The sequence below is a fragment of the Helicobacter cappadocius genome (assembly GCF_030688855.1).
Classification (GTDB): Bacteria; Campylobacterota; Campylobacteria; order Campylobacterales; family Helicobacteraceae; genus Helicobacter_J; species Helicobacter_J cappadocius.
In genome coordinates this window covers 1-94,142 of the sequence record NZ_JAUYZK010000008.1, presented here as the reverse complement: position 1 = coordinate 94,142, position 94,142 = coordinate 1, and the positions used below count along the sequence as shown (strand labels likewise).

Sequence of the window (94,142 nt, the reverse complement as noted above, 5' to 3'; positions counted from 1 at the left end):
TTTTTACAAAAATTAGGCCAGATGTGTATTTTTTTCATTTACCTTCATTTACTATTTGAGGATTTTATTAGGTTTGTGAGCATAAAGCGTTTTTTGTTTATGCCAAAAGAAAAAATTTTATCCCCCCATAATGGGTGGGCGGGTCAAAACTTAATCAAAAAAGAGAAAGTCTTCGCCTTTTCTTTTTTAAACAAGGAGGAAAAGCGTTAAAAAAGGATAACTGCTTATCCTTTTTAGCTTCGCACACCGATCGCTTTATAAAAAGCGTAGCAAGTATAGGAACGGGCATAGAGGATAGCGATAGGCAATAGTGAGGGTTTTTGCTTTTACAAAAACTCTTCTTTTTTCTGTAGGACTAAGAGGCGGACAAAAAGTCTTCGGGGGAAATGAAAATACGCATACCATCATTTCCACAAGGCAAATTCCCCTCCCTTGTTTTGGCAAAAATAAAAGGAAGAAAACTTTTATTTTCGGGGTTAAGGGAGGGGGAGGGATAAATCCCTTTTTGTTTTAGTGAAAAAAGAAACGTTATTTACAGCTATGGAATTCTTAAAACTTACCTATTGACAAAGCTTTGCTTATCAAAAAAGGGAGGTAGTAAAAAATCATTCGATGATTTTAGGAACGATAAAATATCCTTCTTTGGAATCAGGGGCATTTTTGAGAACATTTTCAGAGATGGTAGAATCATTTTGTTTTATATCTTCCCTTAAGGGAGTTTTGAGATTTTTTCTCTCAAGCTCCACATCTTCTAAATCTAAAGTGGAGATATTATCCACAAAACCCAAAATATCGCTCAAATTCTTCTTTATCTCTTCTTTTTTGCTCTCATCAATATGTATCATTCCAAGTTTTTCGAGCTTTTGAAGTAATTTATCATCAAGTGTTGCCATTTTTTGCCTTGTTAATGATTTCTTATCCGTTATAAGGACTTATTTAAATGTAGTGCCGCCATCAATCACTATAGTCTGACCTGTGAGCCAAGCACTTTGTGTGTGATCGCACAAGAAAAATGCTGCTCCTGCCAAATCTTCGGGAGTTCCCATACGATTAAGAGGGGATTGAGTCTCGACAGCTTGTTTGATTTCTGCATAGTCTGGAAAAGCTCTCAGAGCATCTGTATCAATAGGACCACCGCTAACGGCATTTACTCTAATACCATGTGTTCCTAACTCTGTTGCAGCGTATTTCACCATCGTTTCGACTGCATTTTTTGAATTCCCATGTCCTGCATAGTTTGGCATATAAACAAGATTTCCCGTAGAACTTAGAGATACGATAGCTCCTCCACCATTTTCTTTCATTCGCTTTGCTGCTTCTTGTGCTCCAACGACAAAGGCAAGAACAGTAGCTGTGTAGATGTTATTCAGTCCTCTAGGTTTGAGCCTCATAAAAGGTGCAAATCCTCCTGCTACTGATTTTCCATAGATGATGGCATTAGAAATAAAAAAATCCACACGTTTAAAATCTGCATCTATTTTTTTAAACAATTCAACATATTGTTCTGGTTCAAGAACATTGAGTGGATAGTATTTTGCCTGGATAGAATATTTTTCCTGAACATCTTTTGCGATTTTTGCTGCTTCTTCCTCGTTTTTGTTATAGGTAAAGGCAATATTAACGCCATTTTGTGCGAATTTATAGAGAATAGCTTTACCAATACCTCTAGTAGCTCCACTGATAACAAGAGTTTTTCCCTTCATATAGTCTGTTGTATTTTCTAAGCTTGTCATTTTAACACCTCATAATTTTGTAAAGTTTTTTCGATCAAATCCATATGTTCTTTATTGGGGGCTACTAAAGGAAGGCGGTATTCCAAGTTAGAAATCAATCCGGCTAAATACATCGCAGCTTTTATAGGAATAGGATTACTCTCGCAAAACAAAACCATATTTATATCATAAAGTTCATTATTAATTCTTTTAGAATGAATCATATCTTGATTTAAAGCATATTTTGTGAGTTCTGAAATTTTATTAGGCAACAAATTCCCAGTAACAGAAATGACTCCTCTTCCCCCGTTGGCTAAGATGGGATAATTAATAGCATCTTCACCCCCAAAAATTCCCATTTCTGGAGCATTTTGATCTAGTTCTATCACCCTTTCCATAGAACCTGAAGCTTCTTTTATGGCAAAAATATTTTTCACATCTTTGAACAACCTTATGGCTGTATCAACCTCGATACTCACCCCTGTTCTGCCTGGCACATCATAAAGCATTAATGGTAGTTCTACTGACTGTGCGACAGATTTATAATGCTGATAAATCCCTTCTTGAGTAGGCTTATTGTAATAAGGACTCACACATAATATTCCATCTGCTCCACTTTTTTGGGCAAATTGAGCGATTTCTATAGCTTCTGCTGTGGAGTTACTTCCAGCTCCTGCTAAAACCTTCACCCCACTACCCTTGCATACATTGACTGCAATTTCAATACATCTCATATGCTCCTTGTGGGTTAAGGTCGCAGATTCCCCTGTTGTGCCTACTGGAACACATGCATCCATTCCGTATTTGATTTGCCTTTTGATGAGCTTCTCATAGACTTCTTCATCAATCTTTGAGTTTTTAAACGGTGTGATCAAAGCACTCATAGCGCCGCAAAATAACATCTTTATCTCCTATTTTTTCAAAATAAGGGTTGTTTGACTTGAAGGAACGAAATATTTTTTTGCGACCTCTACAATATCTTCAATCTTAAGTGCATCAAACTTCTCTTCATACTCTAACAATGGCTGAATATCCCCTCTAGCCAAATAGCTTCCAAAAAGCTCTGCAACGCTTGAAGAATCTTCCAAGCTATAGATAAAACTTGCTTTTGTATTGATTTTGATCTTATCTAGCTCTTCTTGAGTGATTTTGCCTTTCTTGATACGATCTATCAAGCTTAGGATTTCTTTTTTTACATCTTGAATATCCACACCCTTATTCGCTCCTGCAATAAATAAAAATATTCCCTTATCTTTCAAATCCATATTGTAGGCATAAGCTTGAGAAACAAGATGTTTTTTATCTACGAGTTCGCTCTGTAATAACGCACTCTTTCCGCCACTAAAAAGATCGGCGATAGCAGAGAGGGCGACTTGATCTTTGCTCTGAAAATTTGGGATTTTATATCCAAGTGCGATCCACTGCACCTCTGTATCTTTATGAACAATACCTTCGCGTGAACCGTCTTGTTTGGGTTCTTGCATATATACTTCTGGAATTTTAGCGACTTTATTTTTGATGTTTGAAAAATGTTTTTTTGCACTATCAAAAACAACTTTTGGATCCACATCCCCTGCAACCAATACAATTGCATTATTTGGCTGATAATAAATAGAATGGAATTTGCGAATATCTTCTATGTCCCAATTTTGAATATCTTCCATAAAACCAATGGGTGTCCAATGATAAGGATGATAAACAAAAGCTGTGTTAAAAAATCTAAAATACAAATATCCCATCGGGGAGTTATCTGTTCTCCATCTTCTCTCTTCAGCGACAACATTTCTTTCAGGAAGGAATTCATCTTCTTTCAAAGATAGATTCCCCATCAATTCAGCAAAAAGCCCTAGAGATTTGTCCAAATTCTCAGTGCTAGATTTGATAAAATAACGCGTATAATCAAAACCTGTAGAGGCATTGGTAAGTCCGCCAAATTTTTTTACAATCTCGTCAAATTCACCTGATTTTAGGTTTTTGCTAGATTTGAAATTCATATGCTCAAGCATGTGAGCGATTCCACTTTTTCCCATTGTTTCATTTCTAGAGCCCACTTTATAAAAAACATCTGTTTCTATCACTCCACTGCCATTTCTCATAGGGACAACGACAACTTGCAGTCCATTTTCTAGCTGTATTTGCTCATATTTTGGAAGAAATGATTGAACTTTAGCACTTACATTGCCCATAATAACTCCTAAAATCGTTAGAATAAAAAATATATTTTTCACTTCAAATCTACTCCTATTGCATCTTTTATGCTTAAAAATCCATCTTCAATAAGATATTCTTGAATTTGGGAATTGATGTTCTTGCACAAAGAAGGACCTTTAAAAACAAAACCGGTATATATCTGCACCAAAGAAGCTCCCATCTTAATCCTCCTATAGGCTTCTTGTGCATCATCGATTCCACCTACTGAAATCAAGGTGGTTTTTTCAAAAAATGCTCTTGAGAGTTCTTCAAAAATAGCTCTGCTCTTTATTCTCAAGGCATTCCCACTGATTCCACCGATAGATTTGGGGGCACTAAGGGTAGAATAATCAATCGTTGTATTAGTAGCGATAATTCCATCAGCACCTTTTTGGATAGCCATTTCACAAACTTTAAGCATTTCATCTATTTCCATATCTGGAGAAATCTTTAGAAAAACAGGTTTGTTTGTGTGCGATTTTGCCATCAAAAAAAGCTCTTGTACAAAATTAACATTTTGTAGATCTCGCAGATTTGGCGTATTTGGCGAAGAAAGGTTGAACACATAATAATCGCCCATATCTAAGAAATCTTTCAAAACATCTTCGTAGTTTTTAAGTGCATTTTCTTCGGAGATATTTTTATTTTTTCCCAGATTGATTCCTATGGGCAAAGCATAAGGATAGATTTTAGAAATCCTTGAAGATACTTTTTGGGAACCATCATTGTTGAAACCCATCGCATTTTGAATACTCTGTTCTTCTTTGAAACGAAATAATCTGGGCTTGGGATTGCCTTTTTGAGAGGTCTTTGTCACTGTGCCGATCTCCAAAAAACCAAATCCAAAACAACTCAATGCTTTTATCATTGTGGCATTTTTATCAAAACCTGCTGCAAGTCCGATAGGGTTGTAAAAATCAAGCCCACAAATTTCATTTTTTAATATTTCATTGCTATAGCAGAAATTCTTTGCTAGGATATCTTGAATTATATTTACAGAGCCGAGAGCCTGAAGAACACTTTCTAGTGCATTATGTATATTTTCTGGTTCAATCTTGAATAAAACATTGCGTATTGATTTATATGCAGACATTCATAACCTTTTTATTTCTCAAAAATCCTTTTATTGTACTCAAAAAACATTTAAGGTAGAATAATTTAATCAAAATTTGAGACTTTATTTCAAATAGGCATTTGCCAAATCGACATAACGACTAGCTGAAAACGCAATATTTTTAATTTCATCTTCGTTTAAAGTTCGTATGAATTTTGCTGGATTTCCCATTATCAAGCTTTTAGGAGGAAATATTTTGCCTTTAGTGATGAGACTTCCTGCTCCTATGATGCTAAGCTCACCTATACAAGCTCCATCCATTATGATACTTCCCATCCCCACAAGACATAGATTTTCTATTTTACAAGCATGTATGATGCAATTATGCCCAATGGTTACATCTGAACCTATCTGCACAGAACCAAAATCAGGCGAATTTGAAACACTATGTTCGGTATGTATAACGGTATTGTCTTGGATATTGCTCCTCTTGCCAATCTTGATAGCATTCACATCACCCCTAAGAACGCTTCCAAACCAAATACTGCACTTTTCCTCTATATAAACATCTCCAATAATATGCACACCATCAAAAATGATCGCACTCGGATCTATTTTTGGAATGAAATTTTTGAAATTTATTATATTTTTTGACATCAGGAATCCTTCATCATCTTATCTAAAAGCTTTTTAGTTTTGGAGCTTTCTTGCTCAGTTTTGGTTATATTGTATATCTCATTAACATATTCTTCATAGATGACTTGCGAACTAATGGATTTTTGGGTAGTAGGGATTTTATAATACAAGCCATCTGATTTGAGTTCGTGCATTTGGACATTGTCTTTTAACTGAATATTAAGAATTTCATCTAGTCGCTTGATAATAGCTTCAGAAGTAGCTGGAATCAAAAGCTCCACGCGTCTTTCAAGATTTCTAGGCATCAAATCTGCACTTGAAAAATACACTTGAGAGGCAGAATGTTTGAAATAATAAATTCTAGCGTGTTCAAGATATTTTCCTATGATGGAAAAAACTCTAATATTCTCGCTAAAACCCTTCACTCCCGGAACCAAACAACATACTCCGCGAATAATCAGATCGATTTTTACTCCTGCATTAGAGGCCTTATAAAGACTTTTTATCACATCTGAATCAACGAGTGCATTTGCTTTTAAAATAATCCTGCCTTCTTGAGCTTTTTTGATTTCATCTTCAATCATAGAGAGAATTTTAGGCTTTATCTGCATAGGGGCAACACACAAAACATCTAGTTGGGTTTTATGCGAAGTGCCAGTAGAGAGAGAATGAAATAGTTTGATAGTATCATTGGCGATTTGTTTATTTGAAGTAAAAAAGCTCACATCTGTATAGATTTTAGCAGAGGCACTGTTGTAATTTCCTGTGCTTAAATGCACATATTCTTTGAGTTTATCTCCTATTTTTTTGATAACCAAAGCCACCTTTGCATGAACTTTCAAACCCGGAACACCATATATCACATGAGCTCCAGCAGATTCAAGTGCTCTAGCCCAGTGTAGATTATTTTCCTCATCAAAACGAGCTTTAAGCTCTACAAGAACGGTAACTTGTTTATTTTCTGCTGCTTCTGTTAGGGCTTTGATAATCGGGGAATTTTTTCCCACTCGATAAAGTGTCATACGAATAGAAAGCACATCAGGGTCTTTTGCAGCACTTTGAATAAAATGCACCACAGAATCAAAACTTTCAAAAGGTTGAAATAAAATCACATCCTGTTTATCAAGCGTATCAAAAATATTGGCACTAGAGTCTAAAGGCGGTAAAATCTTCGGATTAAATGGTGGCGTACTTAAATGAGCAAAATCCTTAGAACCTACTAATTCCCAAAAGGCACTCAAATTTAATGGGATATTATTTTCATAAACATCATCTTTAAAGACAATGATTTGTTTTTTTACAAAATCAATAAGATTTTCATCCCCTATTCCAACTTCAAGCCTAACAATTTCCCCTTTTTTTCTTGCTTTTATACCCTCATTCATCAATTCAATAAAATCATCAGCTTCATCTTCTTGTATTTCAATATCAGCATTTCTAGTCACTCTAAAAGGAACATAACTTATGAGTTCATAACCTTCAAATAAATCTCCAGCAAACTCTCCAACAATAGTTTCAACAGGCACAAATAGACCTTTTTCAATTTCTATAAAGCGAGTAAGTACCCTAGGAATACGAATCATTCCATATTTTATGTCGCCATTTTCTTCGCTTTTGAGTTTGATGGCAATCCCAAAACTAAGATTATTTAAATGTGGAAAAGGATGCGTAGAATCCACAACTATAGGTACTATTACAGGATAGAGATAACTATGAAAATAACCTTTTATAGAAGATTTTTGACTCTCATGTAATTCGCTAAAGTTTTTAATATCAAGTCCAGCCTTGCAGAGTTCTTTTTTGATTTCTAAAAACAACTTTTCTAAGGCACTTTGTTCTTGATGGAGATAATCCCTAATATATTGAAGCTGCTCAGAAGGTGTTAATTTGTCAGCCCCAATCTCTGCAATACCACTAGCATATAAACGTTTCAATCCTGCAACACGAATCATATAAAATTCATCAAGATTTGTTCCATAAATCGCTAAAAACTTCAGTCTATCCAATAAGGGTAGATTTGGATTATAAGCCTCATTTAAAACCCTTGTATTGAATCGTAACCAAGAAAGCTCTCGATTGAAAAACATCTTAGGATCAGTAAAATCCATCTATTTTATCCTTTATTTAAAGCTATATATCATTGTATCTTATAAAAGCTTTGTGAAAAGATATAAAATCAATTCCAAACTTCAAACCAAAGAAAAAGATTTTTCAAAAATTCCGATATACTTCTAGATTTTAAATTTCAGACAAAAAGGACAAGATAATGAAAAAAATAATCTTAGCATCGTTTTTTGGCTTTACTAGCTTGTTTGGTATAGGGATCGGAAACTATCAAATTTCTCCTGAATTTGGTGCAAATCTAGCCCTTCAAGATAGTGGAAAAGGAACATTCTCTTATGGTGGCTATGCTAGAGTATGGCTAGGAGTATCTAGAATCGTTATAGCCCCTGCTTTCAAATACGATGTCATCACAAAAGAAAATAATCTCAGCACTGCGTATAAAAATATGCAAATCGGCGGACTTGTTGGATTTGAAATACCTATTATTCCTCTTACTCCCTATGTAGGTGCTAGTTATTCAACTTTTTTTGGTGCTTATGATGATACGGCTTCTTTCAACTATGGTATTAAATTCAAAATACCAATCATTCGAGTTACTTTGGGTATAGATGGGACTTATCAAAGACCTAAAAATATCAATGGAGATCGTGTAAATATGAATAGAATTGGTGCTAGTATCGGTTTTCAATTCTAAATCCTTATAGTTTTGCTACAATTCCCTTATACAAAACCATACATATAAAGGGAATTGATGCAAGATTTCATCAAAATACTCCGAGAACATGATGAGTTAAAAGTCATAGACACTCCGTTAGATATTTACTTAGAAATCCCCCATTTAGCATATTTGGAAGTTAAAAAGCCCAATGGCGGAAAGGCATTGTTATTCACAGCTCCTATTGATAAAAAAAATAATAAAAAATTTGATATTCCAGTATTGATGAATGTTTTTGGATCTTACAAGCGTTTGGAAATCATAGTGGGTCAGCCCATACAAAACATACCCACGCATTTAGAAAAATTCCTGCATTTCACTCCACCTAAGGGCTATAAGGCGATATTTTCACAAATAAAAGATTTTTTCTCATTACGTTATACTCTCATCAAACAAATAAAATCTCCTGCCCCTGCTCAAGAAATTGTGTATAAAGGTAACAAAGTTGATCTTTTTGATTTGCCAATTTTGACCACTTGGGAAAAAGATGGGGGACCTTTCATCACTATGGGACAAGTATATACCCAAAGTCTAGATGGAAAGAAAAAAAATCTAGGGATGTATCGCTTACAAATTTATGATAAAAATCACTTAGGATTGCATTGGCAGATACATAAAGACTCTCATCATTTCTTCCATGAATACAAAAAAGCTGGTGTGAAAATGCCCGTAAGTATAGCTATAGGTGGCGATCCTCTCTATACTTGGTGCGGTCAAGCTCCTTTGCCTTATGGAATATTTGAACTCATGCTTTATGGTTTTATCAAATCTAAAAACCCCAAAGTCATCAAATCTATAACAAATCCGATCTATATACCTTATGACTCTGATATTGTGATAGAAGGTTGGGTGGATACAAGTTTGTATAGGTTGGAGGGTCCTTTTGGAGATCATACTGGATTTTATACTCCTGTTGAAGCTTATCCAATGCTAGAAGTGAGTGCTATCACTCATAAAAAATCTCCAGTATATCTAGCCACGGTTGTAGGTAAGCCCCCATTAGAAGATAAATATATGGGATATTTAACCGAAAGAGTTTTTTTGCCATTGATTCAAACCACTTCTCATGGCTTGATTGATTACTATATGCCAGAAAATGGTGTATTTCATAATTTAATCTTGGCAAAAATAGATCCTCAATATCCCGGACATGCCAAACAAATTATGCATAGTTTTTGGGGAACAGGACAAATGAGTTTTGTCAAACACGCTATTTTTGTTGATATAAATGCACCTAGTTTTACCAACGCTAAAGCTACCACAGAATACATTCTCAATCATTTTTCTACACAAAATATTCTTATTAGCGATGGGATTTGCGATGCACTCGATCATTCTTCTCCTGAATATGGATTGGGTGGAAAACTTGGTATAGATGCGACACAACAAAGCTTGGAAAGAGATTTTGTTCTCTATAGCGATGAGGAGTTGCTAACACTTATTAAACCATTACTACCTGAAGCAAAAATCCTAAAGCAATACTTCACACAAACCAAAAATCCTATCTGTATTATCGGGGTTCAAAAGGGAAATACAAGCATTATCAAACTCAGCAAAAATCTCAACGATCTACAAAAATCACTCGCGATTGTAATTTTTGTAGATGAAAGTAAAAATGATCTCGAAAATGCCTATATGCTTATCTGGAGAATTAGTAACAATATTGATGCCAAAAGAGATATTACTATTTTCAATAATACAATTTTTATAGATGCTACTGACAAAAATAACATTGATGGATACAATAGAGAATGGCCATTAGAAACTGACTGCTCCGTTGAAGTCATACAGAAACTTCGCCAAAAAGGTCTAATAGAAGGTCTCACTGAAGGATTCATGAAGAGATTTCATATCTATACATCACCTAAAACATAAGGAGAAACTAGAGTGAATATTTTAAGAAATAATCTTGACAAAATAATCTCTAGGATTGAAAAAGCTCGTATCTCGTATTCAAGACATCAGATTATCAAACTTATCGCCGTATCTAAATACTCTGAAATAAGCGATATTCAAGCCATGTATGGGTGCGGTCAAAGGGCTTTTGGAGAAAATAAAATTCAAGATTTGAAAACCAAATCTGACGCCCTAATAGATCTTCCCATACAATGGCATATGATAGGAACATTACAAGAGAATAAAATCAATGCACTCCTTGTACTAAAGCCCTCTTTATTGCACTCTTTGGATAGCATAAAACTTGCTAAGGCTATCCAAAAAAGATGTGAAAAAATACAAACTTCAATAAAAGCATTACTGCAAGTTAATAGCTCTTATGAGGAAACAAAAAGTGGTGTCTTGCCCCAAGAAGCAAGAGAGATTTATTTAGAAATTTTACAAACCTGTCCAAATATCAAACTAGAAGGCATCATGAGCATTGGGGCAAATTCAAAAGAACTTCAAAAAATAGAATCTTCTTTTAAAATCACTAAAGATATATTTGATTCTCTGCAATCTGAAGGGGCAAAAACACTATCAATGGGTATGAGTGGAGATTTTGAAATAGCCATTGGTTATGGGGCAAATATGCTCAGGATTGGATCATTGCTCTTTGAAAAATAATAACTATTCTAAAAATTTCTTTGCCATTTTAACTTGAAGCATTTGTTTTTTGAGATTTTCTTGATCTCCTTCTAGCATCTCGATAGTTTGAGAGATCAACTCTTGTGCAACTAAAAGCTCTTCCATATCCTTAAAAGAGTCTTTAGGGATATTCACAACAAGTTCATAGGCTCTTTGAGTATTTTGTTCTAAAAGAGCGATTTTAAGACTATCTAACCAATTCATTCTGATGAATCTCTTTCCATGCCTCAAGCAAACCTTTGGCCACATTGATAACAGTATCTATTTTTTCACAGTTATTTTCAACATTAGCTTGAGTAAGTAGTTTTATTTGATGAGTGTATAAACCTGTTAGATAAGTCGCAACTTCCCCACCTTTTTCGTAATCAAGAATATTTAAAAGTTCGGTGAAAATATCTGTAACGCGATTGATGTAGTAGATTTTTTTCTCAATATCTTGAGATTCTATATGCCTTTTAGCAGCTGAAGCAAACTTCAAAATACCTTCATAAAGCATTTCGATAAGCTTTGCAGGAGATTCAACTGAAACCGAATTTTGTTGATAAAGACTATATGCGTTCGCACTTCTCATTAGATATTCCTTATTTTTTCTTTGCAACAGATTGATCTATCATCATTTGAACGGAGTTGAAAGCATTATTGGCTTTTGCAATTTGACTATCATAAGCAGCAAATCTCTCTGACATGATGTCATACCTAGTTTTTAAAATATCCATAGCATTAGTCTTATCCTTTTGCAAATTTTTAGCATCTCTGTCCAATGATTCCTCATATACCTTAAGTTTCGCAGTACTACCATCGACCAAACCAGCTAAAACTTTATTTAAATTTACAAAAACTCCATCTTCATGAATTTCTTTGCCTTCATAGCTTTTTTTATCTGTACCATAAAAGAAATCCTGGACTTTTTGAGGATCAGAATTAATAGCACTTGAAAGCTGTGCTTCATCTAAACTCATTTTACTCTTATCATCAAGACTAAGGCCATATTTCATCAAACTCTGCATATCTGCCCCAGAACCCATTGTTTGAGAAAATACATTATTGATACTAGAACGAATAGTGCGAATATCACTCACTCCATTAAAAATACCTGCTATTTTTGTTTCTGCATCATAACGAGTAACCTCATCTAATTTAGGAATGAGTTCATTATAAGCTTTGACAAATTCTTTAACATTATCGATGATGGCTTGATTATCTCTACCAATAGAAATAATAGCAGGTTTGCCCGGCTCTGTAGTGCCTTGAAGTGTCAAGGAAACACCACTGATAACATCATTTATATCATTAGTTGGCCTTGTTACACTCACTCCATTATAAGAAAACTTTGCATCTGAAGCACTTTGAAGATTTTTGAATTTAAAAAGATCTTGTTCTAATTTGGAGTAACCCTGAATAATACCTTGCTTTAAACCTAAATCTTTGATAGCTTGAACACCTTTATCATCTTTGGCACTGATGTTAATCTCTCCAATTTCAGAATTTAAAATAAGTTTGCCATTCCCATCGGTTTTGGCATGCATTCCAGCTATATTTTCTATGGCTTCAGCGATTATCTTAGCATTCTGTTCGCTTGTATTGCCCTTTTTGGTTAATTTAGCAAGATTAAGAGGAACACTGCCAATACTCATAATTCCCTCTAAATGACCAGGTTTAACAGTAATATTTGATACAAGCAAATCATCTTCATTAGAATTAGTTTGATTGAATCCCAATTCAGAGAGCTTCTTGCCCGATAACTTAATTTCATATCCTCTTCTATCATTTAGCACTAGAGATTTTCCATCATCTGAAAGCCCTACATTAATATCGGAATCTAACAAATCCTTTGTGTCAGAATTTTTACTGATGGCATCTTTTATAGATTGTTTTAGGGCTTGTGCCTTGTCTTGGGAAGTCATGCTATCTTTAAGGTCAGAAATCACATTGATGGTTTGATCATTGCCATTTTTATCTTTAAGTGTAAGAACAAAATCCCCTTCAGCTAGATCAATAGGTTTATCAGAGATTGGTTCTGAAGAGAGAATAGAACCAAAATATATTTTGTTAGCTTCTCCTGTATTTTTGGAGTTTATCATCAACTGATAAGGCTTGGCCCCACCTGTTTTCATTATGATACCATTGACTTCACCTTTGGTGGTATCTGTGATTGCTTGTGCCACATCGCCCACACTCATACCTGCTTTTATATCAATGGTGTAATTTTTTCCATTGGTGAAAAATTTCAACTTCACATCACGATCACTAAAAGCATCATCTCTGGAAGAAAATTTCGTACCCACCTCATTAATATCGCCTTGTGCCAGGCTTTCTACATCAATTTTAATATCTTGGATAGGCACACCTGCACTCACACTTGCTTTTATAGCATCGCCTGTAACATTGCTCGTTCTAGCCATATATGGAGCAGAATCTGAAAGATTTTTTGCAGGTGTTTTAAGATTACTAATAAGCGACTTTATTTCAACAAGCTCTTTTTGCTTTTCAACATTAGTCTCCATTTTTTTATCAATTGGAGCAATCATTGTTTTTTCATCAGCTTTTTTTAGCTTATCGATCACATCATAATTTAAAACATTGCTCCCTATTCCTAGAGAGCTAAGTTTGCCCATTGCCAAAACTTACTCCTTGGATTAATATACACTAGCCTTTTTTATCAAAAATCAATCCGACAATATCGTGCATTTTTTTCATTAATTCGATCGCCTCTTTTGAAGGGATTTCACGTATTACTCTATCGCCTCTGCCCTCTGTTACAGTAACAACCAAACCTCTTATGTCATCATTATAGTTAAAGTTTATATCTGTATTGATTCTCTTCATTTCTTTATTTAATTCACTGCTCAATGACATCAATTCCTTTTTAAGTTCGTCTTGATGTTTATCATCTCGATAAGCTTGTAGATCTGCATCTTGAAGGGTCGCATTAGATTGTGTTCTGCGATTTTCAAATGGTCTACCTGCATTACTAACAAGAGTGACAAGTTTATTTTGCAATGATGAAGCCGAACTTCCTTGTATATTGTCTATCATCATTTCCTCCTAAATCATAAAATAGGTTATACTTTTAATATCGGCAATAAAAAAAATTCTTTTACACTTTTTTATTTGCTCGGTAAAATTATCTCCATTGGATCAATATGTTTGTCTTTTTGGGTGACTTCAAAGCCTAGTCTAGAATCAACCCTTCCAATAACATATCCTTTTTTTATCCTCAATCCTGGTTTGATTGTGGGTGCTATTTTATCTAATTGTGAATAAATTGTATGCATTTGATTTGCATGTTCAATAATAACAACCTTTTTTAAAATAGGGACTTCTTTAGCATAGACAACCTTTCCATCAAAAATATTACGCACTAGTGCATTTTTTACATTTGATAACAAAGTTACAGACTCATTAAAAACCTTTAGCTTATACACAGGATCAAAATAAGGACCAAATTTCTGTTCTACCTTATAGCTAGAAATAGGAGAAATAGTCTTTGGTCCTTTGTATTTAGTTGTAGAGATGCTCTGGTAAGAATTTGCAACTTGTTTTACATCAATTGGAGCTATGAGTTGATTAGAATCGACAGGATTTGATTTTGCTTTGGCTTGTTGTTTTTGAGCTTCTTCTTTTGCTTTTTTTGCTAACAATTCTTTCTCTTTGGTTTGTTTGAGAATATTAAGATTAGAGAGTATGTTATCAAGACTTTTTCTTTCATTATCAATATCTCTAAGTTTTTTATCATAACTATCAAGTTCGGATTTTAAATTTGCCATCAATTTTTTTTGTTCCAAAATCATTGACTGGAGTTTTTGTTTTTTATCTTTTTGATTGTTGATAAAAACACTGATTTTATTCATATTGCTTGTAATTTGAGATATTTGCAAATTAATTGATTCTTGTTGTTTTGTAAGCTCTTCAATCTTTTGTTTAGAATCCTTATTTAAACTCTTAAATATTTCTTGAAGTATGATGTCATCTGGAGAAATAGGGCTTTGATGATTTAAAACCATAATAAAAGCCATGTCTTTTATAAGAATATTAGAAATACTATCTTCAATAGATTTTTTTTTCTTTTCAAACTCCTGAAGAGATTTTTTATAAGAATTCAAAGCTTTCTCTTGGGTGGAATTTTCAGATTGATTTTTATTGATATTCTTTTGAACATTTTGGATTTGAGTATTGAGTTGTTTGATTTGATTGTGTTTCTGATTAATGGTATTTCCAAGCGTATTTAAAATATTACTGATTTGAATTTTTTCTTTATCTTTCTTCTGTAGTTTGGATTTATTCGCATCAATATTTTTATCAATATCATCTATTCCCGCACCAAATAAAAAAATACTCACAAACAAGGTCAAAAAAACTATGCGGAGGTTCACTAAACCCTCCTTTGGGATAAAATCACGACCAATACTGAGAAAAATGAAACCCCTATGGCAACAAGTAATAACATCAAAAAATCCCCGCCAAAATTAAAAATATCCCCTTGAATTTCAAGGGCATTGGCTATTTCTTTGAAAGTATTTTGATAGGAAAGATAAATCGCCCCTAATGTAATAAAAATACTTGTGATTATAGAATCAATAATCGCGAGTTGAAAAAGTATTCCGTTGCGAATCCAAAAAGGAGCTCCCAAAAAACTCATGATTTCCATTCTCTCGCTATGCTCAAAACGCCAAATTTGAATCTGTCTAATCATAAGCAATATGGAAAGAAATGTGAGCAATGCACCAAAAACCCAAACATTCATTTTAATTAAAAACAAAAGCCTATAGACTTGATTGTGTGTTTTACTAAAGGATTCTACCTTTGTGATACCTGGTATCTTTAAGAGAGTGCGATTAATTTCCTCAAGACGATTTTGATCAGGAAAGGTAGAAAGTTTAAGAGAATAAAAAAATGGAAGATCTTTTTTAATACTCAAAAGATTAGTATCGCTCATATTTTGCTTAAGTCTATCAAGCAAAAAATCAGGATTGATAAGCGATAAGGATTTTGCCTCTTTGATATTTTTAGCTATGAAATCAAAACCGATTTTCTGAGTTGTAGCCAAAAGGATTGAATAACTTTGTGAAAGCTTATCCTCTTTGATGGAAATAGCACGATTAACCAAAACAATGCTTTGGAGACTGAAAAGCAATGCCAACAAAGGCACAATTAAAGAAAGATGTCGCTTAAGCATATTCATATACTTCTCCATTTGCAATATTGAGTTTTCTGTAAAAAATATTCAGATGATCTGGAATTCTATGGGTTACGACTACAACAGTAACATCAAGTTGCTCGTTTGCACTTTTTAGCAAACTCCAAATCATATCACTTGAATAATCATCAAGATTTCCTGTGGGTTCATCTGCTAAAATCAACAATGGACGGTGTGCGATAGCCCTAGCCATAGCAACGCGTTGCTGTTCTCCTCCGCTGAGTTCAAGTGGCTGACGATTGGCTTTGTATAACAAATCCACATGGGAGAGAAGTTTCTCTACTTGAGAATCACAAACTTCTTTTTTATAGCCATTAATCATCATAGGTAAGCGAATATTTTTTTCCACGCTCCATTCTTCAATCAGCTTGTAATCTTGAAAAACGATGCCTATATTACGTCTTAATTCATTTATAAGGGATTTTCTAGCTTTTTCGATACTAATAGAGCAAACTTCCAAGCTACCTTCAAATACAGGTAAATTTCCGTATAAAGACTTCAAAAGCGTACTCTTTCCGCTTCCACTGGCTCCTGAAATAAATACAAAATCCTTATGCTTAATCTCAAAATTTGCATTTTTAATGATAGGCTCTCCTCTTTTGTAACCCAAATACAAATTCTTTGCTCGAATAATACCGCTCATCATTTCTCCATTAATAAATTTAGTAATTCAAGATGTGAGTTTATGTTTGCCTCAGTACTTAATGGATGACCTCCAAAATAATACGCCCTTTTTTTCTCAAAAATGACTATCTTATTTACAGGCCAACTAAAATCCCCAAAGCTCAAAATCAAGATAAATTTTCCATCATCTGTTCTAAAAACTTCGCAAATATGAAGGAAAAAATCTGTCTTGATTATTTTACCGACTTGATGGATTTTTTCCAAAGCATTGAAACTAAAAGAACTAAAACTAAAATCATACTCTATTTTTTTATCTTCACTTTGTTTTAAGGAAAAAATTCTCAGATCAAAAATATCTTTTTGTGCTCTCTGCCATCTTGCTTCATATTTACTGATGACCTCACTAGAGAGATTTTTTCCAATCTCTGCTCTGGTATTATTCGCTTTCATAGCAATTTCCAAACTATCTCTAAAATATTGTTCATCATCGGTTCTGAGTTCAAGAAATCCATCTTTTTTTAGCACTCGATCTACTTGTGCTAAAAACTTATGACTTATCACTCTGCGATGAGGTTTTTTATTCCAAGGAACAGGAAAATGAACATAGATAATCTCACAACTATTAGAAGGCAATATCTCCAACAATACTCTAGCATCCATACACACAATATAAAGATTTTTAAGCCCCAACAAATCAATCTGTCTTAAAACCTGCTGGATAGATGGTGTGTGAATCTCCATTCCAATATAAGTTTGATGAGGATTTTCTTGTGCCAATTTGAGCAGATGCCTACCTGAACCAAAGCCAATTTCAATACAGAGTTTGGAAAAATCAAGCCTAAATACCTCTTGAGGTTTGAGAAAAAAATTGCTTTTTAGAGTTTGTTTAATAGAATCATTGTTCAGATTATGAGAGATTAGAGTAGATTTTTTTGCCAAAACTCGAAGAGCCCCTTTGAGAATTCCTATAGGACTAGGTTTGCTAATTTTTTCAGCTTTAAATAAAATAGCTTGAGGTTTTTTTATTTTTCTGATAAAAAATTCGTCCTCTTCATAATCCATACATATCAAACTTTCGTTAGGATTTCTGATACTCACAGCTTCATAAAGCACCTTATACACTTCATCAGTAAATGGCAATTTTCCAAGTTCTTCATATTGAGCTAAAAAATGGGGCATAGCTTATCTATTTATAAGAAGTTCAACTTCTTTGCTAGGTTTAGATTCTATTCCATTTTTATCCACACTCACAACCTCATAGCGGTATTTTTTCCCATTTTTCATTTCTTTATCAACAAACTCATTTTTCAAAATCCCAGAAAACCGTAAAGGTTTGGAAGAGAATCCACCCTCGTATCGATAAACTGCATATTCTTTTACTCTTGAATCATTTATTCTTTGCCACTGTATAACTGCTCTAAAATTTTCGATTGTTCCTTTTGTGATCACAGGAACTGGAGGAGGACTCAAGGTAGAACCTTTCACTCCCCCCAATGGAAGATCTCCTTGTATTCCCACATCATCAACAGGAACAATTTTATAAAATTTTTCCACCCCATCTGCATCAATCTTATCAATATAAAATGTATTTTTTGTTTCTGCGATCAACTTAAAATTGTCTTTGGGTGAATTTGAAGCATAAACCTGATATTTATTCACATCTTTTTGAGGAGATTTAGTCCAAACTAGCTTGATTTCTCTTGGGAGATTTTCACTTGCTTTAAGTCCTGTGATAGGCATTGGCTTAGCTTTTGTTTTTCCCACTGCTATGGCACTAGGAATAGACTTCGCACCTTCAAAACTTTCTGCTACCACCCTATATTTATATTCCCTTCCATCTTCTAAGCCCTTATCAAAATATTCTACATAAAGACGATTTTTAACAACACCGATATTTAAAAAAATGCCTTTTTCATTCTGTCTTTGAATGATATATTTTGAAATGCTTGGGTTAGGATGAGGACTCCAAATAATCTTAATCTCTCTTGGATAATCCTCACTAGCAAACACACTTTCAACAGGATCAATAAAAGATGTCTTCACATTTATCAAAGGTGATCTAGGAGATACAGATCCATTTTTGCCTAAAGTAGAAATCTGAAAAGCATATTTAGTTTGAGGTATCAAGCCATCATCATAATAGTGTGTTGCTAATGGATTTTTGATAACTGCAATCCTCTTCATACCTCCATCTTTTACAACTTGATAAAGAACAAAACCGCTTATCAAAGATATATCATCAATTTTATCCCATTCAAATCCAATACTCTTAACATCATTAATAGTCCTTACATTCTTCACTATTGGCAACCCCTGATCTATTTTGTCATTTCTACCAAAAAGCGAGAGTGCATTATTAGACATAGAAGCACACCCACTAATGAGGACTACAAGTGTTAAAACGATGTAAAATGAAATCTTCTGCGATAACTTCATCCAAACCTGCCTTATCAAAATTCTGATTCAAAAATTCTAACATATCATCAAAAACAGGAGCTTTAAAAAACATTTTTTTACCTGTGCTAGGATGAATAAAATACATTAAATAAGCATGAAGCATTACTCTTATATTATCATTGCCTCTATAGCCATAAAGTTTATCTCCAATAATATGCCTAGAAATACTCTCTAAATGTACCCTTATCTGATGGGTTCTACCTGTATAAAGCTTTGCTCCAATAAGCTCCATATCTCCATTTTTACCACCTAATAAGGGAACAAAATCACTTTTAGAGTGACGTGAGGGAATATTTTTTTGTCTGATTCTATCTAAACTTATCATTTTAAGACGATTGTTTGGATTTCTTCCTATTTGACATTCAATCGTTTTTCTCTCACCTAATCTTCCATCGATGATAGCAAGATAATATCTTCCCATTTCCCTGCTCTGTAACTGATCAGAAAGCTTGGTATGGGCATTATTTGTTTTAGCAATTACTATTGCTCCACTTGTTTCTTTATCTAATCGATGCACAATCCCAAATCGTTGCTCTCCACTTAATGTAGATAGAGAAAAACCTTTAGATTTGAGCCAATCCACCAATGTTGGCTCTTTTACGCTAGGAGCATTATGCACGACCACAAAAGGAGGCTTATTCAAAACTAGCACTTCAGAATCTTCGTAAATAATCGAAATATCAATGTCTATATATGAGCGTTTTTGTTCTGATAAGTCCAAAATCGGGTCAAAAATCGCTACTTTATCTCCTAAAACTAAGTTTTCTCCGCCTTTTTTACAAGGCTTATCATTAATAAATACCAATGAATTTTTTATCAAATGAGTGATTTGGTTTTTTGGAATATCTAGCCTTTGAGACAAAAAAGTGTCCACTCTTTTAATCGGATATTCAACTTCAAATAATGCTTTCATTTGCTATATCCACTCTAATTTTGTTAAAATCACCAAAACATTACCCCAAAAAGTGAATTTCTTATGATTGATAGGCGAATTTTAACACATTTTGATTTTTTACTACCTGTTATTGTAACCCCTATTATCGCTATGTCTTTTTTTCTTATAAATGAAGCTAATGAAGCAATGAATATCAAACAAAGCATTTATATTGGAGTGGGCTTTTTACTTTTTTGGATTATCTTTTTTATCCCATTTAGAAAGCTGGGTAAAAGTATCAGTATTTTTTATTGGATTTGTATTCTCTTGCTTCTTATTGTTGATATTTATGGCACTACAAAACTTGGGGCACAAAGATGGATTACCATACCTGGATTAGGCATTTCTTTACAACCTAGCGAACCTGTGAAAGTAGCCATCATTCTTATGATATCAAACTTTGTCTATCACAACCCACCTCCTAAGAATGGCTATTTTTTCAAGGAGTTTTTTAAAATCAGTTTTTATATTCTTCTGCCATTTGTCCTAATCCTTAAACAGCCTGATTTAGGGACTGCAATGGTTGTTTTATTGATGGGTTTTGGGATTTTGTTCCTCATAGGAGTGAATTATAAAGTTTGGCTAAGCATTTTATTGGGCATTTTGATCGCTTCTCCTCTTATATACGGTTCTATGCATGATTATCAACGAAAAAGAATACACGATTTTATTTCTGAAAAACCTAGTTACCATGTTAGGCAATCAGTGATAACGATTGGTTCGGGGGGTCTTTTTGGAAAATCAAAAGAAAACTCCACACAAACCCAATTAAAATTCTTGCCCATCTCAACAAGTGATTTTATTTTTGCTTATTATGTCGAAAGATTTGGTTTTGTTGGAGCAATTCTACTTTTAGGGCTTTATGTGGGACTTATTTTGCATATTCTATCATTTTGTTTTATAGATTCTAGAGATTATCAATTGCGGGTTGTGGCGAGTGCAGTTTGTATTTTGATCTTCGTGTATATGAGTGTAAATATTGGAATGACAATAGGTCTAGCTCCTGTTGTAGGTATCCCTCTACCAATGTTTAGCTATGGTGGAAGTAGTTTTATTACTTTTATGGTGCTTTTTGCAATCCTAGAAAACCTTCTTGCGTTTAGATTTAATTTTGAGTATAATTCCAACCCCCTTAGAGGTATTTTTAAAAATATCAACAAATAAGGGACCCTTAGCTCAGTTGGTCAGAGCGCTCGGCTCATAACCGATCGGTCGCAGGTTCGAATCCTGCAGGGTCCACCACAATAAAACTTTCTCTAGCTTATCTTTTACTTGAAACTTGCTACTAAATTTCCAATTAATAAATTAAATCCATCCACTAACACAAAAATAAGTATTTTAAAAGGAAGTGATATCATCACTGGAGGCAACATCATCATACCCATTGCCATCAAAATAGAACTCACAACCATATCAATGACCAAAAATGGTAAATAAAGCAAAAAACCTATTTGAAATGCTGTTTTTAATTCACTTATCATAAACGCAGGGACCAAAACAGTCAGTGGCACATCTTGAACAGTTTGCGGATTAGGCAAGTTACGAATCCTAAAAAATAATGCCAAGTCTTTTTCGCGAGTATTTTTGAGCATAAATTGCTTGAATGGTTCAACCGCTCTATCAAATGCAACTTCATAAGAAATCTTATTATCCATATAAGGTTTTATCCCACTGTTATAGCCCTCTTTTGCCACTGGTTCCATAATAAAAAAGGTCAGCACCAATGCCAAAGAAACTAAAATTTGCGTAGGAGGAGATTGTTGCGTCCCTAAGGCTGTACGCAAAAAAGAAAAAACAATGATAAGACGTGTAAAACTTGTCATCACAAGCACCAAAGAAGGTGCTAAGACTAAAAAAGTCAGGATTACTACAATATTTAGAGTGCTCACAAGTTGTTTAGGTGAAGATGGGGCAGAAAGAGAGAGATTGACCGTAGGAATAGTAGTATTGGCTCCATAAGCTACGCTAACTCCTATAAAGGTCACTGCTATGATTGCTAAAAAAAATCTCAAGAACTCCTCCATTTTCACTAAAATAATCTCCTTAGTATAAACACAATTGTGTTAAAATCTTATAAATTTATCTAGTCTATTAAATTTTTAAGGAAAATAAATGTCTATTTCTGTGGCAATCCTTGCAGCAGGTGCTGGAACGAGAATGAAATCATCTCTACCAAAAGTCCTCCATAAAATTTGTGGAAAAGAAATGCTTTTTTATTCCATTGATGAAGCGCTCAAAATAAGTGATGATATTCATATTGTCCTATTCCATCAGCACGAAAAAATAAAAGAAGCTATCCAAAAATCTTTTGGGGACTCCAAAATCACCTTTCATATCCAAAATCACCTTTCATATCCAGGAACAGGAGGGGCACTCATGAATGGCGCAGATCAAAACCCCATATCCACAAAATACGATAAAGTATTAGTTCTAAATGGAGATATGCCACTAGTGAAAGAAAAGGAACTTTTAAAGCTTATCTCTCCTGCTTCTGCTGTCAGCATGAGTGTGCTTACCCTTGAAAATCCTACTGGATATGGACGGGTGATTATCGAAGACAAAAAGGTTACATCTATAGTCGAAGAAAAAGATGCTCAAGAAGCCACAAAGTCTATTTGTATCGTAAATGCTGGGGTATATGTTTTTGAAAGACATATCCTAGAAACCTATCTTCCCAAACTAAATAATCACAATAATCAAAAAGAATATTACCTAACTGATATTATTGGTCTTTGTGCAAAAGACAACAAAGAAGTCATGCCTGTATTTGTAAATGAAAAAGATTTTATGGGGGTGAATTCCAAATCGCAACTTGCTTATGCAGAATCTATAATGTTGCAGGATCTAAGAAATAAAGCAATGGATCAAGGTGTGATTATGCACCTTCCTGAAACTATTTATTTGGAATCTGAAGTGGTTTTTGAAGGTGAATGTGAGATTGAAAATGGAGTATGTATAAAAGGCAAATCTAAAATCATCAACTCTCATATCAAAGCCCATACAGTAATAGAAAATAGCTGTATCAAAGATTCCGATATAGGTCCTATGGCACATATTCGTCCTGGATGTCAAATCTCCAACACACATATTGGAAACTTTGTAGAACTCAAAGCCTCAATTCTTAATGGAGTAAAAGCGGGTCATTTGAGCTATTTAGGTGATTGCAGTATTGATGAAGGTAGCAATATTGGGGCAGGAGTGATTACTTGCAATTACGATGGTAAGAAAAAACACAAAACAATCATTGGTAAAAATGTCTTTGTTGGAAGTGATACACAACTTATTGCACCTATAAATATCGCTTCAAATGTATTGATTGGAAGTGGTACAACGATGACAAAGGATGCTAAAGAAGGAGATTTAATCACTTCAAGAGTCAAGCAAGAAAACAAAGCTGGAGGATTCTATCGTTTTTTTGGATATTCTAAAGAGAGTTCTCAAAGCAATGATTAACTATTAAATAAAAATAAAGGAACAAAATGAAGCTCATTATTAACGGTGAAAATAAGGAATTTTCAGAAAATCTAAATATTCAACAAATACTAGACAATCTAGGCATTGAGTCTAAAGTCGTTGCAGTTGCACTCAACTCATTGGTAATCAAAAAACAAGACTGGGGCAACACAATCCCAAAAGAAAATGATAAACTCGAATTTTTACAATTTATGGGCGGTGGAACATTATTGCCAAAATCGCAGAGTTAGATCGAGTCAATACATGCATAAAATAAAAAAATATTTCCTTTCTATGGGAATACTATAAGATTATGAAAAATATTTCTACATATCCAGAGATAAAAGATGACGCATTCTTCATCTCCGATTCTCATTACATCAGAGGTGATAATACCCTACCTCAATTGCTAGAAAAATTAATAGCCTCTCCGCCTGTTCAAGTTTTTTTTATGGGAGATATTTTTCATCTCCTGATAGGGCATATTCCTTCAAGCAGAAAAGAAAATGCCTTTTTACTTCAGCTTATCAATGAGCTTTCTGAAAAATGTGAAGTTTTTTACTTTGAAGGTAATCATGATTTTGGAATAGATAGTTTTTTGTTGCCAAAAGTAAAAATATATCCTCGAAGTCTTCAACCAGCTTCATTTTGCTACAAACAAAAGCATTTTTTACTTGCACACGGAGATATTTTTCTTACGACAACTTATAATGCCTATATTCAAGCACTGACAAATCCTTTTTGTTTGAGTATTTTAAAAATTTTGGATGGATTAAGTTTGGGATTTATTTATAAATTTATTTCAAAAAAAATTTATAAAAAACCTATTCTAAGATTTAAACTAAACGATAAGGATTTTGAAAAATTCGCTAATAATCGAATTGATAAATATTTAAATTTTATCAAAAAACATCGTTTTGAGCCAATTGAAGGGATTATTGAAGGACATTTTCATATAGGAAAAAATTTTCAAAACTATTTTTCACTTCCTTCTTTTTATTGCGAGAAAAGTGGTTTTGTTATACAATCTAGCAAATACAATGGGATGGACATTTGAGAGAAAACAATATAGAAAAGCTGAAATTGAGTTCAAATGAGATCGAACTTATTGATTTTAGAATTTTTGAAATGCGCGATAATAAGCCATATGAAGGTATCTATGGAATTAATGTAGCAAAAGTTCAAGAAATCATAAAAATGCCTGAAGTCTTTGAACTTCCTTCAAGTGCCGATTATGTTGTTGGAGTATTTGATTTGAGAGGAACCATCATTCCTCTTGTTGATCTTTCCAAATGGATGGGTATCTGCGAAAAAAATCTTTCAGCTTTAAATCAAAAAATACATTCCAAAAGCTCTGAAGAAAAAAATGTCATTATTACTGAGTTTAATAATGTAAAAATTGGTTTTATTGTTGATTGCACAAAACGTATTCGAAGAGTCAACTGGCAAAATATAGAACCAGCCCCTTTTAACTCTTCTAGTACATCAGAAAGAGAGAAAATCACAGGCACTACGAGGATTGAGGATGAAAAAACCCTGCTTATATTGGACTTAGAAAGCATTATAGATGATTTAGATCTGCATCAAGACAACAACAAAAAAGAAATGAGTGAGCTTCCAAAACTTAAATTCAAAGGCTTAGTGTTATTTTTAGAAGATAGTAATTCAGCACGTAAGCTGATCAGAAAAAATCTCTTAAATATGGGATTTGAAATTATAGAGGCTATTGACGGGGAAGATGGCTTAAAAAAACTAGAAAAACTCTATGAAGAATTCAAAGAAAACCTTCAAGAACATTTAAAGCTTATTATTTCTGATGTAGAAATGCCTAAAATGGATGGTTTTCACTTTCTATCACAAATCTATAGCGACAAAAGATTTATCGATATTCCCCTAATATTCAACTCTTCAATCTGTGATAAGTATAGCGCACAAAAAGCAAGAGATTTAGGAGCAAAAGCTTATTTGGTAAAATTTGATGCAGATAGATTTTATGATGAAATATCAAGAATTTTAGGCTAAATAAAATCAAAATCATTGTAGAATAAAAAACTTAAATTATTATTTGAAGAGGTGCTAAATGGATGATATGCAAGAGATAATGGAAGACTTCTTGATTGAGGCGTTTGAGATGATTGAACAACTTGATCAAGATTTGGTTGAGCTTGAAAACAATCCTCAAGACTTAGAACTCCTCAACAGGATTTTCAGGGTTGCCCACACAATAAAAGGCTCTAGTTCGTTCCTAAACTTTGACACACTCACAAATCTAACTCATAACATGGAAGATGTCCTCAATAAAGCTCGAAAAGGAGAAATCAAACTGACTCACGATGTTATGGATGTCGTCCTCCCTTCTATTGATCTGATGAAGGCATTATTAATAGCAATTAGAGACAACGGAACAGATCAAAATAGTGGCATTGATATATCTGATAGCGTCAAACAACTTCAAGCAATCTCAAATGAAAAAGGAGATTCACCTTCTACTCCAAGTAATACACCTTCAGTGCAAACCACTCAAAACCAAAATATTTCAACCTCTTGTAACCCTCTCGCAGATGAACCAGATATGGACTATTCAAATATGAGTACAGAGGAGGTTGAAGCTGAAATTCAAAGGCTTTTGGAAAAACGTCAGGAAGCTGATAGACAAAAACGTTTAGAAAAAAAGAAAAATAAACCTGAAGAAACTCCTAAAGAAAGCAAACCTCAAGAAACCCAAAAAATAGAGACTAAACCAGAAGTAAATAAGCCAAAAACTGATGAAAATAAAACCCCATCTACAGGTGTAGAACAAACCGTACGGGTAGATGTACGTCGCTTGGACTCTTTGATGAATCTCATCGGAGAGCTTGTGCTAGGAAAAAATCGTTTGATTAGAATTTATGGTGATGTAGAAGAGCGATATGATGGAGAAAAATTCCTTGAAGAGCTCAATCAAGTTGTTTCTTCTATTTCGACAGTTACTACCGATTTGCAACTTGCTGTAATGAAAACAAGAATGCAGCCTGTAGGAAAAGTATTTAATAAATTCCCAAGAATGGTTCGCGATCTCTCTAGAGAACTAGGAAAAAATATCGATCTTATTATCACAGGAGAGGAAACAGAACTGGATAAATCTATAGTTGAAGAAATTGGAGATCCGCTTATTCATATCATCAGAAATTCCTGTGATCATGGTATAGAAACTCCAGAAATTAGACAAAATTCAGGAAAATCAGAAACAGGAGTTGTGAAGCTCAAAGCCTACAATGAGGGAAATCATATCGTCATTGAAATATCTGATGATGGGAAGGGTTTAGATCCTGATATGCTCAAACAAAAAGCTATAGAAAAAGGTGTAATTACCGAACGTGAAGCCGATAGTATGAGCGAAAAGGAAGCCTTCAACATCATATTTAAGCCCGGTTTTTCTACTGCGAAAAATATCTCAAATGTTTCAGGCAGAGGAGTTGGGATGGATGTTGTGAAAACAAATATCGAAAAACTCAACGGCATTATTGAGATAGAATCTGAAAAAGGCATTGGTACTACTCAAAAACTGAAGATTCCACTCACTCTAGCAATTATACAGGCATTGTTAGTGGGAGTTCAAGAAGAATATTATGCTATTCCTTTATCATCTGTTCTTGAAACTGTGCGCGTAAGTCAAGATGAGATTTATACCGTAGATGGCAAGAGCGTTCTAAGACTACGAGATGAAGTACTTTCATTGGTTCGCTTAGCAGATATTTTTAAGGTCGATTCTGTTTTAGAAGCGATGAATGAAGTTTATGTTGTTATTGTCGGTTTAGCAGATCAAAAAATCGGTGTGATTGTGGATTATCTCATCGGACAAGAGGAAGTAGTTATCAAGTCGCTTGGTTACTATCTCAAAAGCACCACAGGTATCGCTGGAGCAACCGTTAGAGGGGATGGAAAAATCACTCTTATAGTAGATGTTGCAGCGATGATGGATATGGCAAAAAATGTCAAGGTCAGTATCAATAAACTCATTGATGAGGCAGAAGCCTCTAGAGTTAGAAATTCTCCAAGTGATTATGTTGTCCTTGCTATCGATGATAGTAGCACTGATAGGGCAATTATGAAAAAATGTCTCAAACCTCTAGGAGTAACAGTCCTAGAAGCTTCTAATGGGCTTGAAGGACTTGATATTGTAAAAAATGGCGAAAAAATTCCTGATGCCGTTCTTGTGGATATAGAAATGCCAAGAATGGATGGATATACCTTTGCAGCAGAAGTGAGAAAATACAATAAATTCAAAAATATCCCTCTGATTGCAGTGACTTCCCGAACAAGCAAAACAGATAGAATGCGTGGTGTGGAATCTGGAATGACTGAATATATTACCAAGCCTTATACTCCTGAATATTTGGCAAATGTAGTTAAACGAAACATAAAACTCAATACAGATGGAGCAAGTGATGAATAATACTAAAACACTCAAAGAAGTATTTGACAAACAAAAACAAAGCAATGAACGTTCAAACAAACAAGAAGATATTGAAGATGTACTTCAAGTGATTGGCTTTATTGTAGGCAATGAAGAATTTGCTGTGCCTATTTTAAATGTGATTGAAATCGTAAAACCTATCGAACACACCCGTGTACCAGGAACTCCAAACTATGTATTAGGGGTTTTTAATCTCAGAGGAAATGTATTCCCCCTTATCAATCTAAGATTGAAATTTGGTATTTCTGTGGCCAAGCAGGATAAAGATACTCGTTATCTTGTAGTAAGACACAATGATCAAATCGCTGGTTTTGTTATCGATAAACTCACAGAAGCAATCCGTTTCAAAAAATCAGATATTGATCCAGTTCCTGAAACTCTAGCAGAACAACATGATTTGATGTATGGAGTGGGCAAAAGAGAAGACAGACTTGTTACCATTTTAAAAATAGAAACGCTTTTAAAAAGAGATTTTTAACTCTTGTTTTATCAAAAATAAGATTCTCACATAAGAACTTAATTTACTTTTTCCCATACACTTCCTGTTGGGGTATCCATCAGGATAATCCCATCTTTAGCCAATTCTTCTCGAATACTATCTGCTAAGGAAAAATTTTTTTCTTTTTTTGCCATATCGCGTTCTTTAAGTTTTTTTGCAATCTGTATTTTTTGCTCTTCGCTCACGCCAAGTTGAAAATATCTAACCGGATCTCCCCCACCAATACCTAAAAGTTCGGAAATAAACTCGATATTTCCTATGGCTTTACTTTTAATAGTTTTATCTTTTGGATTTTTATCTATCGCTTCATTACAAGCACTCACCATTTCTTCTAAAACACTCAATGCTTTAGAAATATTCAAATCATCGCTCATAGCCTCTAACAATTGAGTTTGAAATTCTTTATCGACTGCCCCATCTACTCCTATTGATCTTTTTTTCAGTCGATATATCTTGTCTAGACGTTTCTTGCTCACAACAAGATCTTCCTCGTTGAAATTTAAAATTGCCCGATAATGCACTCCTAATAGATAATTTCTTAAAATCTCTCCATCATAAATCTTCAGAGCATCTTTGATAAAAAAACTATTCCCTAAACTTTTACTCATCTTTTCGCCATTGATATTTACAAATCCATTATGCATCCAATACTTTGCAATCTCAATTCCACTCGCACATCTAGTCTGCGAAGCTTCGTTTTCATGATGAGGGAATGCCAAATCTGCCCCTCCTCCGTGAATGTCTATTTTATGAGACATATTTTCATATGCAAGTGTATATTCAATCATTGCTGAACACTCGATATGCCAACCTGGACGCCCAAATCCTAAGGATGTCTCATATCCTACATCATCCTTGCCTTTATATGCTTTCCATAAGGCAAAATCTCTTTGTCCTTCTTTGGCAACATTTTCTTCCACACGAGAAATATTTTCATCATCTTTTCCACCTCTATGACTGATACTGCCATAGAGATTATCTTTATCCACAGATAGATAAACATCTCCATTAGATGTCCTATAAGCGATTTGCTTATCTAAAAGTACGCTTATCATCTTTACAATCTCATTAAGACTCTCTGTAGCCTTTGGTTCTACATCAGGTCTTTTTACCAATAAAGCATCCATATCTGCGAGATATGAATGAATATACTCCGAACTTATCTCTTCTACACTTTTTCCTATCTGAATGGCTTTTCTAATGATTTTATCATCAATATCTGTAAAATTTCTAACAAACTTAACTTCATAATTATTTGCTCGTAAAACTCTGGCCAATAAATCAAACACTATAGAACTTCTAGCGTGTCCTAAATGTGCATCATCATAGACTGTAGGACCGCAAACATACATTCTGACCTTACCCTCTATGATGGGAATAAAATCCAGTTTTTGTTTTTGTCTACTATCATAAATCTTCATACACAACCTTCTTCAATTAATATGGAAAAAATGCAAAAAAATCTTTAAAACAACAATCTCAATAATACCCAAAACAACCAAAGCAAACCAACCTTTTTTATAAGAGATTATATCCCAAAACCTCTTTATGCCAAACTCTCTGACACTCAAAACAAAGAGCATTATTCCACTAAGACTTCCAGCTAGAGCAAGTCCTTGTGCTTGAAAAAACTGCATCAAAACCAAAGAACAAATCACGCCAAAACAAAGCGAAATCGCTGAAATACTAGCTGCCCTACCTTGTCTTTTGTGTGCATAAAGCCACAAGGAAAAAACTCTTGCAAGTCCAAAAGGTAAAAGACCTATCATATACATTGCAAACACATTTGCAGATATCAAAGTGTCATTTCTAAGGAATTTTCCTTTTTCAAATAGCAACCAAATGATTTCATTCTTGAGCATCATCCCACCGATGGTACATCCTAGCAACATTACAAACAAAAACCAAAAGGATTTCTTCATACTAGCTAAAGCTTGTTTTTCTTGAGAATTTTTGATAGCTTTTGCAACCATGGGAAAAAGTGCAGTTGAGATCGCTATAGCAAAAATAGATAAAGGAAGCTGAAAAATACGATTAGCATAATACAAATAAGAAATACTTCCGCTAACCAAAAATGAAGCAAGTGCTGTGTCTATAAATGAAGCGATTTGAGCTGTGGAACTCCCTAATACAGAAGGTAAAAATTGCTTAAAAAAGTTTTTTAAATCATTTTTTGCAACAATTGCTAAAGATTTTGATTTAGAGATATTGGAAAATCCTATGAGGTATATTTGCTTAATACCTACAGAAAAAAGCTTAAAAAAACCAAGTTTATACAGAGGATAAAAATGTAGTAGAATCTGAGCTATACCCCCGCACAAAACCCCATAACTTAGAATATAAACTACATCCATCATATCAGAATCTTTTGCTAAATACAATGCGATAATCATACAAATATTAAGCAATGTGCTATTATAGGCACTCACCCAAAAATTATTTTTATACTGCAAAATCGTGCTAAAAAATGTTACGATAAAAACCAATTCTAAATACCAAAAATTAATAACAACGATAGGTTCTGCTAATACGATAGTTTGTTCATCAAATCCATAAGCTAAAAGTTTGGTAACCCAACTAGACCCTGCCCAAACCAATACAGAGAAAAAACCCAATATTAAAGCAAAAATAATAAATACATTTACGCTAAAAATACCTTTTCTTTGACTGCTAATAAAGCTTGGTAAAAAACTTTGAGCAAAAGCTCCTTCACCAAAAATTCGTCTAAAAAGATTGGGAAATTTAAAAGCTACGAAAAAAATGTCGCTATAAACACCCACCCCTAAAATCTGAGCAGTATAAATGTCTCTAAAAAATCCAAGTACACGAGAACACATAATGCCACTACTATTGGTAAAAAAAGCTCTTCTTAGCAAAATTCTTCCTTCTGAACCCGATAATATTTCTTTATTATTGTACAATAATAAAATAAGAACACCAAAATGGAGAGTCTATGGATGCTTTGAATTTTGTGCCTCAAGTGATCAAAAATTGCGAAAATATAAACGATCAACTCCAACAATTTTCCACAAGTTCAAAAATAGCTATTGAGAAAATTTGGTTTGATGTTCTCAATATCAATACTTTTATCAAAATTAATGAAAAAGATGAGCCTCATATGATTACAGGCAATGAACTTGCCCAATTCGAAAAAGATAATTTCTATATTAAGGAAGATTTTTTTGTCCATCAAACTTATGATATTAGGATAAGACCTAAGACAAAGGATTATGGCATAAATATTGAAATCACGCCTAATGCCGATAAGGTTTATGCACTTTTTGATGAATCCTTTGTAATGATAGATGACGAGAGGTTTTTTGAAGAAATTTTTGGCGTTATTGATTCTTTGATGGCACAAAACAAAATCATCTTTCGCCAACAATTTCAGCAACGCGAGAATTTAAAAACCAAACTCAAAGAATCTAAAGTAGAATGCTTATTTGAAAAAATCCTTTTAAAAACTGCTCCTGACTTGATTCCTTATAAGCCTGCAGAATTTCATTTCACAATTAAAGAAGAATGGGAAAAAGAAAAATCAAAAATAGCTCCTGAAAATGCTTTTTTTGGGGTTGGGGTAGATGGAGTTATCGCTGAATATATCAAACCAATTGAAGGAAAAAATGGGCGAAATCTAAAGGGAGTATTTGTCAAAATGGATACGAAAAAAATAGATCAAATACCTCCCATAACCTTCAGTAAAACATATGTAAGAAAAGAAGAAACCGCTGATAAATGGCTTTTTAAATCATTGATTTCAGGTTATGTAAAAATACTCAACAATTTCATTACTTTCAATACCAAATATGAATTTGATTCGATGAAACTCATCAATGCACCAATATTTTTGGGTGGTCTAGATAGTGGCATTACACTCACCATAACATCAGATGATGACCTTAATGATGCAGTTGGAGCAAATATGATTATAGAAGCTACAACAATTGATGTTGTCGGGAGCATTGGAGAAAATGTAGAACTTCGTGCACAAACTATTTCTATCAAAGGGCAAACTCATCAAAGCAGCATTGTCAATGCCACTGAAGCTAAAATCATTACCCACAAAGGTAAATTTTATGGAGAAAATATCACTGTCAAAAATCTAGACTGTGGATTCATACAAGCCAATGACTGCTCCATAGAAACTTCAAGTGGTGGCACCATATATTCAAAAAAAATTTCCATTAAAAAGCTCAAATCCAATAATAAAATAAATTTTTCTTCTGAGTGCAATCTCAAAGAAATTCAAGGCGGAAACAATGAGTTCGTTATCTCTTCTAGTTCTCATATACCAACGCAAGAGACAATAGAATTTATAAATAAAAAAATCTCTCTTTTAAAAACAAAAATGCGTTCAATGGCAAAAGAATATCAATTTCTTATTTCCAAAGCTAAAAAAAATAAACCCATCATTGATAAGATAAAAGCAGCTGATAAGTCAGTTCAAAAAGTGATGCTTAATGATGAAGATATCAAAAAGGCCTATCAAGAATTTAGCATTCATGTCAAACAACTTAAGGTACTAAAAAAAGAACTGCTCAATCTACAAGAAAAAATAAAACAACTTGTTTATAATCTAATGCAAATAGAAGATGAAACTCTTCGTGCCAAAATCAACACCAACTCAGAGTGGAAACAAGAAAATGAAATCATCTATCAACGTAGGTATCCTAAAGCTACCGATCAGCTCCTTACGCTCAAAGATGGTGAAAATGTGGATATTTATATTGACTCTAAAACCAAAAAAATTACAAAAAAAATCTCTTAAGGATAAAAAATGATAGTTGGTATGATTGGAAATATTCACAAACTAGAGCCCACTAGGCTTGAATTTGAAGTTAATGGTCTCATCTATGGCATACATATTTCTACTAATACAAGCTATGCACTCAATACCCAAAAAGAAAAAAGTGAAAAACTAACCCTTCTTATCAGTCAGATTATTCGTGAAGACGCTCATCTGCTCTTTGGTTTTATTGAAGATATAGAAAAAGTCACCTTTGAACGTCTTATCAAGATAAACGGCGTAGGACCTAAAGTTGCCCTCGCAATTCTCTCCACCTATACCCCACAAACCTTTGGAAAAATCATTGAAGAAAAAAACATAGCAGCTCTTCAGAGGGTTCCAGGTATTGGAGCAAAAGGTGCGGGTAAAATTATGGTAGATTTAGCAGGATTTTGGAGCGAACTTACAGATTCTCACAATATTTCAGCAAACCAAGGTAGTCAAAACGAGGCACTTTTGGCACTCCAAAGTCTAGGGTTTAAAAGCACAGATATTGCAAAAGTTCTCAAAACCATAACAAGTTCTAGCACCCAAGAAATCATCAAAGAAGCTTTAAAGTTACTAAAATAATTAAGTTATAATTAAAATATATAAAATAGGAGCACATATTGCTAGATAAAATCAAAATCATCGGTGCAAAAGAAAATAATCTCAAAAATATCCATTTAGAAATTCCAAAAAACAAGTTGATTGTTTTCACGGGATTAAGTGGTTCAGGAAAATCAACTCTAGCGTTTGACACTCTTTATGCTGAAGGGCAAAGACGCTATATTGAATCTCTATCAAGTTATGCTAGGCAATTTCTTGACAAAGTAGGCAAACCTAATGTTGATAAAATTGAAGGTCTAACTCCAGCTATTGCCATTGATCAAAAAACTACAAGTAAAAATCCACGTTCCACAGTGGGAACTATCACGGAAATCTATGATTATTTACGGCTACTCTTTGCTAGAGTTGGAACACAACATTGTCATTTATGCGGAAAACCTATCTCACAAATGAGTCAAACTGATATTATAGACCAAATCTTATCTCTACCTCAAGAGAGCAAAATCATCATTTTAGCTCCGATCGTCAAAGAAAAAAAAGGAAGTTTTAATGATAAGATTCAAGATTTACGTCAAAAGGGCTATGTCCGTGCATATATAGATGGCGTTATGGTACGGTTGGATGAAGAAATAGAACTAAGTAAAACAAAAAAACACACCATTAAAGTTATTATAGATAGAGTTATTATCAATAAAGAAAATCATTCAAGGATAGCTCAAGCGATAGAAAAAGCACTCAAAGAAACTTATGGGGAGCTTGAAATAGAAATTATTAAAGATGATGAAAAAAATAATGAATTTATACATTATAGTGAGCATTTAGCTTGTTTTGATTGCAAGGTGAGCTTTGAACCACTAGAGCCTTTAAGTTTTTCTTTTAACTCTCCTAAAGGAGCTTGTGAAAATTGCGGGGGTTTAGGGAGCAAATACAGCATTGATATCAAAAAAATACTAGATAAATCTTTGCCTTTAAACAAAGGCGGAATAAAAGTTATTTTTGGATTTAATCGTAGCTATTATGCTGAGCTTTTTAGTGGGTTTTGCAAAACAAATAAAATCGATGGTAATAAAACTTTTGAAGATCTAAAAGAACACGAACAAAACGCTTTGTTATATGGCAATGGAAATGAAGTTGAATTTATCTGGAAAAATTCAACACTCAAGCGTCCTTGGAAAGGTATCATACAAATTGCCTACGATATGTTTAAAGACGAAAAAGATTTGGGTGATTACATGAGTGAAAAACCCTGTTCAACCTGCAATGGTCATCGCCTAAAAGCTCCTTCTTTAAACGTGAAGGTTTCACAAAAAGGAATCGGGGATATTATTGATATGCCCATTGAAGAAAGTTATAGTTTTTTCAATAACGATGATAATTTTAGCTACCTAACAAAACAGCAAAGTTTCATAGCAGCTTCTATTTTAAAAGAGATTAAAGAAAGGCTTTTTTTCCTCTATGATGTAGGACTAGGATATCTTAGTCTAGGAAGAGATGCAAGGACTATTAGCGGAGGCGAGAGTCAAAGAATACGAATTGCTAGTCAAATAGGCAGCGGATTAACGGGGGTAATGTATGTTTTAGATGAACCAAGCATCGGACTACACGAACGCGATACGTTAAAACTTATAAAAACCCTAAGAAATCTGCAAGAAAAAGGAAATACAGTTATTGTTGTAGAACATGACAAAGAAACTATTAAAAATGCTGATTTTATTGTAGATATTGGGCCTGGTGCAGGAAAAAATGGTGGTGAAGTAGTTTTTGCAGGAACGATTGAAAAAATGCTCACTTCCAATACTCAAACTTCTCAATACATTAATGGAAAAAAAACCATCTCTTATCCGCACAATAGACCCCAAAAAAAATGGCTTGAAATCAAAAATGTAACTATTAATAATATCAAAAGTCTAAACCTCAAAATTCCACTCTCAAACTTTGTATGTATCACTGGAGTGAGTGGAAGTGGCAAAAGTTCCCTAATACTCCAAACACTTCTCCCAGTGGCACAAGAACTTCTTAATAATGCAAAAAAAATAAAAAAATGTGATGGTGTAGAAATTGATGGACTTGAAATGCTTGATAAAGTCATCTATTTAGATCAAAGCCCAATTGGTAGAACTCCACGAAGTAACCCTGCAACCTATACAGGCGTAATGGATGATATCAGGACATTATTTTCTGAAGTCAAAGAAGCAAAAATTTTAGGCTATGGAATCGGTCGGTTTAGCTTCAATGTAAAAGGTGGAAGATGCGAAAAATGTCAAGGAGAAGGTGAAATAAAAATTGAAATGCATTTCCTCCCTGATGTGATGGTAAAATGCGATGCCTGCAACGGTGCAAAATACAATCCTCAAACACTCGAAATCAAATACAAAGGCAAATCCATCGCAGATGTCTTAAATATGAGTGTAGATGATGCTTGTGAATTCTTTTGCAAAATACCCAAAATAGCCTCAAAGCTCAAAACGCTTCAGGATGTTGGTCTTGGATATATTACATTAGGGCAAAATGCAGTAACTCTAAGTGGTGGCGAAGCCCAAAGAATCAAACTCGCCAAAGAACTCAGTCGCAAAGACACCGGAAAAACTCTATATATACTAGATGAGCCTACCACAGGGCTTCATTTTGCTGATGTGGATAGACTTACAAAGGTTTTACACCATCTAGTTGAGCTTGGCAATTCTATGATTGTCATCGAACACAACTTAGATATGATAAAAAATGCTGATTATATCATTGACATAGGACCTGAAGGTGGAGATAAGGGTGGAAAAATCGTAGATATAGGAACACCTACTGAGATTGCAAAAAATGCCGAAAAGTCCCACTCTTATACAGCTAAATTTTTAGCACAAGAATTAGAAGAGGACAACAAAAATGCTAAAAAAACTAGAAAAAATAGTTGAATATCTAAAAAGTCTTAATTTGAATCTTTCTGAACAAAGCAGAGATGGACGCATTAACTCTGCCTTTAACGAAGATGAATTACTCAATATCATCAAAATAAAATTTCCTGAAATCCAGTATCCAAAAAAGAGAGATTGGAAAGATTTCTGTTTTGAAGAAGATGGTCAATATATCCCTGTGAATATCAAAATAACCAAAACAGATACAACAGATAACCTAAACTGCAAAGTTGGCATATATTATGCCCTAACAGGAAGGATTCCTAGTTTTGATAATCAGATTGATTGGGGCAATTATTTAAGGAATTTGAGAGAAGACATAACTCCAAACAATCAAGATTACTACTTTCTAATCGTAAATAAAAATAATCCTAAAGATATCTATATAGCATCACTAAAAACAATAAATAAAATAGTTCCAAATGGAAATAATCTACCATTTCAAGCTAAATGGGACGAGAATAAATACGCAATAAATAGAACCTTTGAAGAAGCAAGAGATTATTTACTTAAGACAATGGGAAAATCCTTTAGACTTAGAAGTCGTGTATATGACCAATTTGTGGAATATTTTCCAGAATTTAAGAGGTTGATAGATTGAATCACTCCAAAGAAATTTTAGGACAGTTTTTTACTCCTACTTTTGTTGTAGATGAAATGATAGGACTTATAAAAAACAAAGGGAGTATATTAGAGCCTAGCTGCGGAGATGGAGCATTTTTAGACCATTTACCCTCACATGCAGTAGGTATTGAATTAGATTCTAGGGTTATCAAAAATAAAAATGTAAAAAACATAGATTTTTTTAGTTATAGCATTGAAAATAAATTTGACACCATCATAGGAAATCCTCCATATGTAGCTTATAAAGAAATTAATGATAACACCAAAACACTTCTATATTCCTATTCAAGGTTATTTGATAATAGGACAAATTTATATCTATTATTCATCTATAAATGCATCTTGCATCTAAAAAATAGTGGTGAGCTAATTTTTATAACGCCTAGAGATTTTTTAAAACTAACATCTTCTATCAAACTCAATGAGTTTTTATATAAAAATGGAACAATCACCGACTTTATTGATCTAGGAGATAAGAAGATTTTCAAAGATGCCCAGCCTAATTGTGCAATATGGAGATTTGAAAAAAATAATTTTATTAGAAAAACAAATTTAGTGAAAAATTTTAGTTGCAATAATGGTCAAATATACTTCACAGATAATAATTATTTTATAAAATTTAAAGATTTATTTTTTGTAAAAGTGGGTGCAGTTAGTGGGAATGATAAAGTATTTTCTAATGAAAAATTAGGAAATGAAGATTTTGTATGCTCTACGACTTGCAAGACAGGAAAAACTAGAAAAATGATTTACAACAAATATCTTATACAGCTAGAACAGCATAAAGAAACTCTAATAAAAAGAAAAATCAAAAACTTCAATGAATCCAATTGGTTTTTATGGGGGAGAGATTATTTTAAAAGCGATTTATCTAGGATTTATGTGAATACAAAAACAAGGAATAAAAAACCATTTTTCATCCATCCATCAAAAGCATATGATGGATCTATACTTGCCATATTTCCAAAGTTTAAAACTACAGCTAAAGAACTCCAAGAAATTTGTCTTTTATTAAACAACGTCAATTGGGAAGAACTTGGCTTTATTTGCGATGGTCGTTTTTTATTTTCACAAAAGAGCTTGGAAAATTGCTTACTTGGAGAAGAGTTTGGTAAGTTCAGTTTTATTTAAAATCATTTCATCAGTCAAAAGTTTTTGCATATTGTTCTCCTAGTATTTTTGCAAATAGCTCTTTAAAATAATTCCTTATTTTAAGTTCTACATCAGCGATACCTTTAGGCTTGAAGGAATCTTTCAGGATAGAATTGGTGCGAATACTCTCTTCTATGAAGCACTCTTTAATCTCTTCAAACCTTTCATTATCAATCATTACATCACAGTTTCCCAAAAAATACGGCATTTTATCAATATATCTTTTAAAAACATCAATATAACAATAATATGGAAATTTTTCTTCATGCACATAAACTGCATTATTGCTATGAGTGTTTATAAAAGTGCGATTTCTTTTGAGAGCATTTATGTCGCGTAGAGTATAAAATCTTGCGACAAATTGTTCATCTTCTTTGAGGGTTTTTTTATTAGGATATTTATGAATGTAGTTTGCGATACTATCAAAAGAGTTTAACCTAAAAATTCCTCCTTCTTTAACTTTGAAGTCAAAATCTTTGATAAAATCATAGCTCATTCCAACGCAATCCCTTTGATATAACCCTATGAGTATTGGAAAGCCAGTTACTCTAGAAGTGCTAGAGAATTCTTGAGAATTAAAAATCACTCCATTGATGAGTTTATAATTTTTGACAAATTTTGAAATCAAAGAAAAATTAGATTTTTTGATGAGATAAGATAAAGGGTGCAAAACGCAGACATAATCAGCTTCTAATTTATTATAAGAGAGTAAAAAAGACATTCCTAAATCACGCGTTTTTATATCAGCATCTATTTGTGTTGGTGCATATTTTATGTGACTACAGATAATAGAGGTTGTATCATTATAAGGAGGGTTTCCGATAACAACAAGCTTTTCATCTTCTTTAATATTGAAAACTTTACGATTAACATCTTTTAGAGAATTCTCACAAATAAATTCTGTATTTATATTTTTCTTTGCCTTTTTTATAGCTTCTATATCAATATCAACCCCAATGAGGCGATTTTTTATATCATCTTGTAAAAACGATCCATATCCGCAAGATGAATCTAAAATCGTGTATTGTGGAAAATTAACAACATTTCCTTTGAGCATTTCATAAACCAATGCCACCAAATGCTTGGGAGTATAATAACTTCCTAGATTGACGGTAGATTTTTTATCTAAATGTTTTTGATCTATATTCATAAATTTCCATCATTCAATTATAGATAATGCTATAAATCGCCGCAAAAATCGTAAGCAATCCGAAAATCAAAATAAATAAATTTTGCAAAGGTTTTTTGTATTTTTTGAGTTCATCAAAACTATAAATAGCTATCAGAGGAATAATAAAAAGGATTATTGCTAAAACAGGTCCGACAAATTTATCTATCATCCCTAATATTTGAGGGTTCATATAAGAAGCAATCCAGGCAATAATAAAAGTAAGACTAATAGTGATTTTTTTGGCAAATGATGGACTAATTTTATGATTAGAGAGTTTGAATAATATCTGATTAAACCCTTCTTGTGCTCCTAAATAATGCCCAAAAAATGCCTTCCACATGGCTACAAAAGCGATTGCAGGAGCAACATATATCATAATAGGAGCAATGACTTTGAAGATAGGATTTTGAAATCTATCAGCAATATTGGCCAGAAGAGATAAAATGGAAATATTTTCACTTTGTGCGAGTTTGAAATCATCAGGACTTAGGCACATCATAAAAGAAAATACAAAAAACATCACGGTTGCTATCATTAAGATATTGCTTGTAGCTATAATTTTAGAGCTTTTTATATCTGCATCCTTGCCATATTTTTCTTTAGAATATACAGCAAGTGAAGAAATAATGCAGGAGTGATTGAAAGAAAATACCATCACAGGAAGCAATAACCACAAGCTTTTAATATCCCTACTCCAAGAAAAATCCACATTTTTAAATAGATTGGTATTCCACTCTGGAATCAGTGAAAGGGCTATGAGGATCAATACAATAATAAATGGCACAACCAAAGCACTCATCACTTTTACAATCACTTCCTGTCCAAAACTCACGATAAAAATCAAAATTCCCACCAAAACAAATGATAAAAGTAACCGATTGGGGGCATTCATATGTAATTGATTAACAATAAAACTGTCTAAAGTGTTTGTAATTCCTACAGCGTAAATAAGCAATACAGGGAAAATAGCACAAAAATACAAAATCGTGATTATCATCCCCCCTATATTTCCAAAATACTTCTGTGCTACAACTGTAATATCATCAGAAGTCGCATCTGATGATATTACAAAACGACACAATGCTCTATGAGATAAAAAAATCACTGGAAATGCCAAAATAAGCATCATCACAAGCGGAATAAGTCCGCCAGAACCCATCTTAATAGGCAAAAATAAAACTCCTGCTCCAATAGCTGTACCATAAAGACTTAACGCCCAGAATAAATCTCGCCTATTCATATTTGATCCTTTTGTTTTTTTGTTTTAAATCTCTAGTAAGAATTATAGTTAAAAAAATATTCCTCATAAAAATAACAGTTTAAAAATATGACTTTCCATCCTCTAGTGTCACTAGAAGGAGCAAATCTAAATTATATTTCTAAAGTTTTGAAAATCAATTAAAAAGCGAGAATCTTAAAGGAAAAAGGAAAAAATCTTGAGGATTTATGGGAGATAACTCTAAATCGATTAATCGATGATTGGGATGCTAAAATATGGGATATTCCAAATGTAAAAAACAACCATCCAGAAAAATCAAATCATCCTTGCCAATTCCCGGTAAAATTAGTCGAAAGATATATTTTGGCACTAAGTAATGAATATGTTGATATTGGTCTTAAGAGAATAGATAGTTTCTTAAATGGTGAATTGATCACTCGTCCGATCCATCAAGAGATATATAAACCAAAATCAACTGATAAAGTTGCACAAATTCCCACTGAATGGACCAAATGAAAATAGGTCAGATTTACAGTCATCTAAATGGTCTAGAATTTTTAGAAATTAGAAAACCACATTTGCTAAAAGAAATCAAAATAGCGATTGAAAATGTTGACGCAAACAAAGCTTTTGAAAAAGTTAATAAAGAAAAAACAAAACTAGGGAGAACGCTCTATTCTCCATCAAAATTAAATAAACTTTTTCAAGAAGAATTCAAAAAGTTCGGTTGGCAAGACAAAAGAACATCTTATTTTGTAAATGAAGATCTGCAGACAACTAAGGAAACCTATAATATTCAAGATAGAGATATTCAAAAAAGAGAAATAGAAAATAGAGGTTTTAAAGCATTCAGAACATACAATCAAATAGATTTTGTTAAATAAAGAGTCGCTATTTAGGTGCAGTTTGGAAAATATTTTTCAGTACAATATGATCTCCATGTCAAGCACACATTTTTTTATCAACTTGATGACATTGATATAGGTGTTGAAATTATTCCTATGCACAGCCTTATGAAACAAATGTCTACTGGCGTAGCCTGGTATGAAAATGAACTTACAAATATCGTTAGAGAAGGTCGTTCAAATCCAACTGTCCTAATTATTTTGATTGGACTAACAGAGTGATAATTCTTACTTCTCTCCTACTATCAAAAACATTGGTGTTGCATTAAACATCAGCTTCTCTTCTTCATTCCAAATCTCTTGATAAAACTCCCTATAACAAGCAATCTGTCTAAAACCTATAAAATCTAAAACCTCCTCATCCCATTTGGGTCGCTCTATCTTGCTAAGAGGAAGTGATTTTGCAATCTCTTCCATTTTTTGAGCATTGGGGTATAGATTGGTCATATGATCAGGAATCCCTAATTTTGCTATCTTTTCTCTGTCTTTTTTGTAAATTTCATTTTGTTTTTTATTATAGAGTTGTAGATACCAATTTGCATCAGCATTGAAAATCTTCCCTCCTTTTTTTAATACACGATACCATTGTTCATATGCTTTTTTTGGATCTTTTAAATTCCAAGTCAGATTTCTTGAAACAACTAGATCAAAACTATTATCTTCAAAAATCAGATTATGTGCATCACCCACACAAAACTCAATCTGAGTATTGTGTTTTAAGGCATTATCTTTCGCACATTCGATCATACTGGGAGTGTAATCCAATCCTATTACCTCTGCATTAAGCTTGGATAATATAATCGAAAATATTCCCGGGCCACAACCGATGTCTAAAACCTTTTTGCCTCTAAAATCATCATAGATATATTTAAAAAATATACTGCTCCAAAGGTGATTTTTCTCACCATTTAGTTCAGCTAGGTTTTCTTGTGCATAGCTAAATGATCGCTCACTCCAATATTCTTTTATTTCTTCTAACATTAATTCACTCTTTTAATTTAAAATCTAACATTTGCCTGTGCAAAAAACGAAGCACCAGCAACTTGATAATAGTCATAATAGCGATTATTTGTAAAATTTAAAAAACTTATACTCAAATCAAGATTATTTTCAAACACATAGCCTATTTTTGCATTAAAATAAAGTTGATCATCGTAATATCCAAATGTATTTTTGAAAACCTTTGTGTTAGTATCATCGCTATAAGATTTGGACTGAAAGCTCCCCTCAATTGAGCCATAAATACCTTTTTTTGAATCATAAAGTAAAGCTACATGGGCAATATGTTCAGGCGTGTTAGGAATGAATTTTCCCTCAGTAGAGGGTTTGGCAGAATTTTTAATTATTTTAGCACTAGTATAAGTATAATTTGTATTCAACAAAAAATATCCTCCTAGCGGTTGAAGATAACCTATTTCAACACCATTTATTCTCCCTGCTCCTGCATTTTTATTTTGATAGGGAATATCTTTTCCATTACCACTTCGATAGATTATATTGAAAAGTTCTGTTTGAAAATAATAAATTTTAAACACTCCTCCTTTCAAGCTATTGATATCTGTACCTACATCAAAAGATATTCCTTTTTCAGGTTTAAGTTCTGTATTATTGATCCATTTTTGCGTGGAAGTACTGATACGGAATATTTCTCTCAAAGTTGGAACTCTAAAGGCACTTCCTACAGAGGTTTTAAAAACCGCTCTATCTAAAAAATTGTAATTGATGGAGAGTTTTGGAGAAAAAGAGCTTTGTGAGAGATTGCCTACGGGTGTTTTTTGATATTTGATTTGAGTGTAATTAGCAAAATTCTTCCAATAATCATATCTAATGCCTAAAGTCGTATTCAAATTATCACTCCAGGCACTATCTAGTTGAGCAAATCCTGCACCTAGAAAAGCTTTTCCCCCATAGGCTTTCAAGAGACCTTTATCATATTTTCTCACCTTCCAATCACTCATTCCATAGTTGAGCTGATCTAATGCCATGTATCGTCCTTGCAGAGCAACGCTTAAGGTATGATCCCCAAAAGTTTTGTCATATACAATATCCAAGTAATTGCTAGTGCTATAAATATCTTGAGAATATCCAGTTCCTCCAGCAATTGTTGGCAGAGGAATTGCTGAAATATCTGCATCTAGCCAATAACTGTACAAATTCACACTTGAAAGTGTAGCTTTAAGCATAGAATCATCTGCAAAACTATGTATATGTGAGACAGAAGCAATATAATGCGTATAACTGCCAATTCCTTCATAACCACTTCCTATAAATGGATTATAAGAACTATTTCCATATACAACCCTTCCTGAAGCATCCACTAGATTGCTATGAGGGGAAATAAAATCATAATGATGATTAGAAACTGAAGCCATCAAAGATGTAGTATCACTATCTCCCCAATCATATTCAATTTTTATTCTCCCATCATTAAGAACATATTCTCTTCTACCTGTATCTCCGGCGATATAGTTCCCTGCCCTATCTACACTATAACCACTTATACCAATTAATTTGATAAAATCCCCCATTGATCCAAATGCCGGGACACTTGGGTAGCCTCCTGAAGTAGTAAATCCATAACTTGCCTTTACCCGCAGTCTTTTATCTAAAAATACATCTCCTATGCTTGCATACCCTCTAACAATGTTCATATCTGCTTGATTTTTTTTGAATGCATTTCCATAACCTACCAAAGCAATGCTTTCAAGTTTTGTGGGCATTGAAGTGATAAAATTTACCGCTCCGCCAATAGCACCTGTTCCATAAAGACTTGAAAATGCTCCTCTGATAACCTCTACTCTTGAGACATCATAAAGAGAAAGTTCATCTAATATTCTATTCTCCCCTTCTAGATCGCTCAATATCACCCCATCTAACATTACAAGAGTGCCATTAGTAATTCCTCGTATAGTGATAGAAGGTCGAGGATTAAGTCCTGCATCATTTGAGATATGAATTCCTTCATAGTTTTTGATAAGATCATTCACTTTTTGAGGACTTCTATCTTTTATCTCCTTTTCTGTGATAACGCTAATATTTCCGGGTGCTTTTTCAATACTGCTCTGCGTTCTTGTCGCACTGCTAACCTGTCTATCTAATAAATAACTCTCCTGACCCAAAAGAGAGCTGCCAAACATAAAAATACCAAATACTTTTTTCATATATCTACCTTATTACAACAAATAACATCGCTAAGCAATGATTGTACTCAATAAATATGTAGAAAATAAGAAGCTATTTTAGATTCATGATTAAAACTTATAGATTTATTTTTGTTTCCTCACTTCGGTGATACTCTTACCCCCAAGACCATAATTATCTGTCTGTATTTCATCAATAATCACCACAGTTGAGGCTTTATTCTTTTTAAGAACTTTTGCTAGTAAGTCTGTAACTCCCTTTATAAGTTCTTGTTTTTGCTCTGATGTAGGTTCTCCATTTTCTTGTGTGATTTTAATATTAACAAAAGGCATATTTTTCCTTTAAATTATTTAATTACACCCCTCCTATTTCTAGCATTTTATAATCTATGGAGGGTTTAGCATTAAGTGCTAAAACTCAAAATTAATTTTTATTTCTGTTATCAAAAAATCGTATAAACCGCCGCAGAAATTGTGAGTAATCCAAAAACCAAAATAAATAAATTCTGCAAAGGTTTTTTATATTTTTGCAAAGCTTTAAATCTATATATCGCATATAATGGCATTATAAATAATATAATCGCCAAAACCGGTCCAACAATATTGTCAATAATATTAAGGATTTGTGGATTTGCGTACGCCACAAGCCAAGAAACAATAAAAGTGAATAAAATCGTGATTTTTTTACTTATTTTTGGAGTAATTTTTTGTAATGAGAGTTTGAATAAAATCTGATTAAACCCCTCTTGAGCCCCCAAATAATGCCCAAAAAAGGATTTTCCCATCGCCACAAAAGCAACTAATGGTGCAACATACACCAAAATAGGCGAAATAACCTTGAAAATAGGATTTTCAAATCTATCAGCAATATTTGCAACCAAGGATAAAATGGATATATTTTCTTCTTGTGCTAGTTTGAAGTCATCTACATTTAAACACATCATAAAAGAAAATACAAAAAACATTACAGTTGCTATCATTAAGACATTGCTTGTGGCAATTATTTTCGTGCTTTTTTTATCACAAGCATCGCCATATTCTTTTTTTGTCCAAACTGCCAAAGAAGAAATAATAGGAGAATGATTGAATGCAAACACCATCACAGGAAGCATGAGCCATAAATTTTTAATATCTTTATGCCAAGAAAACTCAATATTATGAAACAAATCCAAATTCCACTCTGGTATCAAAGAAAGTGCTATAAGCATTAGCACAATAATAAAAGGAAATACCAAAACACTCATTACTTTTACAATAACATCTTGACCAAAACTCACTGTTAAGACCAAAATTCCAACCAAAATAAAAGTTAATAACAATCTATTTGGAGAAGCAAAACCCAACTGATGCACGATAAAACTATCAATAGTATTACTAATTCCCACGCTATAAATAAGTAGTATGGGAAAAATTGCACAAAAATACAACAAAGTGATAATCATCCCTCCAAATCTTCCAAAATACTCTTGTGCAACCACGGTAATATCATCAGAACTTGCAGGAGAAGAAAGTACAAATCGACACAATGCCCTATGTGCCAAAAATGTAATCGGAAAAGCCAAAACTAGCATCATTATCAAAGGTACCAATCCGCCTATCCCTGTTTTGATCGGTAAAAATAAGACCCCCGCTCCAATTGCAGTGCCATAAAGACTAAACATCCACAACAAATCTTTTTTATTCATCATCTATCCTCTTTTTTGTTTAGTTTAGAAACATTATTATTATACAAAACAATACTTTTGTTTCAAATATACTTTAGATTTTTATTCAAAATTTGATATATAATTCCAAATCCCATTTAAGGCAACATTATGAGCAACCTCAATATATTTAAAATAGGCGTTGGCCCATCTTCTTCTCACACTTTAGGACCTATGTTAGCTGGAAATTTGTTTTGTGAAAAAATTTCCCATCAACTAAACATAATAGAAAAAATTCAAATCTATTTCTATGGTTCGCTCTCACTTACAGGCAAAGGACACCTAAGCGATAAAGCTATCATTTGGGGGCTTAACAACATAGAAGCAAAAAATCTTGATACTTCCACTCAACAAAGTATTATAGAAAAAGCACTTCGAGATAAAAAAATAAACCTATGTGGCAAGAAAGAAATAAACTTTGATTATCAAAGAGATTTGATCTTTTCAAAACAATTCTTACTCTTACATGAAAACGGTTTGGTTTTAAAAGCACTTGATAAAGCAGGAAATATAGTCAGTGAAGAAACTTATTATTCCATCGGTGGAGGATTTGTAAAAACAGCTCAAGAACTCCAAGATATAAAAGAAAATGGCATACAAGAAGAATTCACAGACAATAAGCTTGTTTTCAATCACTCAAAAGATATTCTTGAGTTTTGTCGCAAAGAAGGCAAAAATCTAATTCAAGCTTCGCTAGAGTATGAATTACAATTCAATAGCCTAGAGTTTATACATAATTATTGCCTAGAAATCTGGCAGACTATGCAGGAAGTCTATAACAACGGCATCAAACCACAAGAAAATACTCTACCAGGTAACCTAAAGCTCAATCGCCGAGCACCTGGTCTTTTTAACAGAATTCAGCCCACAGCAGATCCGCTTGGAATCATCGATTTTATCTCTTTATATGCCATCGCAATTGCTGAAGAAAATGCTAGTGGAGCAAAGGTTGTGACCGCTCCTACAAATGGGGCTTGTGCGGTTAATCCAGCCGTAATGTTGTATCTAAAAAACCATACACTAGGCTTTAATGACCAAAAGGCAATAGAATTCCTTCTTGTAGGAATGTTGATAGGATCACTATATAAGAAAAATGCAAGTATTAGTGGAGCAGAAGCTGGATGCCAAGCTGAGATTGGAGTTGCTAGTTCAATGGCAGCAGCGGCGATGGCTTCAGTACTTGGAGCAGATGCCTTTGTTTCCTCAAATGCTGCTGAAAGTGCGATGGAGCATCATCTAGGACTTACCTGCGATCCAGTAGGTGGTCTTGTTCAGATTCCATGCATTGAGAGAAATGCCTTTGGAGCTATCAAAGCAATTATGGCAGCTAGAATGGCGATGAGTCGCAAAAGTACTCCAAAAGTAACGCTTGATGAGGTCATCCTCACGATGTATAACACAGGTAAAGATATGAATCTCAAATACAAAGAGACTTCACTTGGAGGATTAGCAACAACGCTCTCTAGCCTCTGTTAGTAAGAAATTGCAAAAATCAAAAGATTAAAAGGGCATCTCGCCCTCCTTAAGTATTTTCTACTCTCTTCTTTGATGAGTAATGCTATAGGTTTGATTTCTAAATTCAAATACACTATCTACTGGTGCTTGTACGCCATTTGGAAGCATTCCGGGTAAAAACAAATCTGTATTGCAACTATTGCCCTTGAAGGTTTTTAGTTCAAGTGTGCCTAAAAATATTTTTTTATTTGTATTTTCCCAAGCCGCACTGATATCATCTACAGGATCTTTTGGGTTTGCTAGGACTAAATACATATAATAATTTACACTACCTTTTTTTAGGTCAGCCTCAAGTCTTTTTTCTAAGAAATCATCCCCCACCTTTTTAGCTTCTTTTTCAGAGAGTTCAATAATCCCTGCTTGAGGAACGAATATTATTTTTGCATTCATTAGCTTACCATCAGAATCAGAAACCCTATAAACATGCTGTGTATTGAATTGCACATTTGCCAAACTTACAGGAACACCTATAGTATCTCCATAATCCATCGCTCTTTTGACGCTTGGGTATTTTTTTATAAGCTCTTGAAGTTCTTTTTTCTTTGTAGGATCTCCGATGACCTCCAAAAATTTTACAATCACATCAGGGGTTTTTCCTGAATTGATGACACTATTAAGAGTAGCAAAATCCCATTCTTGTTTTCCATTCTTGAGCTTCAAGGCAAATCCATGAGCACTAGATTTATCACTTGCTTTTGGATTACCTCCACCGATAGAATATCTAGCTAAAACTTCTGATTTAGTATAAAGAAGAGGAACTTTTACAAACTCTCTAATATCTTTACGTGGTAAAAATTCACCACTTACACAAAAACCCTTTGTGTGATTGACTTTTCTATGTGGATCAGCTTTGTCCCCAAATTTATGGTAGAAAAAATCCGCCGTCTGTGTAGGGGTGATAGATTCAGTTGCAAAAACAATACTTACAAGTAATGCTTGTATTAAAAATATATATTTCATTTATTTTATCCTTTAGTTTTAGATAAGAATTATTATATCTAAATAAATATAATTTTTATAAAATAAATATTTATAATAAATAATTTTGATTTATAAATCATTTATAAATCACTGCTCATATGTCTACCTTCTTCCTAGCAAAAAAGGATTCGAGATAAAATCTTAATCTGCCTAATACACAAGCCTTCACAGGTTTGCATCCTATAGGATTTTAAATCACAAAAATGCAAAAATATTAAAAATAAACCATCTAATCTAAACGAAATCTTAATAAAAAAATACTACAATAAAAAATAGGAATTTTAAAATCAAAATAAAGGACTCTGAATGAAAAAAAATGTACTCAAGAAATGCATGACTTCTTTTTTGCTTTTAGCTCTTGGGGGGGGGGGTATCAGCAAAGGCTAAAGATTTAATTAATTTGACTGAAAATGATATTAAAAATATCAAACAAGCAGTCAATAACGATATTTCTGGTTTTACTGGTGAGGGTATTGGTGCCATTGGGGTTGGTATTGGACTTACTTTAAACTCTCTTGTCAAAAACGTTTACAAATACACTGGCGTAGATTTGATACAACATCCTGAACAGTGGTCTGTACTTCAGCTTGTTTTAAATAATTCTAACAACAATCTACCTCAAATCAATCTTCAAAATGCCATTAGCTTCTCTCCAAATGAGGCATTTTCAAAATTAAGTCAATTGCAAGAAAATCAATCTCAAGCCTTAAAAAACCTCAAAGATGCCTTTAGTAACTACACCACTTCTTTAGATGTTTCTACCACGCAGTCTATGATTAATAAACTCCAATCAGTTACTAATAGCTTACAAATTAATATCAATACGAATAATGATTCAGCACTTGCTTCCAAAAAACAAGCTCTAGATAAAACTTTTAGCGACATCTCTTCTAAAATTTCTGCGTTAAAATCAAATGTCAATGATTATCAAGTCTATCTCAATGGCCTCCAAAATGTTCTTAATAGTATAAAGGCTGTAGATGGTTCTTGGTCTGGGAATTGGCAATTTTGGATTAATGGCAAAAAATATGGCTTCAATGAAATAAATAGCATTGGTAGCGATCTCAAAAACGATATTAAAGCCTATAATGGTGCACAAGGTAATATAAACGGTTTAAATGATAAACTAAACGATCTAACAAATCTTATTAGTACTACCAACACTAATGCATCCGATCTAGCAAACGTAAATCTCACATCAGGAAAAAAACAGGCTTACCAAGACTCTTTGAATCAAATCCAAACTCTTGTTAAGCAACTTCAAAACTCCCTGAAACCTTCAGATGGAAATCCTTCAGATGAACTTGATGAAGCAAGAAAAAAATATCAAGAGATAAATGATCAGCTAATGGGTTATGGAGAAATCGTATTAGCCCTGTATCAAATGCAACAAACTGCGTTCAATCAAATCCACAAAGAACAACAAGCTATCTCCAAGCTCACAATAGGTGTATCTTCAAATATGAATAAACTCAATTTTGCTTCTTCTTTGGCTACCAACTCAAGATTAGCTAAACTTTCTAATCCTCATAGACAAGATGAGAGATTTGCCCAATGGATTGAGAGTATCAAAAACAAACCTTTAGCAGACAATACAGATATTACCAATGAAATTAGTTCTTCTTCAGCGATGGTTCTAGCTGCCAATACTTCTAATTCAAACACTACCCGCACAAGAACAGATGCAAGTAATGAGAGTTTTCTCTCTAAGAGCATCTATGCTTATGATTATCTTAGATGGAATCATAAAAACAATGTTTGGGGAAATATCGGTACCATACTAGGGAATTCAAAATCTGTAAATACCGCTTCAGCAACTCTTAGTTTTGGCTATGATGCTTGGGTGAAAAATATGATTTTAGGTGTATATGGAAGCTATGCTTATACAAGCGATGCCATAGCCAATTTAGATTCTAAAAATAGCTCCCATAATGGAGATATCGGATTTTATAGTCGGTTTTTCTTAGGGAACAATGAGATTGATCTCACCTTAGGAGAGAATATCGGGTTTAATATGCTCTCTTTTCAAGATGCCTTATTGCAAACTAACTTACAAGATAATTATTTATCTTTTCAGACGCATTTAGATTTGACCTATGGTTATGTTTTTTCCTTGAGCAAGGGGTGGTTTTCTAAGCCTTTTATCGGAGTGAATTACAACTATGGTTATTCACTTGGAATGAATGCCAAAGATCAAGATGTGAGTGTAGGCTTTGGAGATTTTCAGACTAACTTCATAGCCTTTAATGCAGGATTAGAGATTCGAAAATATTTCAATGATAACGAGTCATATTTTTATATCTCTCCAGGATTTTATGAAGGAGTATTGCTAGACAACACACAACAAATGCAGACAAGAGTCTATGATACAACTCTAACCCAAAGCGTGAGTGAGTTTGATAAAAATTCTAGTATTGAACACGCTTTTATTTTGAAAGTTGGCGGAGAGTGGCAAGCTAGTCAAAATATGTATTTAAATATTTCTGTAGGGACAAAACTAGGAAATCTCAGTCAATATGGTATGCTGAATTTCGGCGGGAGATATGTGTTTTAATATCTCCTTCCACTTAAGGGGTATCAAAGAAATTGAAGTACCCCTTTTTAACTTCTCTTTGATCTATAAAAATCACTTCATTAAAAGAACTTCCAATCTATGTTGATTTGGATTTTTTACTACAAAATCATCATGGATACATAAGCTTTTGAAAAGCTATTTTTGATTTAGAAAAACTTACTACCTATTTGAACATAAAATGAGGCTCCGGGTGCTTTATAATAATCATAATATTGAGCATTTGTAAAATTTAAAAAACTCAAAGAAAGAGATGTTTTGTTATGGAATTCATAGCCGATTTTTGCATCAAAACTTACATGTGGATTGATAGAACCAAAGGTCTTTTGCGTTTTATCTGTTGCTTTATTATCAAGACTTGTAAATGCTCCTGATTGAGCGTTTAACTGCAAAGAACCAAAGAAGCCAATCTTATCTTCTCCTCCATAAAGCAGTGCTAAATGCCCCATATGTGGAGGTATTTGTGCGATATAGTGACCATTATATTTGGGCTGGGCATCATTTCTGATGATTTTTGCATTTGTGTAGGTGTAATTTGCTGAAATTGACAAATCCTTGTAAATTTTTTGATCAAATTCTAATTCTACTCCATTGATCCTTTCGTGCCCACCATTGATATTTTGATAAGGATCATCAATAGAACCTGAACCATTTTTGTAAATAGCGTTGAACATTTCAGTTTGATAATAATAAGCCTTAAATAATCCGCCGTAGGAATTTCCCTGCTCTAATCCTATGTCAAATTCAAGCCCATACTCCGGAGAGAGAAAGGGGTTATTCTCTTGATAGTCCCCACTATGTGCGTGAGCGTACATCTCTCTAGTATTTGGTGCCCTGAAAGCTAGTCCTATTGACCCCTTCAAGACAGCATAACTGAAAGGCTGATAATTAAATGCAAACTTTGGAGAGGGAAAGAATTTTTTTGTATCTGGGAATATTTCTTTGCTTGGATTATAAACATCAGTGGTATCTAAAGTGCTCATATCAAATGTCTGCCAATAATCTAATCTCAAACCCATATTTGTGCTAAATACATCACTCCATTTGCTAGTAAATTGTGTCCATAGAGCAATAGTGTAAGCACTACTATTGTCCTGTCCATAAAGACCAGTATAGTCATTCCAAAAATCTCTACGTGTCCAATCTCCGATCGTATGACGTTCATTTGAAGCTTCCATATATCTAGCTTGAAAACCTATCATTAAGGTATGTTTATCAGTGAGTTTGTTTTGATATACTATATCTAAATAATTACTTGTTGCGGAATTATCTAGCGATTTGCCCGGTCCGCCAAATATACTTGTTTTTGGATTGGAATTGTCTCCATCGCTAAAATGCGAAATCAAATCCACACTCGAAATAGTAGTAGTCAAAGAGGAATTATCATTGAAATAATGTTTGTGTGAAATTGATGCAAGATAGTTTTGTTCAAAGCGAAATCCCGACCAACCAATTCCATAAAAAGGACTATAAAAGCTGGTTTTAGCACTATCAGTATAACCTCCATATACAGGCTGAAAAATAGAGTTTCTTAAATTTGTTTGTGTAGAATTTTGATTTTCATTGATTGTGGAGATATTGAAAGAAACGCTTGTGGTATCATTATCTCCCCAATCATACTCTGCTTTGATGTGTCCATTGTTCGTAAGATAGCCACTACGTCCAAGTTTGCCGACATTCTCTCCTGCGACTGTTGGTTTTCCATATGCAGTGATACCGCTAGAAACATCAAAGGGTTCTTTTAAGATTGCTGGGACTCTGGCATAACCATCACTCATAGAAAACCCATAACTAGCCTTCAGACGCAATCTTTTATCTAAAAACGCATCTCCTATACTAAAATATCCTCGAGTTCGATTTTTCTCTGCTCCCCCATCAACTATTTCATTCCCATAACCTAAGGTTGCCTTCATCTCTAGTTTAGTAGGCATTGATGTAATAAAATTAATAACTCCACCAATCCCTCCTGTTCCATACAGACTCGAAAAAGGTCCTCTCACTACCTCTACATGATCAATATCCATACTTGAAATAGATTGAATGATACGCATTTCGCCTTCTAGATCATTTAAAATCACCCCATCTAGCATAATGAGGGTTCCATAAGGAATCCCCCGCATATAAACCTGAGGACGACCATTGTATCCTGCGTCTTTATCTACCTTTACTCCTGCCATTACACTTATCATATCGCTGATTTGCTGAGATGTGCGATCTTTTATTTCTTTATGATTCATTACACTTACATTTCCAGGAGCTTCTGACATGAGTGTAGGCATTCGATTTGAAGTTGTTACGACTTTGTTAAGCTCAAAACTCTTTTCATCATCTCCAAATAAAAATACTCCACTCATTACAATGCAGCATAAGACGAGGATACAGCGATTTTTACGAGACATTTTTGCTTCCTGATAATTTTATAATCATTCTTAAAACATAATATTTTGACATTTTATTAAAAAAATATTAAAAATAATATTTTGCATATTACCAAACAACAGAGTTAGAGAGAAAACTACAAAAAAACTCAGAATGAAATAAAAAAACCGCTGATAAAAATCGCCACAATAATAATGGGGATAATGTATTTGATATAAGCAAACCAAATGCGAATAACACTTTCTGGTAGTTTTGCCCCATTTTTGAGTTCTTTTATAGATTCGCTTCCAAGCACATAGCCTACAAAAATACTTGCACCCAATGCAGTAAGAACAAAAAAGATATTCCCACTCACAAAATCAAAAGTATCAAAAATATTTCTTCCTCCTATTTTTATATCTCTCCAATATCCATAAGCAAGAATACAAGGGATATTTCCAAAAATAAATATAAAACTAAGTGTGATAGAAATAGCCTTTTTTCTATTGAGTTTGAGCTTTTCTGTGAGGGTTGTAATAATCACTTCATAGATAGGCAGAGAAGTCGTGAGTGCCGCGGTAATAAGTAGCAAAAAAAATACCACAGCAAACAAATTTCCAAAAGGCATATGTGAAAAAACAATTGGAAGAGTTTTGAATACAAGAGATGGACCTGAATCAGGACTAAGTCCAAAACTAAAAAGTGAAGGAAATATCATAAAACCTGCCATAATTGCAATAAAAGTATTCAAAATCCCCGTAATAATAGCGGTTTTTACCATATCTTCTTCTTTATGCAAATAAGATGAGAGAGTAATCATCACTCCAAATCCTAGAGATAGTGCGAAAAAAACTTGTCCCAAAACCAAAATAAATAGCTTTGGAGTGATTTTGCTAAAATCAGGGGTGAGATAAAATTTCACTCCTTCTATAGCACCAGGCATAGTGAGATTGCGAACAACCATTGCCAAAAGGCATAAAAAAAGTAGAGGCATCAAATATTTCATCGATCGTTCAATTCCATCAATAATCCCCTTTGATAAAATAACCCAATTCAATACAACAAAAATAAATGTAAAAATTCCCACCATTAAAGGAGAATGTTCAATATGTATATCATAAAAATCTGAAGCGATATTTTTAGTAATCGCACTAGAGAGATCAAGTCCTCCACTTAAAATACTTACTATATAAGAAATAACCCACCCCCCAAGCACCATATAATAAGCTAGGATTCCAAATGCCCCTATCAGCCCCATATAGCCGAAAATCTTCCAATATTTTGAGATCTTCCTACCCTGCGTGACTCCTCCAAAAGCATCAACAGAATTCATATGTGCTCGTCTTCCAATGATATTTTCAACCAAAATAATCGGGATTCCCACGACAATCATAGCGATAATAAAAACCAATACATATGCCCCGCCACCATTTTCTCCAACCAAATAAGGAAACCGCCAAGTCGCTCCAAATCCAACGGTTGCTCCTGCCACGGTGAGGACATAAGTAAGACGGCTTGACCAAAGTTGTCTTTTTTGCATTTGTATTCCTTTATTTGTGGTTGGAAGTTTGATTTTAATTTTGAAAATATATTTTATCAATTTTAAAGCACTTCTGAATAGATTTTTGAAATTTTTCTATTGCATCTTATTGAGCTATATTGAAAATTGATTGTAAAAGTTTATGCATGAATAATCATTTTGAATCCATAAGTAAAGGCATAAGTTTTAAGTACCTTTTGTAAATGATAAAAACATATATTTTAGATATTTGGGAAATAGGGAAAACAACAACGCTGTAAAAATCGATATTCTAAGATTATAAGAAAGTGAGTTTAAAATCAAATAGGAGTTTTAAGTCCTATTTGATAAAAAATTATTGCTTAAGATTGAGTAGGGTATTTAAAATTTGATCAGAGGTCGTAACTGCCTTTGAATTTGCCTGAAATCCACGTTGAACAACGATAAGTTGAGTGAGGCTTCGACTTAAATCCACATTACTCATCTCAAGCTTTGAACCAGAGACCCCGCCTCTTCTACCAGTATTTGCTGCTCCAATCATCGCTTCGCCTGAGTTTCCTGAAGCAGAAAAAACATTTCCTCCTTCTGATTGTAAACCTGTATTGTTGGCAAAGTTTGCAAGTGCAACCTGAGCAAGTGCAAGAGATTTTCCGTTGCTAAATGCACCAAGCAAAGAACCATTTGAATCAAATCTCACATCCATCAAATCTCCAGCTTGATAGCCATCTTGATTAATAGCATAAGTCTCTGATATTTTATCCACACTAGTAAGCCCTCCAAATGTTCCAGAAAGACCAAATTTTAGATTAACTCTTTGGGGAGCATCTGATCCATTTTTAGGATCGATCTGTAAAACAGGAGGGTTCATACCTGCTAAGCTTCCATCACTATTAAATCGAAGTTTTCCTCCTTCAAATACATTGGGTCTGCTAGGAGAGGAGCCATAAATCTCTGAAGGTTCAGGCACGATTGCTCTAAAATTCCACTCTGCTCCACCTGTCTTGTAAAACTCAAATCGTATCGTGTGCTTAGTACCTAAACTGTCAATCATATCAATGCTAGTTGTATGGATAGCATGACCAATTTTCGAAGTACTTGTAGCTGTTCCACCTTCAATAAGAGAGGCTGTGTTAAGTGATTTCATTGTATCTTTAAACAAAACATTGTTTGTAACATTCTCAGAAGCATAACCACTGACAAAAAGATTCAAATTTTGTTTTTCATTATCTCCATTATCTTTGTTAGCAATTTCAAACATACCATATTTATTTACGGTAACTGAAACTGAAGCGGTACTTTCACTATAAGCCTTAGTAGGTTCTTTTATCATATTGGCATCATATTGCATCAATGCCCTTAAATCTTCAGTGGTTCTAAACTGCCCAGTAGCAGAATCTGGACTGACTGATTTGGTATATCTATACCTAAATGATGTAATATCCGCATCTCCTTGTATAAAACTAGAAAAAGCTCCGGTTCCTGAAGCTGTAACGCGAATATTTTTGACTTTTTCATCTCCGTCAAGCTCATTTTTATTCTCTAAACTCAAAAGTCCGCCATTTACATATGCTTCTATACCTGTCTTATCTTTTACCGCATTGATAGCATTTTGAGCTGCTACAAGAGTGGAAACACCACTCACTGCTGAATCGTTGGTGAAAGAAATTTGAGTACCATTAAGTCCAATTGTATTGGTCGTATCTGATGGAACAATCTCATTTACCATGTGAGAGGTTTTATAACTTACCCATATACCCTGATTTTCATTTAAGGCAAACGCATCTCCGTCTTGATTAAACAGTGCACCCACATCTTCTGCCATCTGTGTCAGATTGGTTTTTGAATCATAGACAGGATTAATACCATCAGATGGAGTTTTTGCACTAGAATCTAAAGCAAAAATACTTGCCATTTGATCCACATGTCTACCAGCATTCAAATTTGCTCTAAGCGAGACTTCAGTAGTTGCTCTTGCAGGCATTACCATGCCTGGATCAATCTGAATATTTTTTAAAGGTCCTGTGTTATCAACTTTGAAAAAATCTGTCTCGCTCATTTTTGAAGAGTTTTTAATATCATCTCGCACCCAACCCTGCACAACATAACCACCAGTGGTAACAAGATTTCCATTTGCATCAAATACAAATTCACCATCTCTTGTATAATTACGTGTGGTTCCTCTATCGGGACTGATAACAAAAAATCCTTCTCCCTCAATGGCTAGATCTGTTTTTACATCAGTATTTTGAGTATTACCCTGTGAAAATACCTTTGTAGTTGCATCAATACCTACACCAAGACCTACTGAAAAATCATTCTGACCACCTAATCCATTTTTATATGGAGAAGTTGCTATCAGCTTTATTTGCGAAAGCATATCAACAAATGAAGCTCTAGAATACTTGAAACCAACCGTATTAACATTGGCAATATTATTACTCTCTACATCAAGCGCTATTTGGTGAGCTTGCATACCACTCACACCAGACCACATAGACCTAAGCATACAAATCCTTTGGAATTTTATATTTTGTATTCTAAAAGCAATTAGTGTGCCAAAAAATGAGATTAAATCATAGAAATTATTTTGAAAAGATGATAAGTGGAATTTTTATTTTGTAATATCCCTCTAAAAAGAGGGAGAGAAAGCTAACAAGAGTAAGTAGAAATAAACTCAAATGGATGAGGACGTCCTTCCCAAGGCCAAATTTCAGTTTCAAATTTAAAACTCTTATAAATCTGAATAAAACTCTCTGTGAACACATCACCTTCTTTAAGGTATTTTCTATCTAAAAGCATTTCTTCCATTGCTGTTCTAAGAGTATGAGGCATTTGTTTGATGCCTTTTTCTCGAATTTCGTCAAGTGTAAGCTCAAATAAATCAATATCCATTGGCTCACCAGGATCTGTTTTATTAACAATACCATCTAAACCTGCCATCAAAATGCAAGAAAATGCAAGATAAGGATTAGCAGAGCTATCAGGAAAACGGAATTCTAATCGAGCACTTTTCCCAGATACGCCATAAGGAATTCTCACACTCGCACTTCTATTTTGAGCTGAATAAGTCAAAATAGATGGAGCTTCAAATCCTGGAATAAGCCTTTTATAAGAGTTTGTAGAAGCATTTGTAAAAGCAGCAACACTTCTAGCATGTTTTAAAACTCCACCCAAAAAATGGAGTGCAGAATCACTCAAACCTTGATATTTTTGACCACTAAAGAGATTTTCTCCTGCCTTCCAAATGCTCACATGTGTGTGCATACCACTTCCATTATCTCCAAAAAGTGGTTTTGGCATGAATGTAGCTGTTTTGCCATTGAGATGAGCTACCATTTTTACGACGTATTTGAGTTTTTGAACATTATCAGCTGCTTCAACCAAATCACCAAATTTAACGCCAACTTCACCTTGTCCTTGTGCTACTTCATGATGAACCACAAATGTTTCCAAACCAACCTGATTAAGGACTTTTACAATCTCTGCTCTCAAATCCATCATCGAATCTACTGGCGGAACAGGAAAATAACCACCTTTTGTTCCAGGTCTATGTCCTGAATTAATGCCACCTTCAAAACTTCTATCTCGATTCCATTCGCCTTCTTCGCTATCTATTTCATAATATTGACAATTTACAGCATCTCTGATTTTGATAGAATCAAAGATAAAAAATTCATTCTCTGGTCCAATATAAACCATATCACCAATGCCTGTTTTTTTCAAATGTTCTACAGCCTTCTTTGCCAAACTTCTTGGACATCTCTCATAAGGTTGATCTTTATATATATCCCACACATCGCAAAAAACAACAACAGTCGTATCAGCTGTAAATGGGTCAATAAAATATCTAATTGGTTCAGGCAAAAGTATCATATCAGAATGCTGGATAGGTTGCCACGCTTTGATAGAACTCGCGTCAAATGGGATACCATTATGGAAAGTCTCCTCGCTGAGTGCACTAATAGAATAAGCCATATGATGCCATACACCCTTAATATCAGTGAATCTGAAATCCACAAATTCCACATCATTGTCCTTACAAAAAGAAAAAAAATCTTTAATAAGCTCTGGCTTACTGTATCTAGGAATACCCATAACCTACCCTTTTCTAAATAAATTTATCACAAATTCTACCATTGTATTGTAAAAACCTAACTAAAATATCAACATATAAGATAAAATCTTACCAAAAAATATAATAAGATATACAGAAGATTTTAAATCCACACTTTCTATATCACAAGCTAGTTGATATTAAAAAATCTTTTTGCTCAAAAATGCCTTATAATAATAAAATATCCCGACAAGCAAAATAATACCTATGACATAACCAATCATAATAGAAGAACTAAAACTCGCCACTCCAAAACTAATCATAGCCACAACTGCTGCGGTACTTGCATAGGGAAACTGAGTAATAAAATGGCTTTGCACAGAACATCCAGCTCCCGTTGCAGATAAAATCGTGGTATCTGAAATAGGAGAAGCGTGATCGCCATATACTGCTCCTGCCAAAACAGAAGAAATACAAAGAATAGCATCTCCTCCTGAAGCTATTGCCAAACTAACTCCAATAGGCAACATAATTGCGAAAGTCCCCCAACTCGTTCCTGTAGCAAAAGCTATAAAACCTGAAATGGCAAAAAGTACCATTGGCATGGCTAATCCCGCACTCTCAGATAAAAAATCTTTACTGATATTGGCAAGATATACACCTGTTTGCATATCATCACTAATCACAGGCCCTATCGCCCATGCCAAAATCAATATTAAAATCGCTGGGAGCATACTCTTGATTCCATCAGTTACCATCAAAATAAAGGATGATTTATTTAAATGTCTAATAGAGATCAAAACACTCACTATCAACGCAAAAAGCCCTCCATAAAAAAGCGAAAATGCGGTATCAGTGTTTTTTAACATAGAAAAAAGAGTGTTTTGTCTTCCTGCTTCAAATCCTGTCCATAAAATCATAAATGCAATCGATATTATCAACACAATCACAGGAACAATCAATAACCACACAGAACTTGAAGGTTTATTCAGTTCTTCGCTAGAAAGAAAATCCCTCACCCCAATATTTTTATTTTTAACCATTGCAGGGAGATTTATCTGCCAATATATCGTTAAAAATACCGCCAAAAGAGCAAACCAAGCATAATAATTACTCCATACACTATGTATCAATACAAATAATCCATCTCCTACAGATTCAGGGACACTTGAATGCATAATTCCCAATATATACGCCCCCCAGCTCGAAATAGGCATCAAAATACAAACAGGTGCAGATGTGGAATCAATCACATAAGCCAAACGTTCTCTTGTGGAATGATTAGCATCATTAAGAGATTTGGAAATCTGACCAACAGTTAGAGCATTAAAATAGTCATCAATAAAAATAATAATACCTGCTATAAAAGCAATAAATTCTGATCCTTGAGGTGTTTTAATACGATGACGTGCCCATTTTACAAAGGCATTCACTGCACCTGAATGAGAAATGGTCTGCGTAAGAATACCCAATACAATCAAAAAACCAAATACATAGATACTGGAATATTTCAATACCAAAATAGATGTTCCATCTTGTGTAGGTTCAAAGCTATAAAGAACGGTGGAGATTTTTTCATAGATATAATTAAAGGTTCCCATCAAGTGTTGGTAATTCATCATCACACCACCTAGAACAATTCCCACAAAAAGCGAGAGAACGACTCTTTTGGTAGCAAAAACCATCACAATAACACACAGGGGAACCAATAAACTTAAGATAGAATCGGCATAACTCATAAAATCCCTTGAAAGATAAAATTTTATGAAATCATACCAAAAATGCTACTACTTTGAAGATTTAGAAGCTGGTGGAGTGAGCAAATCTTCCATTTTTTTCAGTTCTTGTTTTTTGGAATCAAGTTCAGTTTGCACCATTTTAAGTTTCATCTCTGTTTTTTTGATCCTATCTGATTTTCCTTTGGCTTGAACTTCTGAAAGCTTTTGCTTGACTTCTGTTATTTTTTGTTCTAATTTTGTGATATCTGTTTTGATTTCAGCTATGACAACATCATCTTTGCAGTGTTTTTGTAACTCTTTGAGAGCTTTTTTGAGTCCTGAAATTTTGTCTTTATGTCCATGTTTGTTGGCATAATCTATTTGATTTTGAACATCTTTTTCTTTAAAATCACACACAGGACCTGCCAATAAAATACCGCAAGCAACAAAACTTAAAACTATTATCTTTTTCATTTTTATCTCCGTCTATAAAATTATTTAAGGCCTTAGATTATATCTTATTTTTTATTCCCTGAGCTTTTAATCAAATCCTTCATTCTCAACATTTCCTGTTTAGCAGCAATATACTGCATATTGGCAACCTTGTAGTCAATCTGTGCTTGTCTGAGATTATGTGCATTGCCATCTATTTGTGCCTGATGGAGTGCTGATCTTGCACTTTGTAGATTTTTTTGAGTATTCTTTATGTTTTGATTGATCTCTTCTAAGATATCAGAATCTCGACATGTCTTTGAAAAATCCGATAGCTTTACCTCTAATTGTTTTGCTTTATCTTCAAAACCTTTCTTTTTTGCATAATCAATCTGAGATTTTAAATCATTTAGCTTAAAATCACAAACAGGACCTGCATAAACAATCCCTCCCAAAACTGCACTTACAAGTAAAATCTTAACCAATCCCTTCTCCTCTTTTGAAGTTTCATCTGATTATACAAAACACATACCAACAAAACTATCGATCCTTATCTTGCTGATCTGTTTGTTTGGGTATTTTTTTACGCAAGGTTTCTAAGATTATATTTAAAATATCATCATCATCTTTACTTGAGGCTAGTATTGTTTCTTTGACATCGTTATTGTAGATTATGGTTATGTTTTGTGCATAATTAGAAATCGCTTTTATTTGAAGAGAATTTGCCAAAATCTTTATCATAATAATCTGCAAGAATTGTAGAGTCATTATATCAGGCTTTCCAAATCTATCTTCAATCTCGCCTTCTATTTCATAGACCTCAGCTATTTCTTTACATAAGGATAAACGTCTATATAATTCAAGTCTAAGTCTATCACTTATAATGAGTTCAGGATTGAGATAAGCACTCACACTGAGTTTAATATCTACACTTGCTGGATTTTGAATATTTGAGCCACTTAACTGCGTTATAGCTTCCTCGAGCATTCTCAAATAAAGACCATAACCAATATTTTTTATATGACCACTTTGAGCTTGTCCAATAAGATTTCCACCCCCTCTTATTTCAAGATCATGATAAGCAATAGATGCCCCACTTCCCAAATAAGAGTTCTTTTCTAATGCAAGAAGACGTTTTTGCGCTTCCTCTGTAATGGTTTTTTTCTCATTTACAAGAAAATAACAAAACCCTTCTTTATTTCCACGTCCTACCCTTCCTCTAAGTTGATGCAAATCAGCAAGTCCAAATTTATCTGCTTCATTAATAATGATTGTATTGGCATTTGGAAGATGTATTCCAGATTCCACAATAGAAGTACATAAAAGCATATGATATTTTCCATCGGCAAAATCAATCATAATATCTTCACTTTCTTCAGAATGAATTTGAGAGTGCAAAATAGCGATTTTTAGATTTGGAACGAGTTCTTGAATTTGTTTTTTGATCTTATCTATTGTAGCAATATTATTATGAATATAAAATACCTGACCATTTCTACGCAATTCCCTATGAATGATTTCCTTCAATAAAGCAGGGGTATTTTCTTTCACAAATGTTTTATTGGGTTGTTTTTGAGTAGGAGGAATAAGCAATGAACTCATTCCTTTTATTTGCGAAAGTGCCATATTTAAAGTTCTAGGTATTGGGGTTGCAGACATGCTTAGAAGATGAGAATCTTTGCTGAGATCTTTGATATTTTCTTTTTGCTTCACGCCAAATTTATGTTCCTCATCTACCACAATCAAACCTAAGTTTTTAAACCTTGCATTAAGTAGTGAATGTGTTCCCACTATCACATCAATATCTCCATCAAGAAGTTGTTTGAGAATTTGGTTTTTATGGGATTTTACAAATCTATCAAGCTTGGCAACTCTTATACCAAAAGATTCTAATCTCTTTTTGAGTGTATTAAAGTGTTGATTACATAGTAGAGTTGTAGGCACAATCAATGCAGATTGGTAACCGCTTTTATATACCGCAAAAATAGCATTGAGTGCGACTTCTGTCTTACCAAAGCCAACATCTCCACTCAAAAGCCTATCCATCACTTTTCCACTACTAATATCAGCAAAAATCTCTTTAATAGAACGTTCCTGATCGTTAGTAAGAACAAAATTACAGGAATTCTTGAATGTCTCAATTTCTGGCAAAGAAACATCAATTCTCTTACCTTCGATAATGTCTCTTTGAGCAGCTAATTGAATGATAGCATCTGCTATTTCAAAAAGCTTGATTTTTACTTTTTCTTTTAATTTTGCAAAACTCCCTTTGCCTAGTTTGTCCATAACAGGAATGCTTCCAGAAGGTGCAATATAACGTTGTATCATATGCAGATTCTCCACAGGAAGAAGGAGTTTATCTTGCCCTTGATAAAGTATTTCAATAAAATCCCGAACACTTCCAAGCACTGTATTTTGAGCAATACCTTTAAATATACCGATTCCATAATCATCATGAACGACATATTCTCCTATGTTGAGCTCATCAATACCAATTTTTGTTTTTTTCTGTTTGTGTATCTTTGTATAAGTATTTAGAGAAATAATAAGTTCTGTTGGTGTGGAAATATTAATAATACAATCAGAAATCATACAATTAACAGATTTATTGAGTGTTAGATTTTTGAAAAGTGCTTGATTTTTTCCAAGAAGGGTAATGGATTTATTTGCATTCAATTCAATAATAGAATCTAAAAGTCTTTTATCTATTTCAATATCAAGACTTCCATTTTTAGGAATATCAAGCACTCTTAAAGAGGTAAAATCCTTCAAATTCAAAGATAAGCCATTCTCAAGATCAAAAATCTCCTTAGCCTCCTGCAATGCCTGTATACTCAAAACAGATTCATAAGTTTTGACAAAATTAATCCCATCTTCTTGCAAAAACCAAAAACCAAGCGATGAAATATCCTTGCTAAAAGCATCAAAATCTGATTGGGAAATTTGTTCGTTTAAAAGATTATACTGTTCTTGATTCAAGCTAAATAATGCTGGAGGAATGTCAATAAAATCATATTCAGTTTTTTCACTGATTTGCGTATCAGGATCAAAACAACGAATACTTTCGCACTCATTATCAAAAAAAGCGATACGATAAGGAGATGAAAAAGGAGGGAATATATCAATAATATCTCCACGAAAACTAACTTCGCCTTCTACACTCACAATATCAACATTCTCATATCCATAATATAAAAGTTTATTTTTGAGATCAGAAATATCAACACAAGTATTTTTTTGAATCACAAAACTCTGAAGCAATTCTGCTCTTGGCAGGGGATATAATAAACTAGAAATAGGTGAAATAAGCAAAGGATTGGAAGAATTGTAAAATTCTCTTAATTTCACGAGCAATTCACTAAACTCACTCACAAAAGAACGCATATCATCACCCATTCTTGCCCGAAAATCAGGAAAAAGAATAGGCTTAAGAGAAGTTTTTTTCTCACAAAATTTTGCAACTTGATAGGCTTGGTGTGCCTCCATACTATCTTTGGTAATTAAAATGGATGCTTTAAACCCATTTTTAAAAGCATCATAGAGACTGGATTGTATCATTTGTGGGTTTGATAGTAGGTGTTTTATGTGTTTTATCACTTGATCCTGTTTTGGTTTTGCTCTCACCCATAAAAATACCTTTTCTCTCGATCACTAACTCTGAAGTGATGATTTTTCCATCAATGCGTCCAAGTGGCAAAATCTCAACCACTTCAGACTCTGTGGTGCCATTAAACTTTCCACTCACAATAAGTTTTTGTGCATAGATTTCTCCGCTCACAAGTCCGCTTTTCCCAATCATCACTGTATTTTTAGAATTTATATTTCCCTCAAATTCACCATCAATATGCAAATGGCAATCTGTGTTGATTTCGCCTTTTAATTTTGTTCCTTGAGCGATAATGGTTGCTGGTCCCATTTTTCCTGTCCCTCCATTAGGTTGTTTATTGTCGTTAGTAAAGATTGCCATCTAATTGTCCTTTCTTTTTCAAATATAGAGTCAAAATTTTTCATATCCCATTTTACAAAATTCATTGGATCAATAGGTTGATTTAAAAATCGAACTTCGTAGTGTAGATGGGGTCCTGTGCTAATTCCAGAAGTCCCACTATAAGCAAGAAGCTGACCTTTTTTAACGAATTGCCCATTTTTCACAACAATTTTATTAAGATGTGCATAATAAGTTCTAAATCCAAAAGAATGCGTTATTTTCACAAGTTTTCCATATCCACCATTCCATCCATCTCCTGAAAAATCAACCACTCCATCAGCTGTAGAATATACAGGAGTATTAACAGGAGTTCCAAAATCCAACCCGGTATGCTTATGCAGAATATGCAAAATAGGATGCATCCTATTGCCAAATGGAGCCGAAATCCTTCTATATGAATCTAGTGGCCTTCCATTGGGAATAAATTTCATAATAAAAGCCTTCTGTGCCCCCGTAATGGAAGCAACATCAATTCGAGAGAGAAGGCTTTCATTTTTTTCTGCATCATACTCATCTTTTGATACTCCAATAACCCCTTCAAGATCATCTACTCTATCTCCAGCAAGTGCAATCTCCTCCAAACGTTGATTGATTTCTTCATTTAAATACGAATTTCTTTTAAGCATTTTTTGATATTGCTCACCTATAAGGACACTTTTTGTGTTAATATCCTTGATTTCTGAATTAAAAACACTGATAGACACAACCAAAAAAAGAACTATTCCAAAAATAAAAAGCAAAAAATACAAACTAAGCTGACGAAAAATCATACTGACATTGATATGACGACTGCCATTTTTGTCTGTAATCATTAAAACCAGTCTTTTATCAAGAATCATTTTTTCTCACCCACACTAAAGTCATTGCTCTGATAACTAAGCTTATATGTTTGAAGCTGTGCCATATCCTGAATTGTCCAAACCAAACTCTTCCAATCAATAGAAGAATCGTGATCAAAAACCTCTTCGAAATTATTCGAATTCCAAGCTGTGTATATAGTCGGATCAAGCACCTTGCCCAAAAATCTAACCTCATAATAAAGTGTATCTCCATTTGAATTCCCAGTATGCCCACTATAGCCGATAAGCTGACCTTTTTGGACAAAATCTCCTTTTTTCACAAGAGATTTTTGAAGATGTGCATACATTGAACTAAACCCAAAAGAATGGCTGATTTTAATAAAATTTCCATAACCATTGCTAGAATTACTTTTAGTTAAGTCAATCACCCCATCGGCTGTTGCATATACCGGCGTACCTTGAGAAGTTACAAAATCATAACCCGTGCTAGTGTTTGATTTTTTGGCAGAATGTGATTTTTGATAAGCTAAGTTCTTGGATGTATATGAAGCAACGGGTTCCCCATTTGGGATAAGGCTTAAAATCAGTGTTTTTTGAGATGAGGAGAGATCTTGTAAATCTATTTTTTCATATTTTGAACTTTCATCGGTGGTTTTTTTTACATTTACTATATTTTCCAAATCATCAATTTTCTGCCCTACAATAGCTAATTCCTCACCTTTTTGTTTGATCTGATCTTTGAGAAAATTATTTTTTTGATAAATATATTTGTATTCAGAGATCGCAATATTTTTTTTGAATGCAATATCATCAATTTTTTCCATCAAAAATTTCATCAAAAAAAAGCAACATAAAACAATAACAGCAAACACAAAACAGATGAATACAAGTATTTTTGTAGCATTTTTTGGTAACCGAAATTGCCTTGAACCAGATTCATCTACAATAGTAACAACAAGTTTATCTTGCACCTGATTCCTCCAAAAATTGTTTAACCACACTAAAAGACCCAAATACTAAATACTCTCGCTCTTTTTCGATTTTTGAAGCTTCAAAAATTCCAAAATCAATATCTAATGTCGCAATAAGGCTTTTTAATTTGTCTGTTTCGATAATTCTTTCGTTTTGAACCTCTATAATCAAAATCTTTTCAACGATAGGTTTAAGTGTTTTGAGTATAGATTTTACATCCTTTTGTCTGTAGGTATTATACACTAGGATTACTTTTTTATTGCTAAAAACTTTCAAAAGCTCTCTAGCAGCTTGTTCATTATGCCCTACATCAAGGGTTATATTGGGGGCAATTTTTTGACATCTACCAGCAATATCTAAAGGAGGAAATTTTTGTATATCAGGGGAAATATTGAGATAATTCAAAACATTCATAGCATTATCAAAATTATCGGTTAAAAACCCAGGAAGAGAATGTTTTTTAGAATAAAAAACACCTTCTTTAGTCGAAGAAACAAAGTGCAGCTTAGAATTTTTTTTATGTGCGATTTTTATAGCAATCTCTTTTATGACAGGAAATGACTGTTTAGCAAGAAATGCAATAGGAGCCATAGAATTTAGCTTTGTGGTAGCAATCTCTTCAATATGCTCTCCTAAAATCTCTTGATGATCTAATCCAATAGCTGTAAATACAGAAATATCGCGAGGAAGGCAAGTTGTAGAATCATATTCTCCTCCTAATCCCGCTTCAAGCACTAAGAAATCAACATCTTGAGCTAGAACACAAGCCAAAAAGGTTGCGTATTCAAAATAGCTACAATCTCCAATAAAATCAAATTGCTGTAAAAATTCATGGGTTTGTTGAAGTGCTAGATCGCTTACTATTGCACCATTTTTGTAATAACGTTCATTAAAATCAAATAAATGCGGGGAAGTAAAATGCAAAACTTTGTATCCAGCTTGCAATAGACCTAAAGCAATGAACCTGCCCGTACTTCCCTTTCCATTTGTTCCAACAATATGAATATTTTTAGATGAGATATGAAAATAATTTGATAATTTGGCGTAAATATTTTTTGCACGATCTGGGTCAAAGGGTGCATACTCAACTCCCTTTGATTGTAAAAATTCTTCTAAAGATCTCTTGGTGGAAGCATTTTTAGTTGCTTGGATTATTCCCATTCAACTCTATTCCTACCACTATTCTTAGCTTTATATAAAAATTTATCTACAGAGTCAATCAATTCAAATTTGTTTTTATGAGAAGCTCTTTCAGCAATACCTATGCTTGTAGTGATTTTAATTTTTTGTTCTTTGTAGGTAAAGTTGGTTTGCTCTATAGTTTTACAAATTCTTTTTGCAAATTCTTTTGCTCTCTCTAGATCCGTATTTGGCATCAAAATAAGGAATTCATCCCCTCCATATCTGCCGACCATATCTGTTCCTCTGCAGTTTTGCTTCAAAATATTTCCAAAAATTCCCAAAAGTTTATCACCTGCAGTATGACCATAAGCATCATTGATGTTTTTAAAATTATCTATATCAAAAAACAACACTGAATAATTAATAGAATTTTCTTTGAATTGTTGTTCATAGACTTCTGCAACTTTGTCAATATACTTTCTATTATACACATCAATAAGATTATCAAGTTTAGATTGTTCTTGAATATTTTTCACATACAAAGAAAGTGCGTTTAGCTCATCATAAAGTCGCTTGATATTCTCTTCTTTATTTTTTAGAGTATTATTGACTTCCATCATCTTGCCATAGATAATCTCAGAAAAATCAATAAGTTTTTGTTTTTCCTCTCTTAGATCTTCTTTTTCATTTAGCGAATTTTTGAAATTTATTATTTTTTCGATATGTGCATTATTACTATCAATAATACCATCAAGTTCAGATAAAACATCAAAAGTATTTTTTTTGATTTTATTGCCATTTTCATCCAAAAGCTTGGGATTTAAAATAATGCAATTCTCATCTTTAAAGCTTATAATCTCTTGAAGGTGGGATAAGAAATCCTCATCACTGATATTTTGTGGAAATTCTTGAAGCTTTGTTAGGGCTTCTTTAAAATTAACCTTATAATCCTTCCAAGGATTCATTAACGCAACAATAATGGAAATAATCTGTTCTTGAGTCTTGAGGTGCTGATTGTTTTTAATAAAATCTTCCCAATTTTTTAGTAGATTTTGAATCACTTCTATGCTTTCTAGCTTTTCTGTAATAAAAAGCTCTGGATGTTCTTTTTTGATCTGGTTACTAGAGAGTTGAAAAAGTACGCCTAAAAGAACATCAAGCAAAAGTACATTGCATTCAGCGTAATTTGCACTATCTGAAGTGCTAGAAGCATTCAATATCTTGATAAGACGTTGAATAAATTCTTCTTTTGTTTTAATATTATACGCGATCATGCTTTTGATTTTTTGATTGATTGAATCAAGGTATTCCTGAAGCCAAGGACCACCTTCAAAAGAAAAATTTTGCCTTTGTAATTCTTTTGCTAGAAATTCCGCTCGTTCCTCTTCTGATGGATTAGGAAGCTTATCTAGTTTTCTGAGAATTTTCTGAATTATATTTTTGACATCTGGCATTTAAAGTCCTAAGTAGAATTTTATTTATTGTTATTATATTATATTATTTGCCCTGATAGGAAACTTGTGTGATAAATTTATCAATTGTTTGGTTTGTTGCCTGCTCAATAGCATAAAATCGATTATTATAGGTAGTAAGTGGATTTTCCAAAGAAACTGCATAATCATAATATCCAGTGTTTTTAAAGGTTTCTGATTGTCCTCTTTTGTTTGCATAGGTAAAAGTTACATAAGCAAAAGCACGATAAAATGTCGTGAATCCCTGTTCATTGGTGGCAATTGAAGTATCTGTAACATCTGTAATTTCAATCGTAATGATTGAATCAGCATCTTTTTGCGATGCAAGAGTACTCTGAAATCTTGAAATAACAGCCCGATTAAGAGCATCTTTTAGCTGAACAGAGTTCTCAGGGTTAGGAAGATTCACTATAAGTTTTACATATACACTATCACCTAATACTTTCTGAGCATAATATGCGGAAGGAAAATATCCACAACCACAAAAAAATAAGAATATACCTAAAAAAACAAAAGCTCTCATTGCTTGATGACAAAATTCACAATTTTATTAGGAATAACAATTTCTTTGACAATAACAGCATTGTCAAGCCATTTTGATACAATAGATTTACAAGCCTGTAAAAGTTCTTTTTCATTCATATTTGGTAGAGTTTGAATTTCACCGCGTTTTTTTCCATTGATAGTAATCGCTATAGTTACATTTTCGGTTTCTAATGCTGCCTTATCCACTGGAATTTCAGACATATTTTTTAGATTGAAATACTTTTTGCTAATCTCCCAACAAATATGAGGAATAATAGGCTCAAGAATATTAAGCAATATAAAATACCCTTCAGTCCAAACAAACTTACTCTCTTGTTCGCTCAAGGCATTCAAAGCTTCCATACACGAAGCGATCAAAGTATTAAACGCATAGCCACTTTGCTTTTTTTCAAAAATATCATTGGATTTACACAAGGCTTCATATACTTTTTTTCGAGCATTTTTTTCTTTTTGGTTTAAGCTAGAATGTTCTATTTGAGGAATAGAATCTGTAGCCAAAATATTTTTCGATCTATCCCATAGACGTTTTATAAAACGATAAGCTCCTTCTAATGCATTATCATTCCACTCTAACTCCTTAACTGGAGGGGCTGCAAAAAGCACAAACAATCTAGCAGTATCAGCTCCATATTTTTTTATAATAGCATTTGGATCAACCACATTTCCTTTAGATTTGCTCATCTTAGCCCCATCTTTTAGGACCATACCCTGCGTGAGGAGGTTTGAAAAAGGTTCATTTGAGTTTGTATAACCCAAATCTCTAAGTGCTTTTGTAAAAAATCTAGCATACAATAGATGCAATATTGCATGTTCAATGCCCCCGATATACTCATCTACATCCATCCAGTACTTTGATGAAGCTTCATCAAAAGCAACCTTATCCCAGCTATTTTTTGGAGAGGTATAGCGTAAAAAATACCAGCTTGATTGAACAAAAGTATCCATCGTATCTGTTTCCCTAATAGCATCACCTTGACATTGAGGACACTTGCAATTCTTCCAAGATGGATGTTTGTCCAATGGATTGCCCTCTCCATCAATAACAACATCTTCAGGAAGATTGACGGGAAGATTTTCATCCTTTTCTGCTACCAAACCACACTTTTCACAACGAATAAGAGGTATTGGAGCCCCCCAGTATCTTTGACGAGAAATCCCCCAATCCTTGAGCCTATAATTAATGATAGACTTACCTAGTTGATTCTTTTCAAAATACTCAATAATTTTATTACGTGCTTCTTGTCCAAATAATCCATTAAATTCGCCACTTTCTTTGAGCTTACCCTCTTGGGTGTAAGGCAAATCAGAACTTTCTGAAATAAGGACTTCTTTAATAGGAATATTGTATTTTTGAGCAAATGCAAAATCTCTTTCATCATGTGCTGGAACACTCATTACTCCACCACTTCCATAATCCATTAATACAAAATTTGCGACCCATACAGGCAAAATCTCTTGCGTGAGAGGATGAATGACAGAAATCCCCAATGGCACTCCCTCTTTTTCGCTCATTGAACGTTCTTTGGTAGGCATATTTTGCATTTTGATGATTTTGTCAATAATATCTCTTTGCAAAAAATCACTCTGTAACAAAGTTTTAACGATAGGATGTTCAGGTGCGATTGCACAATAAGTGACTCCATAAATAGTATCTGCTCTTGTAGTAAAAACTTCTATTTCTGAAATGTCTTTTACTATATCTTGACTCTTGGCATCAAGCTTGAAAGAAAAATTCAAACCTTTTGATTTGCCTATCCAGTTTTTTTGCATTATAAGTACTTGAGATGGCCACTTATCTTCTAAGCTATCTAGGCTATCTAAAAGTTCTTGTGCATAATCAGTTATCTTAATATAATATTGATCCATCTCTTTTTGAATAACTTCAGTATCACATCTCCAACATTTTCCATCGATGACTTGTTCATTGGCTAAGACGGTTTTATCATTTGGACACCAATTCAAATAGGCTGTTTTGCGATAAATCAAACCTTTTTCCCACATATCAATAAAAAATCTTTGCTCCCATCTTGTGTAGCTGCTATCACAAGTAGCAAATTCTCTCCTAGAAGAAAAAGAAAGCCCTAAACTTTCTAATTCATTTTTCATATTTTCTATATTGCTATAAGTCCATTTTTTTGGATGTGTTTTATGTTTGATAGCAGCATTTTCAGCAGGCATTCCAAAAGCATCAAATCCCATAGGATGCAATACATTATAACTATTCTTGCGATAAAATCTAGCGATAGCATCACTGATGCAATAATTCCTTACATGTCCCATATGAATTGCTCCACTTGGATAAGGAAACATACTTAGTATATATTTTTTGGGTTTAGAAAAATCATCTAAAGGTTCGTGAATATTATTATCTCTCCAATATTGTTGCCATTTCTTTTCTATTTCATTGGGATTGTAAGATATATCCATCTATTTTATCCTAGTAATCAGTATCAACAGATTTAGCACTTTCAATCAACATCAGTGCTAGAGAAAAAATATTTGCCAATAATGCACCAATAATAAGAACATAGGTTACACTCAAATTATTGAATACTTGCAAAAATATAAAAGCAGGAATCAGATGAAAATCTGCCACAAGCGAACTTGCTAACAATTCTGAGGCGAGTTGTTTTTTTACCCCGATTTTAAGTGTTGTAGAAATAAGATTAAGAGCAAGTGCAATAAAGAGTATCACAATATTTGGATCCCACAAAAAACCTGCTGTAGAAGTCAAAGAACCTAAACTAAAAAAAATAAAAATTACCTTACCCCAATCCATATCATCTCTCCTTAAACGCGACCATTTTCATACATTTGTCGCAATTGTTTTTTTTCTTGAGCTTTTTTTGCTTTTTTAATTTCTTTAGCATGATATTTTTCTATATCAAATCCAAAAATAATAGCCAATTTAGGTGCAACAAACATCGAACTATAGGTTCCAAAAACCACGCCTATAAGCATTGGCAAAGAGAAGCCGACAATGATTTCTCCACCAAAAAGATACAATGTCAAAACCACAAAAAATACTGTCAAAGAAGTTAAAAGTGTTCTTGAAAGAGTACTAGAAATTGCCTCATTTATAACTTCTTCAATATTGTTTGTTTTATTGATGAGCATTTTCTCTCTGATTCTATCAAAAACAATAATCGTATCATTAATAGAATACCCCAGCAAAGTGAGTAAAGCGGCTATAACTTCTAAATTCAAGTCGATATTAAAAACAATAACCGAAGCAGCTGTAATGATAACATCATGCACAAGTGCAACGATTCCAGCCAAAGCAAAACGCCACTCATAACGAAAACTAACATAAAGCATCATTGCTAAAGTAGCTAGAATCAAAGACAATATGCCCTTTTGACGCAGCTCGTTTCCAACTTTTGGTCCCACAGTATCCAATTTACGGATTTCAAAATGACCTGTAGGTTGCAAGATTTTAGTAATAATAGGATTAAGATCTTGATTCTCAAAAGCCTCAATAATAGGTATTTTTATGGATACTTCCTCTTTTGAACCAAACTCACTAACTTGTACGCCCTTAAATTGCGGATCTTTTTCAAGAAGCTCACGAATCTGTTCAATAGGGGCTGTTTTTTCGTATTTTATCTGTGCAACACTTCCACCAGCAAAATCAATACCAGGAGTAAAGCCCTTCACAAACAATAAAACAAAAGCTCCTATAGTTAAAAATACCGATAAAATAAGTCCGTATTTGGAATACTTAACAAAATCAAAAATCCTGACTTTTTTGAATATTTCCATATTTTAATCCTTTTTTCCAATCCCAAACCAAAAATACAAATGTTTAGTTTTGGAAATTTTTGGAAGAATCGCTAAATAAAAACCCTGCGTTCCAATAATCGCTGTTATGATTGAAGCTACAATACCAATGCCCGTAGTTATGGCAAAACCTTTGATAGCACCTGTTCCATAAGCATACAACAAGATGGAGGCTATTAAAGAAGTTATATTGGAATCAAAAATAGCTCTAGAGGCATTCACATAACCCATATGAATAGATTTTGAAATATTTTCTCCTGCACGTAGTGCCTCCCTAATACGTTCATTAATGATAATATTAGCATCTACGGCTATTCCCACAGTCAAAACAATACCCGCCATACCTGGTAAAGTAAGCGTCGCTCCAAAAATTGCCATCACAGCAATAATTAAAAGCAAATTCACTACAAGAGCAACAGAAGCAATCACACCTGCCATAGAATAATACACAATCATAAATCCGACAACTAAAATAAACCCACTCCCAAGAGCTATCATAGAAGCTTTGATGCTATCTTGTCCCAAACTAGGTCCAACGCTTCTTTTCTCCAAAACTTCAATAGGTGCGGGTAACGCTCCACTTCGTAAAGCAATCGCCAAATCACTGGCTTGTTCCACGCTAAACCCTCCACTAATTTGACCGCTTCCTCCACCAATACGTTCACGAATAACAGGAGCGGAATAAACTTTTCCATCTAAGACGATTGCCATCCTTTTATTTACGTTCGCTCCTGAAAAATCACCAAATATTTTTGCTCCTTGGGAGTCAAGAGTAAAACTAACTACAGGCTGATGAGATTGATCATAACTAACTCTAGCATCTGTTAGCATATTGCCATCTAAAATGGGAATCGCCTTGAGTAGGATTTTTTCGCCTTGTGAATTAGCAAATGGCAGAATAACATCACCATATTTCTGGGCTTGTAAATCATTCATTGAATATACTTGAGGATTCCTATCTTCATCTACTGCCATCATTTGAAGATGTGCAGATTTTGAAATAAGTTCTCTTGCACGTTCTTCTTCTTGAACTGTCTTTATTCCGGGAAGTTCAACCAAAATATATTCTTTACCCTGTCTAGTAACACTTGGTTCAGTAAGCCCAAACTGATCAAGACGATTTCTAATAGTTTCAATAGCTTGAGATACGGCATTTGCCCTGATAGTGCTTTCTTCTAGAGGGGTTAAAGTAATAATGTAATGATTGTTGGTAGAATCGATGTTAATTCCGTTGAATTTTTTCAATATGTTAGAAAGTTTATCAGCCTCGTCGCTATCTATGAGATCAAAGCTCACCCCAGAGGAATCTCCCTGCAAATCATCAAGTAAAATATCTGCTCTTCTTGCCTCGTGCGAAATAGAAGATGCCAAAGAAGAATACTTACTCTTAATAGCCTCGTCGGTTTTTACTCCCAAAAGCAAATTCAAACCACCTTGCAGATCTAGACCCAAGTTTATCTGAGGTCCCTTAGTGTGAAACAAAGATGGTACAGAAAAACCCACTGCGAAAATTATCGCAATGATAAAAACCAACAATCTAGCATTGAGTGTTTGCTTCATTTCTGAACTTACTTTTTAGTATCATCAAGTTTATAGCTTACATACTCTTTTGCAAGTTTTACGATAGTTTCATCGTTTAACTTGACACTGAAAAAGGTTTCTTCTGGCTTAATAACCTCGCATATAAAACCACCTTGCGTAACTATCTTATCGCCTTTTTGAAGATTCCCAAGCATTTCCTTGTGTCTTTTTTGCTGAAGTCTCTGTGGTCTGATGATAAAGAAATAAAAAATAGCAAACAACACTATTAGCGGTAATATGGAGGTCGCAATCTCTTGAAAATTTTGCATAAATATCCTTCTATTGTCTAAATTTAAACGTATTTTATCATTTGTTTCATTTAATTTTCTTTAGGTTTGAGTTTGTAAAGCACATTCAAATAAAGTACCCCGATAATCCCAGAAATCAAAGATCCTATCAAAATAGAGATTTTTGAAACTTCCATCGATTCAGGATGAGAAAAAGCAAGATTTGAGACAAACATGGACATCGTAAATCCAATCCCCGCCAACATTCCTGCACCAACAATATGCCCCCAGCTGATACCCTCTGGTCTTGAAGCAATTCTCAATTTCTCACACAAAAATGTGATAAAAAATATACCTATGGGTTTGCCTATAACCAGACCTAAAACAACCCCTAAGACAATATGATCGATATCAAAGTGAATTTCATTACCAATATTTACTCCCGCATTAGCAAAAGCAAACAAAGGCATAATAAAATATGCACTATAAGGCTGAAGAAAATGTTCCAAACGTCCCAATGGACTGCGAATAGATTTTACTCTATCTTGGATAGATTCTAGTACTTCAATTTGATCTTCACTTAATGGAGCGATTTCATAGGTGTTTGAAGGTGAATCAACCTCTGCATTTTTGGGAACTTTGATTTGAAATTGATCAGCAAGTTCTCTTATAAAATGCGTAAAATTCTTCCGTGATCTCTTCGGTGTAATCGGAATTGTAAAAGCTAAAATAACTGCGGCAATAGTAGCATGAATCCCGCTATTATGAATAGCAAACCAAAGCAAAACTCCCAATATTAAATAAGGTAGGAGATTTTTTATCCCTATCTTATTTAAAAAAATCAATAATACAATAATAACACCTGCACCAATAAGCCAAGTTAAATTCAACCCGCTTGTATAAAAAACCGCAATAACAATAATAGCACCTAAATCATCAGCAACTGCCAAAGTAACCAAAAATACCTTTAAAGCCATAGGGACTTTTTTACCAAGCAACATAATTACCCCGAGTGCAAACGCAATATCAGTTGCCATCGGAATTCCAAATCCATGATAAGAGTTCGTTCCCGCATTTAAAGAATAATAAATCAAGCCTGGTATTATCATTCCACCAAGTGCTGCAATAGCAGGAAACGCGGCTTTTTTAAATCCTGCAAGTTCTCCAAATAAAACTTCGCGTTTAATTTCAAGTCCTACCATCAAAAAAAACAATGCCATCAATACATCATTAATCCAATGATGTATTGAAAATCCTACAAAATGCTGACCAAAAGAAAAACCAAAATCTATATGCCAAAAATTAAAATAATACTCACTTAAAGGAGAATTTGCCACAATCATGGCTAACACAGCACTAATAAAAAGAAAAATACCCCCAAATGACTCACTTCTAATAAAGTTTAAAAACACATTTTTAAGCCCTACCTGGGTTATTTTTTCAGTGTTGTGCATAATATACCTTTTTATTTTTCTTTGTGCTAAAAATCATAGTAATAATCCCAAAAAATGCCGAAATAAAGGAAGCACACAATATAGAAATTTTTGAGATATCAACTGCATCTGCATTATCATAAGCAAGATTGGCAACAAACATAGACATAGTAAAGCCAATCCCAGCCAAACATCCAACGGCAAAAATATGCCCATAAGTAAGTCCCTTAGGTCTAATAGAAAGATTCAATTTTTCGCTCACATAAGCAAAAAAGACAATTCCTATAGGTTTCCCCACCACAAGACCCAAAATAGTACCTAGAAGTATTCCTTTCATTTCAAAACCCGCATCAAATATTGCTTTGAGTGTGTCAGGGCTAATCTTCACTCCAGCATTAGCAAAAGCAAATAAAGGAACAATAAAATATGCACATAAAGGCTGGAGTGCGATTTCAATTCTAATGAGTGGATTTTGAGCATATTTAGAATATTTTGCGATGGTATCAAGCATATGGACTTGCTTACTTGTTTTTTCCATATCAATTCTTTTCTCAATATTTTCACCTGAAGTGATGAAATGCTTGATATTTTTCCAAGAAGAAGCAAAAAATCCCAGATTTTCTTCCTTAGAATCAACTTGCACATCTCTTCCGTTATTTGTCATAAAATTTATCTTATGCCACTCTTCCATCATATTCATAAAATATGTTTTAGTAATATTCGATCTCCCTGGTATGGTAAGTGCTAAAATTACAGCAGCAACAGTAGCGTGGATTCCACTGTTATGAATAGAAATCCATAACAAAACACCGACAGTAAGATAGCTAGAGAGGTATTTGGTATCGGTATAGTTAAGATAAATCAAAACACAAATCAATCCGATTGAAACATATAGCCACCCCATGTTCAAAGTATGAGTATAAAACAATGCAATGACACTAATAGCACCCAAATCATCGGCAACTGCAAGTGTTACTAAAAATATTTTAATAACTGGAGGAACTCTTTTACCTAGCAATAATATAACTCCTAGTGCAAATGCGGTATCCGTACTCATCGCCACGCCAAATCCGTTTGCAAAAGGAGTATTGTGATTAAAATATATATAAATAGCAATAGGAAGCACCATCCCCCCTAATGCCCCAAAAACAGAAAATCCCACTTTTTTAAAGCCTGCAAGCTCGCCATACAGAACTTCTCTTTTCATCTCTAACCCAACCATTAGAAAGAAAAAGGACATCAATACATCATTAATAAACTCAAGCAGAGACATTCCTCTAATTTGATGCCCCAAACCAAACCCATCAATAAATCCTCCAAATTGAAGCTTCCAAAGACTAAAATACTGCTCTCCAAATTCAGAATTTGCAATCACTATAGCAAGCAACACACAGAAAAATAATAGCAACCCTCCAAAGGATTCATGCCCTATGAATGTATGAAGACCTTTTTGAAGTTTATCTTTGACATAATAAGCTGAATTTTGAGATTTCTGATCTTGTTTTGTAACTCTTAATATTTCTTCCATAGGACTCCTAAAAAAATTATGATACAGGTATGAAGTCTATCCTATCGCGTATGTATAAAATATATGCCTGAACTTGACTCTTATTTTTAGACCGACTCTGTACAAAATCTAAGTATCTTTTTACTTGTTTTTTATGTTCTTCTTGATTGTGAATACCTGTTTTATAGTCTAAGACTATAATCTTGCCATCTTCTTTCAAAACCATCACATCAATACGACTTAAAATATTGTTACTCAGATAAGATATCTCCGATTTTATCAAAGATTCGCTGATGATTGAATTAAACATATCATTTTTTTTCAGATTCTCAATTCTTCTGAATATATCATCAAAACTTTTAACTGGAAGGAAAAATCCGTAGTGATTGTTTAAAATATGTGAGATTTTTTCTTCTTTGATACGATGTCCTAATTCATATTCTAATGCTTTATGTAAAGCCTCTCCAAACTTCATATCTATGTAATTTGTATCTGCATAATCATCAGCTTCTTTGATAAAATCTTCTTGTTTTCCAAAGCTTTTTTGTTCAATAAAAATAGGAGTGATTTTTGATTCTTTTACTTTTGAATGTCCTGTTCCTTGAGGAGAACCTATTACTTCAGGAGCAACCTCTAAGTCTCCAAAACAAATTTTATCTTTATCGCCATCCTTTTTTTGTTTTGGAAGGATAATCAACCCTTCCCTCGCCCTAGTAAAAGCAACATAAACCGTATTTAAACTCTCTCGTATTTGTAGATTTTTTTCATTTTGCAAGGCATTTTCATATTCTTTATCCACTTCTTCTCGTTTGGATTGTTTATAAAATATTCTTTTTAATTCTATGCCTTCATAATCAAAGAGAAATTTTCCCCTATCTGAATTAGGTTTTTTGATACGTTCGCACAAAATAACATATTTGAATTCAAGACCTTTGGATTTATGGATTGTCATCATTTGCAATCCTTTTGCAGATGGCATACTGAAATCAATATTTTTTTTGTTAATGCTTTCTAAAAAATCATCTACACTTTCATATTCACAAGAGATTTCAAGAATTTTTTGAGCAGCCTTTCCATATATTTTGAAAGTCTCCATAATCTCTAAAATAAAACTTTGTAAGGACTGATACGGTTTTTTTATGGGCATTAACATATCTGCATCATAAGCAAGTCCAGCAAGTTTGTAAGCACATTTTTTATGAAACTCTAAGTTTGTTTTAAAAAAATCTATCGCATGAAAAATGATTTTTGATTCATTTTGATTTAAAAGCTTTATATTTGTCTCAGTCATGATTTCAAGTTCTGGATTTTTACTCTTGATATAATCTCTAATATCCAATACATCATCATTTGAAAAACACAAAATCGCTATATCTTCTGCAGAAATATTGTTCTGAAGTAAATAATTTAAATTTTCCCAAACACTCTCTTGCATATTTTCGCAAGGCTCACATACCTTAACATAGCCCTTTACTTCGCTTGTTTTACCTAATGGATATTTTTGTGGAGTATAGTCAGAAATCACATTCTCAAAACACTTATTCACATAAGAAATGATATTTTCACAGCTACGATAGTTATATTGAAGATCCTCTTGTGTGATTCCCTCACCTTTGGAAGCAATATCAAAAAGTTCGCTATTACTGCCTCGAAATCTATAAATACTTTGTTTGGTATCTCCAACAAAAAATACACTTCTATCTCCAAAACGTCCCTGTCCAGATCTGATTTCATCAATGATGGGCTTGAGAATTTTATACTGAATCGTGCTTGTATCTTGAAATTCATCAATCAAAATATGAGTGATTTTATCATCTAATCTAAAATAAAAAAATTCACTATCGAAATTTTTTCCAAGCAATTCATAGACCTTCAAGGTAATAGCATCAAAACTGAGTGAATTTATAGAATGTTTTCTTTTGTTATTTTTGTAAAACTTTAGAAATTTCCCTATTTTGTCTAACATCACATATTCGCGATGATTATAATAACCCTTAAGCATATCTTTGAGGGTTTCAAACTTAGGTTCTAGTTGTTTTAAATCAAGCTTCTTAAAATAGCGATATCCTTGTCCATCTTTCAGCCATTTTAGATTTTTAACAAGCTCCTTGACACTATCTGTTTTGATTGCATTTTTTGCCGTATCACTAGCTTTTTCATTTTGAATAATGGCATTTTTAATCTCCTGTGCAATATCTAAAATCTCTTTATCTCTATCTCTTCTAATGATCTCATTTTCATCTGCGGGAATGTGATTTTTGAGATCAAAATCTTTTGCATCCAAAAAAGAAAGCAAATCAAGCATAGACTCTGCATTAATATCTTGATAAATACATAAATCTAAAAATTCTCTAAAATCTTTTGGAGATAGAGAAGACAACAAATCTTCATAAATTTTATTTTTCTCTTCAAATTCTATTTCATAACGATGGCTCACCCCTGCATACCAGCAGAATTTTTTTAAAATCAAATTCAAAAAGGCGTCTATGGTAGTGATTTTTGTATTTGCTTGTAAAAACTTCTTATAGATATTTTCTATATTATCTGCGATCATGCTATTGCTGATTCCATAATTTTGAAGCTCTAAAATAAGAGTTTGTGCATTTTTGTTTGTCCTCAGAGAAATCAAATTTTCCAAAATACGTCGATTCATCTCCAAAGCAGCTTTTTTAGTGAAAGTCAAAGTCAAAATTTCATTGGGATTTGCACCATTAAAAAGTAAGCTGATATATCTCATAGCGAGCGCAAAGGTCTTCCCACTCCCTGCTGATGCTTTTAAGGCGAGATATTGCTTAGAATCCATAAGTACGCTCCAATGTTTAATAAAAAAATAAAGTCTAAATATATCAAATTTTCCGCCGATTTTAAAGTTAAGTTTTTATCATATAAAAAATAGTGTAGAATTCCGCACAATTTTATTCAAATAAGGAACATCAAATGAAAAAATTGCTTTTTGTCTTAATGGCTTCATCGCTAATTGGAGTTACAGGTGTTTATGCTGCTACTAAGGCTACCCCAAAAAGAAATCCTATTAGCAACATCAATCAAAAACGAGGTGCTGTATTAGGTAATTTTACAAAAGGTTCGATTGTTGATGGAACAAGATCTACTGGTTCTGTCAGAAGATGGTATTTGTTCAGTGAAGGTGTCTTGGGTAGCTCTTATACAATGTTGGGCAAATCTCAATATGTATCTGCAGATATTGGCTATAGCACTTATATTAGAAGTATTGAATCTTTATTTGGCGGCATGAGTTTGATGGCAGGAACTGAAATCAGTGTGCCTATCTATTTGATGACGAGAGGAAAATCAAACATCTTAAGTGATGAGCGTCCATTAGAAACAAAAGAAACTGAGGGTGTTGCTGGTTATGGACTCCAACTACCATTCATGGCAGGGCTTGAATATAAAGGATTTTATATCGTTGGACTAGTGGGCTACACTTGGCTATATATGAAAGATACATACTACGCTGCTAGTGGAGCAAACCCAACTGCAAACACTTTATATGATGGACTTATCTTCGGTGGAGGTATGGGCTATAAGATCAGTAATGTAGTCAACATAGGAGTACGTTATATCACTTCAAATGGTCTTACCAATCGTATGAATCAAACCAAATTTGATGATCGTGCAATCGCTGAAGGACTTGATAAACAAAGTAAGTTTGTGAATCGAAACAGAGATATTTATGGCGTAGATTATCAAAGAATCTATTTTTTCCTGTCATTTATTTTCTAAAAATCTCATTCCCCTATCTTTAGGGGATATCTTTAATTTTTTTATTCTTTATTTTTGTATTGCCGTGTCTGAATGGATTGAATTTGTATTCAACAATCTGTCGATTTTAGAAACTGCGATAGCTGTTTCATATTTGGATTGAATAATATTGGTTTTAGCAGTATTTAATAAAAATTGAGCATTCAAAAGTTCAGTATAAGTGGCTATATTTTGAATGTAACGATTATTGGTGATGCGGTAGTTTTCTTCGGCTTGTTTAAGCGAAACACTCGCTAAAGAATATTGTTGCTTTGCAAGTTCGAACTCATTGAAGACCTTATTGATATCATTTTTCATATCTTTTTTATATTGATTTATTCTACTCAAAATCGAAAGATAATAGAATTTTTTAGCTTGGTAGTTATAATGAGTATTGAGTCCATCAAAAAGATTCCATCCAAAAACAATCCTTGCTTGACTCTGCAGGGCATAACTTGTTCGTGCGATACTTCCACCGTTAATGTACCAAAATTTAGTGGCAAAAACATCAACAGTAGGCATAAAAGAACCTCTAGCAATATCTACTTGAAACTCTGCAGATTTTAACAACGATTGCAATCGCAAATAATCTGGATTTTCTTGGAGGATTTTTTCTAAAATCTCATTTTTATCAAATACAATATCTGTGACAGTCTTGATATTTTCAAGATTCTCTGGATTGATTGTGCTAGAAGTAAGGGTTGAGAGCAAGTTTTTAGAATAATCCAAATTAAGCTCAGCGGATTTTAGGGCAATATTGGCATTGGCAAGTAAGACCTCCACACTTAAAACCTCATTTTTTGCACGAAATCCTTGATTAAAAAACTGCTGGGCCTTTTGCTTTTGAGCTTCTAAGAGCTTCTTGGATTCTTGTGCGATTTTAAGCGAATCAAGTGCTTGAAGAACTGAAATATAAGCGATTTTTGTCTGCAAGGTTACATCAGCAATATTGCTTTGAAGAACATAATTTTGAGTGGTTTGGGATTGTTTAGAATCCTTGATGGTATAGTAATCTTTAAAACCATTAAATACATTGTATTTACCTGTAATATTAAAACTATTCAAAAAATAAGTTGAAGTGTTTCCAGGTATGTTATAACTAAAAATATAGCCTAGATCTAATTTAGGCATAAGAGTGGATATTTTTGACTTGGAAATACTTTGAGCTTGTGCATAAAGATAGCTTTGTTCTCTGATTTTATCGCTATTTTTGATAGCCATATCAATAGCTTTATCAATATCAAGACCCAAAAGAAATGAAGATAGCAATATAAACAAGAAGATTATTTTCATATATTTATCTTTTATCTTTGATTACAAATAAAAGTAGTGAAGGTATCACATATACCGTAATGATAGTGGAAAAAACAAGTCCTCCCACAATCACCGCCCCAAGTCCTCTGTATATCTCGCTTCCAGAACCAGCAAACAACACAAGTGGCAAAAGTCCAAAAACGCTCGTAAGCATACTCATATAAATTGGAGAAAGCCGACTTTGCGTTGCCTTTATGACCGATTCAAAAGCAGGAATTTTATATTCTTTGAAATTAATAAGGGTTTGATAAACAATAAGAATTGCATTATTAACCACACTCCCTACTAGTATAATAAAACCTAACATTGTAATCACATCAAGATTTTGAGCCACCAAAAAACGATTGAGCAAATAAAGTCCTATAAGCCCACCTGTAGTAGCAAAAGGAACGGTTAAAATAATGATAAAAGGATAGATAAAATTACCATACAAAGCACACAATATCAAATAAGTAATGACAATTGCCAACAAAAACCCACCCAAAAGCTCTCCTTTGAGTTTGCTAAGCTTTCCAGCACTTCCGCTTAAAAATATATTATCTGTAGTATTTTTTTCAATATCTGGTAAAATAATATTAGATATCTTATCCATAATCTCCTCTAATGGTTGACCGCCATAAGAATTAAGAATAATCAAAATATTACGATTTTGTTCAAAATGCCTAATACGAGAAACACCAAGTTCGTTTTTAATTGTTGCTAGAGAATTCAAAGACAATATCCCTCCATTTGGCGTGTAAATCTGCGAATACAAAATATCTTCAGGAGAAATTTTTGATTTATTTTGATATGTTTTTAATACAAGATCAACATTTTTTCCATTTTGACTCTTATATTGGGAGATTTTTTTTCCTTCAAGCATCACCTCCACAATAGTGCCAAAACTCCTAACATCCAATCCATTAAGTGCCAATGCACGAGAATCTGGATAAAGATTTATCTCGCGATTATTGATCTCAAGTGAAGGAACCGTCCTAACACTAACATCTGAGAGATTTTTTTTAATTGAATTGACAATTTCTTGAGCTGTATTTAGCAATGAATACAAATCGCTTCCACTCACATTAATATCGATACTCGAACTACCTGAAGCGCTAAAAATCCCTTGTTGAAGCACAATACCCGTAATATTTGGTATGGAGTCAATAACGCTTTGAGCATAAGGAATAAGTTTTGGTGCATCATCTGGATTTTTTGCACTCAGATAAAAATACATATTTGTACCTGAACTGATAAAAAAATCTTTAATAACGGGTAAATCTGATGGAGATTTCTGCTCATAGTTATTTGCTTGTAAAAAAGGTTTAAAATCTTCATAAATTTCTTTAATGATATTATCTTTTTCGCTAAGTGAAAGTCCTGATGGGGGGTTTAGATAGGCGATGATAAAATTTTGAGAACCCTTGGGAAGATAATCTGTTTTTGGAAATGCCAAAAAACTAAAAATACTACAAATTCCCACAAATATAATAATAGTCAAACTTCTTGAAAGTGTGCTTTGAACACAATATTTAAGGATTTTTAACAAAAAAGAAGAAATCCTCTCTCCTATTTTTTCAATAGTATTATTCAATGTAATCAACACATTGATCTTGATCTTAGGCATTGAAGAGAGTTTTTTAAGCATCAAAAGTGCAAAAGGAGGAATAACAAAAATACACACAAAAAATGAAATAAAAATCGAACTACTTGCAGCAAGTGCAATATCTACAAAAAGTTGTCCAGCTTCATCGTTGAGCAACGCGATAGGGATAAAAATAGCGATGGTTGTAATAGTACTTGCAAACAAGGCACCTATGACTTCTTTTGTGCCTAAAGATGCTGCTTCAAAAAGATTTTTTGTCTTGTCTTTATGTGCAATGATATTAGCCATCACCACAATCGCACTATCAATAATCATGCTGATAGCAAAAGAAATCCCCGCCAAAGAAACCACATTAAGCGTTCTTCCAAATGCCTCTAATAAGATAAAAGAACCAATCACGCTTACAGGAATAATCAATGCAACTACAATTAGAGAAGAAAAATTTCTCAAAAAGAGATATAAAATCAATGTCGCCAAAACAATCCCGATGAGAATATTTTCTTTGACTTGAGAAATCGAAGATTCTATGTAATTTCTCTGATCTCTCCCCCAATCAATATGAAGATGTTCGCCTTTGATTATTGTATTATTGAGACGATCGGTAAGTTCTTGGACATTTTTGGTCAGAGATAAAATATTTGCACTAGCTGTAGGACGAATCTGCAATGAAATAACATTATCATTATTGTGAATATTGTAGCCTGTAGTATTTTCATAACCCTTCAAAATACTAGCCACATTTTTTAGCAAAATAACCTTATTTCCTTCAGATTTGATAATCGTGTTATAAATAGATGCTATATCTTGGTATTGTCCAATAGTAGATATACGATAATTTCGCTGATCAAAATCGATACTTCCTGCTGAAATATTTGTATTTTGTATTTTGATAGCTTGGATCACTTCATCAATAGTGATATTGTTATAAGCAAGTTTTTTTGCATCTAAAATGATCTGTATTTGCTTACTTGTCCCTCCACTTACATACACCTCCCCTACACCATTTAGTCGCTCATAATATTTGATGACCTCATCATAAATAAAATTTTTATAATGATTGATGGACTCATTATTTCCTTCTGCAGTTTTTACAAAAAGATACACAGCAATTGGAATATTATCTCCTGTAGTTTTAATAATAGGTTTATCTATATCAGGGGGATATCCTCTCACCTCATCTAACTTAGCACTCACATTCAAAAATGCGAGTTTCATATCCGCATTGATGTCAAATTCAAGATTAATAATACTCATTCCATCGCGAGAAGTAGAAGTCATTGAAGTAAGGTTGGGAATATTTTTGAGATATTTTTCCTGTCTATCGGTAATTTCTTTTTCAACTTCATAAGGAGTTGCCCCAGCATAAGAAGTATAAATACTAATTACAGGGCGAGTCACTTGAGGAAGAAGTTGATAAGGCATTTTTAAAAGTGCTATACTCCCAAAAAGAAGTAAGAAAATTACCCCCACAGAAACGACAACAGGATTTTTTAGACAATATTCAATCAACTTCATTTCTTGCTTTGTCTTTTTTCTTCAATATCGCTACCATTTTGAAGCCTATCTTGACCTCGATAAACAACCCGATCATTTTCTTTGATTTTTCCTCTAATTAGAGCCTGTGAATCCTGGATTGAAAGCACTTCTACTTTTGTAGCGATGGCTTGATTATTTTTAGATACAAATATCGTAGGAGAACCCAAATAATTAACTATACTATCTCTAGGAACGATAAATCCTGAACTTTTTCCATCAATATCAAGCATCGCTTCAGCTGCCATTCCATCCAAAAAACTTCCATCATTTTTTACGCCAATATGAACAGGAAATGTCCTTGATCTAATATCAGCTTTTGGAATCAATGCAGAGATTTTTCCTTGATAATGTTTGGAGTTAATAATAAGGCTCACATTTTGCCCAACTTTGATGTTTTTAGCTATCGAACTAGGTACATCTACTATAACCTCTACATCAGAACTATTAAGAATTTGACAAATAGCCTCACCTGTATTAACCCATTCAGCGACATGCACTTTTTGCTCTACAATGATTCCATCAAAAGGTGCGTAGATGGTTTTTTTTGCACGTTCAGCTTGGGATATTTCTAGTTCAGCTTGGAGTGCTAAGATATTTGCTTCTTGAGATTTGAGCTGATATTCAAGATTTTCATATTCCTGCAATGGAATTGATTGAGTATCTAATAGATTTTTATAACGTTGAAGGTCTTTTTCCTGCCTTTGTAGGGAATATTGAGCTTGTGTCAGCTTGGCTTGTTTTATTTGAATATCTTTTTGCAACAAATCATCATCAATACTGAGCAATTTTTGCCCTTTTTTGACTTTTTGTCCTATGCGAAAATAAATCTGTTGTACTACGCCTTGAGATTGTGATGCGATATTGGATATTTCCTTAAAACTCACGCTTCCAACAAATGTTTCTTGTTTTTGAAGAGTCCCGCTTTTGATTGGTTTGGTATTGACATAAATAGGTTTTCCATCAAGAAATACAAAAAATACAACTATACAAAAAACAAACTTTCTAAACATTACTTCATTACCGCCGTTATTTTGTCTAAAATACTCAAGAGCTGATCTTTTTCCTGAGAGGTAATAGCATTATCAAAAACATCTAAAAAAGTTTTCTTATTGTTTTTAACTATTTCTATTTTTTCAAGACCTTCAGGAGTGATACTGACTTTGGTAATACGATTATCTTCTTTTTCTTGAGATTTTTTGACAAGATTTTTTCTACAAAGGGATTTGATAGTTCGAGAGACTGTACCTTTATCTTTGAGAGTTATATTAGATAAATCAGTGATGCTAAACTCTCCAGATTCTTTGAGAATAAAAAGAATGCCTATTTCTTCTGTTCCAATGTTGTATGGACGAAGTCTTGAACAAAAAAAATTTTTTATTTGCCTAGAAGCTAAAATAATAGAAGGAATAGCTTCTCTTTCTGAGCAATCTTTTTCTTGCATATACTTGTAAATATCCTTGCTTATTTTGTTTCAATCATATCATAAAACTTCTGAAATTTCAGATTGTAGGCTTAAGTTGATTTTGAGTATAATCACAAACTAGGTGCAATAGGTGGTTGCTCCAAAAATGGAGAGGAAAGTCCGAGCTACAGAGACAGGATTCCATTTAACGAATGGCTAACGCAAGTTAAGGGAAAGTGCAACAGAAAATAAACCGCCCATTTGGGTAAGGGTGAAATGGTGGGGCAAGAGCCTACCGGGAGTTGAGCAATCAAATCCGTCAATGTAAACCCAATCCGTAGCAAAAAGAGTATGGTTAAAGTCTCATTTTAGCTCTTTGCTAGAGGTATATTGTGAAATATATCCCAGATAAATAACCACCCTAGACAGAACTCGGCTTATCGTTGCACCTAGAGTAAAAATTTATTCCTCTAATGTTATTTTTAGCTTTTTTTGTTTATATTCTTTGTATTAGTTTAAAAAAAGGCAAAACAAATGGATAAAATGGATCAAAAACTTCAAGCACAATATCAAAAAGCACTCGATTATCACAAAGGCGGTAAGCTTAGAGTTGAGGCTAAAACATCTTTAAAAAATCAAGAAGACTTATCTCTAGCATATTCTCCAGGTGTTGCAATTCCTTGCAAAGAAATTCAAAAAGATCCTCTAAAAGCCTATGATTATACTTCTAAGTGTAATTTAGTAGCAGTTATTAGCAATGGCACTGCTGTACTTGGTCTAGGAGATATTGGAGCACAAGCAAGTAAGCCCGTAATGGAAGGCAAGGCTATTTTGTTCAAGATGTTTGGAGGCATAGATGCCTTTGATATTGAAGTGAATGAAAAAAACATAGATAAATTTATCGATATAGTAAAAGCGATAGCTCCAACATTTGGGGGCATAAACCTCGAAGATATAAAAGCACCTGAATGCTTTGAAATAGAAAGAAGACTGGTTGAAGAACTAGACATTCCTATAATGCATGATGACCAGCATGGAACTGCTATTATTTCAACTGCTGCAATTATCAATGCCTCTAAAATCGTTCAAAAACCTATTGAATCTATGCGAGTAGTCATTAGCGGTGCGGGAGCAGCTGCGATTGCTTGTGCAAAAATGTATAAAGCACTAGGCGTGAAAGAAATTATTATGTTTGATAGCAGAGGCGTTATTCATACAGGTAGAAATGATATTGGAATTATAAAAGCAGAATTTGCCACCTCTAAAGATTATTCATCTTATAAAGAAGCTTTAAATGGCTCAGATGTTTTTTTGGGTCTTTCAAAAGCTGACTTGCTTCAAGCAGATGATATTATGGGGATGAATGAAAATCCTCTTATTTTTGCGATGAGTAATCCCACTCCTGAAATCCTCCCTGAAATCGTCTATGAAGCCAGAAGAGATGCAATTATGGCAACAGGTAGAAGTGATTATCCCAACCAAATCAACAATGTCTTAGGATTCCCCTATATTTTTAAAGGAGCGATGAGCGTTCGAGCAAAAAAAATCAATGAAGAGATGAAATTTGCTGCAGCTCATGCACTCGCAGAACTTGCTAGAGAACCTATAGAACCAGCATTAGATGGCATACATGGCAGAAAACTTGTTTTTGGTAGAGAATATCTTGTACCTTCACCTTTTGATAGTAGATTAAAAGAAAAAATATCCAAAGCAGTTGCCGATGCAGCGATAAAAAGTGGAGTAGCTAGAATTTGAATACTCCCAGTTCTCCTCATATACCTGTTTTGCTTGAACATGTTTTGGATGTCTTTGGAAATATTTCTAATGGTTTAATAATCGATTGTACGCTTGGATTTGGTGGGCATAGCCAAGCACTTTTAGATCAGAATCAAAATATAAGCATTATCGGCATAGACAAAGACATTCAAGCTAGGGATTTTGCTCAAAAAAGATTAGAGAAATTTAAAGATCGTTTCAGTTGTATTGCCGGGAGTTTTGGAGAGAAATTTGAAGAAATACTACAATCACAAGGCGATAAAATAAAAGGAGTTTTAGCAGATATTGGAGTGAGTTCCTTGCAGCTTGATAACAACTCCAGAGGCTTTGGATTCCAATCTGATAATCTTGATATGCGCATGGATACTAGCAAACCACTAGAAGCAAAGACTATCATCAATACTTACTCAAGCTATGAACTTGAAAGAATATTTAGAGAATATGGCGAGATAAAAGAATACAAAAAAATGGCTTCTTTGATTGTGAATGCCCGCTCAAAACAACCCTTTGAATCCGCACAAGATCTAAGCACTTTTCTCCAAAAACATTTCAAAAATCCTCGCATACATCCAGGAACTCTTGCTTTTCAAGCTATTCGTATAGAGGTAAATGATGAGCTAGGAGAATTGCAAAAACTTTTAAATAGTGCCAGCAAGCTCAAAGGAGCAGTCTTTGGAGTGATTTCTTTTCATTCACTAGAAGACAGAATGGTCAAAACAGCCTTCAAAGAATGGTCAAAATCTTGCATTTGTAGTCAAAATAGCTATAAATGCGAATGCGGAAACAACCACTCAAAAGGTGTTATAATCACAAAAAAACCTTTGATTGCCTCAAGCGAAGAGATCAAACAAAACCCTCGTGCTAGAAGTGCAAAATTTCGGGCATTTGCTTTTAAGGACTGATAAAAATGAGAGAATCTATAAGCATCGATAAAAATGAAAAAGAAGAACTATTTTTTGATGATGAAAAAAAGGGTCTGAATATCAACGCCCTATTTTGGGCATATGTAATCTTAGCATTTTCTCTTGTAATCGTGCTTCCAAAAATCTATCTAGCTAGTAATATCTACTACATCAGCCGCGATATTAGCAAACTTCAAACTCAAGAAAATCTTCTAAAAGAAGAAAACAATCGCCTAGAGCGTGAATTAGAAGATGTAAGATTCAAATATTTGATGATGAATTTAAACTGATCTTTTATGTTTGAAAATTTTTCCGCGATCTAAAAAATTTAGCCTCTGATATTTTTTTAAACTATTTTTTTTAAAAAATTAAATATAATCAACAAAATAATCTACCAAAATCGAAGGGTTTTATAATGTCTATAGACAACAAAAAAGAACAAGAACGTGCCGCACTACATAAAATGATTTGGGATCTCGCCAACGATTTACGCGGGGCTGTGAGTGGCTGGGATTTTAAACAGTATATTTTAGGAATCCTCTTTTACCGGTTTATCTCTGAAAACATTAAAGAATATGTAAATAAGGTCGAGCATGAGATGAGCGGGGGGGGGGGAGACAAACTCGAAATTCGACTACGCTTGTATATCTGATGAATTAGCCATAGAAGGTCGCGATGATATTTTAGAGGCTAAAGGTCTTTTTATTAAGCCCTCTGAACTTTTTGAAAATGTCTGCAAAAAAGCCAAAACCGATGAGAACCTCAATGTAACCCTCTCCAAAATCTTCAAAAACATCGAAAATTCTGCAAATGATACCAAATTTGAAAGCAACATCAAAGGCTTGTTTGACAATATTGATTTCAATAACGAAAATCTACTAGGCAAAACCGTAGCCAAACGAAATGAAAGGCTCACAAAAATCCTCGAAGGCATAGCCTCCCTACCACTAGGAAACTACGGGGATAACACTATTGATGTATTTGGTGATGCTTATGAATATCTGATGACTATGTACGCTGAGAATGCTGGAAAAGTTGGGGGAGAATTTTTCACCCCTCAAGAAGTCTCCGAGCTTTTGGTAGAACTCGCACTCTATGGCAAAAAAAGGTAAATAAAGTCTATGATCCTGCCTGTGGTTCAGGCTCACTATTGCTAAAATTCGCAAAAGTTCTAGGAAAAGAAAATGTAAAAAATGGATTTTATGGTCAAGAGATCAATCCTTCTACCTACAATCTCTGTCGCATCAATATGTTTTTACACAATATCAATTTTGACAAATTTAACATCGCCTGTGAAGACACCCTCACTTCACCTCAACACGAAAACGATGAACCATTTGAAGCCATCGTGAGCAATCCCCCTTACTCTGTATCTTGGGCAGGAGATAATAATCCAATCCTCATCAACGATCACAGATTTACCCCTGCTGGAGTTCTCGCTCCAAAATCAAAAGCTGATATGGCTTTTGTTATGCATTCTTTATCTTATTTATCCACTGATGGGGGAGCGGCTATTGTTTGTTTCCCAGGGATAATGTATCGAGGCGGTGCAGAGAAAGAAATCAGAAAATATCTTATTGATAATAACTACGTCGATAGCATCATTGCATTGCCTTCTGATCTGTTTTTTGGCACAAGCATCGCGACTTGTATTATGGTGATCAGAAAGAACAAAAACGAAAACAAAACTCTTTTTGTCGATGCAAGTGAAGAATTCACACGAGGAAGCGCAAAAAACAAGCTCACTTCTAGCAATATAGCCAAAATCTATGATTGTGTGATGAATCGCTCACAAATAGATCATTTCAGTAGTTATGTAGAAAATGACTTTATCGCAAAAAATGACTACAATCTCTCTGTCTCCACCTATGTAGCACAAAAAGACACTAGAGAAATCATCGATATAGCCATGCTCAATGCAGAAATCATCAAAATCGTAGAAAGACAAAGCACTCTGCGCAAACAAATCGATAGCATCATCAGCAATCTCAACATAGCCTAGTCAAATAAAATGCTTATAAATATTTCTGGGGGGGGGGGATTAGTTGAATATAAAACGCTTGGAGAGGTTGTATCAAAAAATACTTTTAAGCAAATTGGTGCGAGTGAGCTAGAATCAATGGTTATTACTGGAGGGAATGTGAGGCTGTTACCTAGTTCAAAAAATGATAATTGGTGGACAAATGAAAATATTTCAAAAGATTATCTCTGCGAGGGTGAAGTCATTACACTAGGTCGTGCGAGGTATGCGAATATTAAATACCATAATGGAAAATTTGTAAGTTCAAATAATTGTACCATAACTCCAAAAAACAAAAGTCAAGTTTTAGCAAAATACCTGTACTATTTCATAGCTAATCATGCAGAAAAGTTCTATGTTTCAACTTCCACATATCCAAAGCTTGATAGTGCTATTTTTGACAATTTCAAAATCCCCATCCCGCCTCTACCCATCCAAGAAGAAATCGTGAAAATCCTAGATACCTTCACAGAACTAGAGGGCGAACTAGAAGCCGAGCTAAAACTCAGACAAAAACAATACAAATACTACTTGAACAAACT

The 94,142-nt window shown here is 33.7% G+C and carries 79 protein-coding genes, 1 tRNA gene, 1 other RNA gene and 2 pseudogenes; 30 read left to right on the top strand and 53 right to left on the bottom strand.

All coding sequences use genetic code 11. The features are described 5' to 3' along the window. A partial coding sequence (locus tag Q5I06_RS06245) for a hypothetical protein (RefSeq protein WP_305517214.1) occupies positions 1–210 on the top strand: 210 nt, incomplete at its 5' end. 395 nt (positions 211–605) lie between these two features. Here the strand turns inward: Q5I06_RS06245 and gatC are convergent. The 7 genes from gatC to Q5I06_RS06210 form a co-directional block, all read right to left on the bottom strand. Then, positions 606–893, bottom strand: a complete 288-nt coding sequence (gatC, locus tag Q5I06_RS06240; protein WP_305517215.1) for an Asp-tRNA(Asn)/Glu-tRNA(Gln) amidotransferase subunit GatC — start codon at positions 891–893, stop codon at positions 606–608. A 39-nt stretch (positions 894–932) separates the two neighbouring features. Then, on the bottom strand, positions 933–1,703 hold the full coding sequence (locus Q5I06_RS06235) for an enoyl-ACP reductase (protein ID WP_370690936.1): 771 nt from the start codon (positions 1,701–1,703) through the stop codon (positions 933–935). Between the two features lie 26 nt (positions 1,704–1,729). Further along, on the bottom strand, positions 1,730–2,620 hold the full coding sequence (gene dapA / locus Q5I06_RS06230; protein ID WP_370690937.1) for a 4-hydroxy-tetrahydrodipicolinate synthase: 891 nt from the start codon (positions 2,618–2,620) through the stop codon (positions 1,730–1,732). Between the two features lie 3 nt (positions 2,621–2,623). Further along, positions 2,624–3,898, bottom strand: a complete 1,275-nt coding sequence (locus Q5I06_RS06225) for a M16 family metallopeptidase (protein WP_305517283.1) — start codon at positions 3,896–3,898, stop codon at positions 2,624–2,626. A gap of 38 nt (positions 3,899–3,936) precedes the next feature. Next, positions 3,937–4,995, bottom strand: coding sequence for a quinone-dependent dihydroorotate dehydrogenase (locus Q5I06_RS06220; RefSeq protein WP_305517218.1), 1,059 nt, complete (start codon positions 4,993–4,995; stop codon positions 3,937–3,939). A gap of 84 nt (positions 4,996–5,079) precedes the next feature. After that, positions 5,080–5,613 carry a gamma carbonic anhydrase family protein gene (locus Q5I06_RS06215; RefSeq protein WP_305517219.1) on the bottom strand — a complete coding sequence of 178 codons (534 nt, stop codon included), beginning with the start codon at positions 5,611–5,613 and terminating at the stop codon, positions 5,080–5,082. Further along, complete coding sequence (locus Q5I06_RS06210) at positions 5,613–7,700, bottom strand: RNA degradosome polyphosphate kinase (protein ID WP_305517220.1); 2,088 nt, start codon at positions 7,698–7,700, stop codon at positions 5,613–5,615. The genes Q5I06_RS06215 and Q5I06_RS06210 overlap by 1 nt, the downstream gene beginning before the upstream one ends. 158 nt (positions 7,701–7,858) lie before the next feature. Between Q5I06_RS06210 and Q5I06_RS06205 the strand changes: the two genes are divergently transcribed. The 3 genes from Q5I06_RS06205 to Q5I06_RS06195 are packed head-to-tail and all read left to right on the top strand — an operon-like array spanning position 7,859 to position 10,933. Then, positions 7,859–8,350 carry a hypothetical protein gene (locus Q5I06_RS06205; protein ID WP_305517221.1) on the top strand — a complete coding sequence of 164 codons (492 nt, stop codon included), beginning with the start codon at positions 7,859–7,861 and terminating at the stop codon, positions 8,348–8,350. A 57-nt stretch (positions 8,351–8,407) separates the two neighbouring features. Further along, positions 8,408–10,246, top strand: a complete 1,839-nt coding sequence (locus tag Q5I06_RS06200; RefSeq protein WP_305517222.1) for a menaquinone biosynthesis decarboxylase — start codon at positions 8,408–8,410, stop codon at positions 10,244–10,246. Positions 10,247–10,264: 18 nt separating this feature from the next. Next, positions 10,265–10,933 carry a YggS family pyridoxal phosphate-dependent enzyme gene (locus tag Q5I06_RS06195; RefSeq protein WP_305517284.1) on the top strand — a complete coding sequence of 223 codons (669 nt, stop codon included), beginning with the start codon at positions 10,265–10,267 and terminating at the stop codon, positions 10,931–10,933. 3 nt (positions 10,934–10,936) lie between these two features. Here Q5I06_RS06195 and Q5I06_RS06190 read toward each other — a convergent pair whose 3' ends face one another. The 10 genes from Q5I06_RS06190 to Q5I06_RS06145 form a co-directional block, all read right to left on the bottom strand. Next, positions 10,937–11,158, bottom strand: coding sequence for a hypothetical protein (locus tag Q5I06_RS06190; RefSeq protein ID WP_305517223.1), 222 nt, complete (start codon positions 11,156–11,158; stop codon positions 10,937–10,939). Continuing rightward, a complete protein-coding gene (fliS, locus tag Q5I06_RS06185; protein WP_305517224.1) occupies positions 11,142–11,525 on the bottom strand; it encodes a flagellar export chaperone FliS in 384 nt (127 codons plus the stop codon). Before fliS ends, Q5I06_RS06190 begins: the two co-directional genes overlap by 17 nt. Positions 11,526–11,535: 10 nt before the next feature. Beyond that, positions 11,536–13,575: a flagellar filament capping protein FliD gene (gene fliD, locus Q5I06_RS06180; protein WP_305517225.1), complete on the bottom strand. Its 2,040-nt coding sequence runs from the start codon at positions 13,573–13,575 to the stop codon at positions 11,536–11,538. 25 nt (positions 13,576–13,600) lie between these two features. Then, positions 13,601–13,990 (bottom strand): FlaG family protein, encoded by a 390-nt coding sequence (locus Q5I06_RS06175; protein WP_370690931.1) that lies wholly within the window; start codon positions 13,988–13,990, stop codon positions 13,601–13,603. Positions 13,991–14,061: 71 nt separating this feature from the next. After that, a complete protein-coding gene (locus Q5I06_RS06170; RefSeq protein WP_305517227.1) occupies positions 14,062–15,327 on the bottom strand; it encodes a murein hydrolase activator EnvC family protein in 1,266 nt (421 codons plus the stop codon). Next, positions 15,327–16,136, bottom strand: a complete 810-nt coding sequence (locus Q5I06_RS06165) for a cell division FtsX domain-containing protein (protein WP_305517228.1) — start codon at positions 16,134–16,136, stop codon at positions 15,327–15,329. The genes Q5I06_RS06170 and Q5I06_RS06165 overlap by 1 nt, the downstream gene beginning before the upstream one ends. Beyond that, a complete protein-coding gene (locus Q5I06_RS06160) occupies positions 16,123–16,794 on the bottom strand; it encodes a cell division ATP-binding protein FtsE (protein WP_305517229.1) in 672 nt (223 codons plus the stop codon). Before Q5I06_RS06160 ends, Q5I06_RS06165 begins: the two co-directional genes overlap by 14 nt. Then, positions 16,794–17,954: a tRNA (guanosine(46)-N7)-methyltransferase TrmB gene (gene trmB, locus Q5I06_RS06155; RefSeq protein ID WP_305517230.1), complete on the bottom strand. Its 1,161-nt coding sequence runs from the start codon at positions 17,952–17,954 to the stop codon at positions 16,794–16,796. The genes Q5I06_RS06160 and trmB overlap by 1 nt, the downstream gene beginning before the upstream one ends. Positions 17,955–17,957: 3 nt before the next feature. After that, the gene (locus Q5I06_RS06150) at positions 17,958–19,211 is read right to left on the bottom strand and encodes a fibronectin type III domain-containing protein (RefSeq protein WP_305517231.1); all 1,254 of its coding nucleotides are present in this window, start codon (positions 19,209–19,211) and stop codon (positions 17,958–17,960) included. Beyond that, positions 19,153–20,145 (bottom strand): RluA family pseudouridine synthase, encoded by a 993-nt coding sequence (locus Q5I06_RS06145; protein ID WP_305517232.1) that lies wholly within the window; start codon positions 20,143–20,145, stop codon positions 19,153–19,155. Before Q5I06_RS06145 ends, Q5I06_RS06150 begins: the two co-directional genes overlap by 59 nt. Positions 20,146–20,208: 63 nt before the next feature. On the opposite strand from Q5I06_RS06145, the pseudogene Q5I06_RS06140 reads away from it, so the two are divergent. Continuing rightward, positions 20,209–21,370 (top strand): annotated as a pseudogene (locus tag Q5I06_RS06140) (FtsW/RodA/SpoVE family cell cycle protein). Continuing rightward, a tRNA-Ile gene (locus Q5I06_RS06135) sits at positions 21,332–21,408 on the top strand. Before Q5I06_RS06140 ends, Q5I06_RS06135 begins: the two are co-directional and overlap by 39 nt. A gap of 26 nt (positions 21,409–21,434) precedes the next feature. Here the strand turns inward: Q5I06_RS06135 and fliP are convergent. Continuing rightward, a complete protein-coding gene (gene fliP / locus Q5I06_RS06130) occupies positions 21,435–22,190 on the bottom strand; it encodes a flagellar type III secretion system pore protein FliP (RefSeq protein ID WP_305517285.1) in 756 nt (251 codons plus the stop codon). An 88-nt stretch (positions 22,191–22,278) separates the two neighbouring features. Between fliP and glmU the strand changes: the two genes are divergently transcribed. The 6 genes from glmU to Q5I06_RS06100 all read left to right on the top strand — a co-directional run bounded on the left by glmU (position 22,279) and on the right by Q5I06_RS06100 (position 28,553). After that, complete coding sequence (glmU, locus tag Q5I06_RS06125) at positions 22,279–23,619, top strand: bifunctional UDP-N-acetylglucosamine diphosphorylase/glucosamine-1-phosphate N-acetyltransferase GlmU (RefSeq protein WP_305517233.1); 1,341 nt, start codon at positions 22,279–22,281, stop codon at positions 23,617–23,619. A gap of 26 nt (positions 23,620–23,645) precedes the next feature. Continuing rightward, complete coding sequence (thiS, locus tag Q5I06_RS06120) at positions 23,646–23,870, top strand: sulfur carrier protein ThiS (protein ID WP_305517234.1); 225 nt, start codon at positions 23,646–23,648, stop codon at positions 23,868–23,870. A gap of 62 nt (positions 23,871–23,932) precedes the next feature. Further along, entirely contained in the window at positions 23,933–24,676 is a 744-nt protein-coding gene (locus Q5I06_RS06115; protein ID WP_305517235.1) for a metallophosphoesterase, read from the top strand. Then, positions 24,673–25,641, top strand: a complete 969-nt coding sequence (locus Q5I06_RS06110) for a chemotaxis protein (RefSeq protein WP_305517236.1) — start codon at positions 24,673–24,675, stop codon at positions 25,639–25,641. The genes Q5I06_RS06115 and Q5I06_RS06110 overlap by 4 nt, the downstream gene beginning before the upstream one ends. A gap of 58 nt (positions 25,642–25,699) precedes the next feature. Further along, complete coding sequence (locus tag Q5I06_RS06105; protein ID WP_305517237.1) at positions 25,700–28,054, top strand: hybrid sensor histidine kinase/response regulator; 2,355 nt, start codon at positions 25,700–25,702, stop codon at positions 28,052–28,054. After that, positions 28,047–28,553: a chemotaxis protein CheW gene (locus Q5I06_RS06100; RefSeq protein ID WP_305517238.1), complete on the top strand. Its 507-nt coding sequence runs from the start codon at positions 28,047–28,049 to the stop codon at positions 28,551–28,553. The genes Q5I06_RS06105 and Q5I06_RS06100 overlap by 8 nt, the downstream gene beginning before the upstream one ends. Positions 28,554–28,591: 38 nt before the next feature. Here the strand turns inward: Q5I06_RS06100 and cysS are convergent, their stop codons facing one another. Further along, positions 28,592–29,995, bottom strand: a complete 1,404-nt coding sequence (gene cysS / locus Q5I06_RS06095; RefSeq protein WP_305517239.1) for a cysteine--tRNA ligase — start codon at positions 29,993–29,995, stop codon at positions 28,592–28,594. Positions 29,996–30,007: 12 nt separating this feature from the next. Further along, positions 30,008–31,450 carry a murein biosynthesis integral membrane protein MurJ gene (gene murJ / locus Q5I06_RS06090; protein ID WP_305517240.1) on the bottom strand — a complete coding sequence of 481 codons (1,443 nt, stop codon included), beginning with the start codon at positions 31,448–31,450 and terminating at the stop codon, positions 30,008–30,010. Positions 31,451–31,527: 77 nt separating this feature from the next. On the opposite strand from murJ, the gene Q5I06_RS06085 reads away from it, so the two are divergent. From Q5I06_RS06085 to Q5I06_RS06065, 5 genes are read left to right on the top strand one after another with little or no spacing between them, the layout of a single operon-like run. After that, positions 31,528–33,342, top strand: a complete 1,815-nt coding sequence (locus Q5I06_RS06085) for a FapA family protein (protein ID WP_305517241.1) — start codon at positions 31,528–31,530, stop codon at positions 33,340–33,342. Between the two features lie 9 nt (positions 33,343–33,351). Beyond that, entirely contained in the window at positions 33,352–33,930 is a 579-nt protein-coding gene (ruvA, locus tag Q5I06_RS06080) for a Holliday junction branch migration protein RuvA (protein WP_305517242.1), read from the top strand. Positions 33,931–33,968: 38 nt separating this feature from the next. Next, positions 33,969–36,815, top strand: coding sequence for an excinuclease ABC subunit UvrA (gene uvrA, locus Q5I06_RS06075; RefSeq protein WP_305517243.1), 2,847 nt, complete (start codon positions 33,969–33,971; stop codon positions 36,813–36,815). Continuing rightward, complete coding sequence (locus tag Q5I06_RS06070) at positions 36,787–37,416, top strand: restriction endonuclease (protein WP_305517244.1); 630 nt, start codon at positions 36,787–36,789, stop codon at positions 37,414–37,416. Before uvrA ends, Q5I06_RS06070 begins: the two co-directional genes overlap by 29 nt. Positions 37,417–37,472: 56 nt before the next feature. Further along, entirely contained in the window at positions 37,473–38,570 is a 1,098-nt protein-coding gene (locus tag Q5I06_RS06065) for an Eco57I restriction-modification methylase domain-containing protein (RefSeq protein WP_370690938.1), read from the top strand. Between the two features lie 10 nt (positions 38,571–38,580). On the opposite strand, the gene Q5I06_RS06060 is transcribed toward Q5I06_RS06065, so the two are convergent. Further along, complete coding sequence (locus Q5I06_RS06060; protein ID WP_305517246.1) at positions 38,581–39,741, bottom strand: N-6 DNA methylase; 1,161 nt, start codon at positions 39,739–39,741, stop codon at positions 38,581–38,583. 13 nt (positions 39,742–39,754) lie between these two features. Continuing rightward, entirely contained in the window at positions 39,755–41,002 is a 1,248-nt protein-coding gene (locus tag Q5I06_RS06055) for an aromatic amino acid transport family protein (RefSeq protein WP_305517247.1), read from the bottom strand. A 171-nt stretch (positions 41,003–41,173) separates the two neighbouring features. Between Q5I06_RS06055 and Q5I06_RS06050 the strand changes: the two genes are divergently transcribed. Both Q5I06_RS06050 and Q5I06_RS08775 read left to right on the top strand, forming a co-directional pair. Beyond that, a complete protein-coding gene (locus tag Q5I06_RS06050; RefSeq protein ID WP_305517286.1) occupies positions 41,174–41,497 on the top strand; it encodes a DNA methyltransferase in 324 nt (107 codons plus the stop codon). Next, a pseudogene (locus tag Q5I06_RS08775) lies at positions 41,485–42,108 on the top strand (BglII/BstYI family type II restriction endonuclease). Before Q5I06_RS06050 ends, Q5I06_RS08775 begins: the two are co-directional and overlap by 13 nt. Before the next feature lie 6 nt (positions 42,109–42,114). On the opposite strand, the gene Q5I06_RS06040 reads toward Q5I06_RS08775, so the two are convergent. From Q5I06_RS06040 to Q5I06_RS06025, 4 genes are all read right to left on the bottom strand, one after another. Beyond that, positions 42,115–42,867 (bottom strand): class I SAM-dependent methyltransferase, encoded by a 753-nt coding sequence (locus Q5I06_RS06040; RefSeq protein ID WP_305517248.1) that lies wholly within the window; start codon positions 42,865–42,867, stop codon positions 42,115–42,117. 17 nt (positions 42,868–42,884) lie between these two features. Beyond that, positions 42,885–45,047, bottom strand: a complete 2,163-nt coding sequence (locus Q5I06_RS06035) for a TonB-dependent receptor (RefSeq protein ID WP_305517249.1) — start codon at positions 45,045–45,047, stop codon at positions 42,885–42,887. 105 nt (positions 45,048–45,152) lie between these two features. Then, positions 45,153–45,359: a 2-hydroxymuconate tautomerase family protein gene (locus tag Q5I06_RS06030; RefSeq protein WP_305517250.1), complete on the bottom strand. Its 207-nt coding sequence runs from the start codon at positions 45,357–45,359 to the stop codon at positions 45,153–45,155. Between the two features lie 110 nt (positions 45,360–45,469). Then, the gene (locus tag Q5I06_RS06025) at positions 45,470–46,711 is read right to left on the bottom strand and encodes an SLC5/6 family protein (RefSeq protein WP_370690935.1); all 1,242 of its coding nucleotides are present in this window, start codon (positions 46,709–46,711) and stop codon (positions 45,470–45,472) included. 129 nt (positions 46,712–46,840) lie between these two features. Here Q5I06_RS06025 and Q5I06_RS06020 point away from each other — a divergent pair, with 129 nt between their 5' ends. Further along, on the top strand, positions 46,841–48,205 hold the full coding sequence (locus Q5I06_RS06020; protein ID WP_305517252.1) for an L-serine ammonia-lyase: 1,365 nt from the start codon (positions 46,841–46,843) through the stop codon (positions 48,203–48,205). Between the two features lie 57 nt (positions 48,206–48,262). Here the strand turns inward: Q5I06_RS06020 and Q5I06_RS06015 are convergent, their stop codons facing one another. Next, on the bottom strand, positions 48,263–49,204 hold the full coding sequence (locus Q5I06_RS06015; RefSeq protein ID WP_305517253.1) for a catalase: 942 nt from the start codon (positions 49,202–49,204) through the stop codon (positions 48,263–48,265). 421 nt (positions 49,205–49,625) lie between these two features. Here Q5I06_RS06015 and Q5I06_RS06010 point away from each other — a divergent pair, with 421 nt between their 5' ends. Then, positions 49,626–51,779 carry an autotransporter outer membrane beta-barrel domain-containing protein gene (locus tag Q5I06_RS06010; RefSeq protein ID WP_305517254.1) on the top strand — a complete coding sequence of 718 codons (2,154 nt, stop codon included), beginning with the start codon at positions 49,626–49,628 and terminating at the stop codon, positions 51,777–51,779. A gap of 167 nt (positions 51,780–51,946) precedes the next feature. Here Q5I06_RS06010 and Q5I06_RS06005 read toward each other — a convergent pair whose 3' ends face one another. The 22 genes from Q5I06_RS06005 to Q5I06_RS05900 all read right to left on the bottom strand — a co-directional run bounded on the left by Q5I06_RS06005 (position 51,947) and on the right by Q5I06_RS05900 (position 82,109). Beyond that, positions 51,947–54,196 carry a TonB-dependent receptor gene (locus Q5I06_RS06005; protein ID WP_305517255.1) on the bottom strand — a complete coding sequence of 750 codons (2,250 nt, stop codon included), beginning with the start codon at positions 54,194–54,196 and terminating at the stop codon, positions 51,947–51,949. Positions 54,197–54,324: 128 nt separating this feature from the next. After that, positions 54,325–55,695: a sodium-dependent transporter gene (locus tag Q5I06_RS06000; protein WP_305517256.1), complete on the bottom strand. Its 1,371-nt coding sequence runs from the start codon at positions 55,693–55,695 to the stop codon at positions 54,325–54,327. Positions 55,696–56,029: 334 nt separating this feature from the next. Beyond that, positions 56,030–58,180: a flagellar hook protein FlgE gene (gene flgE / locus Q5I06_RS05995; protein WP_305517257.1), complete on the bottom strand. Its 2,151-nt coding sequence runs from the start codon at positions 58,178–58,180 to the stop codon at positions 56,030–56,032. Between the two features lie 143 nt (positions 58,181–58,323). Next, positions 58,324–59,769: a type I glutamate--ammonia ligase gene (gene glnA, locus Q5I06_RS05990; protein ID WP_305517258.1), complete on the bottom strand. Its 1,446-nt coding sequence runs from the start codon at positions 59,767–59,769 to the stop codon at positions 58,324–58,326. Between the two features lie 159 nt (positions 59,770–59,928). Further along, positions 59,929–61,467, bottom strand: coding sequence for a Na+/H+ antiporter NhaC family protein (locus Q5I06_RS05985; RefSeq protein ID WP_420492410.1), 1,539 nt, complete (start codon positions 61,465–61,467; stop codon positions 59,929–59,931). A gap of 48 nt (positions 61,468–61,515) precedes the next feature. Beyond that, the gene (locus Q5I06_RS05980) at positions 61,516–61,920 is read right to left on the bottom strand and encodes a DUF1090 domain-containing protein (protein WP_305517259.1); all 405 of its coding nucleotides are present in this window, start codon (positions 61,918–61,920) and stop codon (positions 61,516–61,518) included. Between the two features lie 44 nt (positions 61,921–61,964). Continuing rightward, a complete protein-coding gene (locus Q5I06_RS05975; protein ID WP_305517260.1) occupies positions 61,965–62,363 on the bottom strand; it encodes a DUF1090 family protein in 399 nt (132 codons plus the stop codon). A 55-nt stretch (positions 62,364–62,418) separates the two neighbouring features. Then, positions 62,419–65,436, bottom strand: coding sequence for a transcription-repair coupling factor (gene mfd / locus Q5I06_RS05970; protein ID WP_305517288.1), 3,018 nt, complete (start codon positions 65,434–65,436; stop codon positions 62,419–62,421). Then, positions 65,414–65,845 (bottom strand): bactofilin family protein, encoded by a 432-nt coding sequence (locus tag Q5I06_RS05965; RefSeq protein WP_305517261.1) that lies wholly within the window; start codon positions 65,843–65,845, stop codon positions 65,414–65,416. The genes mfd and Q5I06_RS05965 overlap by 23 nt, the downstream gene beginning before the upstream one ends. Continuing rightward, positions 65,755–66,705 carry a M23 family metallopeptidase gene (locus tag Q5I06_RS05960; protein WP_305517262.1) on the bottom strand — a complete coding sequence of 317 codons (951 nt, stop codon included), beginning with the start codon at positions 66,703–66,705 and terminating at the stop codon, positions 65,755–65,757. The genes Q5I06_RS05965 and Q5I06_RS05960 overlap by 91 nt, the downstream gene beginning before the upstream one ends. After that, positions 66,702–67,637 (bottom strand): M23 family metallopeptidase, encoded by a 936-nt coding sequence (locus tag Q5I06_RS05955; protein ID WP_305517263.1) that lies wholly within the window; start codon positions 67,635–67,637, stop codon positions 66,702–66,704. Before Q5I06_RS05955 ends, Q5I06_RS05960 begins: the two co-directional genes overlap by 4 nt. Beyond that, positions 67,627–68,799, bottom strand: a complete 1,173-nt coding sequence (locus tag Q5I06_RS05950) for a folylpolyglutamate synthase/dihydrofolate synthase family protein (RefSeq protein WP_305517264.1) — start codon at positions 68,797–68,799, stop codon at positions 67,627–67,629. Before Q5I06_RS05950 ends, Q5I06_RS05955 begins: the two co-directional genes overlap by 11 nt. After that, entirely contained in the window at positions 68,790–70,214 is a 1,425-nt protein-coding gene (locus tag Q5I06_RS05945) for a GGDEF domain-containing protein (RefSeq protein WP_305517265.1), read from the bottom strand. Before Q5I06_RS05945 ends, Q5I06_RS05950 begins: the two co-directional genes overlap by 10 nt. A 43-nt stretch (positions 70,215–70,257) precedes the next feature. After that, positions 70,258–70,755 carry an LPS assembly lipoprotein LptE gene (gene lptE / locus Q5I06_RS05940; protein WP_305517266.1) on the bottom strand — a complete coding sequence of 166 codons (498 nt, stop codon included), beginning with the start codon at positions 70,753–70,755 and terminating at the stop codon, positions 70,258–70,260. Continuing rightward, entirely contained in the window at positions 70,752–73,205 is a 2,454-nt protein-coding gene (gene leuS / locus Q5I06_RS05935; RefSeq protein WP_305517267.1) for a leucine--tRNA ligase, read from the bottom strand. The genes lptE and leuS overlap by 4 nt, the downstream gene beginning before the upstream one ends. Before the next feature lie 10 nt (positions 73,206–73,215). Beyond that, positions 73,216–73,557: a DUF6394 family protein gene (locus Q5I06_RS05930; RefSeq protein WP_305517268.1), complete on the bottom strand. Its 342-nt coding sequence runs from the start codon at positions 73,555–73,557 to the stop codon at positions 73,216–73,218. A gap of 11 nt (positions 73,558–73,568) precedes the next feature. Further along, positions 73,569–74,540, bottom strand: coding sequence for a protein translocase subunit SecF (gene secF / locus Q5I06_RS05925; RefSeq protein WP_305517269.1), 972 nt, complete (start codon positions 74,538–74,540; stop codon positions 73,569–73,571). A 3-nt stretch (positions 74,541–74,543) separates the two neighbouring features. Further along, positions 74,544–76,118 (bottom strand): protein translocase subunit SecD, encoded by a 1,575-nt coding sequence (gene secD, locus Q5I06_RS05920; protein ID WP_305517270.1) that lies wholly within the window; start codon positions 76,116–76,118, stop codon positions 74,544–74,546. Between the two features lie 8 nt (positions 76,119–76,126). Beyond that, positions 76,127–76,408: a preprotein translocase subunit YajC gene (yajC, locus tag Q5I06_RS05915; RefSeq protein WP_305517271.1), complete on the bottom strand. Its 282-nt coding sequence runs from the start codon at positions 76,406–76,408 to the stop codon at positions 76,127–76,129. A 50-nt stretch (positions 76,409–76,458) separates the two neighbouring features. Then, the gene (gene nhaA / locus Q5I06_RS05910; RefSeq protein WP_305517272.1) at positions 76,459–77,820 is read right to left on the bottom strand and encodes a sodium/proton antiporter NhaA; all 1,362 of its coding nucleotides are present in this window, start codon (positions 77,818–77,820) and stop codon (positions 76,459–76,461) included. Next, positions 77,807–79,327 carry a Na+/H+ antiporter NhaA gene (nhaA, locus tag Q5I06_RS05905; protein WP_305517273.1) on the bottom strand — a complete coding sequence of 507 codons (1,521 nt, stop codon included), beginning with the start codon at positions 79,325–79,327 and terminating at the stop codon, positions 77,807–77,809. Before nhaA (Q5I06_RS05905) ends, nhaA (Q5I06_RS05910) begins: the two co-directional genes overlap by 14 nt. 16 nt (positions 79,328–79,343) lie before the next feature. Further along, positions 79,344–82,109, bottom strand: a complete 2,766-nt coding sequence (locus tag Q5I06_RS05900) for a RecB-like helicase (protein ID WP_305517274.1) — start codon at positions 82,107–82,109, stop codon at positions 79,344–79,346. 134 nt (positions 82,110–82,243) lie between these two features. Between Q5I06_RS05900 and Q5I06_RS05895 the strand changes: the two genes are divergently transcribed. Next, on the top strand, positions 82,244–83,047 hold the full coding sequence (locus tag Q5I06_RS05895) for a hypothetical protein (protein WP_305517275.1): 804 nt from the start codon (positions 82,244–82,246) through the stop codon (positions 83,045–83,047). 48 nt (positions 83,048–83,095) lie between these two features. On the opposite strand, the gene Q5I06_RS05890 is transcribed toward Q5I06_RS05895, so the two are convergent. Genes Q5I06_RS05890 through Q5I06_RS05875 form a run of 4 tightly spaced genes read right to left on the bottom strand, consistent with a single transcriptional unit; the run spans position 83,096 to position 88,941 of the window. Beyond that, a complete protein-coding gene (locus Q5I06_RS05890) occupies positions 83,096–84,358 on the bottom strand; it encodes a TolC family protein (protein ID WP_305517276.1) in 1,263 nt (420 codons plus the stop codon). Between the two features lie 4 nt (positions 84,359–84,362). Continuing rightward, positions 84,363–87,479, bottom strand: coding sequence for an efflux RND transporter permease subunit (locus Q5I06_RS05885; RefSeq protein WP_305517277.1), 3,117 nt, complete (start codon positions 87,477–87,479; stop codon positions 84,363–84,365). Then, complete coding sequence (locus Q5I06_RS05880) at positions 87,476–88,510, bottom strand: efflux RND transporter periplasmic adaptor subunit (protein WP_305517278.1); 1,035 nt, start codon at positions 88,508–88,510, stop codon at positions 87,476–87,478. Before Q5I06_RS05880 ends, Q5I06_RS05885 begins: the two co-directional genes overlap by 4 nt. After that, positions 88,510–88,941, bottom strand: a complete 432-nt coding sequence (locus Q5I06_RS05875; RefSeq protein WP_305517279.1) for a MarR family winged helix-turn-helix transcriptional regulator — start codon at positions 88,939–88,941, stop codon at positions 88,510–88,512. The genes Q5I06_RS05880 and Q5I06_RS05875 overlap by 1 nt, the downstream gene beginning before the upstream one ends. A gap of 100 nt (positions 88,942–89,041) precedes the next feature. Here Q5I06_RS05875 and rnpB point away from each other — a divergent pair. The 8 genes from rnpB to Q5I06_RS05835 form a co-directional block, all read left to right on the top strand. Continuing rightward, positions 89,042–89,358, top strand: an RNA gene (gene rnpB, locus Q5I06_RS05870) — RNase P RNA component class A. 87 nt (positions 89,359–89,445) lie between these two features. Further along, positions 89,446–90,657 (top strand): malic enzyme-like NAD(P)-binding protein, encoded by a 1,212-nt coding sequence (locus tag Q5I06_RS05865; protein WP_305517289.1) that lies wholly within the window; start codon positions 89,446–89,448, stop codon positions 90,655–90,657. Then, on the top strand, positions 90,654–91,580 hold the full coding sequence (rsmH, locus tag Q5I06_RS05860; protein ID WP_305520923.1) for a 16S rRNA (cytosine(1402)-N(4))-methyltransferase RsmH: 927 nt from the start codon (positions 90,654–90,656) through the stop codon (positions 91,578–91,580). The genes Q5I06_RS05865 and rsmH overlap by 4 nt, the downstream gene beginning before the upstream one ends. A 5-nt stretch (positions 91,581–91,585) precedes the next feature. After that, positions 91,586–91,870, top strand: coding sequence for a hypothetical protein (locus Q5I06_RS05855; RefSeq protein ID WP_305517281.1), 285 nt, complete (start codon positions 91,586–91,588; stop codon positions 91,868–91,870). A 125-nt stretch (positions 91,871–91,995) separates the two neighbouring features. Further along, entirely contained in the window at positions 91,996–92,232 is a 237-nt protein-coding gene (locus tag Q5I06_RS05850) for a type I restriction-modification system subunit M N-terminal domain-containing protein (protein WP_305520922.1), read from the top strand. A gap of 190 nt (positions 92,233–92,422) precedes the next feature. Then, the gene (locus tag Q5I06_RS05845) at positions 92,423–92,692 is read left to right on the top strand and encodes an N-6 DNA methylase (RefSeq protein WP_305520921.1); all 270 of its coding nucleotides are present in this window, start codon (positions 92,423–92,425) and stop codon (positions 92,690–92,692) included. Beyond that, a complete protein-coding gene (locus Q5I06_RS05840) occupies positions 92,626–93,582 on the top strand; it encodes a type I restriction-modification system subunit M (protein ID WP_305520924.1) in 957 nt (318 codons plus the stop codon). The genes Q5I06_RS05845 and Q5I06_RS05840 overlap by 67 nt, the downstream gene beginning before the upstream one ends. A gap of 9 nt (positions 93,583–93,591) precedes the next feature. Beyond that, positions 93,592–94,142 (top strand): restriction endonuclease subunit S (locus tag Q5I06_RS05835; RefSeq protein WP_305520920.1); only part of this gene is annotated, 551 nt, incomplete at its 3' end.

Coding starts and splice junctions, on each gene's coding strand:
- gatC (WP_305517215.1), bottom strand. CDS start 893: ATGGCAACACTTGATGATAAATTACTTCAAAAGCTCGAAAAACTTGGA.
- Q5I06_RS06235 (WP_370690936.1), bottom strand. CDS start 1,703: ATGAAGGGAAAAACTCTTGTTATCAGTGGAGCTACTAGAGGTATTGGT.
- Q5I06_RS06225 (WP_305517283.1), bottom strand. CDS start 3,898: ATGGGCAATGTAAGTGCTAAAGTTCAATCATTTCTTCCAAAATATGAG.
- Q5I06_RS06220 (WP_305517218.1), bottom strand. CDS start 4,995: ATGTCTGCATATAAATCAATACGCAATGTTTTATTCAAGATTGAACCA.
- Q5I06_RS06215 (WP_305517219.1), bottom strand. CDS start 5,613: ATGTCAAAAAATATAATAAATTTCAAAAATTTCATTCCAAAAATAGAT.
- Q5I06_RS06210 (WP_305517220.1), bottom strand. CDS start 7,700: ATGGATTTTACTGATCCTAAGATGTTTTTCAATCGAGAGCTTTCTTGG.
- Q5I06_RS06205 (WP_305517221.1), top strand. CDS start 7,859: ATGAAAAAAATAATCTTAGCATCGTTTTTTGGCTTTACTAGCTTGTTT.
- Q5I06_RS06200 (WP_305517222.1), top strand. CDS start 8,408: ATGCAAGATTTCATCAAAATACTCCGAGAACATGATGAGTTAAAAGTC.
- Q5I06_RS06190 (WP_305517223.1), bottom strand. CDS start 11,158: ATGAATTGGTTAGATAGTCTTAAAATCGCTCTTTTAGAACAAAATACT.
- fliS (WP_305517224.1), bottom strand. CDS start 11,525: ATGAGAAGTGCGAACGCATATAGTCTTTATCAACAAAATTCGGTTTCA.
- Q5I06_RS06175 (WP_370690931.1), bottom strand. CDS start 13,990: ATGATAGACAATATACAAGGAAGTTCGGCTTCATCATTGCAAAATAAA.
- Q5I06_RS06165 (WP_305517228.1), bottom strand. CDS start 16,136: ATGAATATGCTTAAGCGACATCTTTCTTTAATTGTGCCTTTGTTGGCA.
- Q5I06_RS06160 (WP_305517229.1), bottom strand. CDS start 16,794: ATGAGCGGTATTATTCGAGCAAAGAATTTGTATTTGGGTTACAAAAGA.
- trmB (WP_305517230.1), bottom strand. CDS start 17,954: ATGCCCCATTTTTTAGCTCAATATGAAGAACTTGGAAAATTGCCATTT.
- Q5I06_RS06150 (WP_305517231.1), bottom strand. CDS start 19,211: ATGAAGTTATCGCAGAAGATTTCATTTTACATCGTTTTAACACTTGTA.
- Q5I06_RS06145 (WP_305517232.1), bottom strand. CDS start 20,145: ATGAAAGCATTATTTGAAGTTGAATATCCGATTAAAAGAGTGGACACT.
- fliP (WP_305517285.1), bottom strand. CDS start 22,190: ATGGAGGAGTTCTTGAGATTTTTTTTAGCAATCATAGCAGTGACCTTT.
- glmU (WP_305517233.1), top strand. CDS start 22,279: ATGTCTATTTCTGTGGCAATCCTTGCAGCAGGTGCTGGAACGAGAATG.
- thiS (WP_305517234.1), top strand. CDS start 23,646: ATGAAGCTCATTATTAACGGTGAAAATAAGGAATTTTCAGAAAATCTA.
- Q5I06_RS06115 (WP_305517235.1), top strand. CDS start 23,933: ATGAAAAATATTTCTACATATCCAGAGATAAAAGATGACGCATTCTTC.
- Q5I06_RS06105 (WP_305517237.1), top strand. CDS start 25,700: ATGGATGATATGCAAGAGATAATGGAAGACTTCTTGATTGAGGCGTTT.
- Q5I06_RS06100 (WP_305517238.1), top strand. CDS start 28,047: ATGAATAATACTAAAACACTCAAAGAAGTATTTGACAAACAAAAACAA.
- cysS (WP_305517239.1), bottom strand. CDS start 29,995: ATGAAGATTTATGATAGTAGACAAAAACAAAAACTGGATTTTATTCCC.
- Q5I06_RS06085 (WP_305517241.1), top strand. CDS start 31,528: ATGGATGCTTTGAATTTTGTGCCTCAAGTGATCAAAAATTGCGAAAAT.
- ruvA (WP_305517242.1), top strand. CDS start 33,352: ATGATAGTTGGTATGATTGGAAATATTCACAAACTAGAGCCCACTAGG.
- Q5I06_RS06070 (WP_305517244.1), top strand. CDS start 36,787: ATGCTAAAAAAACTAGAAAAAATAGTTGAATATCTAAAAAGTCTTAAT.
- Q5I06_RS06065 (WP_370690938.1), top strand. CDS start 37,473: ATGATAGGACTTATAAAAAACAAAGGGAGTATATTAGAGCCTAGCTGC.
- Q5I06_RS06060 (WP_305517246.1), bottom strand. CDS start 39,741: ATGAATATAGATCAAAAACATTTAGATAAAAAATCTACCGTCAATCTA.
- Q5I06_RS06055 (WP_305517247.1), bottom strand. CDS start 41,002: ATGAATAGGCGAGATTTATTCTGGGCGTTAAGTCTTTATGGTACAGCT.
- Q5I06_RS06040 (WP_305517248.1), bottom strand. CDS start 42,867: ATGTTAGAAGAAATAAAAGAATATTGGAGTGAGCGATCATTTAGCTAT.
- Q5I06_RS06035 (WP_305517249.1), bottom strand. CDS start 45,047: ATGAAAAAAGTATTTGGTATTTTTATGTTTGGCAGCTCTCTTTTGGGT.
- Q5I06_RS06030 (WP_305517250.1), bottom strand. CDS start 45,359: ATGCCTTTTGTTAATATTAAAATCACACAAGAAAATGGAGAACCTACA.
- Q5I06_RS06025 (WP_370690935.1), bottom strand. CDS start 46,711: ATGAATAAAAAAGATTTGTTGTGGATGTTTAGTCTTTATGGCACTGCA.
- Q5I06_RS06020 (WP_305517252.1), top strand. CDS start 46,841: ATGAGCAACCTCAATATATTTAAAATAGGCGTTGGCCCATCTTCTTCT.
- Q5I06_RS06015 (WP_305517253.1), bottom strand. CDS start 49,204: ATGAAATATATATTTTTAATACAAGCATTACTTGTAAGTATTGTTTTT.
- Q5I06_RS06005 (WP_305517255.1), bottom strand. CDS start 54,196: ATGTCTCGTAAAAATCGCTGTATCCTCGTCTTATGCTGCATTGTAATG.
- Q5I06_RS06000 (WP_305517256.1), bottom strand. CDS start 55,695: ATGCAAAAAAGACAACTTTGGTCAAGCCGTCTTACTTATGTCCTCACC.
- flgE (WP_305517257.1), bottom strand. CDS start 58,180: ATGCTTAGGTCTATGTGGTCTGGTGTGAGTGGTATGCAAGCTCACCAA.
- glnA (WP_305517258.1), bottom strand. CDS start 59,769: ATGGGTATTCCTAGATACAGTAAGCCAGAGCTTATTAAAGATTTTTTT.
- Q5I06_RS05985 (WP_420492410.1), bottom strand. CDS start 61,467: ATGAGTTATGCCGATTCTATCTTAAGTTTATTGGTTCCCCTGTGTGTT.
- Q5I06_RS05980 (WP_305517259.1), bottom strand. CDS start 61,920: ATGAAAAAGATAATAGTTTTAAGTTTTGTTGCTTGCGGTATTTTATTG.
- mfd (WP_305517288.1), bottom strand. CDS start 65,436: ATGATACAATCCAGTCTCTATGATGCTTTTAAAAATGGGTTTAAAGCA.
- Q5I06_RS05965 (WP_305517261.1), bottom strand. CDS start 65,845: ATGGCAATCTTTACTAACGACAATAAACAACCTAATGGAGGGACAGGA.
- Q5I06_RS05960 (WP_305517262.1), bottom strand. CDS start 66,705: ATGATTCTTGATAAAAGACTGGTTTTAATGATTACAGACAAAAATGGC.
- Q5I06_RS05950 (WP_305517264.1), bottom strand. CDS start 68,799: ATGGGAATAATCCAAGCAACTAAAAATGCTTCCACCAAGAGATCTTTA.
- Q5I06_RS05945 (WP_305517265.1), bottom strand. CDS start 70,214: ATGCCAGATGTCAAAAATATAATTCAGAAAATTCTCAGAAAACTAGAT.
- lptE (WP_305517266.1), bottom strand. CDS start 70,755: ATGAGAGCTTTTGTTTTTTTAGGTATATTCTTATTTTTTTGTGGTTGT.
- leuS (WP_305517267.1), bottom strand. CDS start 73,205: ATGGATATATCTTACAATCCCAATGAAATAGAAAAGAAATGGCAACAA.
- Q5I06_RS05930 (WP_305517268.1), bottom strand. CDS start 73,557: ATGGATTGGGGTAAGGTAATTTTTATTTTTTTTAGTTTAGGTTCTTTG.
- secF (WP_305517269.1), bottom strand. CDS start 74,540: ATGGAAATATTCAAAAAAGTCAGGATTTTTGATTTTGTTAAGTATTCC.
- secD (WP_305517270.1), bottom strand. CDS start 76,118: ATGAAGCAAACACTCAATGCTAGATTGTTGGTTTTTATCATTGCGATA.
- yajC (WP_305517271.1), bottom strand. CDS start 76,408: ATGCAAAATTTTCAAGAGATTGCGACCTCCATATTACCGCTAATAGTG.
- nhaA (WP_305517272.1), bottom strand. CDS start 77,820: ATGCACAACACTGAAAAAATAACCCAGGTAGGGCTTAAAAATGTGTTT.
- nhaA (WP_305517273.1), bottom strand. CDS start 79,327: ATGGAAGAAATATTAAGAGTTACAAAACAAGATCAGAAATCTCAAAAT.
- Q5I06_RS05900 (WP_305517274.1), bottom strand. CDS start 82,109: ATGGATTCTAAGCAATATCTCGCCTTAAAAGCATCAGCAGGGAGTGGG.
- Q5I06_RS05895 (WP_305517275.1), top strand. CDS start 82,244: ATGAAAAAATTGCTTTTTGTCTTAATGGCTTCATCGCTAATTGGAGTT.
- Q5I06_RS05890 (WP_305517276.1), bottom strand. CDS start 84,358: ATGAAAATAATCTTCTTGTTTATATTGCTATCTTCATTTCTTTTGGGT.
- Q5I06_RS05885 (WP_305517277.1), bottom strand. CDS start 87,479: ATGAAGTTGATTGAATATTGTCTAAAAAATCCTGTTGTCGTTTCTGTG.
- Q5I06_RS05880 (WP_305517278.1), bottom strand. CDS start 88,510: ATGTTTAGAAAGTTTGTTTTTTGTATAGTTGTATTTTTTGTATTTCTT.
- Q5I06_RS05875 (WP_305517279.1), bottom strand. CDS start 88,941: ATGCAAGAAAAAGATTGCTCAGAAAGAGAAGCTATTCCTTCTATTATT.
- Q5I06_RS05865 (WP_305517289.1), top strand. CDS start 89,446: ATGGATCAAAAACTTCAAGCACAATATCAAAAAGCACTCGATTATCAC.
- Q5I06_RS05855 (WP_305517281.1), top strand. CDS start 91,586: ATGAGAGAATCTATAAGCATCGATAAAAATGAAAAAGAAGAACTATTT.
- Q5I06_RS05850 (WP_305520922.1), top strand. CDS start 91,996: ATGTCTATAGACAACAAAAAAGAACAAGAACGTGCCGCACTACATAAA.